A 115,343-nucleotide genomic window follows, 5' to 3' on the forward strand; every position below is an offset into this window, starting at 1 on the left:
GTTTTGGAAATATGGCCATTTAATTTTTACAGGCTTTTATTTATTGCCATTAATTATTAATTTTGACCAATTTACAAAAAGCCAAATGAGTCTATGTTTAGCTTTTTATATTGCTTTTATTATTTTGTACATAAAAGCAATTAACTGCGATAACACAAAAATTACCCCCTTATTTTTAGCCTTGCTGGCCATTTGTTTTAGCGCTACTTTTTTTACCTCTGGCACACCTACTTTGTATGGTTTTGTTGCCTATGTGGCAGGGTATAGTTATACCCAAAAGCAGCGGTTTTATGCTGCATTAGCCATTATAGTCGCGCTTTTTGCAAGTTCGTATTTAAGCGATATGGGAAAGCTTCAGTACTTTTTGGCTGTCGCATTAATATTATGTGCCGCCTTATTTAGTTATGGAATTGCAGCAAAAAGAGAACGCGACCATAAAAAGCGTGAGCAAGAAAGCGCAAACCAATTAGAGCAATTAGCTGCTATTGCTGAGCGAGAACGTATAGCGCGTGACCTACACGATATTTTAGGCCACTCACTTTCATCTATTGCATTAAAGGCCGAGCTGGCTAATAAGCTAAACCAAGGGGAGCGGTACGAGCAAGCAAACAACGAAATAGCTCAAGTAGCAGACCTTGCAAGGCAGCTACTTAGCGATGTACGCAGTGCCGTAAGCGACTTAAAAGAGCTCAATTTGGTAAGCCAAGTTGCTCAGTTAAAACAGCGGTTATTAGAGCAAGATTTTAATATTACGTTTAACGTTGAATTATCTGTGCTACCAGCCAAGGTAGAGAGCATTGCTAGTTTAATAATTAAAGAGTCAGTCACTAACTTATTACGCCATAGTTCAACTAAAAACAGCGCAATAACAATTAAGCAAACACCCCAGCAATTACTGATTGAAGTAATAGATAATGCACCCTGTGGCAGGCTCGAGGCAGGCAACGGTTTAAACGGTATAAAAGAACGAGCAGAGCAAATACAAGGTAATGCAACTTTTACCTGTGGCGAACAATTTACATTAAACGTAGTACTGCCAATTCCATCTGAGGATTTACAATGATCAAAATATTTTTAGTGGAAGATCAGGCGCTAGTGCGTGACGCTGTTAGTGCACTACTTAGCCTAGATTTTAATATTGACGTAATTGGCCAAGCAAGCAACGGGCTAGATGCTCTAAATGCAATTAATGCGCTTGATGAAGATGCAATGCCAGATATTATTTTAACCGATATTGAAATGCCTAAAATGAACGGCATAGAACTTAGTGAAAAAATAGCAATGCAATTTCCGGCTATAAAAATGGTGATCATGACCACGTTTTCACGCGCTGGGTATATTAGGCGCTCGTTAAGTGCCGGCGTTAAAGGATTTATATTAAAGGAAGCCCCGAGTGACGAGCTAATCAACGCACTCAAAAAGGTAATGCAAGGGCAAAAAGTGATTGACCCAGAGCTTGCAATCAACGCCCTAGACGACGCCGATCCACTTACCGACAAAGAGCGAAAAGCATTAAAGCTTGCAAGCGATGGACTTAAAACGAGCGAAATAGCCACACAGTTATTTATAAGTGAAGGCACAACGCGTAACTATCTGTCAGACGCAATTGCCAAACTTAATGCAACAAACCGAATCGACGCAGCACGTATAGCTAAACAAAAAGGGTGGTTATAAACACATGTGATTAAGGTTTATAAATTTAACACAAACCCTTACTATGTTAGTCATAACAACAAAAGTAACGAACAACGCTTAAAGTAAGCTTAAAATTCGCAAAAAGAGGGTTAAATGGCAAATTTAATAGATTTAACAGTAAAAAACAGTGTCGCAGTTTTAACAATGAACACCGCAGAAAATCGACACAATCCAGCGTTTTTGGCTGAATTTAATTTACACCTTGATCATATAGAGGCTGATAAAAGCATTCACTCGGTGGTACTTACCTCAGCAAGCGACAAAAGCTGGTCGCTGGGTATTGACCTTGAGTGGATGGCAAACCCAAGCATTTTACCAGCGGCTATTTCTGACTTTATGTTGCAAATAACACAGTTGCTACAACGTATTGTTACGTTTCCTATGCCTATTATTGCAGCCCTCAATGGTCATACTTATGGTAATGGAGCCGTGCTTGCCTGTGCCTGTGATTTTAGATTTATGAAATCAGACAAAGGCTTTTTTTGCTTTCCTGAAGTTGATGTACTGGTGCCTTTTGTACCGTCTATGTTTCCTATTATTAATAAAGCGATACCGCAAACCTTCTTTAATAGGCTAGCAATGACGGGCGAACGGGTGGGTGCACAACAACTGTTTGAGAACAACGTTATAGAAGCTGTATTTTCTAACAGTGACGAACTGCAAGCCGGTGTACTTGAATTTGCAGCGCAGTTTAATAAAAACCGTTGGATTTACGCTCAAAACAAATCGCAAATGAACAAACACATCTTGCAAACTATTAAAGAAGAAGACCCCGCTTTTATCGATAACGTCAGTAAAATGTTATACAAAAATCTTCATAAAACTAAGTAATGGCTTAGTCACTGATGCAGCTTAATCACAATGACACAATTAAGCTGCATAATTAAGGACATATTAAGGCCCTGTACGCTAAGTTTAAAAAGCTAAATAACTGATAGGTGAGCTTTGTTTAAATATTAAGTGCTTTTACCTGTCTCATTTTACGTATATGGGTTAAAATAACCTTCATAACCAACTAACAAGATAGTGAATGTCAAACCAAGATCCAAATCTCAGTCGAGAACAAGAAAAGTACGAAAACCCCGTCCCTAGCCGTGAGTTTATACTTACTCATCTTCAAGAGCGTTCAAAACCAGCTAACTACGCACAATTATGTGAAGAACTAGCCGTTAATGATGAAGAGCGTCAAATTGCATTTAAACGTCGCCTTCGTGCCATGGAGCGTGATGGTCAGTTATATTTTAATAAATTTAAATGTTATGCACTTATTGACGAAGCCGGTTTAACCAAAGGTAAAGTAATAGGCCACAGAGACGGTTTTGGCTTTTTAGAAGTTGAAGGCGAGAGCAAAGATTGGTTTATTGCCAAACATCAAATGAACATGGTGTTACATGGCGACATTGTACTAGCTAAAGGTACAAAACGTGGCTCTGGCTCAAAATGCGATGCCCGTATTATTAAAGTGCTTACCAACGAGCGCGCCCCTATTGTAGGGCGTTACTTTGTTGAGCATGGTGTTGCAGTTGTAGTCGCTGAAGATCCGCGTATTACGCAAGACATTATGATTTTACCAGGCAACGAAAACGGTGCCCGCCACAACCAAATGGTGCAGGTTAAAATCACTCAAAATCCTAGCCGCAATATGAACGCAGTAGGTAAAGTGGTTGATGTACTAGGTGAGCATTTAGCGCCAGGTATGGAAATTGAAGTTGCCCTTCGTAATCACGACATTCCGCATGTTTGGCCAGAAGAGGTTGACGCACAAGTCGCCCACTTAGGCGAATTTGTAGAAGATGCAGACAAACAAGGCCGCGTAGATTTACGCGACTTACCGCTTGTTACGATAGATGGCGAAGACGCCCGCGACTTTGACGACGCCGTGTACTGTGAGCCTAAAAAATCGGGTGGTTGGCGTTTATGGGTTGCTATTGCCGATGTGTCGCATTATGTAGGCATGAATACACCACTTAACAAAGAAGCCATTGCACGTGGTAACTCAGTGTATTTTCCTGAGCAAGTTATCCCAATGCTACCAAAAGTACTGTCTAACGGGTTGTGTTCACTTAACCCTAAAGTAGACCGCCTTTGTATGGTTGCTGAAATGACCGTATCAGCGGCAGGTAAATTGTCGGGTTATAAGTTTTACGAAGCGGTGATGAATTCTCACGCCCGTTTAACTTACACTAAAGTAAACGCCATTTTACAAAATGACGAAAAGCTTCGCGACGAATACGCCGCCGTAGTGCCACATTTAACTGATTTACAGCAAATGTACATGGCGCTAAAATCAGCACGCCAAGAGCGTGGTGCTATTGAATTTGAAACCCTCGAAACACGCTTTGTATTTAATGCACATCGTAAAATAGAGTCTATTGTGCCTGTTATCCGCAACGACGCGCACAAACTCATTGAAGAATGTATGATTTTAGCCAATGTGTCAGCGGCTAAATTACTCGAAAAGCACGAGGCCAGTGCACTTTACCGTGTGCATGATGAACCCGACAGTGAAAAGCTAGGTAACTTTACACAGTTTTTAACTGAGTTAGGGATTCAGAGCACATTAGGTGACGAACCAACGCCTAAAGAAATTACGCAAATATTAGCTAAATTAGGCGAGCGCCCAGAGGCCGAGCTTATTCAAACTATGCTGCTGCGCTCAATGAAACAAGCGGTTTACCAGCCAGATAACATAGGTCACTTTGGTTTAGCGTTATCGGCTTATGCGCACTTTACATCGCCTATTCGTCGTTACCCAGATTTAGTTGTACACCGTGCAATTAAAGCGGTACTAAAAGCACAAGGTCAACAAACGTCAGGCGCATACGCGTACACTGACGATGAAGTAGATCAATTAGGCGAGCAATGTTCAACCACTGAGCGCCGTGCAGACGACGCGACTCGCGAAGTAGCCGACTGGCTTAAATGTGAGTTTATGCAAGACCACGTTGGCGATGAGTTTAACGGGGTTATTTCGTCGGTTACAAACTTTGGTTTATTTATACGATTAGACGATTTACAAATTGATGGTTTAATTCATGTTACTAATTTAGGCGACGAGTTTTTTGCACATGATGCTGCAAAACATTGCCTAATTGGTGAACACAGCCACACCGTTTACCGCCTTGGTGATAAAGTAACGGTGCAAGTTGCCTCAGTCAGTTTAGACGATCGCCGTATAAACTTAGTACTTAAAGGCGATGTAGCGCAAGACAGGTATTCACGCCGTCGTGCACCTAAAGGTAAAGGCCCTGCGAGTGTACGCTCACAATTAAAAGCAGGCAAAGTACCGGGTAAAAAGTCAGACGACAAGCCAAAAGGTAAAAAAAAGCCAGCCGGTAAAGGCAAAGCTGCTGGTAAGTCGGCGGTTAAAGCCAGCGAAGGCACCGCAAAGAAAAAACCGAAAAAGAAATCGGCTAAAAAGCCTAAAAGACCAGGCAAAAATGCCCGTAAACGTACAAGCCCAGGAGCATAAAATACGTGAGTAATGAATTAATTTTTGGCTTTCACTCTGTTGAAGCAATTTTAGCAAAAGAGCCTGAGCGATTTTTAGAAATTTACGCCCTTAAAGGCCGTGATGATAAACGCTTAACACCGATTATTGATGAAGCACGTAAATTTGGTATTTCAGTACAATTTATGCAGCGTAAAGCACTTGATAATAAGTCGAAAGACGAGCAGCATCAGGGGATTATTGCTAACGTAAAAGCGGCGCCAACGTACAACGAAAAAGATTTAGATGTGATCATTGCGCGTGAAGAAACTCCATTTTTACTCGTACTTGATGGCATAACCGACCCGCATAACTTAGGTGCATGCTTGCGTAGTGCAGATGCCGCTGGCGTACATGCGATCATTGTTCCTAAAGATAAGTCGGCAAAGCTTAACGGTACAGCACGAAAAGTAGCGTGTGGCGCAGCAGAAACAGTGCCCCTTATTCAGGTCACTAACCTCGCACGTACGCTTCGTGAAATTAAAGATGCTGGCGTATGGGTAGTTGGCACAGCAGGCGAAACCGACACGCATGTATTTGATGCAAGCTTAACAGGCCCAATGGCCATAGTTATGGGCGCAGAAGGTGAGGGGATGCGCCGTTTAACGCGTGAGCATTGCGATGTATTGGTTAAAATTCCAATGGCAGGGTCGGTGTCTAGCTTAAACGTATCGGTTGCAACCGGTATTTGTTTATTTGAAGTATTACGCCAACGTAACGCAAATAATTAAATTACGTTAGTTTAAAGCTAAGCATTAAAAAAGCCGAGATTAAATAATCTCGGCTTTTTTGTATCTACTATTTGCTTAGTATGGTGTGAGTAAAACGGTTTAGTTAACGAGTCGTTTTACTCAGCAACTACTTAAAAGCTGTATGTGTAGCCCATTTGAATACTACGAGGCTTACCTGGCTGAATACCACCATTAGCACGGTTAGCTATGTACGTTTTATCAAACAGGTTATCAACCGTTAAGTATACTTTTTGGTTGTCGTCGATTAAGTATTTAGCAGCTAAATCCCATACTACACGGCTATCTATTGCGTTTAAGCCTGAGTCAGATAGGTCGGCATGAGAATCAGATACGTAACGTATTTGGCTGTTAACAACAAACGATGCAAACTCAGCGCCTAACGATAAAGCAATTTGATTTTCAGGTACGTAAGGCATTGCATCGCCTTTTTCTACCGAGCCCCAAATTTCTGAATCAAACGTGTTTTTAAACTCAGAGTCAGTGTATGTGTACGTTAATTTAACTGGAAATTGCGCAGCGTCTGTTGCAAAAGTACGACCCGCACTAAATTCAAAGCCCGATACTTCTACTTCACCGTAGTTGTATTGGTCGCCAATATTTTCGTCGCTACAACCCACAGCAGCAGTACAGTTACCGTGCATGTTGTCGTAATCAGAGAAAAACGCAATCACTTCACCGTTAAAGCCATCCATATTAAAGCGAGAGCCAAACTCAAGGTTTACACTTTCTTCTTCTTCTTGGTCAGCATTACCCGGTGCCGCTGGAGCGTAACCTTTTTGAATACCCGCAAGTAACGTTACGTTATCGTTAAGTGTGTAAGTGGCACCTAACGATGGCACTAAAATTTCAGTATCGTTAGAAATATCTTTAGTTAAGCCATTGCTACGAGTTGGATCTGATTTAGACCATTCTTCACGCGTAATGGTAATGTCTTCGTAACGAAGACCGGCATTAATAACTAACGCGTCTAGTGTCCATTCGTCTTGAACAAATAACGTGCTTGCTTTTGCGCTGTCTACACGGTTGCTATCTGAACCAGGTACACCTTGCGATGTAAGTGTCATGCTTAGGTCTTGATTAAGCGTGTATGTGTCTTGCCATTGGAAACGATCCATTTCGTCTTCGTGGTAACGCACACCGACAGTAATGTAGTGATCGCCTGCAGGAATATGTAATTCAGACTGAATGCCTTTTGCTTGGTAATCACGGTTGTTAGCTTTAACACCAATGCCTTCAATACCTTCGCTTGTTGGATTTGCTTCAAAGTCGCTGTATTGCTCAAGCGTGCTTGTTCCTACACTGCTTGCTTTATACCAGTTACGATGAAAATCGTTTAGGTAAGCGGTTGCAAGTAATTCGTAGCCTTCACCAAAACGGTACGCATAGTTTAGTTGGTAAGCGTTGTGGCGAGTGTTCATTTCATCGTTTTGCGATGCAGCGTAACGGCGATTAGGGTTTGCTTCGTAATCTTCGTCAGTTAAGCCCATGTAAGTTTCGTCTGATGTTTCGTCAGAATATTTTACTTTTAGCTCAATATTGTGGGCATCGTTTTTACCAAACGTATGACCAAACTTTAATAGTAAATCAGTTTTTTCAAAGCCCGTATTATCGCTGCCAACAGGAAGCTCTTTAAAGCCGTCTGCGCCGTAAGTAAATACTTCAACCAAGCCAGACGTGTTGTTTTTTTCTTTACCAAAGTATGCGTGACCTTTGTAGTAGCCATCGCTACCAAGGGCTGCATCTACCATACCTTTAGAACTATTTGGCTCGGTTGGTAAGCTACGAGAAAGTAAGTTTAAAACGCCACCTGTAGTACGAGGACCGTACTTAACTGAGGCAGCACCTTTTAATACTTCAATTGTTTCCATACGACCCATAGTAGGGAAGTAGTAAGCAGAAGGCGCAGAGTAAGGCGCAGGTGCGACTAATACACCGTCTTCCATTACAGAAATTTTATCGTTACGGCCGGTACCAGTACCGCGCATACCAATGTTAGGGCGAAGGCCATAGCCATCTTCTTCTTGAACGTAAACACCCGGAACAGACGCTAAAACACGCGAAATATCGGTAAACTCAAATTTTTGAAGTTCTTCGTCAGAGATAAAAGTAGCCGAACCAGGAATGTCGTTTATAGCTTGCTGTGAGCCAATAACTGTAATTTGTTCAAAGCGTTGTTCTTTATCGCTGGTGTCTTTAGCCATTGCAGTGGCTGTAAAAGACAAAGCAACCGCAGTTGCAAGAGTAGATACTAAAAACTTAGGGTTCATTTTTGTCCTAATCACGTTGATTATCTAAATTGGCGTAATTTGAACACGTTAACGAATGCGAATCAATATTATTAAGTATAAAACTATTCATTTTTTTAGAACTAAAAACATATATTATGTAACTTAATTAACTTTTTTATATCTTTTGTATTGTTTTGTAATCGTGAAGCTAAGTATAAAGTTGAGTGTGTGTTTTATTAGCCTAAACGCAAGGCAATAAACTCAGCAAGCTTATCTACCGCATTTTCAGACTCACCTGAACTTTTAACCAAGCTAATACCAATGTTGCCCAGTGCAGGTAAGTGTTTAGTGTGTACTTGATAATTAAGCTCGCTGGGTACGGTACTTTTTGCAAGTACTGTAATGCCAAGCCCTTCTTTTAATGCCGCAATAAGCCCCGTTAAGTCGGCGTTGCTATATACAATGCGGTATTTTATGCCGGCATTTTTAAGCGCATCGGTAGCACGGCGGCGATAAATACATCCTTCTGGCGCGGTTACTAAGGTAACCACTTGGTTTTTTGCTTGGTTTAAATCACCCACCCACACCAATTGGTCTTGCATAAAAATAGGAAATTTACTTGAGGTAAGTTGCTCGTTTAGCGCAAGCACTAGATCAAATTGGTCTTGCCTAGAAGCCGATAGCAAATGCTTACTTAATCGCGATTTAACTTCAAGCGATACTTCTGGGTACAGCGCCACAAAGTCGCCAATAATAGAAGGGAGTATACGCGCAGCAAATTCGCTAGGTATGCCTAAACGTACTTTTCCGGTAATGCTCTCTGACGTAAATTGCTGCAAAATGGCGTCGTTGTATTGCATCATTTGTTTTGCCATGGGCAATAATAGTTCGCCGTACTGGTTTAGTACTTGGCGCTGGCCTTGCTTTTTAAATAATTTATAGCCTAATACATCTTCTAAACGCTTTATTTGTAAGCTTACCGCAGGTTGCGAAAGCCCCAAAAAGTCGCCGGCTTTGGCAAATCCGCCTACATCTACAATCATTACAAAGGTGCGTAAACTGTCGGTTGATATATTTTTCATATTTAAAATTACAATTTATGTGGCTACATATATAAGTATTATTTATCAATTGATAAATAATTACAATTTGTTGTTACAGACCCCGCGCAATATAATTTTAAGATTAAAAATACACAGGTGTTTGTTATGACTTTTAACCCAATAATGTTTGCCCGCCACAGCAACGCTAACAGCGCGGTTATAAACGCTTTGCAAGCAAATAACAGCACAGTTGTAATGGATTTTAGCGGCAGCGAAGCTTCTGTATTTTTAAGCAGTATTTTAGGCCACGATTTAACAAAATTAACGGCCAGCGGTTTAGGTTTAAAAGGCACTTTAGATGGCGACTTTTATTCTGACTTCAGTTACGCAGTGTATTATTTTAGCGAAACCGCTTTTCGATTTGTATTACCTCACAGCGCAAGCCTACAATTACAGTCACTTATAAACGAACAACAGCTTCGTTTTGATATTGACTACGTTATTCGTACCGACCTAACTAGCTTTACCTTAAGCGGCGAAAACGCCTTTGATACGCTAGTTGATGCCTTTAAATTAACACCCGGTTTGCGATTATCTGACGCACAACTATGCTACGGTGCGCAAAGCGGTGAGGTATTTATTACCGCGATTGATAACAAAGATGAGCAGCATTTTGTGCTCATAGCTAAAGCGCCAGAGCTACAAAAATGGCAAAGCTATATGCAAACGCAGGGTTTTGCAGTAATGCAAAATCAGGCCGCATAACAAAAACAACCAACAGGTAAACATAATAATGTTTGCCTGTTTTTAATTTAAGCCACGCCCATTAAGGGTTAATTTAAAACGTGAAGGAATGTTATGACTTCTAAAACTGTACTCCATGCTAAGCACCTAGAAGCGGGCGCAAAAATGGTTGATTTTCATGGCTGGGAAATGCCAATCAACTACGGCTCACAAATAGAAGAACATAATGCAGTGCGTAACGATGCAGGCATGTTTGACGTATCACACATGACCATTGTTGATATTGAAGGCGACCAAGCTAAAGCATTTTTACGTAAGCTTGTAGCAAACGACGTGGCTAAATTAACCGTACCAGGTAAAGCACTCTACACCGGCATGCTTAACGAGCAAGGCGGCGTAATTGACGACCTTATTATTTACTTTTTCAGCGAAACGTTTTACCGCTTAGTGGTTAACTCGGCTACGCGCGAAAAAGACTTAGCGCATTTAGCTAATGTATCGAGCGATTTTGCCGTTACAGTGACTGAGCGCCCAGAGTTTGCAATGATTGCAGTGCAAGGCCCTAACGCACGCGAAAAAACAGGCACGCTTTTAAATGCAGAGCAACAAGCTGCAGTTGAAGGCATGAAGCCGTTTTTTGGTGTTCAAGTGGGTGATTTATTTATTGCTACAACGGGTTATACTGGCGAAGACGGTTACGAAATTGTAGTACCAAACGACCAAGCAGCCGATTTATGGCAACAACTGCTAGACGCAGGTGTAGCGCCAGCTGGTTTAGGTGCACGTGACACGCTACGTTTAGAAGCAGGTATGAACCTTTACGGCCTAGATATGGACGAAAGCGTATCGCCACTTGCAGCTAACATGGCATGGACCATTGCATGGGAACCAGAAGATCGTGACTTTATTGGCCGTGACGTACTGGTTAAACAACGCGCTGAAAAAAGCACCGACAAGCTTGTTGGTTTAGTACTTGAAGAAAAAGGCGTGTTGCGTAGCGGTTCAAAAGTAATTGTTGACGGTGGAGAAGGGGTTATTACCTCAGGTACTTTTTCACCTACACTTGGTTTTAGTGTAGCCCTTGCACGTGTACCACGTTCAACAGGCGACACTGCTCAAGTAGAAATGCGCAAAAAATTAGTTAACGTTAAAGTAGTGAAGCCTAGCTTTGTACGTAACGGTAAATCAATAATTTAAAATTTGGTGTTATCACCCAAAAATACCAATCATGTTGAGTTATTAATCACTTATAGCGACGGATAAATAGAGTGATAACAAGGCATTAATTTTGATATGTAGTTGTTCTACCTAAGAAATTAATAACGATGTTAGCGCTTTGTTTAGACCGCTAGAGTGGTTAAATATTTAAGTTGATTGGTATCATAACCAAAGGAACAAGATAATGAGCAATATCCCTACTGAATTAAAATACGCTTCTTCACACGAGTGGGTTCGCGACGAAGGTGACGGTACCTTTACAGTTGGTATTACAGAACACGCGCAAGAACTACTTGGCGACATGGTGTTTGTTGAATTACCAGAAGTAGGCGACGAAGTAGACGCAGGCGAAGACTGTGCAGTAGCGGAGTCGGTTAAAGCTGCTTCAGACATTTACGCACCAATTGGTGGTGAAGTGATTGCTATTAATGAAGAGCTAGAAGACGCACCTGAAACAGTAAACAACGACGCGTACGGCGACGGTTGGTTATTCCGTCTTAAAGCATCTGATGTGTCTGAGCTAGACAACCTATTAGACGCAGAAGGCTACTCGCACACTATCGACGAAGAGTAATCACTTTTTGTCTAAAGCCCCGCATGTTGAGTAAACAATCGGGGCTTTTATGATTTTACAGCTTATTGCCCATACCCAGTAAGTTGCCAAATCATCATATATTTTAATTAATACTAGTTACCCATTAGTATTTAGGATCATAGGAATCTGGACACATGTCAAACGCCAAATCTCTTGAACAGTTAGAGCAAAAGCAAGATTTTATTCGCCGCCATATTGGGCCAAGCCCAGCGCAAGTAAGCGATATGCTAAGCGCTCTTGAAGTATCGAGTGTACAAGAGCTGATCGATCAAACTGTACCGGCTAACATTCGCCTAGAGCAACCGCTAAGCATTGGCGAAAGCCGTACTGAAGTTGAAACACTAAGCTACTTAAAATCAGTAGCAAGCAAAAATAAAGTTTTCAAATCGTACATTGGCCAAGGCTACCACCCAACACATGTACCGCACGTAATTTTACGTAACGTACTTGAAAACCCGGGTTGGTATACAGCGTACACGCCATATCAGCCAGAGATTGCACAAGGGCGTTTAGAATCATTACTAAACTTCCAGACTATGACCCTAGATTTAACCGGCCTTGATTTAGCAAGCGCGTCGTTACTTGACGAATCAACCGCTGCAGCCGAGGCAATGGGCCTTGCAAAACGTGTATCTAAAGCTAAAAAAGCCAATGCCTTTTTTATTGCCGACGACGTACACACACAAACTATCGACGTAGTAAGCACCCGTGCTGAGCAGTTTGGTTTTGAAATCATTATTGGTAAAGCGGCCGACGCCGTTAACCACGACATTTTTGGCGCATTATTCCAATACCCATCTACATCGGGCGAAATAGTTGACGTAACCGACCTAATTGCTGGCGTTCAAAGCAAAAAAGCCATTGCCTGTGTTGCTGCCGACATTATGAGTTTATTACTATTAAAAGCACCGGGTAAATTAGGTGCCGACGTAGTACTTGGTTCGGCTCAGCGTTTTGGTGTACCTATGGGTTACGGCGGTCCACATGCTGCATTTTTTGCAACACGTGACGCGTACAAGCGTTCATTACCAGGGCGTATTATTGGTGTATCTAAAGACCGTTTAGGTAACGACGCACTACGTATGGCAATGCAAACGCGCGAACAACACATCCGCCGCGACAAAGCCAACTCAAACATTTGTACAGCGCAGGTACTACTTGCCAACATGGCGGCGTTTTATGCGGTGTACCACGGCCCACAAGGCTTAAAAACTATCGCGCAGCGTATACACCGCTTTGCTGATATTTTAGCTGCTGGCCTAAAAACCAAAGGCGTAGCCCTTAAGCACAGCACGTGGTTTGATACGCTAACAATTGTTGGCGACAACAAAGACGACGTAATAGCACGTGCACTTGCCAAAGGCGTTAACTTTGCTACAAACCACGACGGCGAATACTCAATTTCGGTTTCAGAAACCACAACCCGTGCAGACGTTGCCGAGCTATTTGATATTGTACTAGGTGAAGGCCACGGCCTAAGCGTAGACAGTATTGCAGCCGATATTGAAACAAACGGTAGCGACTCTATTCCAGCGAGTTTAGTTCGTGATGACGAAGTATTAACGCATCCAAACTTTAACAGCTACCACAGCGAAACAGACATGCTTCGCTACATTAAGCGCCTTGAAAACAAAGATTTAGCGCTTAACCACTCAATGATTTCGTTAGGTTCATGCACCATGAAACTAAACGCGACCGCTGAGATGATCCCAGTTACATGGCCTGAGTTTGCAAACCTTCACCCATTCTGCCCGCTAGACCAAGCAGAAGGTTATCAAATAATGATTAACGAGCTACACGACTGGCTAGTTAACATTACGGGTTACGATGCGGTTTCACTTCAGCCAAACTCGGGTGCACAAGGTGAATACGCAGGCTTAATTGCCATTCGTAAATACCACGAGTCACGAGGGGATGCACACCGTAACGTATGTTTAATTCCAAGCTCAGCGCATGGTACTAACCCAGCGTCGGCACAAATGGCGAGCATGAAAATTGTTGTGGTTAACTGTGATAAAAACGGCAACATCGACATGGAAGACTTAAAAGCGAAAGCTGAAGACGTGTCTGAAAACCTGTCGTGTGCCATGATCACATACCCATCTACCCACGGTGTTTACGAAGAAACCATTCGTGAACTATGTGACATTATTCATGAGCACGGCGGCCAAGTTTACATGGACGGCGCAAACATGAACGCGCAAGTGGGTGTAACAAGCCCGGGCTTTATTGGCTCAGACGTATCGCACTTAAACTTGCACAAAACGTTTTGTATTCCACACGGTGGCGGCGGCCCAGGTGTAGGCCCAATTGGTGTTAAATCGCACCTTGCGCCATTTATGCCAAACCACAGCGTAATTAACGTACCGGGTACAAACATTAATAACGGTGCCGTATCGGCAGCGCCTTACGGCTCAGCCGCTATTTTACCTATTTCATGGGCGTACATTGCCATGATGGGCTCAGAGGGCTTAAAACAAGCCACTGAAATGGCCATTGTGAACGCTAATTACTTAACGCACGAGTTAAGCCAGCACTTCCCAATTTTATACCGTGGCCGTAACAATCGCGTTGCTCACGAATGTATTGTTGATTTACGCCCATTAAAAGATGCGTCAGGCATTACTGAAATGGACGTCGCTAAGCGCCTACAAGATTACGGCTTCCACTCACCTACTATGTCGTTCCCAGTTGCGGGCACGCTAATGATAGAGCCTACTGAGTCTGAGTCAAAAGGCGAGATAGACCGTTTTATCGAAGCTATGGTATCTATCAAAGGCGAAATCGACAAAGTAATCTCTGGCGAATGGTCAATCGAAAACAATCCACTTGTGTTTGCACCGCACACACAAGCTGACGTACTTGGTAACGAATGGGACCGCGCGTACGACCGTTTTTACGCTGCGTTCCCAGTGCCAAGCGTTGCTAAAGACAAGTTCTGGCCAACTGTTACACGTATAGATGACGTATACGGCGACCGTAATTTAGTATGTGCGTGTCCTCCAATTGAGACATACCGCGACTAATTTTTGAACTTTAATGGGTAGTAATTTCCACTGTAGAGTGGGATTTATCAAAGTTATAAAAGCCGTTGCAGCAATGCAACGGCTTTTTTGTGTGTTTAAACATTGTAGATACCATCTCTCATTTTAAGCTTCAAGGCCGTATTTAACTTTCTTGGAGCTTAAACGCTTCCTGGTTTTTTATTACACCAAAACATATATGAATTAGCTTTCGCATATTTGCACACACAGCTTGCATCGGTGTTTTACCATTGTTTATTAACGTTAACTTGTGTCTCTTTATTGTTTTATTCCATTGCCCTGCAACAATGGCCGCCATATAAAGTTTGCATCGAATTCTGGCTGGCCCAAGTTTACTGATTGATGTTCGCCCTTTTAATTTACCCGATTCATTATGCCGTGGAATTAATCCACAATAAGCGGCAGCTTCTTTGGCTTTATTAAATTTTTTAGCCGCAAACAAATACGTTAGCTCTCTCGATAATACGGGCCCAATACCAGGGATAGACTCAAGTAGTTTCCTGTTTCTTTTTAAATCAGGTTCATTATCTATGTGGTTATCAATGTCAGATTTAAGCTGTTTAATTTCATCGTCTAAAAACGCGATAGTCACTTTTATCGATTGGCAAACACGCGCGGAAACGTTGCTGAATTCACTTGCTTCTAATCGGTTAGCCTCTCGTTGTCGGTTACTCTCAAGCGCATCTAAACGACGAATAAGGGCTTTAAGCTCTCTAATTGCTAATGCTTCAGGTTGCCAATAATTAACGACTGCGTGCTTAGCACAGCCATAATGAGCAAGCATCGTTGCATCAGATTTGTCTGTTTTGTGAATTATGTTTAAAGCGTCTGCATACTTTTTAGCTTTACTGGGATTCGCTAAAATAATATTAAAGCCTTGCTCGTGTAAAAAATACATCAGCGCTTCATGATAAACACCCGTTGGTTCGAGGGTGATAACGAGCTCACTAGCAGCGCTTTTAGTTGTATTTAAAAGCCATTTTTCTATTGTTACAAAGTCTTGGCGCTTGTTTTTAAAGACTTTAGTTTTAATTTTATTTGTAAGTTGGTCTCTCAACCACGATAAATCAATCTTCTCTTTACTAATATCAATGCCGATAAACATCATCTCTACTTACTCCCCTTGTACATACAGCATCTACTTAAATAAAAGTGTGCTTGGATACCATTCAGTTTCTGAGAATAGAAAATCAGGGCCTTATCTACGGAGCAGTATTAAATACTAGACGCACAGGCAAGCTCACTGACTTCGATGTGATAAATGATAGCTAATCATTTATCAATGAGAGATACAAGACGCACAGCTTGCTGGCGTGTTGGGCGCAGCCCAAAAGGTTTTTAATTGTTGTTGACGTTGGCGTTAAGCTTACTGAAGCGCGGGTGACAGCCCGAATAAGTATTTAAATAGGGGGTTGAGGTTATCGTTACAGATAACGCGAATACGCTTGGCACTTCTAGAAATTAAAAGCCTTATTCAAGGTTTTATCGCAGTGGCGACAGCAGCCAAAGAGGGGCTGCCGCAGGCCCCTCTCTGGACGCTCTCAGCGCACCCGAGCATCACACTTAATCCTTCAAAACCACAATTGATGTGAACGTAAACGCCATGAAAGCATATCCATGTGCAAGCATGGCTTTCATTTCATCCATGAAATGAATTACTCATCAATTACTTATTTTCAGGGCGTGATGACGGGGAGGGTGTTAAACGTGGGATTGATGTTTGGTCTTGGCAAGAAACAAGACCTGACCCTCGGAGCTTTATGCTCAGCTACCAAGTGCTCCCTTAGCTTACAAAACATTTAAAATACCTAAAAAAATGGCGGCTTTAGGCAAGTATCTCAACCTAATAAATTAGTAAAAAGTATTCAAAGAGGTCTAATTAAGCTTTTATTAGCCAATTCCCAGTTCATAGATGCGCCAATGCTTATGTTGAAGGTAAATCTTTAATTGATAATGCAAAACCACATTTAGATAATTCCTTTCTATTAAGGCTAGACTTCGAGAACTTTTTTCCATCAATTTCTCATCATGATTTAATTACATACCTCGAACTGAAAAATATTGAGCTATCTAGTTTAGATCACATATTTATTAAAAATTATCTTTTAAAAAAAATAAAAATAATGAATACCACCTTTGTATCGGTGCGCCATCTAGTCCAATGATTTCAAATATTTTAATGTACTCGTTTGATGAAATAGTTGAGGAGATGTGTAATTTATTAGGGGTGCAATATACTAAATGCGCAGATGATCTAACATTTTCTTGTAATGATTATGATATGTTGAAAAAATCCCTTCACCAAGTTAAAGGGATTGTTGGAAATTATAACATTATTTATAACTTAACTATAAATAATAAAACTACGATTGTAGGCAAAGGGAGATCAAGGCGTGTAACCGGTGTCATAATTACCAATGAAGGAAATCCATCTGTCGGTAGATATACAAGAAAAAAATAAGAACTATGCTGCACCACTTTAACAATAAAACTCTGAATAAAGATGACATACCCTATTTACATGGAATTGTTTCCCATATAGATAGTATCGAGCCTAATTTTTATAAAAAATTAAAAGAGCAATATGGTGTGAATCGCCCCGAGTTCATCGGAGACCAGTTTGTTTAAGTCAGGCCACTTTACCTGACTCGTTTAAATTATCATAGTAGTCTGTTTCATATTGAGCTGGTGAAATATACCCAATTGAAGATAATAAGCGTTGATTATTAAACCAATTGACCCACTCTAACGTTGCGTATTCAACAGCATCAACATTCTTCCACGGGCCATTTCTGCGAATAATCTCTGTTTTAAATAATCCATTTATTGTTTCAGCCAATGCATTGTCATAAGAGTCACCCACACTGCCTACAGACGCTTGAATTCCAGCTTCAGCAAGTCGCTCAGTGTATCGTATAGACAAATATTGGCTGCCTCTGTCGCTGTGGTGAATTAACCCTTCGGGGTTGCCACGATGCCAAATAGCTTGCTCTAACGCATCAAGAATAAGCTCTGTGTGCATTGTCGTTGATACACGCCAACCTACAATGTATCGTGAAAAAACATCTATCACGAAAGCGACATAAACAAACCCACTCCATGTGGCAACATAGGTGATGTCAGCTACCCAAAGTTGATTTGGCTGCTCAGCAGTAAATTGACGATTAACTAAATCAAGTGGCTTATCTTGTTGCTCGTCAGGTATCGTTGTCTTATGTGCTTTACCCCGACGAACACCTTGAATTCCCATAACTCGCATCAATCGTTCGACTGTACAGCGGGCGACTTGATGGTCGTCAAGCTGTAGCTGCTTCCATATTTTTCTTGCACCATAAACTGACATATTATCCTCCCACACTTCGCGAATGAGTATTATCAGCTCAGCATCACGCTTTTTGCGGTTAGACAGTCGCTCAGGCTCTCTTTGTATCTGTTTATGAGAATAATACGTTGATGGTGCAATCGGCAATTCCTTGCAAATTGACTCGACACCGTAATGCTCTCTGCAAGCATCAATAAAATCCACTATTACTTCTGTTTGCGGTCGAGCTCCGCTTGGGCGAAAAAAGCGGCAGCTTGCCTCAGGATATCATTCGTTCGCTTGAGCTCTTTATTCTCGCGCTCTAAGACGGCAAGGCGTTCTTCAGTTGATTGCGTATTAGAAGAGGGTTTAGACGGTTGAGCTTGAGATTTCTTGACCCATGCTCTAAGTGTTTCTGGGGTACATCCCAGTTTATCTGAAATCGATACTAGCGCAGCCCAAAGAGAAGGGTATTCATGCTGTTGTGTGGTAACAAGCCTAATTGCACGTTCACGAAATTCTGATGTATAGCGATTTGATTTTTTCATAGTTCCAGTTTCTCAAGTTATTGAGTCTCTGGCAAACACGGGGCGATTCAGATCATCGATGAAATAAACAGAGGCAATATATCAAAAATTTTTGGTGAGCTAATTACATTGATTGAGCCATCAAAGCGTTTAGGAAAATCTGAAGCTATCGAAGTGACCTTACCGTATTCCGGCGATAGATTTTCAGTGCCGGATAACCTCTACATTATTGGCACGATGAATACCGCGGATAGATCTTTGGCACTGATGGATACAGCACTTCGTCGCCGCTTTGATTTTGTAGAAATGATGCCAAATTACCATGTTTTATGTAATGAACAAGGTGAGTCTTACTGTGTTAGCGTAGGCGATAATAAAATCGATTTAGCTCGTCTACTTAAAACAATGAATAAGAGGATTTTCGCGTTATATGACAGGGAACATCAGCTCGGCCATGCGTTTTTAATGCCTGTTGTGAAAGAAATTGAGGCTGGCGAGGACGAGAAAGCGCTTTACGAATTAAAGAGCAGCTTCCAGAACAAGATTATCCCACTACTTGCTGAATACTTTTTTGAAGATTGGCAAAAGATTTGTTTAGTGCTTGGTGATAATCAAAAGCCAGACAATAAAAAGGATAAGGGCTACCAAATCATTGAACAATCAGATGTAGATTTTGAGACGCTGTTTGGTGACATTGAGGATGCAGATGACTTTGCAGATGAGGTTAAAGGTTATACGTTAATACAAACTGACTCTGAGCTTTGGACTGACCCTTTCACCTATATAGGTATATATAGCCCTAGCAGTTTACCAAAGTATAAAGGTTAACTCACTCAACATGATTAAGGGATTAAAACGACGACAAGCAATAAACATCACCGTATTTGAGTATGGTCTGTTAAGTGATGACGCTAAGGCGCTAGGAAAAGATAATGTTGAGGCAATAACAGAAGGTGCTTTTGCATATCTAAAAAAGTGCTGCTTATGTGATGAGTCAGAATCACGCTTTTTGAAGCTAAAAATTGCACATGGCATGGAAGTTCTGCAAATGCAAAATTATGCTGGTGTGGTTCTTTGCCCTGATGGAACTCAAATAGAAATACTTCCTAAAATTGCTAAAGCAATTAATCAGGAAAGTGCGGCTATAGAAGCGCAAAAATCTTTGTTAATGATGCTCAAGTCATTAAAGCAGTTTCGCCATATAGAAACCGAAGTTGCGAGCATTAAGAAGCAAAAAATGCCCCTGATGGAAATTTTTATCGCGCAGTTTCTAAAAGCGGTAAATGTTCTCGTTAAGAAAGGCGTTAGAAGTGACTATGTTCGAGAGCAAAGTAATAGCGCTTTTTTAAAAGGTAAATTACTTCATAGCCAACAGCTAAAACACAACTTCATAAATCGTCATAGGTTTTACGTTGAGTACGATGCATATTTGATGGATAGAGCTGAAAACCCCCCTGTGTCAGGATAGTTGTCGCCTCTAATATTTAGTAGAGGCAGATAAAATGAGACGTCGATTTACACAAGAATTTAAAGTTCAAGCGGTTGAAAAAGCATTATCTCAGTGTGATGATGTCCGCCTAGAAGATATTGCAGATGATTTAGGTGTCGGTTATTCAACGCTTCAACGTTGGATAGCGCTAGCAAAAAAACATCAACTTGAAACACACCAGACGGGTAGCCAAATGACAGCAGAAAAACGACCACAAGATTGGAGTTTAGAAGAAAGACTCAACGCGATTATTGAGTGTGGAAGTTTAGAAGAGGCTGCGATGAATGAATACTGCCGTAATAAAGGGCTTTACCCACATCATATTCAACAGTGGAAGAAGGACTTTGCTACATCGCCTTCAAATAAAACGGTAAAATCAGACAGTAAACAGCTCAAGCAAGAGATAAAACAGCTGCAAAAAGAACTGAATCGTAAAGATAAAGCTTTAGCTGAAACAGCCGCTCTGCTTGTTCTCAAAAAAAAAGCGGATGCACTCTGGGGTTTCAGCGAGGACGATTAACAACACCAACTGAGCGACATGAATTAATAACGCTTATTACTAACGCACAGGATGCAGGGGCAAGGAAAGAAAAAGCATGTGAGTTACTTGGGCTGACACTAAGAACAGTTCAGCGCTGGATTGAAGCAGATGATATGACTGACAAGCGAACGAGTACGGAAAAACGGGCGCCAAATCGTCTCACAGAGTTAGAGCGGCAGCGCATTATTAATACAGTTAATTCACCCGAATATGGGCATTTACCGGCCAGTAAAATAGTCCCTAAACTGCTTGATAACGGCATATGGATAGCGTCTGAAAGTTCGTTTTATCGGGTTATGAAGGCACATAACTTATTAACGCATCGAGAAAAAGTGAAACCAACTAAGCCAATGAAAAAGCCAAGAGCATTCAAGGCCGTGCGTGCAAATGAAGTATATACTTGGGATATCACCTATTTACCAACGAGCGTAAAAGGGCAGTTTTTCTACTTATATTTAGTGATGGACATTTTTAGCCGAAAGGTTGTTGGTTGGCAGGTTTACGACACACAATTAAGTGAATTAGCCGCAGACTTAATGAAGGATATTTGCAGTAGAGAGCAAATAAAGCGCGAGCAAGTCACGTTGCACTCAGATAATGGTAGCCCAATGAAAGGCGCGACATTGTTGGCAACATTACAGGAGTTAGGCATTGTACCATCATTTAGTCGACCATCAGTAAGTAATGACAATCCGTATTCTGAGTCGCTATTTAAAACGTTAAAGTATCGCCCAGAATACCCAGAAAAGGCATTTGAAGATATAAGCGCAGCAAGAGAATGGGTAAGTGGGTTCGTTGATTGGTACAATAATGAGCATCTACACAGTGGTATAAAATTTGTGACGCCAAACCAACGTCATTCAGGTTTAGACAAAGAAATATTAGCCAAGCGTCAGCAGGTAAACGACGCTGCTAAATTGAATAACCCAAGTCGCTGGTCAGGAAAGTCACGAGATTGGTCAATGATAAATGAAGTAAATTTAAATCCTGAGAAAAAAGAAGAAATGCGGGCGGCATAAAATTTAACTTGAGGCGACAACTAACTTGAAAAACTCCGAAACCGACTCATACATTCTGCCCTTAAATTAGTCGCCTCGTATACCTATGTGAATAAAAGTAAGAAGCTATCTCAGGAATTGCTTTTTGCTTTTAATGAGGTGCCTCTTAGTACAAATTACAAGAACGACTTTTCTACTGTGAAACTGCAAAGAGGCATGCGGCATTATGATGTGCCGTTAAGTTGGGCAAGGCTAATATTGGAGGGCTACTCACCTCAGTCAATGTTGGGTGAAAACAATGCTTATTCGTTGTTGTTCCCAATGGAAGCCGTGTTTGAAAACTTTGTCGCTAAATACCTTAAGCAACGAGTGACAAATCCTCAAAAACTTTCTTCTCAAGTACAAAGTAAATCATTGGTTACTTATGGTGATAGGAGTTATTTTCGCCTCAAACCTGATCTATGTCTTAAAGACCTTGCCGGTTTGACTGCGGTATTAGATACCAAATGGAAGTTAATCAATCAAAATAAAAAATTAGGTAAAGATAAGTTTGGTTTATCGCAAGGTGATTTCTATCAAATGCTGGGTTACGGCTACAAGTACCTTAACTGTGAAGGTGACCTAGTTCTGATTTACCCTAAAACAGATAACTTTGAACAAGCTTTAACGAATGACTTTTATTACGACAAAGAACAAAAACTGAAGTTAAAAGTCGTACCATTTGATGTGGGCTACAAGAGTAAGGAAAGAGTTAAATTAGAATTGTTGGGGATTTCTAATGGGTGACCCCTTAATGAGATCTTTAATAAGAGGTTACTATGATTTGTAGGGTGTTTATTTTACTTTGCATTTTTTGCTTTAGCATTGGCTCGTTAAATGCCAGTGAAAAGGGTAAAACCATTACGTTTGCGGTTGGTCACGATCATGACAAAATGCTGATGAAGAATTACCCAATTTATCGTGCTAGTTGGCAATTTTTAAATCAAAGTTTAGCTAAATTAGGATATGAAGTAGACGCCATTATTTTACCATGGGCTAGAGCTAACTATTATACTCAGTTAGGAAAAGCTGATGGTTTATTTTTAGCTGCTAACCTGCCAGGACGAGAGCAGTGGGCGGTTTTATCAAACCCAATTGGAATGGGAGTATTTGGTGCTTTTTATCATAAGGATAGAAAAGACGAACATGCTATTATTGCGGGTGTTCGTTTAGGTGTGCATGACAAAATATTAACTGGCTATAATACTTATGAGTTGTTAGAAGTTGCCACAGCTCAACAAGGGTTTAAACTACTTTTTAACCAAAAGGTAGACCGCCTAATTATGTCAGAAAGTTATGGCAGGTATTTGTTAAGCACTGAGCTAATTGAATTTAAAGACGACATATTATTTGACTCCGACATGATTGAAAAGCGTTCAATTCATGTTGCATTTGCAAAAGACATTGCTGAAAGTTTGAAGGCTATGGCGGTAGTGAATAAAGCGATTGATTTAGGTATAAGCGATGGTACATACCATGACGTTATGACTAAAAATAAAGTACCTGAAAGTATGTTTTTGCCTAGCCTTGATAAATAGTAATTATATTTTATGTGTTTTTAAGAACGCCCCGTTGGGTCAGTTTTCTGCTGTTTAATGAGTGAAAATGTAAACTTGCCCTTAGTAACTCTATTTAACCGTCCTGTTGAAGTAAGAGTTGATTAAGAATCTCAGAAAAAATATTTTTCTATTTAACGACTCAAAAGCAATTTTTAGCTAGTTATAAAAAGGGCAATAATATTGCCCTTTTTTACGCGCTTAAACTTATTTTTATAACTTATAGCGCGACTAGGCTTTGTTCTAGCATTGCCTTTATTTGGTTTACTATTTTAGCTTCTGTTTCGGGTTCGAATTGTTGTATACGTGGGGTGTGAATATGCCCTGTAGGTATACTTGAATTAAGCGCATCGCGAAGGCGAATACTCCGGTACGATATTTCGTTAGACAAGTAACCACCGCCGCCGCCATTTACCGCAATACTGTTTTTTAGCTCGCCATACGAACCCGCTTTATAGGTTTTTTCAAGCGTGGTGACTTCACGATTGTCGATAACTTTATAAGGGCCTTTGGCTTGTTGCATGTAATTTATAGGCAAGCTAAATTTTACAAACTCGTTGCCTGGGAGTGGTCGGCCATTAAGCTTTGGTATTACTGGGCTTGTTTGCGTTCCGCCATACACAATATTAGCGTTATCGGGGGCGGTTACACTACGGCGTTTACCCGGAAAGTGCTCTAAATCAAATTGTGTTCTGCCCATACTAACGGTTACAACCATGTCTACATTATTAAGTGCGTAGTAGGGGGCAAGCAGTGATTCTATTATGCCTTGATCGAAGTCTTCGTAGCGCACAGGCACCATAACGGTGTTAATTTCTGCGGTTATGCCGTTGTAATTAATAACTTGGCCGTCGAGTAATAACGCTGCAACACCTGAGGGGTTACTTTGGTTTATGTTTCTATCGAGTAAAAATGGGTCAAAGCCTGTAAGTAATATTTTTTTAGTACTGCCTGATGAAAAAGTAAGGTCGGTGCGGCCTCTGCTGCCTTCCTCAAGTAGGGTTAGTAACGTATTGAGTTGAGCCTGCGTAATTGAAAATTTAGGCGATGTTGTGCGTATTACTTTGCTTGAAAGCAGGCGTGCCCAGTAGAGCTCTCGGTCGTCGTAGTTATTGGTTTTTATTATACGTTGCTTGGCATTTTCCCATAGTTCAAAGCTAAAGCGTTTTACTAATGTTTTTGCACTTTTAAAGTTGTTAAGTTCTTTAAATTGTTGCTCAAAACTTGTTACCTGTGGGGTAAATGCTTTTAAAACATTGGGCATTGCCGATTGGGCTTTGTTGATACGCTGTTCTTCAACAGTTAAAGGATTACTTAAAGCAGCGAATGAAGAGGCGATTAAGCTGGTCGCTAATAATACTTTGATCATGATACTCCTAATATAAGGCTGTTGTTTTATATGTAATTTACTATCCTCCGATTGCTAGCTTAGAGCAACCTATTAACGTTGAATCGACAGATATTTGCTTTTGTGATTAACTCACTTAGGTTACTGGATTTATAAAGCCAGCATTGAGTCTTTTTTATAAGAAAGTAATTGTGGTGGTTACCTTTTACTCAGGTTATATAAATTATGTGGGTAATCGTACACAGTCTATTACAGAAATATAGTAAGCGTTCATATCTATATTGTTCGGGGTAATTATAGGCTGGTGGAGGGAGACGGAGGTTAAACCTCTTGTAAACACTAATATTACAAGAGGCATTAATTTAAAACTTATTTAGATTGACGTTTGTCGAGAATATAACGCACTGCCATTCTTGCTGCGCCGGCTCCAATGCCTGAAACGACAGCCCAAATTACTGCTTCTTTAATATCTGTATTTTCACTTGGCTTGTCTTTTGGGGCTGGTTCGTTGGTAACCTTTTCCCACGATTTTTGTAAAGTTTTCCTTGTTAGCATACCTGCAGAAGCTGCTGCCAAACCTATACCTATAGTCGTAATTAGTTGTTTGTTACTCATAATGTTCTCCTTTTGCTAAATATAGATAGCCATATTTATGTTTAATTTTTAAAGCAAGAACATGAGTAACAGCAATTTATATACCGAAAAGAAAGCAGCCTAACTTAAGCCGTAATTTGAATGTAAAAGCACGTGGCACTGTAATCCACTGATTTGTAATTGGGCGTATAAAAACGTTTATAAAACTATTTATAGCTAGTCTTTCATTGAACGCCATGCAAATGTTGAGGCAGCTATAACAATTGCAATGGCTATTCCTAAGTACAGGGTTTCTATTGTGCCGCCAAATTCCACTGCATGTTCTAAAAATAGTATGACAAGAACAACTGAGGTTACTTGTACGAGGGTTATTTTTAAATCATGAAAGTCTTTAATATTAAAAGCGGCTAAAAACTTACTTTCTTTTGATTTAGCAGGCGATATGAATAAGCGGTATAAGCTAATGGCAATTACTTGTAGGGTAATACCGATTAATAGTAAATCGAGAATTTTAAGTAGTTCAACTATGAGGGCTTTACCTGCTTTTGCAGAATCTGGTAGGTCGAGAATGGTTGAAACCACTATATTAAAAACAATATTAATACACGAAACATAAACAAGAAGCGATGATAATGCTGCGGTAATAACCGCGATGACAACTAAAAAACGACTGGTTTGGAATATATTTTCCATGCTGCTCAACTTTATAATTAGACTTAACTTATACGAAGCATAGTATATGTTAGATCCCTAAGTTACTATTTAAACAGAGTAACTAACGCGAGAACATATTGAATTATTTGGCCCATCTTTATTTTGCAAAGCCAACGGCTGATTCTCACTTTGGAAACTTATTGGGTGATTTTGGTGGGCACAGGCATGTGGCGCAACTGAGTGAGACTGTAAAAAATGCGCTTAGTAATCACTATTTAGTTGATAAATTTACCGACTCTCACCCAATTGTTAAAGAAGCAAAACAGTATTTTTCACCAATGCGCAGGCGCTTTGCTGGTGTGGCAGTAGATGTTGTGTTTGACCACTTTTTAATTATGCATTGGCAACGGTTTAGTGATCAGCCCTTGAGTGATTTTAAACGTAACAGTTTTGGGCTTTTAAATCAGCGGTTAGGGCACATGCCGCCGCGTATGCAGCGGGTTGTTACTAGCATAACTAAACACGATTGGTTTAAAGATTACGAAACCATTAATGGTGTGGGGGCTGCGTTGGATAATATTGCCGATCGTATTCGTTTTGCCAACCAATTTACTGGCGCTGCTGAAGATATAAAGCGCCATTACAACCAATTAGATGCCGCTTTTTTAGCGTTTTTTCCAGAATTAATAGCACATGTAAAAGAGTTTAACACTGAACGCACTTGAGCCTAGAGTGCTTTATTTGTAATTACAGGCAAAGGTTTTTGTTAATGCTGTTTAGTCGTCTGGGCCGTTTAAGGTAAATTTTAGGTGCTTTCGCATATCTTTTAAAATAACGCCTTTTTTAAGCATTGCGCCGCTTAATCGTTTTTGCCATTTTAATATGTCAGGCTCGGCGGCATCAAGGGCTTGCTGGTTTTCAAACTGAAAACACATAAGTAACGAGCCTGGGAATAAGTGATACTCCACGTCAAACCAACATTGCAGCATACCGGGTAGTTCGGCTCGGCCTTGCTCTTCTATTTTATCGGCAACGTTAAGCACAAGCGCTTGTTGTTTTTCTTGCACTTTTGATAGTTTTTTCATTGTTGTGTTCCACTTGAGGGCATAATAATAGCCAGAGTGAGTCATTATACATAAGCTTTTAATGGCCAACACCTTAAAGCTAAGTTAATAATAATTTAGGTATAAATATAAGCTTAAACGCAGTAACTTTACTCGCTGCTTTTAGCATGGTTAACTTGGCGCTGCTTTTGTAAAGTGGGGTAAATACGCAAACAATAGTCATTAATTACGCCTGTTTTGTGTATAACAATAATAATTGCAGCCACTAAAGTGTTATTAATTAATGATTCAGTGACGTGATAACGCAAGTTAAACGTAACGCTATGGTAGCAGTTTTAATATGTATAAAGGCGTTGTTTTTAAAATTTAAAAAGGAAGTTGTGTTGTGAAAAATATGGTTGTTTTACTTTTAGGTATGTGGTTTTTAAGCGGGTGTACGACTACCAACAACATTGAGTTTCCTGTTGTTGAAAACAATGTTGCTTACTCTAAAGTAGCGTCGCTTGGTTTTGTAAATGCTAATGAAAAAGTACCTTACGGGAGTGATGAATCACAATTTGCATTACTGTGGCGCGCCACGCAAGCTGAGCAAAGTACATCAAAGCCGTTAGTTGTATTGCTACATGGTGGCTGTTGGCTAAGTGCATACGATATAAAACACAGCTATGCATTAAGCACAGGCTTAGCACAAGCAGGATTTAATGTGTGGTCGGTGGAATATCGCCGCAGTGGTAAAAGCGGTGGTGGCTGGCCTGTAACTTTTGACGATATTAAAGCCGGCATTTTAGCATCCAGTGTCTACAACAGTGGCGAATTTAAATTGAATAATACAGTGGTTATTGGGCACTCGGCTGGTGGTCATTTAGCGTTACTAGCGGGTGGACAAATGAGTGAATTAAAAGGCGTCATTGGCCTTGCTCCCATTACCGATATTAAAGCCTATGCGGCAGGTACAAATAGCTGCCAAAAAGTCACTAAAGATTTTATGCAAGGTATGCCAAGCGATAAACCTAAAGAATACACTCAGGCCAACCCAAGTGAGCAACCATTGCATCAACAAAGCATTATTTTACAAGGTGCGAATGACAGCATTGTTCCTGCGTATAATTTAGAACAGCTTAATCGACCAGTAGATTTACTCGAAGGGGTGGGGCATTTTGATTGGATACACCCAGGTTCTGCTGCTTTTACCACCTTAGTTAAACATTTAAACGGAATCGATAAATGAATTTTGATGATATTGTAGCGCTTGATAAAGCTGATGTATTGGCAAGCAAGCGTGATGAATTTGATTTACCCGCAAACACTATTTATTTAGATGGTAACTCGCTAGGTGCTTTACCTAAAGCGGTTAAATCCAGAGTGGCACAAGTAGTGAGCGAGCAGTGGGGAAGCCATTTAATTAGGAGCTGGAATGATCACCAATGGATTGATTTACCTACTCAGGTTGGCGAAAAAATAGCGCCCATAATTGGTGCTGAAAAAGGCCAAGTCATTTGTTGTGATTCGATTTCAATAAACTTATTTAAGCTTTTAAGCAGCGCGCTTATGTTAAACACTGGCCGCAGCAAAGTGTTGTCGACACAAGATAATTTTCCGACCGATTTATACATGGTACAAGGTTTAAGCGATTTATTAGGTACTGACTTATGCCAATTAAAACTAGTTGAAGAGCAATATATTGAACAAAACTTAACTGACGATATAGCGGTATTGTTACTTACCCAAGTTAACTTTAGAACTGGTAAGCTTTTGAATATGCAAAAGCTCACTGAGCTTGCCCATCAAAAAGGTATTTTAGTAATATGGGATTTAGCACACAGTGCAGGTGCATTGCCGGTTGAGCTGGATAAATGCAACGTTGATTTTGCAGTAGGCTGTGGCTACAAATATTTAAATGGTGGCCCTGGCTCACCTGCCTTTTTATACGTTGCCAAGCGCCACCAAAGTGCCGTTAAACAGCCATTGAGTGGTTGGATGGGGCATGCAAAGCCATTCGCGTTTGATGCTCAATACGAGTGTGCAGCAAGTATTAATCAGTATTTATGTGGTACGCCAAGTGTGATTGCTATGAGTGCGTTAGACGCTGCACTTGATGTGTGGGAAAGCGTAAAAATAAGCGATGTGAGGGCTAAGTCGATTGCTTTAGCCGATGTGTTTATTGCTTTAGTGCATTCGCATGCTAGCTTGGCTGATTTGCGCTTAAGCTCTACTGAGGATTCAATCCAACGCGGAAGCCAATTGGCTTTTTCGCATAATCACGCATTTGCTATTTGCCAAGCATTAATAGAAAAAGGCGTTATTGCCGATTTTAGAGCGCCTAATATTTTACGGTTTGGTTTTACGCCTTTGTACACCTCGTTTGAAGATGTGTGGAACGCGGTAAATACGTTAGTTGATGTAGTTACAACAAAGTTATACGCCGAGCCACGGTTTAACTTGGCGGGTAAAGTAACTTAATAAAGCGGGCTAATTGCTTTGGTTTATTTTGCTTAAGCAATTAGCCTCTAGCTGTATTACAAGGTTGCTAGTAACTATTGAAACTTAAAGTTTTTCATTGTGTGTTGCAGGGTTTCAGTGTTTAGTCGCATTTCATTAAATATTTCTTCTTGCTTACGTGCTGCTTCAACTTCGTGGTTGGCGTATTCAAATACGCTTGCAGCATCCACTGCTATATTTGACGCAACTGCAGACTGTTGTTCTGCGGCTGATGACACGTTCATGGCTAAGTTTTCGAGTACTTTACTTTGTGCATGTACTTGCTCGGATACCGCTCTTGCTTGATCAAATCGCTCTAAAGTGGCTTTTGATAATTTAGTACTTGCTACAATAGAGCTAACTACTTGGTCGCTGATAGACTGTAACTCGCCGAGCAAAGACGAAATTTTTTCTGATGATTCTTTACTGTTTCCGGCAAGGCTTCTTACTTCGTCGGCAACAACGGCAAACCCTCTACCATGCTCACCTGCTCTTGCTGCTTCAATAGCGGCATTGAGCGCTAGTAAATTAGTTTGCTCGGCAATGCTACTAATTGAATCTAAAATGGACGATATGCTCGCTACCTGCTGATCCATTTTACTTACCACTTCTTCTACGTCAGACATCCCCGTTGCAAGCTCAGTAATTGAGCTTTGGCTAAGTTTGTTATCTTCAATCAATAGATTGGCTTGTTTGTTTAACTCGTCACTAGAGCTGAGAGTTTCAGAAGCTGAGCCTGCTATTTCGCGGCTTGTTGCGGCCATTTCTTCTATTGCGGTGGCTATATTACTCGCCATAGCCAATGTTTTGTTTGAATCATCAAGGACTGTTTTTGTTGCATTACTCATATCGTCACTGAGTTTTGAGCCTGAATTTATTGAGTGGTCGAGCCCTAATAGCAGATCTTTAAAAGCGAAAATAGTATTGTGGATAGCATTTGATATTTCGCCGAGTTCATCTTTACTTTTGAGCCTTATATCTATTGTTAGGTCGCCTTTTTCGGCTTTAAGTAAGAGTGACGTTAGTTGGCTTAGTTCCTTTTTGAGAGTACTTAATAAATGAAAGTTTAAGTATGCGATGATCACAAGTGTAACCAAAAAGTAGATAATAGTGAGTGTAAGCGTTGTATCGGCCGCTTCTTTTAGTTCAAGGCCATCTTTGTCAACAGTACTCCATTGGCTGTCTAGTACTTTTTTAATTTGAGTTATTTGTTGTGTTGCCATTGGAAACCACACAGAGGCTGCCGGCAAAGCTGTAAAGTTGGGCGATTCTGTGTTGAGCAATGTGTTTGTTATTGCATTAATTTTACGTGAGTCAGCACTTTGTATAATGCTGTTAAAGCTTTGTAATTGTTGGCCTTGCAAATTAGCTATTAAATATTGGTTGAGTAAATCTATTTCTGAATTGTATAAGGCAATATTTTGCTGTGTAACACTCGTTAATTGCTTTTTAGCTAAAGTGCCATTTATTTTTCCCCTATTTTGGCCCAAACGTTCTTTGTATTGCGCGAGCAAAAAAGCAATGTTTAGATCTTTAGATAATACTGGGTGCTTTATTTGGCTACTCAGGTTAGCCGCTACATCGAGTGCAATTTGATTTAATTTACTGTAAAACGCGAAAGCACCAGGGGCTGCTTTATTATCAACTTGAGTACGTAATGCCGCTTTTTTTTCATTGTGATCAAACAGAATACTTAAATTTTTAGAGACCTTTGTAGAATTTTTAGTTAGTTGATCACTTACCGACTTTAAATGCTGTATTGAAGTATCTGCTTTTTGGCGTTGCGCGAGCACTTTGTTTTTAGCCTCGGCTGAACCACTTCCTAAAAAGCCTGCAGTTAAGCCTCGCTCTACAGCATGGTTATGTGCCACTTTTTCCAGTGCATCTAACAAGCTAATTAATGCAATATCTTGCTGCAGTGTTTGCGACTCCTGCCATTTATTCGCTATGTTTTGTATCAGCAATATAAAAATAAAAACCATTAATATGATTGATGTTAACAAAGAGAGTTGAATGATAGATAGTCGGCCAAGTAAGCGATTCATAAGGTCAGTCCTGTTGTGTATTTATCTCGATATTTTGGCTAAACGAGGGTTAAGCAAATAAATAGCCATTAACTATTTAATACATAAAGCGTAGTGCAGTTTTTAATAAATTCACTTGAACAAGTGAGTTAATTTAGTAAATGGTGTTATGTGTGAGGTACTTAATCGCGGTTTGTTTACATATTATTGCAATTTTGTAACCGTTTTGGTGGTGGTTACCTTGTTATTGTTTTGCTTAAGTTGAGATAATGGTAGGTGAACCAATTTAACGGACTAATTAAAATGAATAAATTTATACTTACCCCGCTTGCTATTGCCTTTTCTTTAACGCTTAGCGCATGCGGTGGCTCTTCATCAGAAAGTAGCTCTGGCGGCTCGTCAAGCGGTGGCAACACAGCCCAACTTCAAACTATTGCTTTACAAACATTAACTCGCGAATGCGGGGCTGATTCTGCGTATCAAGCAGATGTTGTTTTTCATAATGATGATGGCGGTGCTATCGGCTCAGTTAAAACCGATGCAGAAGGTAAATTTTCAGGTGAGTTACCCTTAGGTACAAAACATGTATCAGTACTAGGTGATGTATTTGATGAAGAAGACGGTGGTTATAAGCAAATTATCACTGAGCTTGATATTGAAAATAGAACTAATTTAGGCACCTTTTATTTTAATGATTTTACAGGTGATTGTGGATGTACTGAATATAGTGCTGATACAACAGCGCTAAGTACGATTGCGTCTGATTACACAATATATCAATCACAAGGTAACGAAGTTTCGGGGTCTGTAAATGTTTGCCCGAATGATAATAAGCTTTATTTAACGGCGCTTTCTAGTTACTCAGTTGATGCAAAAGCTGCCGTTATTGATATACCGGTAAACTCATCAGTTATTACCCTAACAGATGAAGATTTTATTCATGACGGTGTTGAAGTTCCTGTTCAATTAGATATTGATGCTGATTATGCTAGTACTCGAGGTTATATAGAAGCTGATAATGCGTATAGGTTTGTTCAATATAGTGGTTCTGAAATATCAAACACGCTTTTTGTATTCCCAACAGTAACTGAGCATAATTTTTATGTGCAACTTGATTTTATGTCAGACCTTATGAATGTAGATGGTGTTGATGTTGAGTTTCAAAGCTATGCCCGAAGCGCAGTAGATACTAATGGTGATTATCAGCTGACCACACTTCCGATCGTTACTGACGATTTAGGGTTTAGTTTACTTCAATTTGCTGAAAACAATGATTCAAGTTTTGACTTTGGTAATGTTGACAATCGGTTTGCTCGCACAATATGGGGTTACAGCTTTTTAGTTGATGATTCTGCTGAAAGTCGATTTGATTGGACAATAAAAGCGGGCATAAGTGGTCAAATTCCAGATTTGTCTTTTGGTAGTGTGTTCCCTGAACCCACCGATGAGGTCATTTTAGAAGAGTTAACGGTATTACTTTATGGCTATGCTGGTAATCCAACCGATGCAAACAGTTATGCAAAACTTTTAGATACGATGTCTGAAGGTGGGCATTTAACTAAGCCAGAGTTTAGTAATTATGTATATACATTTGTAAGTGCTGAAATATATTAGTCATTGCGTTTAGTTTTGTATTAAAAAGGCCACACTAGTGGCCTTTTTATTCAAGTACTCACGCCGTTTCCCAATATGGAATTTCGCCATAATACTTTATGAAAAAGTCGATAAATGCACGTACTTTTGGTGCAAGCAATCGGGAGCTTGGGTATACAGCCCAAATAGCGGCATTTGAATCCATTGGGTAATCTTTTAGTATTTGAACTAGGGTGCCTTCTTTTAATGCGTTGTGGGCGCACCAAATAGACGAAATAGTAATACCTGCATCATTAATACACGCATCCCTTATCGACTCTCCATTATCAATACGAATACTGCCTTTTACCTTAACTTTTTCAATGCCATTTGGCGTTTTAAAGCTCCAGTAGTCAATCCCAATTAATTTAATACAATTATGGTTGAGAAGATCCTGTGGTGTTTTTGGTTCTCCGTGTTCTGCTATGTAGCCTGGTGAGGCGCATATAATTCTATGGTCGCGGGCTAACTTTCTGGCTACGAGGGTTGAATCGTTAAGCTCGGCATTTCTGATAGCGATATCAAAACCACCTTCTACCATGTCTACAATACTATCGCTTTGTCTTAAATCCACTTTAAGCTCAGGATGCTGATCAATAAAAGCTTTAAGTGCGGGCACTATATGCATACGACCAAATGAGGAGGGGGCTGCAACACGAATCGTGCCTTGGGGGGTAAAAGAGCCTGCGCCTACAGCTGCTTTTGCACTATTTATAGCATTTAATATTTCTTCAGCGTGAGGTAAAAACTCTCGGCCTTCTTCAGTTAAAGATACTCGCCTTGTTGTACGGTGAATTAGTTTTACACCAAGCGATTCCTCAAGCTTAATAATATGCATGCTAGCTACCGGCGGCGAAAGGCCAAGTTCCGCGCCTGCTGAACTAATATTGTGTGTAGAGGCGACTCGAACGAATAACTTTAGGTGTTCATTGTTCATTATTAAAGCCTATTATTAATTAAATTTTAAAACTAGCTGTTCATTTGAGTGTATTATCATGGGTATCTCTTGTAAATATACTGGCTGTTTAAACTAAACAAGGGGGTACCATAAATGCCAGCAGCATGGCGAAATACTAGCTAACCCTGCAACAATTATTGATGAAGGGCGCCTATTGCCTGTGTTAGACAACATTGAATTTAATCTTGAGGATGCAGGTAAAACGCATGATGGCCTTGCTAGTGGTGAAGGTATGGGGAGAGTGGTTATTTCACTATAAATTGTCGTGTCGGCTTAAGCCGAGCACTTATTAAATGTGCCCGGCTTTTTTATTATTTATAGGCAAAATTACTCTACAAAGGTTTACGGTTTAATAGTCATAAGTTCAATTGAGATCTATTTGTTTTGATAAAAATAACGTAGTTAAGTCTGTTATTTTTATCAGGGCTTCTTTATCTGCGTGGGTCCATGATATTTTCGATCCAATACTTTCACAGCAAATCACGCCTAGTGCCTTATTATCTTTAAAATAAATGTAGTCAAGTAGTGAGTAAATATCGTATGGCTCAAAATAGCTTTTGGTAAAGCCTTTTGTAACTTCGTGATTTCTTGCATCGGGGGCATCAAGTATTTGGTGGCTTAGTATGTAGTTAAAGTAATCTGGGTAGTCTTTTGCTGTTAATACTGAGTCAAGAATGACTTCATCGTTCTCATCAAGGCACATTAAGCAATTTATCTCAGAGTATTCTTCATTAAACAGCCATAAGCTGACTCTGTTGGCCGCAGGTATTAATCTTTTTAGTTCACGGCATGTTTGTTTAAGTTTATGTTCTCTTTTAATGCTCGGGTCACTAATTTTTATTGCTAAGTCTTTGAGATTTTCGTTGTTTGGATTGTAAACATTAAGCAAGCTGTTCAAGCTATCTTTATTAAATGGCTTAGTTAAATAACCGTCCATGCCAATATTTAGGTAATGCTCAATATCTTGTTTCATTGTGTTGGCAGTCATGGCAATGATAGGTATTGATTTACCGTTTTTCAGTGCTCTTATGGCCTTGGTTGCTTCAACTCCATCCATTACTGGCATTTGAATATCCATAAAGATTAAATCAACGTGGTTGTTAACAAAGTAATCAACACACTCTTTACCGTTTTCAGTAAAAATCACTTGAGTGTTGTGCGCTTTTAACATTTTATTGACGACGATTTGATTTATTTTATTATCTTCCGCAACTAAAATAGCACAGCCTTGTAAATCAGTTACTTCTTTGTTTTTCTTTAGCAAACTATCTAAAATCGATGCTTCAAAGCTTTGCTGATAAATAAATGTAGAGCCTTCATTTTCTTGGCTGGTAAAACTGATTTTCCCACCCATTAAATGACTTAACTTATTACAAATGGAAAGGCCTAACCCTGTACCACCAAATTTACGAGAGGTAGATGAATCAGCTTGATGAAATTCTTTAAATAAGTTTGCTTGTGCTGCTTTGTTTATCCCTATACCTGTATCTATGACCTTAAATGCTATGTTCTGTGTATTTAAAGAGTGACCTTTTAAGTTAATTATTAAATCAACGTGCCCAGCTTGAGTAAATTTAATTGCATTTGAGCATAGGTTATTTAATATTTGCGATATTCTTAGTGGGTCACCTTTTAATGTTTCAGCCACTTTTTTATCTATTGATACGTTAAACTTTATACCTTTATCAGAGGCTTGTTTTTTTAGTGGCTCTATTACACCATTAACAACGTCTTTAAGGTTAAAGTCGATATGTTCAATATCTAATTTTCCAGCTTCTATTTTTGAAAAATCTAAAATATCATTCACTATATTGGATAAAATATTGGCTGAGTTTAGAATACTTTTTAGCGCAATATCTTTTTCACTATTACTGCTGTCAGATAAGCCAAATTCGGCCAAGTTTAAGATACCATGAAGTGGTGTTCTTAGCTCATGCGACATATTAGCTAAAAATTTACCTTTTAAATTATTGGATGTATCTGCTTCAGCTTTTAGTTTTTCAAGCTCTTGAATATGAGTTTTTTGCTGTTCTAATGCTTTACTTAGTTCTCTGTTTTTTAGCCTTAACTCTAATTGGGCTATTACCTCTTTACTTAAAATAGTTAACGCACTAATTTGTTTTTTAGTTAATTTTTTAGGTTTATCACTAATTACACATAAAGTACCAATTGTACTGCCTTGCGGTGTGATAAGGGGGGCACCTGCATAAAAGCGAATGTTTGGATCGTTGGTTACTAAAGGGTTGTCGTGAAAGCGCTCATCAAGTAAAGCATTTTGTATTTCAAATACTTGGTCTTGCAAAATAGCATGGGAGCAAAACGCAATATCACGCTCTGTTTCACTGGCATCAATACCGTATTTTGATTTAAACCATTGTCTTTGCGGATCGACTAAGCTTATAAGTGATATGGGGGTATCACATATATCTGAGGCAAGTTGAGTTAAGTCATCAAATACTTTTTCTGCTTCTGTATCTAATATTTCGTACTCATATAATGCTTTTAATCGAGATTGTTCATCCGCTGGAATTCGCGCTTTTTGCATAGTAATACCTAATGTTTATATAGCGTTACTATAGAAGTAAAGTGAACTGAATGACAACTTTTAACTACAAGTTACAATAAAGAGACAAATATTCGTTAGCTTTATTATAGACAGCCCGCCATTTACAAAAAGTTATTGATTTACATTAAGCTCAATAAAATAAGTTGAAAGGTTAATTAATCAGTTATAAAAATTTTACGGCCCCTTATTAGTGACAAGAACGGTAAGCACTGTACCTTTGAAATTAAACCAACCAAGCATTCATATATTGTTTATTTTAATGAATTTTAAATGTCATTAGATATTTCATTTAGTTTACAGTTTTGGTGTAACCCCTTATTGAGTAATTTAAGTTGGCAAATCTACTTTAAACTTTCAATTAGCTTTAGCTTACTTTTAAAATTTAACTTTACATGAATGTAGCGAGCTAGTGTGGCAATTAGTACCAAAGTGCCAATACCTACTTGTGTGAGCCATATTGTTGTGTAGTTGTACATTAAAATGCTCACGGCCGCAGTGATGCAAAGTGCTGCCCACAAAATGGAACAGCCTATAAGGTTTAAGCGCCAATAGTTTATTTGATTAATGAGCTGCTGCTTTTTAAAAAGTAGTAAACCATTAACATCTAGGGTGTGTGTTTTTATTAGCTTTTTGCGCTGAATAAATGCCCATACTGAAAACCCAATTGGTAACGGAGTTAAAATTGCGTATAACACTTGCTCAAGAGTGCTAGTTGCTTCAAAAACTAATGCATAGATACAAAATAAGCTAACAAATGCGCCAGCAACTAAGTCTAACCATGCTTTAATTGATTGTTTTTTTCTTGCCGATGTAATTTGGCTCAGTAGTGCGGCAGTATCCAGTTTTGGAGTCGCATTTTTATAGTCTTTTTGCCATTGTTCAAATAGTGGATCCATAATTATTATTGCTCCATTAGCTTTTGAAGTTGCACACGTGCGCGACTAGCGCGCTTGGCAACGTTCGCTTCGTTTAGACCTAACGTATGTGCTATTTCGGCTTGGTTAAAACCTTCTAATTGAAGAGAAATAACTTGCCTAAATTTTAATGGTAGCCGTCTCATCGCTGTCATTAAATCATACGTGTTATCGCTGTGTTGGTGAGAATCAGTACTAACCAAGTCAAGTAAAGGGTCGCTTAAATTATGACGATCTTGGCGACGTGTTTCTTTTAAAACATGATCGACAGCACGGTTGTGTGCGACCCTAGCAATAAAGGTCTTCATACTTGAATCGCCTCTAAAGTTTTCTACTGCATGCCAAACAGCTAACGATATATCTTGCAGTAGGTCTTCTCTAAGTGCTTGGTCTGCTTCATGTGTTGCAGCAATACGCGCCATTAAAGGTGCGTATTGCAATAGTATCTCATGAATATGATCCCTTTTTTCCACTAGGCTTCCTTGTTTTTGATAAATACACTTCTGTAAGCAATATAGCTTATACACGTGAGTATAGGACCCGTAATAATCGCACTTAATAAAAAAGTATAAGGAGCTAACAATAGACTTAAGAAAGAAATTAGCGCGATTAAACACATTGGTTTAAACGCATAGAAAAAAGCATTTAGGCTACTTTTTAATGCTTGCAGTACATTTTTATCACCAAGTAAAACACAATAGCCTGCAAAACTCACAGGCAGTGTAACAGGAATAATTGAGGCAAAAATAATACCTAGTTGCCATTGGGTAACTTCAGTAGGCTGCGAAAATAAAAGTAAATTTATGCCATCATTTCCTAGTAAAAGCTTTGCTACAAATAACTGAATAAAAAAAGCAGATGCTAAAATTGCTGAAAGCGGAATCATGCTTAGCCAGTTTTTAGCTTTAAAGATCGACTTCAATGAAAATACTTTTTGAGTGGCCAAATGGTGAATGACGATAATAGCGCTGCTGCCTACAAAAGTAGCAGCCCATTTGGAGGCTAGCATGCCATAAGGGGCGGGTAGTATTTGAAAAATACCTTCAATAATTAAAGGAAGCAGTAAAAATAAAAAAAGTTTTACAGGTGCTTGCTTAAAAAGTGAAAAACCGTCTTGAAGCCATTGATTAGCTTTACTAGCGGGTAAAGTATGTAGTGGGGTTACTGTTAATGTATTCATAATTACTCTCCTTTTGATTGTTATGTTATTAGTCGATAACAATGAGAATAACCTGACATTTTATTTTTAATTAAAGTAAAAAATTTAAAACACAAAAATAGATTTATAATTAGATTAGCTTACACCACAAGCAGGATATAAATTAAGCACTTCGGTAACTACTTGACCAAATAGAGCTTGTTCTTGCTTTGACAAATTAATCGTTGGGTCAAATTTCATGATATCGGCGGGTCGTGAAGTAATTATTTCTGAAAAAGTCATTGCTGTTAATACATTGCCTGCATAAGAGGCATGGTTGCCATCATCCATATGTAGTTTTGCATCTGGCATCAAAACTAAAAGCCTGTTCCAAACAAGGCCAATAGGAGCTACGCAGCTAGGTTGTTTAGCGCTTATTGATAAATGTAAGTCGTATACACGCTGGCCTTCTTCAGGGTTGCCTCTTTGTGGGTGTTCAGGAAATAAAATAGGTGTGATATTTTGTGCCTTAGCTGATGAAATTAAATGCTCAGCGGCATCAGTAGGGTAAGTTGTTAAACCAGACTGAGAGTATTTTTGACCTTGAAAAATGGCATGGCTTAGATTTTTGTTTTTAAGTTTGTCTACGTTTGCCCTAATACTCACAATATTATCTAAAAATGGTCCCGACACTGTGGTTGTTTGAACTGACTTATCTGGGTATTGGTTTTCGATTATATGCTCAATGATCCGCCCTAACTGACAGCTGTGACTATTGCCATAAATAATAATGTTGTAATTATCTTCGATATTATTTTGTGTAATTGGAGTCGGACTTTCACTTGTATTTGATTGCGGAACTTTGGTATTACTGTTGCCTGAGCCGCAGGCTGATAAAAATATTAAAGAAAAAAGCCAAAATTGTTTAGGGGTATTAAAACTTATCATACTAATTTGTACCAATATTGAAAACTACTTACTGATACTAGTAGGTTAATTCTTATGCCACAAGTTCTTGCACGGCTCAAATACCTTAGTAATATTTTGTTTTATGATTTAAACAAAAAGCCCAACAAAAATGCTGGGCTAAGGTACTTAGGTAATAAAGGTATTATTGCGTTAATTCACCAGTAGCTGACTCGATATGTGCTCTTACAAACCACTGAAATTGTTCAAGATCGGCAAGTTGGCTTATTAACATATCTTCAGATACTGGATCTAAATCTGATACCGTTTCGATGGCTTTACGGTGATCGGCATTAATACCGTTGTACACCTTATCTAACGCGCCTAAATGCTCCGTAACAAGTTCTTTACCTAATGAATATTCGTTCCATGTACGGCGGTCAACAATTGACTTAGGTGTCCCTACTGGTATGCCGCCTAAAGTGGCAATACGCTCGGCTATTGTATCTGTCATTTCGCGCACAGCTTCAACCTGAGGGTCTAGCATTTCATGCACACCTATAAAATTAGGACCAACAACATTCCAATGAATATGTTTTAGTGTTAATTGAAGATCTATAAGTGCAACCATGCGGTTATCTAAGGCTGCGATAGTTTTTTCAGCTGATTCGTTGCTCATACCTGGTGCAGTAAATTTAGCTTGCTTATTTGTATTGCTCATAACTTCTCCTACTTAACTATTTAATATTTTCACGTAGTCCTTTACGTAATAAATACGTGATAATTGTATGAAGCAATCAATATGCCGAAAGTTAAACTAAATAAAGTTGTTTTAAATCAGTTGCTTGTGTTTTTGCTTTTGTTTTGTTTTTTTTTAATACGAGGTGGTTATGAAAAGTCTGCATCTTTTTGTAAAATTTGCAGACCAAACAGATTTGCTGAAACTAAGCTAGAATATTTTTAACGGGTGTATTCATGTGCCTTTAGTAGTTCAAGCGGTATTACTTCAAGCGATTTTTTATTAGTGGCCTGCAAGATTACTGGCGGCGCAACGTTTGCTTGTTGCGCATGAAGCCATCTTATTGCGCATAAACACCATTTGTCGCCAGCTTTTAAGCCTTCAAAATCGTAAAGTGGATTGGGCGTTATGAGATCATTACCTTGTGACTTCGAAAACTGTAAAAATTCTTCGGTCATAATTGCACACACACTATGATTACCGCGATCAGAGTCTGGTACATAGCAAAAACCCTCGCGAGTATACCCGCCATTCCCACAGCATAATTGTAACCGGGTATCCAGAACGTTAAATTGATTTGCCATAAGGTGCCTTAAGTCATTATGTTTAATACAGTAAAAATTACTTTATCAGGCGCTAAAAAGTATAGCTACTAAAGTGAGGATGTTTGATTATGACTTTTTAAAAAAATCGGGGCATTTAAATGAAGGGAGGAGGGGAAAAGTATTATTTGTGCCACACACTAGTTTTACTAGTTCGTGGCACAAGTTAAGTTAAAGTTTGTTAACTATTCATATTTTCTGGCTTTTTTAGTTTTGATTACTGCAATGTATGCGTGCCAGCTTGCATAGCTAAGTAGTGGCATAATTACAATAAACCCAACAGCCCCAGTTACAAAACCAAGCGCAACCATTAGGAAAATGCATATTGACCAAACAACCATTGGCGCAAAATTATTTTTAACGGCATTAATAGATGAGACGATAGCTGTCATTATGTCTACGCGTCTTTCCATCATAATTTGTGGTGTAAATGCAGACACTGAAAAAACAGACACGAGTAAAACGCCACCTGCAATTGTACCAAGCGTTAAAAATGCTGACAGTTCTTCAAACGTTGGGTTAGCGTAGTTAGGGTATAAAGCATGAACAAGGGCGGCAATGCGCATCCACGCAATCATTATTACGAGTAATAATATTGCAAATCCCCACTCTCCAACTGGGTTTCTAAACATCGACTTTAGCGAATGCCTAAAAGTGGGTTTGTGGCCTTTTTCGAGTTCCCATGCTACGTCGTATAGGCCGGCTGCGAAAGCGGGTCCAATTAAAACAAACGCAACAGTGGCGGGTAAAATTACAAATACGCTTTGTGCAAAAAATGCAGAGTAGATAATAGCTGCAGGAATAATACTAAACACTAGGCCATAAATTACAGTAAGTAACGGGGCTCGGGTCATATCTTTAAACGCAAGTGCTAACCAGTGAAAAGCAGCGAACGTATCTACTTTGTTACACTCTATACAGCGAGCAAATTCGGTATTTTTTTCAATTGTTTTTGTTGTAGGCATAAGTGGAGCTCCTCTATAAAGCCTCTATTTAGGTTTAGGTCATAAACGCTTTATTTACAAATATTAAACAGACATACGGAGCTAAAATCAAAATTGTTCACTAAATAAACGTTTTATGTTTTTAGAAGGGGGGATTACAAAAGGGAATTTTATAGGAGGATTGCTGAAATCAATAACAATAAAGTACTACTTAACCTGTAGGCAGGTTAAGTAGTTAAATAATGCTCAGCCTAAGCTGATTGCTAGGTATTGTATCTCGTCACCATTTATTTGTGGCAAAAAGTAAATATCGTTGTATTTAAAATATTGCTGAGAGTTTATGGTAACTGGCTCAGCTGACGATGGTAGTTCATCGTAAACTTGCCCTAAGCTATAGTCGAAGACGTTGCCAATTTTAATAGCTTTGTTGCGCTGAATTATTGGCGCATCTACCACTTTATAGCCGCCGTTATCAGCAATATAAAAAACGTTCTGATAAGCATAATATGTAGTGTTTCGATGTTTCATACGCGAATAATGTCTAGGAAGTTTTTTAATGCGCAGTCCGCGAGGTGGCATCACAGCGTGATAGCCTTTTTTAGCTTTTCGGTAGTAAATGCCGTCATTAAAGCTAAATGAAATTCCATTAAACCAAATAGAGGTACTTCTTCTTGGCAAGTGCCTTATGTATCTATTTTCTTTGTAATAACGCGGCTTATACCTATTAGTTAGGTAGTTATATTTATGATTGTCGAAACGTAGTTGTTTACGCTTTTCTTGCTGCTTTTTTTGCTTGTTCTTTTCTTTTTTACGGTCTTGGCGCTTTTCTTTTTTATGCTCTATGCGTAGTTTTTTTTCATGGCGACGTTCATCGCGCTTATACTCAATGCGTTTAGGGTTTTCGTGCTTATAATTTTTATGTGCTTCTCGCTCGTTGGGCGCTGCAATTGCGGTGCTTGAAAGCGCGCTAATGGCAATTATACCCGATAGTAAAAATGTAAGTTTCATAGTGTGCCTCGTTTATGTTGTTACATAACTAGGCTTAATATTAACCTCTGAAACTGAACATTAACTGACCTGTTTAATGTTTGGGCGTACCTTTACATTGCTTTACGTAAGCCAAACAGTTTCTTACTTTTTATTACAGTTTTAAACAGGGCGCTTTAAACAATCATATGCATGTGGTGAAAAAAGAGTGCAGGTTAAAATTAAAGACTAATTTTAAGACAAGCTATTAAAATTTAAATCATTTTAATAGCTTGTTCATTAGTGCTTAGCTGGGGTTAACAAATCTCATCGAGTAAATGCATCACACGTTCGCTGGCTGCTTCCATTTTATGAATATGCTTAATTGCAGATTCTTTATCGCCATTTTGAATTGAGTGCAGAGCCGCAACACCATTTTTATGTACTTCACTATGCGGGTTTTCTAATTGTTTAAATGCATTGGTGTGTTTAAATTCAGCAGACTGCTCTGAACTATACCATTGGCCTAATCGGCACATTGTATGATCGCTAAAGTCATTAATTGACTTGTTGCTTTGGCCATTTGCTACTGCGTAAATGTCACCTTTCCATACAACATGATCTAGTTTAACGGTTTGAATAAACGACAACGTAGCAGCCTGAGAAATCGTATTTTTCATGTTGTTACAAAAATCGATAATTGAAGTGTAATCGGTATTCAGTGCATCAAAATTATCACTTAGGTGCGAACTATTTTCTTTAATACCTTCTACTGATACCACTGTCTCATCTGTTTTGTTAATAATTTCTTTTACTAGGTCGGCCACTTCTTGCGCTGACTTATTCGTGTTTGTTGCTAGCACCCTTACTTCATCTGCTACAACACTAAAGCCTCGGCCAGCTTCACCCGCACGGGCAGCTTCAATAGCAGCGTTAAGTGCTAATAAATTTGTTTGATCTGATATTTTACTAATTGTTGAAACAAACGTACTGATTTTACCGGCCATGCTAGCTAGGCCTGAAATGTTTTCAGTCATGCTTCCCATTTTACTGGTCATTAAATCCATTTCTTTGACAATATGATTTAGCGAGCTATTTGATTTTTCGAGCAGGGTGTTTATCTTATCGCTTACTTTGTTTTCTTCATCAATTTTAGAGTAAGAGCCCAATACGGTTTGTCTTATCTCTTCGATTTGAGCAACACCATTGATAGAGCTGGAAAGTAATGAGTGAGTGAAACTATGATCTTCATTATTATTTGGGTTATTTAACTCTTCAATTAGAGAAGTATTTTCATTGATAAGCGTTGTATTTTTGTTACGTAAACTCTCAATTTCTTTTTTTAGTTGGTCATTTTCGTTTTTCAATATCGAGTAGGTTGAACTTAAAACAAACATATTTAGACCTTGATTTTTTAAAAAATAATTTACATTTAGTTATTATAGAGGTAAAATTTTATTGAGCCTATATTTATAATCACTGTTTGTTATTAAAAAGTGACTAAGCGTTTACCTACATTCTCTTATTTGTTTCAGTTAACTCCTTTTTAACTCTCTATATACCCATGTCCTAATAAACAAAGCCACTTTTTATTAATTATAAAGTGGCTTTGTTTGGTTGGACTAACGCATAGTGAGTTGTTGGTTTATTTCTTCAAAAATACCGGCGTCGTCTATGGTTGAAGGGATTTGTAGTTCGTCGCCATCAATAAGTTGGCGTAAATTTTTACGTAGTATTTTTCCGGAGCGAGTTTTAGGTAAGCGCTCTACACTAACTATATTTTTTAAACATGCTATGGCGCCAATTTGATTGCGCACTGAGGCAACAAGTGCCTTTTCGACTTCTTCGCTTGACCCTGTAAAGTCATTTTTAAGTACAATCATGCCCATTGGGAGCTGGCCTTTTAGTGGGTCGTTAACACCAAATACAGCGCATTCGGCAACCGCAGGATGAGCCGCTACAATTTCTTCCATTTCGCCGGTAGAAAGTCTGTGGCCTGCAACATTTATAACGTCATCAGTGCGGCCCATTATGAACAAGTAGCCGTCTTCATCTATATATCCGCCATCGCCAGAGAGGTAGTAGCCCTCGTATTCACTTAAATAACTGGCTTTAAATCGGGCTGTGTCTTGCCAAATAGAGGGTAAGCATCCGGGTGGTAAAGGTAGTTTTATAACTACGGCCCCTTGTTCGTTAGCTGCGCATTCATTACCGTCCATGTCGAGTATACGAACATCAAACCCCGGTGTAGGTACGGTTGAACTGCCAGGTTTGGTTGTTAATGTTTCTATTCCTACTGGATTACACGCAATGGCCCAACCTGTTTCGGTTTGCCACCAATGATCGAGTACCGGAAGTTGAGTTTTCTCTTTTAGCCAATTGTATGTGGGCGGATCGAGGCGTTCGCCTGCTAAAAATAATCGTTTTAAACTAGAGGTATTATATTTTTTAAAGCCTTCAGCATTAGGATCTTCTTTTTTGATTGCTCTAAATGCTGTGGGGGCACTAAATAAAGCGCTTACTTTATATTCTTCCACTACTCGCCAAAAAGCAGTGGCGTCGGGAGTGCGCACAGGTTTGCCCTCATATAATACGGTTGCACATCGGTACATTAATGGTGCATACACAATATAAGAGTGCCCAACTACCCAGCCAATATCTGAGGCTGCCCAAAATACCTCGCCTGGCTCCATACCGTAAACAGTTTTCATACTGTAGTTCATCGCTACGGCGTGCCCGCCATTTTCACGTACAACACCCTTTGGGGCGCCTGTTGTACCTGAAGTATATAAAATATAAAGTGGATCGTTGCCATTTAAAGGTGTTGGATCTGCCGCCTGTGCGGTTTTCATTGCGTGTGTCCAATCTATATCGCGTTCGTTGACCATATTGGCAGTAACTTGGTCGCGCTGATAAATAATACAGTGATCTATTTTATGATTGGCAAGCTCTATGGCGTCATCAATAAGTGGCTTGTATTCAATGATGCTATCGACCTCTATACCGCAAGAAGCGCTCAGTATGAGTTTAGGTTTTGCATCGTCTATACGAACGGCAAGTTCATGCGCTGCAAACCCACCAAATACTACGGAGTGTATAGCGCCTAAGCGAGCACAAGCTAACATACCAATAACAGCTTGTGGGATCATGGGCATGTAAATCACTACACGATCGCCTTTTTGTACACCAAGTGCTTTTATTACGCCTGCAAATTTAGCGACTTCTTGTTGTAGTTGAGTGTAAGTATAAGTTTGCTTTGTATTGGTAACAGGCGAGTCGTAAATCAGCGCAGTTTGGTCACCAAAGCCTGCAATTACGTGTTGGTCGAGCGCTAGAAAGCTGGTATTTAATTGTCCATCGCTAAACCAATGATAAAGGCCGTCTTTATCCTGTGTATATGCTTGGTTTGGTGTTTTGTACCAGGGGATATTTTTACTTTGTTCTAGCCAAAATTGGGCTGGGTTTTGTTTAAAGCTCGTGTATTGCTGTTTATACAGGCCTGACATAATAGGCTCCTAAAACTAAATATGTATGAGAGACCTTACAAAAGGTAGGCTTTTTTATGTGGCTAGGCTATTCGACCTTGGTCGGCTAAAAGTTAATCACATGGTTAATATGCAGTTGCAGTTGCAGTGAGTTTGACAAATTAAGGCGCGCGGCTCAGCATAGCCTCATATTTGTAAGGAATTAATTGTATGAGTAACGACGTTAGAGTGGGTGTTGCCGTTATTATTATGCGACAAAACACTATTTTATTAGGTGAGCGAATTGGTGCGCATGGTGCAAATACATGGGCAACGCCGGGTGGACATTTAGAATTTGGCGAAAGCGTTGAGCAGTGTGCAATACGCGAGGTATTTGAGGAAACAGGGCTGAATGTTAGTCAAATAACTAAGCTTGATTTTACTAACGATATTTTTAGTGCTGAAAACAAACACTACATTACTTTGTACGTAAAAGCTGATTACGATGGTGGTGAGCCTGTGCTAAACGAGCCAAATAAATGTATACAGTGGCGCTGGTGCGATATTAATAACTTACCTTCACCACTGTTTACATCACTTAAAAACTATTTAACTACAGCAACACTTACGGCTTAGTTGATGGGCTTAATATTAACTTTTTAAAGCTCACTTGTGCGTAGTCACCGTTTTGTTTGTCGAGTGCCCACTCGCCTGTGCCTAAACAGCCAGGGTACCAAATACCTTTAGACGATTTAGTACTACATTGGTTATAAGCACCGGCCTTGAAATAATGCCAATCGGCAGCATAACCATGCGGGTGATCTTTGTCGTCCACTTTGCCGTTGGCATCAACATTGTTTCCTAAGTTAATTGAGTAGTTAACATCCTTTTTGCCTTTTGCGCTAAAGGTAAGGTGCATTACATTACCATGTACGTTTACGGTATAGCTAAAATCTTCACCAAGCGCTATACCTTCAACACCCGGATCATTAGGGTTTTCCCACGTGTTTCCCCATACTGGGTATGTAATATCAGTTCGGTTAGGATCTGTTTTTGGTAAGTTACGTTCGTAGTTCCAAAAAACGGAGCCCATTTTATGGCCGGGCCATTTTTTGTAATAAATTTTAAGAGGCTCATTTCCCCAGCCATAACCCAGTTTTGTATCTATTAGGGCTTGGTCTTTCCCCGCATGAATTTGTCCTACCACCACAGAATATGCGGCTTTTTTACTTGAGTCTGTAGCGCGTAATGCCACATGATCAACCTTCAACGTGGCTTCCATTTTTCCACCTACAGAGCCAAAGCGCTCAGAGAGTGGGTGAACAGCTAATGCAAAATTATTTTTTGAACTTTTTGTTTTTATTTTTGTGTTAGTACCGCGGATCATTTGCCTTAACTCACTGCGGGTGTTGGTAGAGTTAGCGCTGGTTAAAGCTTTATTTGGCGAGGTGAATACCATGTAACCTTGATCGCCAAGATAGAAAAAATCAGGGTGCGCGTAAGTTTGAATTTCTTCAACATCAATTGTGTCTATTTTACCGTCGTTGTTTAAATCAACAGGTACGTTTATTTTCCATTGTGATAAATCAAACTTTGATGCAGGAACAGGTGTATTGCTATCAATAGGTGTGCTTGTATTTGCGCAGCCCATAAACAGCAACGGAGTAACAGCAGCCAGTGCTGTGAGTTTAAAAGTAGATGTTAGGTTTTTCATTGTTGTCTCTGTGTGATGATGTTAATGAAGGACAATATCGACCTTGACTAACGTTAATCTAACATACCAATTTAAAATATCAACATTACCAATTACTGTGTTTTTTATTTTTTGCTTTTAGATTTGGTTATACCAATGTGGTTTTTGAGCTTTTTTTTAATGTATTTACGTTGTGCCTTTTTAATATGCTTTGTGAGCCATTTTGTCATTTTTGGCATGAGTTCTGGTGCAAAATTATGGCCCATACCAGGCACTATTTTTAGTTTTGCCTTTTTTATTAGCATGGCCGTTTTTTTTACCTTCACCCACATTAATGACTACATCATGACTACCATGAATGACCAATGTAGGTGTTTTAATTTTTCTAATTAAATGTTGCCTATCTTTACTGGCAGCCATTGCAATGAGCTGGCGTTTGTAGCCATTAGGGTTGTTTGAACGCTCAACTATTTGTGTTGCATGAAGCCGAAGGGCGGCTTCTGTTTGTGGGTAAGCTGGGCTGCCAATTAGTTGGTTTAGTTTAATGTTGTAATTAATTGCTTCATCACGGCTTGGTGTTTTTGGTTTTAATTTGGCAAGCTTAATAAATACGCCAATGCTTTTAGCGCTCAGCCTTGGCAAGCTTGAACTTGACATAATAGCGGTTAAGCTCAGTACCTTTTTTTTATGTTGCGCTGCTATTAGCTGGGCAATCATTCCACCCATAGATGCACCAACAAAGTGGGCTTTTTTAATTTTAAGGGCGCTCATAAGCGACAATACATCGTTTGCCATATCATCGAGCAAATAGGGAGTTCGGCTTTGTATAGGAAGGCGCTTACTCAGCCAAGATTTCACTAAACTAGGAGAGGGGTAATGATCCAAATGAGTCGACAGTCCGCTATCACGGTTATCAAAACGGATAACTCTAAAGCCATTTTTAACCAAACCATAGTATAGTGAATCTGGCCATACGGTCATCTGAGCACCCAAACCCATTATCAGAATAACTGCAGGAGAGTGTTTATTGCCTTCATCTTGATAGTTAAGCGTTATACCGTGCGGTGTTTTAATTGTTCGCATAGCCAAGTTAGGTTATCAGCTTTACTAAAATTGTAGTGCGTATTTATTACAGTTTATTGGCAGTGGTAGGAAGCGGAAGTTTCCATTTGTTTAAAATTGCTTCGTACTCACCGCTTTGCTTAATTATTACAAGTGCTTGCGATAAGGCGTTGGCTGTACTTTCTTCAAGCATTTTATTACTGGCAAAATAAAGCGTTGAAGGAAAGTTATCTAAGTGAATGCGCTTGGTGATAAGGTTTGGATCTAAGCCCGACATTTTTAACTCGTTTTCTAATGTGAGTGTATTCATTAAGGCAAAGTCGATACGTTTTTTGTAAAGCATTTGCCAAAGTTGCTGGTAGTAGCTCACCAATACTAAGTTTTTGTCTTCTTTAAAGCCCATTTGCTTTAAATACTTAGCACTTGAGTAACCACGAATAGTGCCTATTTTATAAAACTTAGTGTGGTTTAAGTGCGTGGCTTCTGCTTTATTGCTTTTTAAGCTAACTACGTAGGCATCGGTAAAATAAACACTGCCTAACCATTTAAAGTTATTTGTGCGCGTAGGGGTTTTTAATAAAGAAAGTAAAATAGTGTTTGGATTACTTTCAAGCTCGTGAAATGCGCGCGCCATGGGCATTATTTCAAATTTAGCGTTTAATGATGTGATTTTTAAAACGGCTTTGGCTATGTCAACAAGCGCGCCATCAGCTTGGCCATTCTCGTTTTTAAAGTGATAAGGGTGCAAATCTTCGGCAATAAAGTTTACTGTACTCATTGCATTTACCGCAGTACAAAACATAAATACAAAGGCGCTAATTACAACACGCAGGTACATAAAAAAGTCTTTTTTAGCCAACATTGGTTGAGTTTAAATAATATTGCCTGAAATATAAACTTAAATGTTTAATAAAAGTAAATCAAAGTAAAATTACCCCTTATTTGTTTTAAAGTATTCTAGTGGACTGCACGAATACCAACGTTTAAAAGCACGATTAAAAGAGCTTTGATCTTTAAATCCGAGCAGCAATGCTAGCTGTGCTAAATTAGGTTTATTAGGCAGTTCGTTAATACGTCGCTTTCGCTCGTTTTCAAGCATGAGGGCAAACGTTGTACCGTGCAATTTTAAGTGCCGTTGCAAGGTGCGTGGTGTCATACTTAGGACATTTGCAGTGCGTATTAACGTACAATTTTGTAAATCGAGCTTTGCCATTAAAATTTGGCTGACATTTTCAGTTATATTTTGCTGGTTAGTAAAATGACTTAATTGCTGATCAGATACTTGCTTTAGTGCTAAATAAATAGCAGCGTTATCAGTTTTAAAGTTCAGGTTTAAATAGCTACTCGGAAAACAAATTTCGTTGTGTTTTGCATTAGTTAAAATTGGGCAATTAAACCATGTTGCTAGCGTATTTATTTGCGGTTGAGTAAAGTGATATTGAAAGCTAACTTGTGTCGGTGATAATTCGTTATTGAGTAATTGGCGTACAACACTCACCCAAGCTGTCATATTTCTTAGTACTACTTGTTCATTACATTGAGCATGGGGAAACCAGCGGATAGTTGCTTGGCTTTTTTGTTGCTCAAATTGTGCTTTACCTATATTTGCCACTAAGCGGTCGTAATTTAAAAGCGCTTGTATAGCGTTGCTTAATCCGTTACTGGACTCGACTAAATATCCCAAAACGCCATAGTCAGCCGTACGAATATGCTGACCTAGTCTAAAGCCAAATAAAGGATCTTTAAGTGTATTTTGAGCATAATTAAGCAATGCGTTATAGCTTTTGAGGCTTATGCGTGGTGATAGTTGTTGTTTTGTGCGATTACTAAATTCAGTAAAATTAATTGCCTTTAGAGCATCTTCATTATTTAAACCTTGGCTTTGTAGATAATCAAGAATACTAGAAAAGTAATGATCGGCAATGGTTTGCATTTGTCGCCTAAAGCTAAAAAATGATCGCGTATGAGCAAGTTTGCCACGTTAAATTTTATTATGCTAGAGGCCTTATTTTAAGTATTGGTCACTTATGGTTTCTATAAATTTAAAATGTACTTTATTTACTCCGCCTGAGAAGGTGGCGGCTGTATTGCTGGAACATGCCTGTCTAGGGCGTTTTTTTAATGCTCAATTTTCACAATTAAAACCCCACAATAAAGGTGAAATGAAAGGTGGGGCAGGTGCCATAAGGCAAGTTAAAACGCCGCTTGTTGCTTTTAATGAACAAATTATACACGCCAGCAGTAATCATATTTGTTACCGCATAATGGGTGATAAGCCGGTGGAGAATCATCAAGGAGACATATATTTAACTCCCATTGAGTATGAAGGTAATACAGCTACAGTGCTTAGGTATTGTATCGCCTTTAGGCCACCATGGTGGATGCCGGGTAGCTTGATAAGGTTACTTGTTAAACATGATATATCGCAAGCACTTAAAAAATTACAGCATTATTTTAAGAGGGCACAACATGACCATTGAAGTCATTTTACTTGCACTTAGTCCCATTTTTTTAGTATTTGTTAGTGTTGAATTTATTAAATACAGGCGTTTTTACGATATAAAAGACAGCATGGCGAATACGGCCTTGGCGTTATTGCACCAAGGTGCTGATGCGGTTTCTTTAATATTACTGATGCCATTATTTAATTGGTTATATGAATACCGCGTGTTCGATATAGAGCTCTCGGTATTTACTGTTTTGTTTGCCTTTATATTTCAAGACTTTTTGTATTATTGGTTTCATAGGGCGTCGCATAATATTCATTGGTTATGGGCTGCACATGTTGTGCATCATAGCTCTACAAAAATGAATTTTACAACGGCATTCAGGCAAAGCTTAATGTATCCCTTAGCAGGTATGTGGGTATTTTGGTTACCCATGATTTTAATCGGCTTTGATCCTATAACGGTACTTACAGTTGTTGCGTTAAACTTGGCATATCAGTTTTTTGTGCATACACAAATTGTTAAAAAACTTGGGTGGTTTGAAAGCGTATTCAATACACCGTCGCATCATCGTGTTCATCACGCTATAAACCGAGAATACTTAGATAAAAATTTTGCAGGCGTACTTATAATCTGGGATAAGTTGTTTGGTACATTTGTTGAAGAAGACTCTAATAAGCCATGTAAGTATGGCATTGTGGGGCAGTTAAATAGTAATAATCCAGTCACAATTACATTTCATCAATGGTGGCATTTAATTAAACAAACTTATACAGCAAAAGGGTTTAAAGCTAAGCTAAGTATTTTATTTGGTTACCCAACTAGTTCGCAGAAAAACAATGATAATGACGTGAGTTATAAAAGTTAAGAGTGGTTATCCACTCTTAACTTTGTTGTCTAAGGAAAGAAACTATTGTGCAGTAGTAATGACTGTATCAATCAAATGAACCACGCCATTGCTAGTGTATATGTCGGTAGTTGTTACGTTACTACCAGCAACTTGCAATGAAGTTGCAGGTAAGCTTACTTGCCACCAAACATTGCCTACACCTTGGCCATTTTCATCGCCAGGAGCGGTATCGCCTGAGTAGGTGTATAATGGACGACCTAGATATGCAACTTGCATAGTGCTATCTGCACGAGCAATAAGTGATAAACCCGGTATGTTTTCAATAGAGTCCGCTGTGCCCAGCACTGGTGGCCACGTTGTAGCACATGTATCTTCACATACGCTCATTGACTCACCTAAGTCGTTGTCAAAAACGTAAAGCGTTTTACCCGCAGTGCTATCAGCCATGCCTGTTACTAAGCGTGCGTTGTCTGCATCGTATGCAACACTGTCTGTTGCAGCATTGGTGGTACTAGTAAAGTCGACAATGTTTACACTTATCATGTTTTCAGCAAGCGTAGTGACCATTTTACCGTTTGTTGCAAACGCATCTGTACTACCTACTTGAGCACCTAAAACGTGCTGCGTTAATACGCCGGTTAATGCATCTGTATCAGCGAGTAGCGCGTTTAAGGTATCCGTTGGGATTTTACTAAATGCGGCGTTTGTTGGAGCAAATACGGTGAACGATTTTGTCGTATCATTAAACGTATCAACTAAGTCAGCAGCTTGTAAGGCTGTCACTAATGTTGAAAGTGCGTCTGTTTCTGTTGCAACAGTAGCAATTGTTTTGGTAGGTGTGCCTACTTCGGCTGGTGGCATAATGACCTTATTGAGTACATGAATTACACCATTATCGGCTGTTACATTTGCCGCAGTGACAGCAGAGTCGTTGATAAACAGTGCGCTGTCTACGTATGATAGGGCGGCCATATCGCCATTTGCCATTTCCACTTTATTATTTTCGCTATTTGCAATGGTGACTGCTGCGTCAGATAAAACGCTTGCATCAGCAACTACATGGTAAAGTAAAATATCGCGAAGTGTATCAGTGTCTGCAAGTAGTGCATCAATAGTGTCTTGGCCAAGCGCTGCAAAAGCGTCATCGGTAGGAGCAAATACTGTAAATGTATTGGTAGGATCAGCAACTAAAGTGTCTAACCCTGTAGCACCTAGTGCGGCAATCAGTGTTGTAAAGTTACCATTATCGCTGGCAACATCAGCAATTGTACCAAAGCTTTCAGGCAGTGTTACATCAGCCACAATAACTGAATCGATTACATGAATTACCCCATTAGTTGTAGCAATGTCTTTAACCACAATATTGGCACCACCAAACATTAACATGTCTGTTTCGGCATTAATTGTAATTGGAAGAGCGTTGCCTAGCAGCGTTTCTGCAGATTGACCATTTAATGACATAGCAGTTACCGAATCAACCGCGCCAGTCAAAACATGTTGCTTTAAAATGTCGCCAAGTACATCTGGGTTTGCTAAAAGCGTATTGATCATTTTGCTACCAACGGCTTCAAAGGCCGCGTCGGTGGGTGCAAAAACAGTGAACTGTGCTGATTCGTCGCTTAATGCTGCTGTTAAACCCGCAGCGTCTAATGCAGCAAGTAACGTGGTGAATCCACCTGCCTGTTGTGCTGTTTCGACGATATTGGTAGTTGGTGCTGCTTCAGCAGTGGCGATAGGCATAAGTACGGCATCAATTACATGAATGATGCCGTTGTCAGTTGCAATGTCAGTCATGGTTACTGTGCTTGTGTTTATTAACAAGCTATCGCCATTTAACGATAAAGCGACTTTGCCGCCGTTTACAGTGTCAACCGTTGTACCAGCAAGACCAATTGCTGCTTCAGCGTTAACGCTACCTGAAACTACGTGATAAGTAAGTATTGAACTAAGTGTATCTGTATCTGCTAGCAATCCGTTTATTGTGTCTTCGCCAAGTAGCGCAAAGGCATCATCGGTAGGAGCGAAAACAGTAAATTCTTGGCTAGTGTCGGCAAGAGTATCGTCTAAACCTGTTGCCTCTAATGCTGCAACTAAAGTGGTAAAGTTACCCGCGTCTCTTGCTACATCAACAATGGTTGAAGATGATTCGGGCTCAACTTGTACAGGGGTGTTATCGTCATCATCGTCATTACACCCTTGTGCTAGCAACAAGGGAAATGTAATGAGGCATACCTTCAGTAATTTGTTCATGACCTGATCCTTCTGTGTGAGATGTAATTAACAATCTCGTAACGTTACGGGCATTTTTTTATAATGGATCAGGTTTTTTTGGGGGGTTTTTGAACGTTTGCATCTGTGGAGTTTGTTAGGGATTAAACTATTTATCGCTTTTTACTACGTGGCGCCCCAAATAAAATAAATATATGACAAGCACATACAGATAAAAAAGCACTAATACCCAGCGCTCCGCCATAATTATTAATTTTAGGAACTAAATATTCAAATAAGATCGCAAAAATCATTGCTGCACTGGTTATTGTATATACACCAAAACGCTTTGGCGTACTCATACCAATAAACGTACCACCAAAAAAAATGGCACTATAAAGCTCGGGTTGTAAGTTAAAATAATAAAAAAAATAGTAAGCAATTATAGATAAGCCGGAAGAGGCGCTAACAGGGCTAAAAGGCTTATGTTTAGCAAGTGAAAATGTAAGTAAAGCGCCGCAAAATGCAATGGCAGGGTATTCTATTGTCATAAAAAAGAACCTTTAGCTAGAGCAAATACAGCAACGCTTACAAATGCAATACTTCCTAATTTCCCCCCAAAGCCAGAAAATAAATTTAAAGTAAGTACATATAAACATGCGCCTATAAGTGAAATAAACCCCAGTTCCCAGTAGCTGCTAATTAAACTCGACGAGCACATGCCAGCAAAACTCCCTGCATAGATAGCAGCGCTCGGGTGGTTTTTAAATAACTGAGAAAAAGGAATAAATGAGCCCGCAAGCCCTACTAAAGATGCAGCAATAACTGCAGGTATATTAAATACAGTGTGTAATACAAAGCACAGTAAGCAGCCAATAAAAAAAGCGATGAATTTTACGAGGAAGAATTTAAGCATAGGGCGCTTAGTTTAAAGTAACTCGGGAATGTTTAAAAGCAGTGCTTACTATTGCGAGTGAATAGTTAAAAAAATCAAATAAAGCTACCGTAAGGTTTAAATATGCTCAAAAGAAGTGTTTTGTGTAATGTAAATTACAATTTATGTATAATATAGAAAACTTATTAAAGATTAAGAAATAACCAAAGGTAATTTATGTCTAATTGTTTGCATTTGGCAATTCCGGCCGGCGACTTAGAAGTAGCTAAAACATTTTATTGTGACGTACTCGGTTGTAAAACCGGTAATAGTGAAGAGGGTCGTTGGGTCGACATCGACTTTTGGGGTAACGAACTTACATTACACCAAAGCGTTGAACGATTACCTACTGTTCGCCATGATGTAGATATGGGGGCGGTGGCGGTTCCTCATTTTGGTATTCACTTATCTGAAGATGAATTTAACAATTTAAAAAAACGTATAGAAGATGCTGGCTTAGAATACCTAGATAAGCCATATCGTCGATTCATTGGCGACGAATTTGAGCAAGAAACATTTTTTATCGAAGATACTAATGGCAACGTGCTCGAAATGAAGACTATGGTTAACCCCGAGGTTTTATTTAAAAAAGTATAACTTTTATAAAAGCCACTTTTTAGTGGTTTTTTTATGTGTAAAATTTGACGATTTTATAAATCGACTAACGTAAGCGGTGTTGCTTTTCTTTTTAGCTTTTCATGGTACATAGCAGCATCGCCAGCTTTTAAAAGGTCGTCAATGTTTTTAGGTGGGTCACTAAATACAGCACTACCAACACTCGCTTTAATGGCTAATTGTTCAGTATTATGATCAATAGTGAGTTTGGCTAATTCAGTTTTTAAAAAGTGAACTTTTGGGCTTACCTGAGCCTTAGTATAAAAGTGCGCTAGCACTACAAATTCATCACCTCCTAAACGTCCTATGGCATCGTTACTGCGCACAATAGCTTTTAAATGGTGAGCAACTTTACACAGTGCTTGGTCTCCAACGGCGTGACCGTGAGTGTCATTTATTTGTTTAAAGTCATCTAAATCTATATAAATTAAACAGAGCACACCGCCACTTTTTATATGATGTTCTATTAAATCTGCCGATTTTTTGCACCACCCTCTGCGGTTTAGAATACCGCAAAGATGATCATAATCGGCTTCGGTTTCGGCGCGTTTTTTTGCAATCCTCATCCGACTAATACGCCTTGAAACCGCCACAGCGAGTAAAAATGACTCTACAGCAAAAGCTATAATTAACCCGTAGCGACGCATAAATGGACTTTCGTCTATTAATAATATTCTAAAAATCATACTGACAAATACAAAGCTTAGAGCAATAAACACCAGTGTTGCTTCACGAATGCCTTTGCGTGCTTGCAAAGCGGAAAGCACAAAAACACACCCTACAATACAAAGCGTTACATAGCCTGTAGCTTTACTTAAAAGAGCCCATATTTGAGGGGTTTTAAACAGTATTTGTAAAACGCTAAATAGCATGACAACTACAGCTAAACACTTTAAGGCAGTATCTACTTTTGGCCAGCTTGTTTTGATTTGTAAAAGAGCGCAAATAAACCATGTCGCGCTTAGAACACATAGGCCAATAAATAAAAGGTATATGTTAAATAAACTGCTGTTGTGCTGGGAGGTTAAAAATAAATACAGCTGCCCTTCTTGCATAAGAATAAAGCCACCAATACAAAAAATGTATAAGCTGTAGAGCTTAAATGTATCGTCGTTAAGGCGGCTCCCCATAATTAATACATACAATATAAGGGTGATACACAAGCCGTAAAATAGCCCTAAAATTAGGTTTTGTTGTTGGCTTTTTTGAATAAATACAGGCATTGGTTGCCACTTAAATACCGGGCGAAACTCGACTGGAGAATACAAAGTTAATAGGGCGGTTGTTGCACCTGAGTCGATAAAATAAGCTGGTTTGTTGTATCTAATTGGATTGTGTATTCCATCGTTTTGGCGCCACTCAAAGCGCTCAAGGGTAGAGCGGTTAAAGCTAAGAACACCAGCTTGCTTTAACTGGCAATTTACAGAGTATTGAACTCTGCCAGACTGAATTTTTAGTCTTAAAGGCGTTTGTTTATTTAATGTGTTTACTGAAGTGATTTGTGGACTAATTTGTTTAATTTCACAATGTTGATTTGCAAATGCAGACTTATTAAATGAAAGACTAGAAAAAACAAAAAAAACACCTAACAGCAAATACCTTTTTAGTTGCGTTTTAAGAGTGTTAGGTAGGAAAATTGCATTAAACTTTTTGTAAGCCATAGGCGCAAGATAAAAATACTACATAATTTTATACTAGCAGAGCCCACTCATTTAGCTATTTAATTGAGGTACGACCTCGCTTGGCGTTTTATTAAAGTGGCGTTTAAACTCGCGGCTAAACTGCGAAGGGCTGGTGTAACCTACCTTTAATGCGGCCTCATTTGCTTTACTACCGTTATTTGTAATGAGTTCTTTTGCTTTTGCTAAGCGTACTTTTTTTAAGTATTGCAATGGCGATTCAAAGGTCACTTGTTTGAAGGCACGATGAAACGACGACACACTCATATTTACCTCTTCAGCCAAGCCTTCAACCGTAATTTGATCTGCATAGCTTTTATGCATAGTAGAAAGCGTTCGTGCTATTCGGGCGTAGTGCCCATCGTGCATAGCAAGGCCAATTAAGGTATGACCCTGAGGGCCACAAAGTACACGGTATACCAATTCTTTAATTATATCTTCACCAAAAATATCGGCTTCTAGTGGGCTATTTAGTGCGCTTAATAAACGATGAGTTACTTGCTCCATAGCACCATCTATTTTTGCTGATTGCACACCGCTCATTTGCCCAGAAGTAAATGGCGTATGTTCGCCCATTTGGTTTACTAACTTATGTAATGTTGCTGGGTTAATATCAATAACTACGCCCATTACAGGTAGGCCGTTATCAGTAAAGGCTTCGCACTCAAGGGGGACGGGTACACCTAAAACCAGGTAGTCGCCAGCACCATATTTTATTTGATGATCAGGGAAATGAATTATTTTATGCCCTTGGCCAACTAAAATAATACCAGAGTTATAAATGAGTGGCTGACGAGGTGAGCTTTTACTCGCACGATGAAAATAAACACCGGGAATAATCGTTTTCGTTACGCCTTCAAAGTTGAGCAAATCATTTTTTTCGGCGTATTGCTGCAACATGCTGGCTATAGTAGGCATTAAAAAACCTTGTGTCGTACAAATTTTGCGTAAAATAACAATGTTGGCAGTATTAGGCAAGCTTTAGGCATTTATTAGGCTTTTTTAATGTTTGTTTTGCCACTAATATGCACTCATTGAAATTTAGTTTAGTGAGTAACTAAGTACTCTACTTAGTATTTAACCGTCACCTAGGAGCAAAATAATGAAATTTAGCTACGTAAATCCAACACTTATTCAGTTCGGCCAACAGCAAATTGCATCACTAACTGATTTGATCGCAAAAGATCAAAAAGTATTAGTCGTTTACGGCGGTGGTTCTATTAAAAAGAATGGCGTGTACGACCAAGTTGTTGCCGCACTTGAAGGTTTTGACTGGGTCGAGTTTTCGGGCGTTGGTGCAAATCCAACTGTTGAGGTACTAGATCAAGCCGTAAACATTTGTAAAGAACAAGATATCGACTTTGTATTAGGTGTAGGCGGCGGCTCTGTAATTGATGGCGTTAAATATGTTGCAGCGGCCGCATTATACGACGGTGAAGGCTGGGATATATTAACGGGTAAATACAAAATCACAAAAGCTCTACCTCTGGGGGCTGTACTTACGTTACCTGCAACGGGCTCTGAATCAAATCAGAACTCGGTTGTTAGTAAAGAAGCGACACAACAAAAACTACCGTTTGCATCACCTGAAGTACTGCCTAAATTTGCGATTATGGACCCAGATGTAATGAAAACATTACCGCAGCGCCAACTTGTAAACGGGTTAGTTGATGCGTGGGTACATACCTGTGAACAATACTTAACTTTCCCACAAAATGCGTTAGTACAAGAAGGTTATGCAGAGGCACTTTTAAGAACGCTTAAAACGCTGGGCGATAACTTTGAAAACCAAGACGATGCATGGCGTGCAAACTTAATGTGGGCTGCAAACCAAGCACTTAATGGCTTAATTGGTTCAGGCGTTTCACAAGATTGGGCAACACACATGATTGGGCACGAGCTTACAGCCGCTTACGGTGTTGACCATGCACGTTCACTTGCTATTGTTCAGCCTTCTTTGCTACGTAACCAGTTTGACGTTAAGAAAGCGAAGCTAGAGCAAATGGGTAAAAACGTATTTGGCCTAGCGCAATCTGATGATTTAGCAGAGCAAACAATTCAAGCAATTGAGGCGTTTTACCACAGCTTAGATGTAGCCACTGTGCTTACTGAACATGGCGATGACAAAGCCGCCGCTATTGACAATATTATTGGTAAACTTGAAGCGCATGGCATGCTAGCACTTGGTGAAAACCAAGCAATTACGCTAAAAGAAAGCCGCGAAATTTTAGAGCAAGCAGTTGCTTAAGCACTTATAAGTATTATAAAACTAAAAGCCGCTAACTTTTATGTTAGCGGCTTTTTTTATACTAAAAATCTTTAGTCTTTAGCAAAAAAGGTAAGTGAATAACTGTACTGTTTTTGCTCTAGTAAATACTCTTTATGGGTACTTGGGCTCCACGAGTCATCGCCGCCAACCCCCATATGTTGATGGTCAATATGTACATGTAAGCAATCACCAGCTACTAGCTCATTGGTGTGCTTTGCTTGCGTTAACATGCTTTGTGAGTACTCACTGGCTGCAAATAAAAACGCACCAGTAACGGTTAAGTTATTAATGCTAAGTAATTGGCAATCACTACGCACGCCGTTATCGGTTGGAAATATATACGGTGTATGCAGCTCATTATGTTGCGCGCTGTAATACCCTAAACGCGCAGCCGCTTTGCGGTCTGGGTAGTTTTCAAATGGGCCTAAACCAAGCCAGTTTACTTGTGTATCGCTTTGTTTATTAAGCGTTGTACTTAGTCCTATGCGTGGCATGGGTGGCAAAGTATCGTTTAGTTGTACATCAACATTTAAGCTAATTTCACCTGTATTATTAAGTGTATAAAGCCAAGTTGTTTTTGCTTGTACAGCGTCATTAAATTCATAACTAAATACACATTTAATACGTATATCTACTTTTGATTGAACTACTTCAAACGAGCGACATGTACGCTGCCACTGCCCAATACCCGCTCTTAGCCAGCGCGCTTCCCATGCATTAGGATCTAGGTTATCTACTTCGCTTACGCCTATGTCGTTATCAAGCGGGGCGCGGTAAAAATTATCAACCAATGGGCTTTTAATAACTTGGGTTTGATTGTGTAGCCATTGCTCAACAAGGCCTGATTGCCTATTAAACACAAGTTTAAAGGTGCCGCCTTCAATACTAAGCTGTGTGTCGGTTTCACTAATATTTACAGTGCCATGTGCTGAGGCGTTTGCTAAAGCAGGTGAAAATGCATCAGCGCTTAAACTTTGGCAATTTATAAGCTTAAATTGCTCGGTGTTTAATACATGATCGGCACATGCAAAGCTTGAGTCGTTAATTAGTACTACATCTAAATTAAGGTGATATTGCGCACCTGCTTTAAACACCGTTTTTGTATTAACAGTTAGCGTTTGCGTGCTTTGCGGAGCAATACTAATAATTTGCTCGCCTTGCTCTATACATTGGCCATTTTCTATTAACTGCCAAACCAGTTTTTCGTTATCGGTTACTCTAAATACATAATCGCTAAATACATCAACGGTGTATTGGTTTTGAGTTTGCTCTCGCAGCGTAAATTGTAAATGTTGCTGGCTGTATTTAGCTTCAAACAGGCTTGGGTGCGGTGTACGGTCTGGAAATAGTAAGCCGTTTATACAAAATTGGCGGTCGTTTAGTTCATCACCAAAATCGCCACCATAAGCCCAGTAGTGCTTACCGTTCTCGTCAGTTTTAGATAAACCTTGGTCTACCCAATCCCAAATAAAGCCGCCTTGCAAACGCGGGTATTCTCTAAATGCTTGCCAGTAATCATCAAAGCTACCTAGGCTGTTACCCATTGCATGAGCGTATTCACATAAAATAAGTGGACGCGTTTCGCCCGGTAGGCTCAACCACTTTTTAATTGAATATTTAGGTACGGCTTCATCGGCAAGATGCGTATCTACACGGGCGTACATAGGGCAAATAATGTCGGTAGCGGTAGTATTTGCGCCGCCACCTTCGTATTGCACTGGGCGCGATGGATCAAAGCTTTTTGACCAACCGTACATCGCATCGTGGTTGGCACCGTGCCCGCATTCGTTACCCAATGACCAAATAATAATAGAGGCGTGGTTTTTATCGCGCTCAACCATTTGCGTATAGCGCGACATAAATGCGCCAGCCCACTGCGGGTCGCTTGCAAGCCTACCCATTGGGAACATGCCGTGAGTTTCTATATTGGCTTCGTCTACTACGTATAAACCTAACTCGTCACACAGCTCGTAAAAACGAGGGTGGTTAGGGTAGTGAGCGGTACGTACAGCATTAAAGTTATTTTGCTTCATCAGCTTAATATCTTCAATCATGTCGGCAGTGCTCACTGTATGGCCGTTTTCTGGGTGATGCTCGTGGCGATTAACACCGCGAATAAGCAGCGGTTTGCCGTTTAAGCAAAGCTGCCCGTTGAGCATTTCTACTTTTCTAAAGCCAATGTTGTAGGCTTCTACGTCTATAGTATTGCCTTGCTCATCTAGTAAGCTTACAACGCAGCGGTATAAGGTTGGGGTTTCGGCGGTCCATTTTTTAGGGCTTTGTATATCAATTGTTTGAAATACGACATCGCTCCAGCCGCCTTTTTCATCAACGCGTTTATTATTAGTGCTTTGTATTTGTGGCTCACACAGTGCCTGTTCACCATCAAAAACCTGTACTGCTACTTGGTAGTTATTTGGCGCATCTATTGCGGTTTTTATATGCAAAGTGGCATCGCGGTAGCAGGCGTCTAAATCTGGGGTTATAAATACATCGCGTATTTGGTTTTGTGGTTTGGTCAGTAAATTAACATCGCGGAATATACCGCTCAACCACCACATGTCTTGATCTTCTAGGTAACTGCCATCGCTCCAACGGATAACCATAACCGCAATACGGTTGGTGCCAGCCACTAACAGCTCGCTTAAATCAAATTCGCTGGGTAAGCGGCTATCTTGCGAGTAGCCCACCCATTGTCCGTTACACCAAAGGTGAAACGCCGAGTTTACGCCTTCAAAAATAATATGGTTTCGCTGAGCTAATTGCTCCGCCGTAATAGTAAACTCTGTGCGGTAGCAACCTGTTGGGTTATCGCTTGGTACAAATGGCGGGTTTACGGCAAATGGGTATTTAACGTTGCAGTAAATAGGTTTATCAAGGCCATGAAGTTGCCAGTTAGAAGGCACAGGTATACTTTGCCAGTCGCTGGCGAGTGCCTCACTTAGTAATGACTCATCAACCGCTTCGGGTTTATCAAATAATTTAAAATCCCACTGACCGTTTAAACTTTGTTTTTGTGATTGTGTGTTGGTACGGGCATGGTCAACGCTTTTAAAACCATTAAGTGGGCTGTGTGCTTTTACTTGATTAACTTGCACCGAAATAGGGTTTTCCCAATCGCGACGGTTAATTATGTGCTGTAGTGAGTTCATAAGTGTCCTATTGCATGTGTGGCAATTAAAGTGGCTTAAATATAGCAAAAATAATGTGTTGCGGTTATGCTTAAAGCTCTCTTTTATTTATCCAAAACTATCATTTTAAATTATGCGCAACACCATTGTAGATGTACTTGATATTGGCCCTACTTGTATAGAGCGGTTTATTGACGTAGCGGCTTTAGCACAAGCCTCAGATTTGGAACTTACGCTAGCTGGGTGCTCTAACTTATCTGGGCGATATTGTGTTGCGCGCTCATCGCCTTTGGAGCACACACTGTTTTATACGTTATCAGGTCAAGGAAAGCTGGTTACAGAACATAACCAATATACATTGACAGCGAATACGCTCATTGTGTTACCCGCCAAGCAAGGCTTTGAAGTTAAAATTGATGCTGCGCATTGGGATGTTATTTGGTTAAACCTTGCAAATACTAATCGTTGGAAACACTTAAACTTAGTTGAGGCGCTGGTACTTTATGATCAAAAATTACAGCCGCTGCACTTTGCAATGGAGTTTTTATACAGCGAAAGTAACGCTACTTTACGTGAAGGCGTTATGCCTATTTTAAGTCACTACTTAAACACTACGTTGCAAAGCGAGCCGCAAATAGGCGGGCACAACCGGTTAACTAGTTTGTTTTTAGAGATAGAAGAGCGCCTTCAGTTTGATTGGACAATAGACGCCATGTGCGAAAAAGTACATTACTCAGCACCGCATTTACATAGGTTATGCCAAGCGCAATTTGGTAAAAGTCCTATGCAGCAGCTGATTTATTTACGAATTAAGCGGGCCAAAAACTTGTTACTAAATACTCGCTGGCCTGTTGCTCATATTGCCGCTTATGTGGGATACCCTAATATATTTAATTTTTCAAAACGGTTTAAAAAATCAGTGGGTGTATCACCTACTGATTTTAGAAATAAGTCGTTTTAAATATTTTAATTATATTGAAACAGGTTATCCCAGCGCTCATCCAAAATAGTTTTTGCATGATTTAAATTTATTGCGCTATACACATCGTTAGTGCAGGTTACTAAACGCATTCGAGTGAGCTTTTCAAGCGCATCGCTAATTTCAAAGTCGAGTTCGCATTTATACTTTGATTTAAACCATACCTCTATTTGCTCATCAAGCATTTGTGCGCTTAGGCCACTTTTTGATTTTAGTAAAAATGTATAGGCCAGCAGGGCTTCTTTTATGTCTTCTTCTTCGGCGGCGTCGATAAGAGTATGAAAAACACCGGCGTTGTTATCGAGGTTTTTAAAGTAAAGGTTATCGCTTAGGGCTTTCATAAATTTAATTTTACGGTTTTTAAATTTACTCCACTCTTTAAAAATAAAGCTGCCAAATACTCCCATGCCAATAGCAAAGGTAATAAAGTGTTGCTGGGTCATTTCTACGGCTTCACTTCTAAAGCCACCCCAAAAAGCAAACAAAGCAAATAATAATAAAATTGATGCGCCAAGCTTTGTAATTAAAACAACAGCACCGCCAATTAAAGCCGATGAGCCAATAATCACTTTATCAATAGGGCGCATGCGTACTTCGCTATTAGGAAATAGCATTTCAAGATCGGCTTTGGGTACATTTTGAAATAGCTTAACTATGGTCGAGCTTGGCTCAAACCCTAAAGGCGCTTTATTCTTAGCCTCAAAGTAGGCTTTATCTTTAAAACGAATAAACACCGCAACGCGGTCGTAATTGGTAAAGTGCAGCGGCTTTTTACGTAGGCCCCAAAAGCTGGTTATTGTTTCAGTAAGTTGTGATTCGCCACGGCGATAAAAAACAACTTCTTCAAAGTCGTCAAACTCTACCTCAAGACGTACTTTAAATAATGACTCCTCATTTAAAGCATCTTGTAAATCTTCGTTGGTAATGACTTCAAAATTAGCGGCATTTAAAACCTTAGCAAAGTCTTTGGCAAATGCGCGTTGGCACTGCGCTTTTTGATCGCTCGATACAGGCGCTAAAGAGCGTGTATCGCTATTAGGATCAAAGGGCGCATAGTTATTTTTTAGCGACTCAAGCGTTTCGTGATAATCATAATGAATAAGGCTAGCAAGTAGGTCACAAAACTGTTTAAACGAGGTTTTTTGTGTATTACTCTCAAGTTCATTGCTACACATTTCAATAATATCTTGCTTACGAAAGGGGATAAAACGCGCATTTTGCATAAATTTTTAACTGCTTTGGTAGGTATTTAACTGCATGGGCACATAATAAAATATTCTTATAAATATTGCTATTTTGTTAACGCTATTGCTAAGTGATTGTTTATTGCTTTTTAAAGCGTGTTTCAGGTTGTATTAACTTAACTATGTCAATATAAGTACGTAAATACAGGGCAATGGGTAATAAGCAGGAGCGACTTATGGCTTTACAAAAAAAGCTAAAGCAAAAAACACGTAATTTTATAGAGTCAAAGCATATGCTCAGCGGCATTACGATTGCGTCGTTTTTAGAGTCGACTATTGTTCCCATTCCACTTGAGGCTGTAATGGTGCCACTTATGCAGGCACAGCGAGAAAAGCTGTGGCTGATTGCACTAATGGCAACGCTGGGTTGTGTTGTGGGGGCATTATTTGGCTATGCCCTTGGTTATTATTTATTTGATGCTGTTGGCGATTGGGTGATCAGCGCTTTTTCAAGCCCAGAACAGTTCGAAAATGTTAAACAAAAAATGCACAACCAAGGTTTTTGGTTTGTTATTACTTTAGGAATAGTACCCATCCCATTTCAAATAGCGATGCTTGCTGCGGGCGCTACCAAGTACTCTCTTGGGTTATTTTTATTGGCCAGCGCAATTGCGCGTTCAATTCGTTACTTTGGGCTTGCTATTGTTGTGTATTACGCAGGAAACCAAGCTGAACGTATAATAAGTAAACATAAAGTTAAAGCCATGATTAGTTTAACTATTTTAGTTTTACTGGGGTGGGGTATTAGTACCTTACTTTAAGGCTAAATTTCTATCTTGTGTTATAATTCTTAAAGATGATTTATTAGCTCAAGTGTAATCTATTTATATGATGAATGTTGAAACTGTCAGCCTTAAGTTGACCCGCTTTACTCGTATAACGCGGTTGAACAAATTACTTATGTTTGCGCTGCTAGTGTTTATAGTGGTTTTCACTATTTACAACTTCACCTATTTCCCACTGGTAGGTGCTAAAAAAAGCATACCTGGTTTTGCTAGTGAGTTCATAAATCTTATTGTCATAATGACGGTTTTTTGGGTTGTGCAGTGTTCTAAATTAGCTAAAAAAGCATACCAGTATGTCACCATTGGATTAATGCTATGGATAGTTGGAATGACTGCCGATGTGCTTGACGAGCTTGTTGTTCAACCACAATGGGTCACGTTGTACATAAAAGACTTATGTATTTCTGTAGGGGTTGTTATTACTGCTTATGGCTTATTTAAAACTATGTTATTTATGCAAAAAATGCACAATAGACTAGCCCAAGAATTTATAGTTGACGATCTTACCCAAGTTTACAATCGCCGATGTTTTTACGAATACGTTGAAAACGAGACAGACGAATCGTATGCAGTAATCATTATCGATATTGATCATTTTAAATCTATTAACGATACCTTCGGCCACGACAAGGGCGACAAGGTGCTTAAAGCTTTTGCTAGTAAAATAGACGCTCTGTTTGAAGACGGCAATATTTTTGCGCGTATTGGTGGTGAGGAGTTTGCAGGCTACCTACCAAACTGCACTTTAGAACAAATGCAGGCGTTTGCTGAGTCGGTGTTAGCGAGTGCTCGCACTATTGAGGTTACCGACGAGCTTTATACTAGTGCCAGTATAGGGGTAGCTAAACGTTTTAAAAATGAATCATTTGACAGCGTAATGAAACGCGCAGACCAAGCTTTATACAAAGCTAAAAATAGTGGTCGCAACCGATTCGTAATCGCAACAAAGCCGTAAATAGCAGGTCCTTATTGTTTGCACATTTACTACACTTTTTTACGTTTTCGTAAGTAAGTGTCAGCTTAGGTAATACTTTGTAAAGCATGAAATTAAATTAAAATGTAAAGGTCGTAGAGGGGATATTAATAATAAGGAATCCCTTTGATGACCAACCCTCTTTTAAAAGTTGCTTTACCTCTTACTTTACTTGGTGTTTTATCTGGCTGTGGCTCTGATGATAGCGCAAGCTCTACAGGTTATATTCAAATGTATAATGGCTCATACAACAGCCCTTATACGCGCTTGTTTGTTGAAGAAACAGAGCGCTCAGGCGCCGACTTTGCAGAAGTCACCACCCGCCATAATTACAGCACTGGCACATTTGATGTTAGCTTTGAATATTTAGACGCTAACGATAGCTACATTACTATTAGCGACCAAGAAATTTCAATTAAAGGTGATAAAACGCAATTAGTTGTCATGAGTGGTGATTTTGCTGAACCCACCTTTACAGAGTTAACGGTGCCTATTAGTAGCGATACGGGTGAGTTTAATCTTGGCTTTTTTAATATTACGGGTGAAGACACCAGCTACGATATTTATCTTGCAACAGACGATGGCGTATTTGAAAGCGCGACATTGTTTGCATCTGCGCAGTACTTAAGTGAATTAGACTTACAAAGTGTAGATGAAGGATATTACACTATTTTTATTACCCCCGCGGGCAGTAGTGATGTAGTTTACGAGTCGTCATCGGTTTATTTGTATGATGAGGCAAGCTACGTAGCGATTATCCGCCCAAGTTATGCCACAGAGCTAAGCGGCATTACGCTTGATGTAGTAACCGACAATAACTATGTTACTGAACTTAAACACCAATCTGCATTAGGGCAATTACGTTTTATTAATACCCTTGATGACTATTCACCAGTTAGCTTCAGTGTAACGCGTGGTACTACAGAAACCCCAACAAATACGGTATCAAGCGATGCGTATACAGATTACATAGAGCTTTCGCCAAACAGTTACAGCGTGGCGATGTTTGATGAGCAAGGTAATAAACTAGCCGATAACTTTTTAATGACGCTTGAACGTGAACAAAGCGCGGTTGGCATTTTTTATAACGATATCGACAATGGCCTACGAATGATGAGTGTAGAAGAGCATTTAACACCAAGCAGTTATAGCCATACCGTATCGGTTGTTAACCTTATTGAGAGTTACGCAGGGCAGTCGGTGACCGACATTGATGTGTACTTTACCCTTGATGGAGAAACGGTCGACGACACCAGCAATGTAGTTGATGGCATAGACCGCTACGATCAAGAAGAGCAAGTAGTTGATAACGAAATTTATACAGTTTACGCAGTTTATGAAGATAACGGACAGCAAATTGTACTTATTCAACAAAGTGATATGGATTTTACTCAAGAGGGAAATTACATATTAATTTTAGAGCATGACGAAACCACAGCAACGGGTTATAAAATGTCTTTAGAGCGCACAATTACAGACAGTGTTGAATAATAAAATGAGAGTTAAAAGCCTAAATACAGAGTGTATTTAGGCTTTTTATTGAACAAAATTTAACGGCTTAGTAATAATTAGGTACACTCATGACATAATAAATAATAAGAGTGTGCCATGGATGATTTTATTGGGTTAATAGTGATAGTCATGCTGATTATTGCAACCGGTGCTTTGTGTGGATTAATTGCATTAATACAAGTAAACGGCCTAAAGCAAGAAATCGCGATTTTAAGGGCTAAAGTAGTCAAGCTGCAGGCAAGCCCAAGTGCTGATCATTCTGATACAAAAATTTTTTCATCCTCAAAACACGTTGCGCCTTTAAGTGCACAATCTACTGCTTATGAAGTAGAGCCCAGCTCAGTACCAAAAAGTAATTCAGCGCAAAATGAGCCAGTAAATACGGTTGTAACGCCTAACGTTAAATCAATAAAAGCGAACCCCGCTATCCCTTTATTTATTGCCTCCGTGTTTGAAAAACTACGCACCGGGTTTGAACAAAATTGGATGACCTGGATTGGCGCAATAGCGCTTGCTTTTGGCGGCATATTTTTAGCTAAATACAGCTTAGAAGCAGGGCTTTTATCACCCATAATGAGGCTCAGCTTAGGTGGTTTATTTGGGGTAGGTTTGATCATAGCTGCAAGCTATTTACACTATAAACGTATTATTTTTGAAGGCTTTAATAACTACATACCTGCAGCACTTGCCAGTGGCGGGTTTATAACTTGTTTTGCATTAACGCTTTTAGCTTACAGTAGCTATGAAATGCTTAGCCCTACAACTGCTTTTATTGTGCTAGCTATTATTGCCATAAGTGCGAGCATAATGGCAATAACACTTGGGCCATTGCTAGCGGTGTTAGGAATTATTGGTGCTTACAGCGTGCCTATTTGGGTTAATACCGGCAGTAGCAACGTATTTGCATTATTTATGTATGTTGGCTTTGTTAGTTTATCGGCATCCTTGGTTGCACACAAAGTGCAGCGAGCTTGGCTTTGGTATTTAATGTGGGCAGGGCATATTGGTTGGTATTTAGTTGGTTTTATAATAATGCAGCTAAAAAGTAATACACCTTGGTTACTTGCAACCTTTGCATTACTGAGTATTGTTGGCCTGATTGCTTTGCCGCGTTTGGGTTTTAAATTAAAAAGTATTGAACATCGTCCGCACTCTTTAAAGCGCCTTATAAAAGTATTCCCCGATCACCTTTTACTCCTTGCCTTTATAGTTCCGCTAATTTTTACCATGTCGATAAGCTATTACAATTTAGAATGGCAAACTATCGGTGTATTAAGTATTGGATTGTTATTATTTTTAGCACTTAAAAATAGTCGCTGGGATCTATGGCAAGGGCTATCACTCGTTATTGCTACGCTAATGATTATAAGCGCAGAGCAAATGAATTCTTTATCCGCTTTTTTTGATGATGGATTATTTATATTTAAAAGCGAATACGGCTTAGGGTTATTGCTTGGTTTTGGCTTTATGGCGTACGGACTTTATTTTGGTAAAAAACAGGTAAAACGATTAGCGTTTCATATTACTGCGGCATTTAGCGTTTTTGTCATGATAAGTACCTTGTATGTACTAATTCCAAACAATGCATTAAGCATCGCTTATCCACTTTGGGCTTTTGTATTATGTGTGGTTGCGGCTATTTTAATTAAGTGTGCGCAGCATAATACAACGTTGTTTCAGCGTTTTACTTACTGGGTAGGCGCAAATGCGAATATTACTTTAGCTATAACAATGCTTCTAAGCGACAGCGGTTTAACCATTGCATTAGCTATTCAAGTACTGTTAATTAGTGTGCTCATAAAGCGTTATAATGTGCCTATGCCGCATTGGCCTATTAAAGCGCTAGTGGCTGCTTTATTACTTCGGTTAACGCTTGCGCCTTGGACACCAAGTTACGACGCTCTTACATTATTTGGCTTGCACTGGAGTATTATTGTATATCCGCTGTGTACCGCATTATTTTTTGCCACAGCTAAATGCTATAAAACATCGCAATTAAAAGTGTGGTTAGAAGGGGCCGCGCTTCATTGCTTTGCGTTGTTCATTACAACCGAAACCAGTTACCAGCTCGTTGGGCACTCCCCACAATTTGACGCGCTTAGTTTTTATGAGCAAGTTTTGCTTACCTGTAATTGGCTTGCGCTGGGCTGCGTTTATTTGCATCGTGCACGTATTGCGGGGAGCTTAGCTAAGCTTTATCAAATTGCAGGGAGTTTATTAGCAGGCGGCGCTGGCTTTATGTCACTTAAAACACTACTCGACGATAACCCGTTATTAACCTCTATTTATATTGGTGAGCTCCCAGTACTTAACTGGCTGTTTTTACTTTGGTTAGTACCAGCCGGCTTAACGGTTTGGTTATACTCACTTATTAAACCTATAAAGGCTAAGATAGCGCCGTTTGTACTTGGTGTTGCAGGTTTACTTGGCTTAATTGCCATTAACAGTTTTATTCGTCAATACTGGCAAGGGGCTTATATTTATCTATCAAAAGGGGCCAGTAACGAAGAGTTGTATAGCTACTCTGTTATTTGGCTAATACTGGGCGCTGGTACGGTTATATTCGGACACCTTAAAAACCAGTTACTTATTCAAAAAATAGGCTTAGGATTACTTGCGGCTGTTATTGTAAAAGTGTTTTTAATTGATATGGCTAATTTAACGGGGCTGTTAAAAGCCCTGTCGTTTATTGGTTTAGGGCTTTCGTTAGTTGGGCTAAGTTGGTTATTTCAAAAGCTTAGAAGCCGCTCAAAAACAATATAAAATATATAGACACTTTATTAAGCAAAGCCCAGTAAACGTACTGGGCTTTTTATTTGCGATTAACTAAGTTGCAAATTAAGTGCTGTGATTAAGCAGGGCTTTTAATTTACCCGGCTTAATAGGTTTACTTAAGTAGTGAATATTAGCTGCTTTTGTTTCTTGTTTAAGTTCGGTGTCGCGTACTGCGGTAATTAAAATAGCCGGAATGTCGCTTTGCCATATTTCTCTGAGTGTTTTAATTAAAGTGATGCCATCGCACTCATTGCCTAACTGGTAATCCATTAATATAACATCCGGTGCGCTATGCGCTTTAGCATGCGACATGACGTTTTCGACATTATCAAACAGGGTATAATTTGCTTGCCACTTTTTAAGTAAGCTTGCCATAGCTGCGAGGTTTTCTGGATCGTCATCTACGGCAATAATGTTTATTGCGGTACGGTTTTCTATTAGGTTACTCGCTGCGCTTTTTTGCTGAACAAACTGAGCGTCACCATAGGGTACGTCAATACTAAAGCGGCTGCCTTTACCGGGTTCTGAGTGCACATCAAGCTCTAAACTTAATAAATCTGCCATACGCTTCACCACGCCAAGGCCCAGCCCTACGCCTTTGTTGTCGCCAGACTCGACGCGATAAAAATCGTTAAATATTTTGGCTTGTTCAACGTCGCTAATACCAGGGCCTGTGTCCCATACTTCAATGCGCAGGCTATGTTTTCGGTTTCTACATGCCACTAACACGCGTCCTTTATCGGTATATTTAACAGCATTAGACACTAAATTTTGAATAATTCGGCGCAGGTAGGTGATATCGCTATGCACAACTTGGCCACCAGAACGCACGGTGAGCTTTAGCCCCTTATCACTTGATAAAATAGCGTACTCACTTTTTAGCGGCGCTAAAATATCTTCAATGTAAAAGTGGCGCGGTGTGGGGGTCATTGCGCCTTGCTCTAGTTTAGCTATTTCAAGTAGGGCTGACATTAAGTGAACAGTCGAATCTAGGCTGTCACCAAGCTTATTAAAGTTATTTGCATTGGTGGCATCAAGTTGTTTTTCATCAATGGCAGCTAGGTATAAACGCGCTGCATTGAGGGGTTGTAAAATATCGTGGCTAGCGAGTGCTAAAAAGCGCGTTTTACTGTCGTTTGCTTGTTCGGCCTCTCGTTTTGCTAAAGTAAGTGCTTCCTCCGTTTGTACTCGGCTGTCTATTTGCGCTTGTAAGTCTTTATTTATTGTTTGTACTTCTTGGGTTCGCGCCTCAATACGGTTTTCTAGATCCATGTTCACTTCTTCAAGCGCATTTTGGGTGCTTATGTGAGTTGTGATATCAGAAAAGCTCGTTACAAAGCCGCCATCAGGCAGTGGATTACCAATCATCTCAAACACTTGGCCATTACGACGGTGGCGTATAAAGTGATGAGAGCTACCATTTTTTAAATGTTGCACGCGTTTTTCTATTTGGCGTTCTATTTCGCCAGGCCCACATTCACCGCGTTTAGCGTTGTATCTAATAATATCCTCTATGGGTTGGCCAACTTCTAAAAAACCTTCAGGGTAGTTAAACATGGCACTGTAGCGCTTGTTCCATGCCACTAGCTTTAAGTTTTTATCAACAACCGAAATACCATGGCTTAAGTTTTCTAAAGAGGTAAATAATAGGTTTTGGTTAAATTGTAGGGCTTGTGTGGTTTCATCAAAAAAGTTAACCACTTCTTCAAATGCCATGCGCTTGCCCGATGACACCGTATGAATGAGCGCCTGTGCAGATGACGCGCCTAAAACACCGGTTAATGCGCGTTCGCAATAGGCTATAAATTCGGGCTCTGGGTGAGCGTTATTGTCGTTTAAATGGTGCGCAAGTGCGTAATGAGCCAGTACTTGTTGACTGCGTTGTATGCCTAAAAAGGTTTGCAGCAATATTTTAAAGTCGTAAACCGTGGCTTTAACATCTTTATTCAAACGGCGAGACAAAATAGCCTGATCTTTTGGATTTACAAACGCCGCGGCCTGAATTTTATCAATAAGGCGCTCTTCGGCTCCTAAAGAAAAACTAATATAACAACCAATATTTGCAAAGAGTGCGATGAGTGTTCCACGAGTGATGAGTGTTTGTTGTAACTCGCTATTTAAGGTATTACCTGCATCTAAAATGGGTAACATTAAGAACAGCACCCAGCAGGTTATACCAGCTAAAAGACCAGCATAAACGCCATAGGCATGACCTTTTCGCCAATATAAGCCACCAACAATAGAGGGCAATAACTGAGTCACTAACGAAAAGGCAACTAAGCCCATACTAGCCAGTGCGCTGCTATGGCCAAACCATTGTTGATAAAAATAAGCCAATATTAAAATACCGGCAATGGTAAAGCGCCTTACTAATAAAATTTGTGCCTTATAGCTGGTGGTAATTAGGTTACGTTTAAACTTACGACGCAGTATTAATGGCAGCACTACATCGTTTGAGATCATGGTACTTAGAGTCAGTGTTGCAACCACAATCATGGCAGTTGCAGCCGATAGGCCACCAATAAATACAAAGGTGGTTAAAAAGGCGTTGTCGTTAATTAGCGGCAGTGCCAGTACAAAGCTGTCTGGCGAATAACCAATACCAATATTTGGGTGAATAGCGGCAGTCGCTATAGGTAAAATCATTGCTGCGGTTAGTAATAAATATAAGGGGAACGCCCAACGAGCGGTATTTAAATGACGCTTATTTTGGTTGTCGACCACGGTTACATGAAACTGGCGGGGTAAACAAATAATTGCCGCGGCCGCCATAAGGGATTGACCAATAAAATTAAAACTAAAAAAATTAAAGTTACTCCAGTGTGCCCAAGCAGATTCGGTTAACTGAGCTGATGAGGTTTCTGGTAGGTTGAATAATGTATAAATAGCGAGGCCTGCCACAGCCATTAATGCAAAAAGCTTGATTAAAGATTCGAATGCTACAGCTAGCATTAACCCAGAGCGATACTCGGTGACATCGACTTTGCGGGTACCAAAAAATATTGCAAATAATGCCATGATAAGTGTGGCAGAAAGTGCCAGCATATCCCCCGATATTTTATTGCTATTTTGCAATAGCAAAAAGCTAGTGCTTAGGGCTTTAAGTTGCAACGCAATGTAAGGAATAGTGGCTAGCAGCGCAATAAGAGTCACCAAAATGGCGGTGGTTTGGCGTTTGCCATAACGGGCGGAAATAAAGTCGGCAATGGTCGTGATGTTTTGTTTTTTACTAACCAAAACCAGTTTGCGTAAAAACCCCTGCCCGAAAAAAAACAATAAGGCCGGACCCAATAAAATAGGTAAATAGCTCCAGCTGCTGGTGGCTGCGGTTCCCACCGAGCCGTAATAGGTCCAAGAGGTACAGTAAATACCAATTGCAAACGAATACACAAAAGGATGATGACTAATACGCTTTGCCAAAGGCGTTGTTTTATCGCCCCAGTTTGCTAGCCAAAACAGTACCCCTATATACCCTAATGCAACAATAATCAGAACGGCAGTCATGGTGTTATTAACCCTTATTATTTTTAAATGACCCTCAACCCAAGAGGTTATTACACAATACCAGAACTGAGCTTAGGTGTGGGGGTTGATTTTAAATAGTAAATTAAAGTGAAAATATATCTTACTGAATAATAACAATAAAAAGTAAAGAGCCCCCGTATTAGACTAATGTCGCATTTGTGAGCTGATTGGTAAATCAGCAATAAGTATAGCAAGTATAAAAAGCGTAACATGCTGATATTAAATAAAAATAACATTTTCTATTAAGTAGGTTAAATGCAGTTTACGCAAACGTTAATCAGGTGTTACGACTATGGTCTCAATTCAATATGTGAGCTGCGTTGCTAAATTGATTAGCGAAGATAAAAAACCACCCATCGCGATACTGCGGTGCTTAAAGGGGAAAATAAAAATGGCTTTTAAAGACGAAGAACAAGCAAAAGCTTATTGGGCTGAAAACATTTCACTACTGTTTAAATTACTAGCAGTGTGGTTTGTGGTCTCATTTGGCTTTGGCATATTACTGGTAGATGTACTGAATGAAGTACGTTTTTTTGGGTTTAAACTTGGCTTCTGGTTCTCCCAGCAAGGCGCGATTTACACCTTTGTGGCTTTGATTTTTGTGTACGTTTTCAAAATGAATACGTTAGATAAAAAATACGGCGTAGACGAATAGGAGCTAAGCAATGGATGTTCAAACACTCACATTTATAATTGTTGGTTTAAGCTTTGCGCTTTATATCGGCATTGCAATTTGGGCCCGTGCGGGTTCAACAAACGAATTTTACGTAGCAGGCGGCGGCGTACCTCCACTAGCTAATGGTATGGCAACTGCAGCTGACTGGATGAGCGCCGCGTCGTTTATTTCAATGGCGGGTATTATTTCGTTCGCAGGGTATGATGGCGGCGTTTACTTAATGGGGTGGACTGGCGGTTACGTACTGCTCGCTATGTGTTTAGCGCCTTACTTACGTAAATTCGGCAAGTTCACAGTACCTGACTTTATTGGCGACCGTTACTACTCGCGCACAGCGCGCTTAGTGGCCATTTTATGTGCCATATTTATTTGTTTTACTTATATTGCTGGGCAAATGCGCGGCGTAGGCGTTGTGTTTTCTCGCTTTTTAGAAGTAGAAATTGAAACCGGTGTTTACATTGGTATGGTGATTGTATTTTTCTATGCGGTTCTTGGCGGCATGAAAGGCATTACCTATACACAAGTAGCGCAGTATTGTGTACTTGTATTTGCATACTTAGTTCCGGCTATTTTTATCTCAATGATGATGACGGGTCACTTCTTTCCACAAACAGGCTTTGGTGCCACTTTAAGTGACGGCTCAGGTATGTATGTACTTGATAAACTTGACGGGTTAAGCGCAGAGCTGGGCTTTGCACAATACACCGAAGGCTCTAAAAGCATGATAGATGTATTTGCCATTACAGGTGCATTAATGGTCGGTACTGCAGGTTTACCACATGTAATTGTTCGCTTCTTCACTGTACCGCGTGTAAAAGATACGCGTATTTCAGCAGCGTGGACGTTGGTATTTATTGCTATTGTTTATACTACCGCACCAGCAGTTGCTTCGTTTGCACGTGTAAACATGATCGATACAATCAATGGTAAAGACGGCAGCGGCACAGCGTACGCAGAAGCACCAGCGTGGATCAAAAACTGGGAGCGTACAGGCCTAATCACTTTTAATGATAAAAATGGTGACGGCAAAATGTTCTACACAGCAGGTAAAATAGAAGATCCAAATAGCGCAAATGAAGTAAAAGTAGACCGCGATATTATGGTATTGGCTAATCCTGAGATAGCTAATTTACCTGCATGGGTTGTTGCACTTGTAGCCGCAGGGGGGATTGCTGCAGCACTGTCGACAACAGCGGGTTTACTACTGGTTATTTCGACTTCTGTTTCGCACGATTTACTCAAACGTACTCTGAAACCCGATATTAGTGATAAACAAGAGCTACTGGCCGCTCGATTAGCCGCGATGATTGCCATTGTTATATCTGCATACTTTGGAATCAACCCGCCTGGCTTTGTAGCGTCGGTGGTGGCCTTTGCCTTTGGTTTAGCTGCGGCGAGTTTCTTCCCTGCAATTATTATGGGAATATTCTCTAAAACAATGAACAGAGAAGGTGCTATTGCAGGCATGATCACCGGTATTGGCTTTACTGCAGCGTATATCATCTTCTTTAAATTTGTGAGCCCAGAGCTTAACAGCCCAGAGAACTGGTTCTTAGGTATTTCGCCTGAAGGTATAGGTTTAGTCGGTATGGTAATTAACTTTGTTGTTGCTGCCGTAGTACTGAAATTTACTCAACCAACACCTGTTGAAATACAAGAAATGGTAGAAGGTATTCGTAATCCTAAAGGGTCGGCAGAAGCGCACGCGCATTAAGCCAACTTATATGTAAAGTACCAAAAGCCCGACCTTAGTCGGGCTTTTTATTTGTATAAATAATGAGTACATTGGTGCTGTGTATACTTTTTAGTGAGTGTAACAATGAGTGTAGAACAACAAGAAGTAGCCCAATATGTTTATCTTCAAGCGCCGTTCAGCATGCTCGATAACAGTGCTTGCGACTACTTTGTAAACCATCTTGATGTTATTTATTTAACGCGAGAAAATCAGGCGCAGTGGCTACAGAGCGAACATCCAAAGCTTTTTTTAATTCGCTCAGGTCTTTACGATCTAGTTGATGCTAAAGGTGATGTAGTAACACGTCTGGCACAAGGTGATTATTTTGGTTTTCCTTCGCTTTTAACCGGCGAAGCAATTCAAAATAAATTGGCGGTTCAAAAAGAGGGCATAGTGTATATGCTCAACCAAGAACACTTTGATTTTTTACGCCGAGAGTACAAACCGTTTGAGCAATATTTTGTTAGAGCTCACGCCAATAGATTACTATCATCACATTATAAAAGTAAAAACGACAGTTGGTCAGAGCGCAGAATATCTGAACTCATGACCCGCACAGCCATAACGCTTTCACCCGATGCCAGCATTCGACAAAGCGCTAAAAAAATGAAAGAGCACGGTGTGTCGTCAATTATGGTTATTCAACATGCCCATTTAGTTGGCGTGGTAACAGACCGCGATCTGCGAAATAGGGTGCTTGCCGACGAGGTAGACCCGCAAGAAGCGGTTAGCAGCATAATGACCACAAACCCTAAATTTATATTTGAAAATAACCGCGTGTTTTCTGCGTTGCATTTAATGCTTAAATATAATATTCACCACTTGCCAGTGCTTGATGAAAGCCATAACCCGATAGGTATGCTCACCAGTACTGATTTACTGCGCCAACAAAAAAGTGATCCTGTGCAGCTCATTGGCCGCATTTATAAAGCGCATAACGTGAACGACTTAAAACGTTACGCCAAAGAAGTGCCCGATTTACTAAAGAGCTTCTCTCATAATATTGACGATATTTCACTTATTGGTAAATTACTAAGCGGGTTAACCGATGCATTAACATCGCGTTTGATCAGACTATTTCAAGAAGATCACGGCGCAGCACCAACCAGTTTTAGTTTTATATGCTTTGGCTCACAAGCACGCGAAGAGCAAACATTACATTCAGATCAAGATAACGGCCTATTACTCCCCAACGATTTAACTCAAGAGCAGCATACTTACTTTAAAAAAATGGGAGAGTTTGTTTGCGAACAACTCGTTGAATGCGGCATTAGGCGATGCCCTGGTAACATAATGGCAAGCAGTGACTTATGCCGCATGAGCGTGAACGATTGGTCTGAACGCTTTTTTAAATGGATAAAAAGCCCAACCCCCGAAGCCATGCTTAATTGTAAAATATTTTTTGATTTACGCTTTATAGAAGGTTCAAATTCGTTATATACCGCATTTTGTGAACAATTAGTGCGCATATCGCGAAACGATTTATTTTATGCAGCCATGGCTACCGACATAAATAATAACAGCGTACCCATAGGTTTATTTAACAAGTTTAAAACGCAAAAAGATGACAACAACCACAAATACATAGATTTGAAAAAACGCGGTGTGGTGATCATTAACGACATAGTGCGCTTATACGCATTAAAAGCGGGAATTAAACGGGCTAACACCCAAGAGCGCCTAGAAGCATTATTAAAGTATAACCTCATCAACAAAGACGATATTTACAACTTAAAAGACTGTTGGCGTTTTTTAACTCAGCTGCGCTTAAGCACACAAATTAATGAAGAGGGGTTACCAAGCAACTGTATTAACCCTAATAAATTAAATTCACTAGAGCGCCATCAGTTAAAAGAAGCGTTTTATTTAGTAAAACAAGCGCAGCAAGGCGCCGCGTTTAAATTTGCACGGGGCAGTTTGTGAGGCTCTCATGGTAAAAATGTTACTTACGCGGTATATAAAGCGCCGTCAATTACTAGCAAAAAATGCATTCTCGCAGCGCTATTTGGTGATTGATTTAGAGCTCACAGGGCTTGACTCAAAACAGCACGAAATAGTGTCGGTTGCATGGGTTGTAATTGATAACCAATGTATAAAAATGAGCGAGTCGCAACATTTTATTAATAAAGACGTAAAAAGCCTTGAACAAAGCCCGGTTTTTCATGGTATTAGTACTGACTCGGTGGCACAAGGGCAAAGCCTACAGAGTATTTTAATGTCTTTAAGCGCTCACTTTAGTGACTGCATTTTAGTATTTCATAATGCCATGCTTGACTGGGGCTTTTTAAAGTTAGCACTAAAAAATGCAGGGGTCACCCAGCGGCCTAAGCTGATCATCGATACCCTACAAATAGAAAAAAAGCGCTTACTGCAACACGCAAGCGATATAAAATTAGATGATTTAACCTTAAATGAATGCCGTAATCGCTACGATTTACCAAGCTATCATTGCCATCATGCGCTTACCGATGCACAAGCCACTGCTGAGCTGTTATTGGCCCAATGCCATCAAATAGGCGCCGGTAAAGAGTTAACGTTAAGAGCACTAGTTTAACAAAGCTATTTCACTTACGTATAATTTTGTTAAACTCAATTTTTTTAAAAGGATTTATTATGGTAATTGAAGCCGCCAGTAAGTATTACAACCAGTTAAACAATGACCTTCAAGCAGTTAAAAAGTACATTCACAACAATTTTGGTGTGTTTCTTACTATTCTTTACTTATTAGGTAGTTTATCAGGTGTTGTGTATCTTTACGTTTTACTTAATAACTTTTCGGTTGATGTATTCAACTTTATTGAAATAAGTGACTTTTTACTGGCACTGATTTCAAATCCTTTACTTATTACTATTTATACTACGCTCATCGTTATAACAGCTATTTATTTAAATTGGCGCTCAGGACACATGCCAGATCCTAGTAAAACAACCGTGTTAAAAAAACTTTATTATGGCTTTTGTTACCCGTACTATTTATTAAAACCTAGTTATACAGCGGTATTATTTTTAGCGCTTATAATACCTACATACCCTACTATGTTGGCGTATTCACACAGTAAAGACATAGTAAATGAAAGAACAATGAGTTATCACTTATCATTAAATTATCCAATTGCTAAGAGCAAAGTAACTCAACTTCAAAATGTTCAAATAGTAGCCTCAACAATGGGGAATTTATTTGTTTATGATAATAAACAAGATAAGTTACTTATTATTTCACAAGAAAATATTTCAGCATTAATACCTAATGAAAATAAAGTAAAAACGGTTAGCTCAGAGTCAAAATAGTAGCCTCTACATCACCCAAAAATTAGCTAATTTAATGAGGATACTCAGGCACGTAAGCATAAAATATTTAGCTGAAATATTATTAAATGTTACTTATAGGTGTAGGCATATAAGTCATAATTTCACTTTTACAAGGAACGAATATGAAACTTATCATCGCTATTTTTATTGCCTTATTTCCACTTGTTACGTTTGCAAATTCAAGTTTGCCGCCGAATAGACATATTGCTGTCCAGGGGAAGGGTGAGGTATTAGCTAAACCAGATCTAGCCAAAATTTCATTTGAGGTGGTTAGTATGAAAAAAGAATCACTTGATGCAAAACGTGATGTGGATGCTAGGGTTAATTTATTTTTAAACGGTTTAGATAAATATGGGGTCGAAGAGTCGGCAGTATCAGCCTCAAATTTATTAACTACTGCTGATATGCAATATTTAGAAAGTGGTGAAGAAAAACGGGTAGGTTACATTGCTTCGCGTTCACTCAAAGTTACTATTGATGATATTAACAAGATGAATGAAATTGTTGATTTTGCATTGAGTGTAAAAATAAATGAAGTAACTAATATAGAGTTACTGTCTTCAAAAGCCAAAGAGTTGGAAGCTCAGGCTACGCAGAATGCAGTAGAAAATGCGAAAGTTAAAGGTAAAGTACTAGCGAGTTCATTTGGTGCATCTCTTGGAAATATTTATAGTATTAATTCTAATAACAATCGCTCAAATTATGGCTATCATTCAATGTATGTTGAGCGCATTGATGTGACTGGTTCGAAAATGAGTGAGTCTCCTTTTGCAGCGGGGCGTTATTTAGAAATTTCTATAACATTTGAATCATCTATAAACGTGGTGTTTGATTTAGAGATAAAATAATAATCAGGGTATGAGGCATTAGAGAAATGGAATTAAAGTATTTTTATATTGGGTTTGGTGTCATTGCATTACTGAATCTCATTGTTAGCGTTCTTTTAATAAAGCGCGATGATTTAGAGGTTTTTCAAAAAGTGGCGCAAGTCATATTGGTCTGGTTAATTCCGTTGTTTGCTGCGGTTGGTTTGTGGTTGTTTTATCGCTCACAGGATAAGCCCAAAAGCATACCTAAAAGCTTTGGTGGAGGAACTTCCTCTGGTACGAACACACACAATGGAAGCGGGTTATAAGCAAATTTTAACGTGTATACTTTAATGCTATGTGGGGATTTTCAACGTTAATTTAAAGTTTCTAATCGCCCCCTCTTATAATCAGGCGCAAGGTCGATTACAATACAGGCATCTAAAAGGCACATAGCCTTTATCTGCACGCTAAAAGAGTGGATTTTATATTTCATGGCAATCAAACTTGCAATTAATGGTTTTGGTCGTATTGGTCGAAATATTGTCCGCGCGTTGTACGAGTCAGGTTTGAGCGACGAAATTAAAATTGTTGCCATTAACGAACTGGCTGACCCTGAAGCTATTGCTCATTTATTAAAATACGACACATCCCACGGTCGTTTTTCTTTTCCTGTAAAACTTGGTGAAGACACCATTAGTGTTGCAGGCGATACTATTGCACTTTTTTGTGAAGAAAACCCAGTAGAATTACCTTGGCAAACCCTTGATGTAGATGTAGTACTTGAATGTACTGGTGTTTATCATTCGCGTGAGCATGCACAGTTACACATTACAGCGGGCGCCAAAAAGGTGTTGTTTTCGCATCCAGCTGATAACGACGTAGATGCCACTATTGTCTATGGCATAAACGACGATGAGCTTAAAAGCGAGCATACTATTGTATCTAACGGCTCGTGTACCACAAACTGTGTAGTGCCAGTAATAAAAGTATTAGATGATGCCTTTGGTATTGAGTCGGGTGCTATTACCACTATTCATGCATCGATGAACGATCAACAAGTGATTGACGCGTACCATCATGATTTACGCCGTACTCGCGCCGCGAGTCAATCTATTATTCCGGTAGATACAAAACTTGCCCGCGGTATAGACCGCATATTACCTAAATTTGAAGGTCGCTTTGAGGCCATAGCTGTTCGCGTTCCAACAATTAATGTAACGGCCATGGATTTAAGTGTAACGGTTAATGCCGATGTAGATTTAAAGGCCGTTAATAATGCACTTAAAGCACAAGCAAAAGATAGACTCGAAGGTATTTTAAGTTACACCGAAGAGCCGCTTGTATCAGTTGATTTTAATCACGATCCACATTCTTGTATTATTGATGGCACACAGACACGAGTTAGTCACAAACGGCTGATAAAGTTACTTGTTTGGTGTGATAATGAGTGGGGATTTGCAAATCGTATGCTCGATACCGCGCGTGCGATGGTTGCAGTAACTCAGTAACTTTTTATATTACTATAATAATTTAAACGTATTTTTCAGGTTCAGTATCGTTAACTAAGGAGATATTCATGTCGGTCATAAAAATGGCAGATTTAGATTTAAACGGCAAACGCGTATTAATTCGTGAAGATTTAAATGTACCAGTTAAAGCAGGTAAAGTGACGTCAGATGCGCGTATTCGTGCTGCACTACCTACTATTAAATTAGCCCTTGAGAAAGGCGCTAAAGTAATGGTTATGTCACACCTTGGCCGTCCTACGGAAGGGGAATACAACGAAGAATATTCGCTCGCCCCTGTAGCTGATTACCTAAACGACGCGCTAGCGCAAACAGTGCGTCTTGAAAAAGACTACTTAAATGGCGTAGATGTAGCTGATAACGAAGTGGTTGTATTTGAAAACGTGCGCTTTAATAAGGGCGAGAAGAAAAACGACGAAGCGTTATCAAAACAACTTGCAGCTTTATGTGATGTATACGTAATGGATGCCTTTGGTACAGCTCACCGCGCACAAGCGTCTACTCATGGTGTTGGTTTATTTGCTGATGTTGCCTGTGCAGGCCCATTACTATCGGCTGAACTTGAAGCATTAGGAAAAGCACTTGATAATCCAGCTCGCCCATTAGTGGCTATTGTGGGTGGTTCAAAAGTTTCGACTAAACTAACTGTACTAGATTCACTGTCTAAAATTGTTGACCAGCTAGTAACTGGCGGCGGTATTGCTAATACGTTTATTGCAGCTGCAGGCAATCCGGTAGGTAAATCACTTTTTGAAGCTGATTTAATGGATGAAGCAAATCGTTTATGTGCAGCAGCGAAGGCAAACGATGGTGAAATTCCAGTTCCTACGGATGTAGTGGTAGGTAATGAATTTTCAGAGTCAGCAGTTGCTACGCTTAAAGATGTAAGCGAAGTGACTAGCGACGATATGATTTTTGATATTGGCCCAGATACCGCCAGCCAACTTGCTAAAATTATTGCAAATGCAGGCACGGTAGTATGGAATGGTCCTGTAGGTGTATTTGAGTTTGATCAGTTTGGCAACGGCACACGTGCTATTGCTCAAGCAATTGCTAATTCAAACGCATTTTCAATTGCGGGTGGCGGTGATACTTTAGCTGCAATTGATAAATACGGCATAGCCGATAAAGTTTCTTACATTTCTACCGGTGGTGGTGCGTTCTTAGAGTTTTTAGAAGGCAAAAAACTTCCAGCAGTAGAAATGCTAGAGTCACGCGCTAAATAAAGTTATTTAGCCGTGTAAAGTGAGGGGAAACCCTCACTAATCATTAATTATTAAATACCTCTCACCCTAATTTAATAATTAATGTGTACGAAGCTTAACTGCAGAGCAGTGGGTTTCGTGGTGTTATTTAAACGCCAAACTAACATATCCGTTCAAACTAGATAGCAGTGAAATGCTATCGATAAATTGGAGAATACCCAATGGCTTTAATCAGTATGCGACAACTTTTAGATCATGCAGCTGAGCATGGTTACGGCGTACCCGCTTTTAACGTGAATAACCAAGAGCAAATGCGCGCAATAATGGAAGCGGCTGACAAAACAAACAGCCCAGTAATCGTTCAAGGATCAGCAGGCGCTCGTGCTTACGCCGGTGCTCCATTTATTCGCCATATGATTTTAGCTGCCGTTGAAGAATGGCCACATATCCCTGTCGTAATGCATCAAGATCACGGCACCTCGCCCGGTGTTTGTCAGCGTTCAATTCAACTTGGTTTTTCATCAGTAATGATGGATGGCTCGTTAATGAGCGATGGTAAAACGCCTTCAAGTTATGAATACAACGTTGAAGTTACTCGCGAAACAGTGGCTATGGCACATGCGTGCGGTGTATCGGTTGAGGGCGAGCTAGGTGTATTAGGTTCACTTGAAACGGGTGAAGCGGGCGAAGAAGACGGTGTAGGCGCAGAAGGTAAATTAACAACTGATCAAATGCTAACTGATCCTGAAGAAGCAGCTGACTTTGTAAATAAAACCCATGTTGATGCGCTTGCGATTGCATGTGGTACATCGCACGGGGCTTACAAATTTACGCGCCCACCAACAGATGATATTTTAGCAATTGATCGCATTAAAGCCATTCACGCACGTATTCCTAACACGCATTTAGTAATGCATGGATCGTCGTCGGTACCACAAGAATGGCTAGAGATCATAAACCAGTACGGTGGCGAAATTCCTGAAACCTACGGTGTACCAGTTGAGCAAATTGTTGAAGGTATTAAGCACGGTGTTCGTAAAGTAAATATTGATACCGATTTACGTTTAGCGTCTACCGGTGCTATTCGTCGTCATATGGCGCTTAATCCATCTAACTTTGATCCACGTAAATACCTAGCAGAAGCTACAAAAGCGATGACAGAGATTTGTGTTGCGCGTTACAACTCGTTTGGAACGGCAGGACAGGCTGGTAAAATTAAACCAATTTCTCTTGATGACATGCACCTTAAGTACTTAAGCGGCGAGTTAGCACCACAGATTAAATAATCGATCGATTAAACAGATCAATGTGTAAAGGCCAGTAATATTATTACTGGCTTTTTTATTGCCTGCCAATAGCAGATCATGCAATTACCAACGGTATCAATTGGGATCACTCATTTACTAACACAGGTTGTATTGGATCATTACTTTACTAAGTAAACGTAATTTTTAGCTTTATTTAGCATTAAAAATAATCAGATCTTTTTTTATTTGTACAAACAATCAACAGCTTAACTTTTTGAGTAGGTAGAGTATTGATCTCAACATTGATCGCCTTGGTAAAAATCTGATCTTTAAAGTGAAGCTTAGTAAAATCCAGATCTATTAAAAGCTAAGTAAATACAAACAAAGGCAGACTTAGTAAAGCAATGATCTGAGTATTCGATCATATTTAAAGTTTAGTTTTTGTAAGTACTAAAAATGTCTTTATTCAATTTTTAAAATATATAAATTTGTGACAGGAGTGAGATTTTTATTATTAATTTGGCTTTTTTTTACCCCGATTTTAATTTACACGTTACACTTTCATAAAAATGTAATACTTAGTCATAATAATGAAAACTTATTCGATAGCTTAAGAGATAAATTGGAATGTCACGTAAAGTACTAGTCGTAGACGACGAAGCGCCTATCAGAGAGATGCTTGTTTTTGTATTAGAGCAAAATGGATTTCAGGCAATTGAAGCTGAAGATTATGATTCTGCTATTGCTGCAATGGTTGAGCCTTACCCTGATATGGTATTGCTTGATTGGATGTTGCCTGGCGGAAGCGGTATTCAAATTGCTAAAAAGTTTAAGCAAAACGAACACACGCGCCAAATACCTATTATTATGCTTACAGCTCGCGGTGAAGAAGAAGACAAAGTACGCGGCTTAGAAGTAGGCGCTGACGACTACGTAACTAAACCGTTTTCGCCAAAAGAATTAATGGCGCGTATTAAAGCGGTTATTCGTCGTGTGTCGCCAACCTCTTTAGAAGAAGCAATTGAAGTGCATGGCTTACGCTTAGATCCTATTTCTCATCGTGTTACTTCTGAAGGAAATGAGCTTGATATGGGCCCTACAGAGTTTAGGCTCCTTCACTTTTTCATGACTCACCCTGAACGGGTTTACAGCCGTGAACAATTGTTAGATCATGTGTGGGGAACCAATGTGTATGTGGAAGACCGTACTGTTGATGTTCATATTCGCCGTTTACGCAAAGCAATTGGCCCGTTAGGACACGATCGTTTGGTTCAGACCGTGCGTGGTGCAGGGTACCGTTTTTCAAGTAAACTATAACCTACTTAAACACCAGCTTAGTTTTATACGTGTATAACTACTCTAAGGTAAAGTGAGTGTATGTATCGAGTTGTTAATAAGCAGGCGTTAATAAAACGTCTGTTTATCTATTTTTTACCCTTACTATTAATTGGTGTGCTAGTTGGCGCACCTTTTTTGCTTTTATTTTTAGGCTCTTTTTCACTTCTTGTTTGGCATTATCATCAATTATACCGTTTAAGCGATTGGCTTTTAAATCAGCGCAGTTTTAACCCCCCTGAAGGCGAAGGTGCATGGGAGCAAGTGTTTGAAGGCATTTACCACCTGCAACACCGTAACCGTAAAAAACGAAATGAATTGGCCGATTTAATTAGGCGTTTTCGTGATGGGGCCGAAGCAGTACCCGATGCTGTTATTGTGCTTCAAACCGATTTAAGCATTGTGTGGTGTAATCAGCTGGCGCTTAAGGTATTAGGGCTGCAGTGGCCTACCGATCATGGGCAGCGCTTAGATAACTTGATACGCGAACCTAAATTTGCCAAATATATGCACAAAGGTGATTTTGACGAAGCACTAGAACTTGATAATGGCCATGCTATTGAACAAGTGCTTGAGTTTAGGGTAATGCCCTATGCAACGACGCAGTTAATGGTTGTGGTGCGCGACGTAACCCGTTTAAAGCAGCTTGAACAAATGCGCAAAGACTTTGTTGCCAATGTATCGCATGAGCTGCGAACGCCGCTTACGGTGGTTACAGGTTACCTTGAAATGATGGACAGCGACAACTTACCGCCTCCTGCAATGTGGAATAAAGCACAATCTACCATGCTTGAGCAGTGTAAACGTATGGACAGTTTGGTCAGCCAGTTATTATCACTTTCCCGAATAGAAGGTTCGCGCCGACAAGATAACGATAAAGCAATTAATGTACCTCAGTTACTTGGTTATATTCAAACAGAAGCCCAGTCTATTAATCAAGACAAAGGCCACGAATTACTATTTGATATAGATAATACACTCGACATAAAAGGCTCTGAAGATGAGCTGCGTAGTGCGTTTTCTAATTTAGTTTTTAACGCTATTCATTACACTAAACCCGGCGGAAAAATACAGGTTAGCTGGCTTCGTAAAAATAATACCGCTTGTTTTACTGTTGTTGATAACGGTGATGGCATTGCTGCAGAACATATTAATCGACTGACTGAGCGGTTTTATCGTGTGGATAAAGCACGAAGCAGAACCACAGGTGGGTCTGGTTTAGGCTTGGCAATTACAAAACATGTGTTAACACGCCACGATAGTAAATTAAATATCACCAGTGAAGTTGGAAAGGGTTCTTGTTTTTCTTTTTGTTTTTCAATAGATAAGGTCGTTGAACCCCAAAATAAACAACAAGTTTTGGCAAAGTCATAAAAGTGTCATTTAAGAGTCATATCATTGTCATGTACTCACTTTAGAGTGGGCAGCAGTTAGAAAATGGGACGAACAAATCGGAGAACCCACATGAAATTTAAAAATTTAGTTGCCGCAATGGGTGTGGCTGTTACAACTTTCGTATCTGCTCAAGCAGTGGCTTTAGATCAAGACATTCCTGAGTATCAAAAAATCAGCGGCGTATCAGGCAACTTTTCATCAGTAGGTTCTGACACTTTAGCTAACATGATGACGTTTTGGGCTGAAGAGTACAAACGTATTTACCCAAATGTAAACATTCAAATTCAAGCGGCAGGTTCTTCTACAGCGCCTCCAGCATTAACCGAAGGTACTGCTAACCTAGGTCCAATGAGCCGCGCAATGAAATCAAAAGAAATCGAAGCGTTTGAAAAACGTTACGGTTACAAGCCAACAGCAGTTCGCGTAGCTATTGATGCACTTGCTGTTTATGTACACAAAGATAACCCAATTGAAGGTCTTCGTATTGACCAAGTTGACGCTATTTTCTCATCAACTCGCAAGTGTGGTGCGTCAGAGCAAGTTAACCGTTGGAGCGATGTAGGCCTTGAAGGTAGCTGGGCAGCACGCGACATTCAATTATACGGACGTAACTCTGTATCAGGTACTTACGGTTACTTTAAGAAAAAAGCACTGTGTAAAGGTGACTTCCGTAATAACGTAAATGAACAGCCGGGTTCTGCATCTGTAGTACAATCAATTTCGTCTTCACTGAACGCAATTGGCTACTCAGGTATTGGTTACAAAACGTCAGGTGTACGTACTGTTCCATTATCTAAAAAAGGCACTAACTTTGTAGATGCAACACTTGATAACGTTGCGCAAGGTAAATACCCACTTTCTCGCTTTTTATACGTGTACGTTAACAAGCACCCAAATAAAGCCTTGTCTCCGATGGAAGCTGAATTCTTAAAAATGATTCTTTCAAAAGACGGTCAACAAATTGTAGAAAAAGATGGTTATGTTCCTCTTTCTGCAAAGCTAGTTGAAGTAGAGCTTAAAAAGCTAGGTTTAAAATAATAAACCTAAGCAATAAAAAAACCGCTCATTGAGCGGTTTTTTTTTGCTTAAAATTAAACATTTTAGGGAATTAAATACCACCTAACTTTTCAGCACGTGCTTTACATTGGTTGTATGTTTCTACACATTTAGCAGAACATATTTGTTGCTTAAGCCCTTCAGCTGTTGTTTGTTGCTCGCAGGTGCTTTCGCAGCGAAAGTTTTGTTGAGCACATTGGTTCATCTCGGCATTTTCAACATGGTTTTGACAACCGGCTAAAACAGCTAAAGTGAGCGCAACCACGCTTGTTTTTATTAATATATGCATTTTTAATCCTTAAAGTAAGCTCAATAAATTAAATATCGACCTGCATGTTGTCAATTAATCTCACAGAGCCTAAAAAGGCGGCGGCTAAAATAACAAAATGGTTATCATCGAGTGTAGCAGTTTTTAAGGTATCTCGTTGAGCTATCTCAAAATAGTCTGGCTTTAAGCCTGCTTGCTCTAGGCTTTGCTTAGCATGTGTTTTAAGCGAAGTGAAATCTTTATTACCTAGCTTAAGCTGCTCTGCACACTGGCCTAGCGCTTTAAATAAAGCGGTTGCTGTTGTTTTTTGCTCTGCTGATAAGTAGCCATTTCGTGAACTCATAGCAAGCCCTGATACTTCTCGCATGGTGGGTACACCAATAATTTCAACAGGCATAGATAGGTCGCGAGCCATCGTTTTAATCACTTGCAGTTGCTGAAAGTCTTTTTCACCAAAGCAAGCGTAGTCAGGTTGCACTAGGTTAAATAGCTTAGTCACAACAGTTGCAACGCCTTTAAAGTGCCCTGGGCGCGAACCACCACAGTAACCAAGCGACACGCCAGGTACGTCAACAAAGCTTTGCTCACCAAGCCCATTTGGATAAATTGTGCTTACACTTGGTGTAAATACAATATCAGTGCCTAACTCTGCTAGGCCTTGTTTGTCCTCTGATAATGTACGTGGGTAGTTATCTAAATCTTCGTTAGCGCCAAATTGCATTGGGTTTACAAAAATACTAACAACCACTTTATCAGCTAAAGTTTTTGCTTTTTCAACGAGTGAAAAGTGTCCTCGGTGTAAATTGCCCATTGTTGGTACAAACGCAACACTCAAGCCCGCTTGTCGCCATGCTTTAATTTGACTACGTAAAGATTTAATTTCAGTAATTGACTGCATTATTTAAACTCATGTTCAGCACTTGGAAAAGCGCCACTTTTTACATCGGTACAATATTTTTGAACGGCCGCTGGCATGTTGCCAGTTTCTAATAAAAAGTTTTTTGAAAATTTTGGAATATAACCTGCCGAAATACCCACTAGGTCGTGCATTACTAATATTTGACCGTCGGTCACATTACCAGCACCAATGCCAATGGTTGGAATACTAAGCGCATCAGTAATACGTTTTGCCAATGCACTCGGGATACACTCAAGTACTAATAATTGTGCGCCAGCGGCTTCCAGTGCTTTTGCATCATCAATCATTTTTTGTGCTTTGTCTTCTTCGCGGCCTTGGATTTTAAAGCCGCCAAATACGTGCACAGATTGAGGGGTAAGGCCTAAGTGCCCACACACAGGAATACCTTGTTGAGTAAGCGCTTTAATACTGTCGTAAAGCCATTCGCCACCTTCAAGTTTAACCATGTTTGCACCAGCGCGCATAAGTTCTGCGGCATTTTTACACGTGTCGTTAACGCTTGAATATGTCATAAATGGCATGTCAGCAATAACAAATAATTCACGGCTTCCTGCACGCACACAGCGCGTATGGTAAGCAATATCTTGGTTGGTTACGCCAAGCGTATCATCACCGCCTTGCAGCACCATACCTAATGAATCACCGACTAAAATAACGTTAACGCCATTATCATGAAATAACTTTGCAAAGCTTGCATCGTAAGCAGTTAATGCTGTGATTTTGTTATTTTCTGCTTTCATTTTATTTAAAGTAGAAACGGTTATTTTAGACATAATATTCCTCGCAGGCACAAGCCTTGGTTAATTACAGAGGTAATTGTTGTAAGTCGTTTAGCGGTAAATTAGTTGCAATGGTTTTTAGTGCAATGCCGCTGGGTAAAATAAGTTCTGGCGCAAGTTCAAGCAGTGGATACACCACAAACTCGCGTTCGTTCAAGCCATAATGGGGCACAGTTAAGCGTGCAGTATTAATAATTTTATTACCAAATAAAAGGGTATCTATGTCTAGCGTTCGAGGACCCCAACGTTCGGCTTTTCTAACACGGCCGTGCTCTAGTTCAATTTTTTGTGTTAAATCAAGTAGCTGTTCTGGTTCAAGATGGGTATTAATACATGCAACTGCGTTAATGTAGTCGGGTTGGTCTTGCGGTCCCATGGGTTTACTTGCGTAATAGTGAGACACGCTTACAAACTCGCTATGCGGCAGTTTTTTAAGTGCCGCAATCGCGTTATCAAGCTGTTGTTTAGGCGAACTTAAGTTAGCACCTAACCCTAAATAAACACAGTTCATGTTATTACTCAGCTGGCTTTCTTGGTGCGCGGCGGCGAGAGCGTTTACGCGGCTTTGGACCACCTTGATGACCTAAGTTTTTAACCATGTCTTTTTGACCGTTAATATCTTGGCTAAGGTATTGAGTCCACCACTGTGCAAGTTCTTTATGCTCAGTTTCACCCGCATCAACGCGCAATAATAAAAAGTCGTAAGCGGCTTTAAAGCGCGGTTGTTGTGTTAACCTGTACGCACGTTGGCCTGCACGTTTATCTAAACGGTGCTGGATATGCCAAATATCGCGCGCACCCAACGTAAAGCGTTTTGGAACTGCAATATGTTGTGCGCTTTCGCTAAGTACTTTATTCATTGCTTGTGCAAAGGCATCGTACTCACTAAGTTGTTCTTCGGCTTGAAGCTTTTTGGTTATTGCTAAAAGTGGGAACCATAATAGCGCGGCAAAAATAAATGCAGGCGTTACTTTTTTATCTGCATTTATGCGTTTATCGGTATTTTGAAACATTTGCTGAACAAAGGCTTGTTCTAAACCATTTGGGTTGGCTTCTAAAATTTTATCTAGCGCAGGAAATAATGCACGGAAAAGCCCGTACTGGCGAAGCATTAAAAAGTTAGCTTCAGCTTTACCGTTTAAAAACAGTTTAAGTACTTCTTCAAACAAACGCGCCGGTGGAATGTTATCAAGTAAGCTGGCAAGCTCGCTGATCGGCTTTTCGCTATTTGGCGCAATGCTCATATCAAGCTTTGTTGCAAATCGTACTGCGCGTAACATACGCACTGGATCTTCACGGTAGCGTGTTTCAGGATCGCCAATAAGCTCTATTTGTTTTGCTTTAATAGCGGCTAAACCATTGGCGTAATCATGAATGCTAAAATCGTTAATTGAGTAATACAGCGCGTTAATTGAAAAATCACGGCGCTCAGCATCTTCTTCAATGCTACCAAATACGTTGTCGCGTAATAATTGCCCTTCAGTACTTGATTGGCTTATTTGGTTTTTAGACTCAGGCGCTTCGTGATGACCGCGCATGGTTGCCACTTCAATAATTTCACGGCCAAATACAATGTGCGCTAAACGAAAACGGCGACCAATTAATCTACAGTTTCTAAAAAGCTTTTTAACTTGGTCGGGCGTTGCGTTAGTGACTACATCAAAGTCTTTAGGTTGTTGACCTAACAATATATCGCGAATACAACCACCAACGAGGTAGGCATCAAAGCCACCGTCTTTTAATCGGTATAAAACTTTGATTGCATTTGGGCTAAATTGTTTACGAGAAATACCATGCTCACCGCGCGTGATTACTAATGGTTCGCTGCTTACAGAGGCATTTTCAGCACTCGTATTTGGGCCGATTATCTGTCGGCAAAATTGAAAAAGCTTGGAAATAATAATCCGTCTCCTAGAAGGTGTTGATTGGCCTTTCATCGCAATCAAAAATAACCGCAAATAGTGGTGTTAAACCCCAATACTCACCGTCTTACTCAAATAGCACATATTTAGGCGGCTATCATATACCAGCAGGGTTTAAAAATTAAGTTGATGTGTTGAAATTAAGCTGTTTTTAACGATTTTATTTACACAGTTTAGTAAATTGCTTGGCTTAACTTGTTTGCTACTGAGAAATTTGTATTTCAGCGACTTGCGGCACTTGCTTTAACTCAAAGGTATTTACGCCCCATTCAATGAGTTGCTCAGTAGTTAAATCCATTAAATTGGCATGAGTTGGCAAGCCTAAAAATTCAAAGGCACTTATCAATGCGGGTTTTGGCTCGGCTTTACTAATTGCAGGAGCGTAGTTTTGTTTAGATAGCTTAAAACCGGGCTTGGCAACGGCTAAAGGTAAGTGAGCAAACTCAGGAATAGGGTGATTAAGTTGTTTAAATAAACTGATTTGCCGTGCTGTTGGCTCAATTAAATCGGCGCCTCTAACAATCCTATTTATGCCTTGATCAATATCGTCCACAACAACCACTAATTGGTAGGCGAATAAGCCATCACTGCGCTTTATTATATAATCTTCGTGTGCCAGCTCGCTACTAACACAAATATCACCTTGAATCAGATCGTTAAAGTGTGTGGTTGCATGGCATTGTGTTAATCGTAGTGCGCCTGTATCGGTTGGGTGTCCAAGGTTTTTACACTGGCCTTGGTAAATTCCACCCAATGCTTTTATTTGTTTTCGGCTACAGTGGCAAGCATAAACACATTGTTGATTTTCAAGGGAGCTGACTACGTCTTGGTATAAATCGAGCCGCTTAGTTTGATAAACAACTGATTCATCCCAGTGGAGGCAATAGGCTTGTAAGGTATTTAGAATATCGGTGTCGGCATTTTTCACCACTCGAGTGGTGTCTATATCCTCGATACGGACGAGCCAAGACCCTTTATTTGCTTTTGCATCAAGGTAACTGCCCACAGCCGCAACAAGTGAGCCAAAATGAAGTGGCCCAGAAGGAGACGGTGCAAAACGACCGCGATAGTTGCGCATAGGCGCAGTAACGGCTGCAGGTGGCATGCTAATTAATAGGGTTAATTAGCCGCGTCCAGCTTGTTTTTCTTTAATTTCTGCAAGTGTTTTACAGTCTACGCATAAATCAGCAGTTGGTCGCGCTTCTAGGCGGCGAATGCCAATTTCGATGCCACAAGACTCACAAAAGCCAAAATCATCTTCTTTAATTAAAATAATTGTTTTTTCAATTTTTTTAATTAATTTACGTTCGCGGTCACGAGTTCGAAGTTCTAAAGAAAACTCTTCTTCTTGTGCAGCGCGGTCAACTGGGTCAGGAAAGTTAGCAGCTTCGTCTTGCATATGCGATTTTGTACGATCAACTTCGTTACGTAAATCGTTACGCCAAGTTTCTAAAATCGTTTTGAAATGAGCACGTTGTGCTTCATTCATATACTCTTCGCCTGGTTTTTCTTGGTATGGTTCTAAACCGGCTTGAGCCAATAAACCATGTTTCTTTTGGTCTGGCATAACTCTCTCCTAAATCCTTAATTTAATGCCTCAGCATTAGCCGGCGGTATAAATAACAGAAACTTATACCCTAGGCAAATTTATTTTTAATTATTCGAATTAGCTTCAACCATGCTTTGCGAGTAAAAAGTGCGTTAAATGAGGGTGCTTATTTAACTAACTTACTGGTTTGTAAAACTTGCCTTTATATGGGGGCAAAACTTTAAAAAACAAGTTTAACTCTGGAATTGATTTTTATTGCTTCAATCTTTTCATCGCGTTGTTTGTTCTAATTACAATTACTGAGCTTAATGATTGGGTTATACATTAAGCTACAAATGCTATTTTTTTATGAAGAACGACTTCGTTTGCGCAAATAAGTGCTTTATAAGCGATAACTTCAACACCGCCATCGATGGCTTGTTGTAAAAGCGCTGCGTATTTTTCATCAATATGCGCCGCCGCGCTGACAATATTAATCCCCTCATGCAAAACAGCGAACAGTAGTACGGCGCGATGGCCTAATTCGACCACTTCAATAAGTTCGCGAAGGTGCTTTTGTCCACGCAGTGTTTGTGCATCCGGAAAATAACCTTGGCCGCTGTGTGGATCATCTTGGCTTATTAAAGTGACCGATTTAACTTCAACGTAGCAGCTTGGTTTGTTTGGGGTTGTGAGTAAAAAGTCGATTCGGCTATTTTCACTGCCGTATTTAACTTCACTTTGAAGTTGCTCATAGCCTGTTAGTTCATCAATCACTTTATGATTTATCGCTTCTTCTACTACTTTATTGGCTACCGCTGTATTAACACATATTAATTGCCCTAAATTGTTTTTGGTCAGCTCTAATGAATGTGGATATTTTCGTTTTGCGTTATCGCTGGTTGAATAAAAAGCAGTAAAACCTGGTTCGGCGCAGCCGGTCATTTTTCCGGTGTTGGCACAATGGGCGGTAAACTCAGCGCCATTGTTAAGTTTTAAATCAGCTAAAAAGCGCTTGTAGCGTTTTAATAGTGTGGCTGATTGCAGTGCAGGTGTGTACTTCATGGTTGTGTCCAATGCGGTTAAATAGTGTGATAGGGGTTATTTATCTCAAGCTGTTGGGAACTTAGGCGCACTATAGTAAACTCAACAGCACATTTAAGTGCAAGGATATTCTAACATGAGTGAAAAATTTGTTGTTCAACTAAGCGAACACGCAGCACCGAGTCATTGGGGCGAAAGCGCAACGTTGTCTTTTAACGAGCGTGGCGCAACCGTTCATTTATCTGAGCAAGAAACATTAAAAAATGTTCAAAAAGCAGCGCGTACAATTGCTAATCAAGGTGTTAAGCATGTTGAGCTTGCGGGCGACACGTGGTGCACAGAAAGCCAATGGGCTTTTTACCAAGGCTTTGTAACACCAAAATTGTTAAATGGTGTTGAATTTGTTGATAACGCACAGTCAGATCTTAAAGAACTTGCGCATTTAAAAGGCTCAGCAACATGGGCGCGTGAAATGGTTAATGGCACCGCAGATGATATATATCCTGAAAGCCTTGCTGAAAAAGCAGCTGAGTTTATTCAATCGCTTGCGCCAGAGCACGTAAGCTATCAAATAATTAAAGGCGATGCGTTATTAGAGCAGCAATGGATTGGTATTCATGCTGTTGGTCGCGGAAGTGTTCGTCCTCCGGTATTGTTAGAGCTTGATTACAACCCAACAGGCGATGATAACGCACCCGTTAGTGCAGCCCTTGTGGGTAAAGGCATTACGTTTGATTCGGGCGGTTATTCAATTAAATCGAGCGAAGGCATGCTAGGGATGAAGTGCGATATGGGCGGTGCTGCAACAGTAACGGCTGGTTTAGCACTTGCTATTAATCGTGGCATTGAAAAGCGCATTAAATTATTCTTATGTTGTGCTGAGAACTTAATTTCTGGCCACGCTTACAAATTAGGCGATATTCTTACTTACAAAAATGGCACAACCGTTGAAATTGTAAATACTGATGCAGAAGGGCGTTTAGTGCTTGCCGATGGCTTAATGGCTGCGGGTGAAACAGGCGCACCTTTAATTATTGATGCTGCAACATTAACGGGGGCGGCGTTGGTTGCTGTTGGTCAAGAATACAATGCGTTGTTTGCACTAGATAAAGAGCTAGCGCGTGAGGTTGAAGGTTTTGCATCTCAAGAAATGGAAGCAGCTTGGCCATTACCACTTGAAAAGTGGCACCAACAAAACTGCCCATCACCTTATGCTGATACGGCTAACAGCCGAGCGCAAAAAGGGGGCGGCTATGGTGGTGCGTCAAATGCTGCAGGCTTTTTATCACGCTTTGTGCCAAACGATGGCCAAGGTTGGGTACACATTGATTTAGCTGCTGCTTTTAACATGGGTAGCACGAGCCAATGGGCTGCAGGCGCAACAACACAAGGTATGCGCACGGTTGCTCGTACGTTGCTAGAAAAAGCATAATATTAACTAAGTTAGGCTTTTTATATTAAAATTAGGCACCGTTTGGTGCCTTTTTTGATCTACAAGCAAGCAATTTTATTTAATTTACGGTAAAATCCATCGCCAATACCTGTTTGAGTGGCTAAGTTGGTTTTACTCTAAACTACGCTCAAATATAATATCCACCACTGGGGTTTCTAACTATGTCAGATAAGTGCTATATCACAGCTCAACAGTTACTTGAAGATTCATTCCGCGTAGCGGCACAAGTATACAAAGACGGCTTTCGTCCTGATTTTATTATAGGTATTTGGCGAGGTGGTGCACCAATTGGTATTGCTGTGCAAGAATATTACGATTACAAAGGTATTGAAACTGACCACATTGCAGTGCGTACATCGTCTTATTACGGTATTGGCCAGCAATCAAAAGAAATTAAAGTACATGGTTTACATTACATTGTAGAAAACGCTAATGCGGGTGATTCTCTGCTTATTGTTGATGATGTATTTGACTCAGGGCGCAGTATTGTTGCACTGAAAGAAAAGCTTTCAGAACTAATGCGCTTAAATTTACCGCGCGATATTCGAATTGCTTGCCCATACTACAAACCAAAAAATTCAAAAGTAGATACCGTGCCTGATTACTACATTCATGAGTCGGAAGAATGGTTAGTATTCCCGCATGAATTGTCGGGTTTAACACCAGATGAAATTATTGAAGGTAAATCTGACTTAGTGAAAATTCACGATATTTTGTTAGAAGACTAATACAACGAGTGCATCAAATGCATATTTAGCCTTAAGAACGTGTTATTTGTTTTTAGGGCAATAAAAAAGGCCTTAATTGGCCTTTTTTTGTGAGCTTAAAGTTGTGCAAAGCTGTCTACATATTCACTAAGCATTGGAATATCGACCGCTTGTAAACCAGTAGTGCTTCTTTGCACTAGGCCTTTTTCTACTAACTCTGTTACAACACGCCTGTAAGCTCGCTCAGTGGTTGCAAAACGTTCTGCCTCTGCATTTACCGTTGGGTAGGCTCTAAGTAGTGTAGGGTTGTTATTCTCGGCTCTCAGCAGGCAATCTTTAGCTATATTGTAGCTAAGTGGTAGTAATAACTTATCTAAGTTGATTTTTTGATTTTCTTGAAACTTAGCAGCAATAGTTTGTGCTGTGTATAAACTTAGCTCTGGTTTTTCGAGCAATAATGCACGCCAATGCCTTAATTCAATCAGGTTGTAAGTCACATCACTAAAACACGTTACCGTATAAATACACGGATTGTTGTTAAGTGCTTCTATTTCACCTATCAGGGTATTATTACAATCCAGTTGTCCTAGCAGCAGGCGTCGTCCGTTTCCTACGTCATAACTAAATGACACAGTGCCGCTGCGCACAAGCACAAGCTTGCTTAAAGGCTGATCTTGATGGATCAGCACTTCTTTTTTTGATTGTTGATAACTACTACCTGCAAAGGTTAATAGCTGTTCAACAAGATAACTAGAAAAATGGTATTGAAACATCAATATGCTCTTCGGACATTTGTCCTATTTATTATGTTTTAATGACGGTAGCATTAACACATTAAGAATTTACGCTAACTTGCTACTAATACTTTTAGCTTTGCTATGGGTATTATTTTACCTTCATTTCCCGTGTAATGATTTAAGAATTTGTTGGTTTTTTTGCCGGCAAACTTTTTCAGGTTTTTAAGCAAGTTAGCTTTTTATTTACGTATGTCACTTCGCTTAATTATTAATATAAGAGAGCTACTCTCTTACTAGCCAATTATTTTTCAAAATCTAAATAACGCTCATAATTAAGCAAAGTGCTATTACTTTGCAATACTTACAACTGTAATAAGTTAGCATTAGTGTAATGCTAACCCAAAGGTTAGGAGAGAACAATTGAGTTGGGAATATTTAGGCTATATTGCGTCAGCTTTATTGGTTGCATCACTCACTATGACCGATGTAGTAAAGCTTCGTTGGTACAACATGTTAGGGTGTATTGTGTTTACGGCTTACGGTGTAGCCATTGGTGCTGTTCCCGTTGTTTTTACCAACGCGTTACTGGCATTGGTTAACTTGTATCACATTATAAAATTATACCGTCAGCCAAAAGCTGTTCAGCCAGAGGCACAGCAGCCAAAAAGCTAAATGATATGGTTTGTATAAAAAAAGGGTTAACTTGCGTTAACCTTTTTTTGTTTATTTAGTATCACTCTCTTTTTTATCGAATCGCTTCATACCGGCAATCCATGTTTGTAGCACCTGGGTTTTGTATATATCTTCAACGGGTACTTTAAAGTAATCTTTATCCACTAAAATAAAGTCGGCCCATTTACCTTGCTCTAAGCTCCCTATTTTAAACTCTTGATGCGCAGCATAAGCACCGCCCAGTGTAAATGCACGTAGTGCATCTTCGCGGCTTAGTACTTCGCTTGGACGCCAGCCGTTTTCAGGCAGTTTGTTATGATCCATTCGCGTTATTGCTGAATATAAACCATCAAACGGGTTTGCAAGCTCTACAGGGTAGTCAGAACCCGCAGCAACCACTGAACCTTGTTGTAAAAATGTTTGCCATGCGTATGCAAAGCTAAGTTGCTTCTCAGTTAGGCGCTGCTCGGCCATATGCATGTCAGATGTTGCATGTACAGGTTGCATAGACGGAATAATTTTTAGTGCTTTAAATCGAGGAATATCGTCTGGCGTTACTATTTGTGCGTGCTCAATTCGGTTGCGCAGTAAAATACCGCCTGTTTTTTTAAACACATTTTCGTAAGCGTCTAAAACCACACGATTGGCTTTGTCACCAATGGCATGGGTGTTGGCGGTAAAGCCATTTTTAAAGCTTTGGGTAAATAGTGCTTCGAGTTTCTCTTGGGTTTCAAGCATTAAACCATGATGGCCAGCACGGTCGGCATAATCTTCAATAAGCGCTGCGCCACGCGAGCCTAATGCACCATCGGCATACACTTTAACACTGCGAATTTCCATAAAATCGTAATTATCGTGATATGGCCCCGCTTTTAACATCGCTGGTAAATCTGGGCTAGCACCACTTAGCATTGCCACAATACGCAGAGGTAAATTACCTTGATCGCCGCGTTCTTTGTACACTTCCCATGTGGCTTTATCTATGCCAGCGTCGTGAGTAGAAGTAATACCTAAGCTTAATAAGTGCTTTCCTGCGGCATCTAGCGAGTTGCTAATATCTTGTTTTGAAGGGGCTGGCATGTGCTGAACAATTAACGACTCAGCTTTATCAACAAAAATACCGGTAGGGTGACCAAATTCATCTTTTATTACTTCACCGCCTTTTGGCGATTTTGTATCGGTGTTAATGCCCGCAAGCTCAAGCGCTTTTGAGTTAACCCAAATTGCATGGCTATCAACACGAGATAAAACAACCGGACGATCGCTTACTACTTTGTCTAAATCTTTAGCGGTAGGAAAGCGCGTATCTGGCCATAGCTCTTGGTTCCATCCTCGGCCAATGATCCAACCTTGTTTGCCTTGCGCAAATTGCTTTAGTTTATTTGTAACGTCATCAACAGACTTAGCGCCGCGTACATCAAGTTGCGATAAGTTATCTCCTAGCCCAATAACGTGGCCGTGAGCATCAATTAAGCCGGGCATTAATGTGTTGCCTTCTGCGTTTATTAATTTGGCATCTGGAAAGCTTTCTTTTAGTGTGTCGCCGCCTACTTTTACAACTTTGCCATCTTTTATAACTAAAGTACTAAATTGCTGAAGTTCACCTTTTTGCATTTTGCCTTTATAAAGCGGGGTGTAGCCATTAGCATTATAAATAACTTTGGTTTGTGCAATAGCAAAGCTAGAGCCCGCACAAAGGCTGGCAAGCACAAGTGGTTTAAGTAATTTTTTGAGTAACATAGGGCACTGTTTTGTTATTTTTAGTGCAATAACACTAGCAAACCCTTTTTTAGAATACCAATAGGATGCGATAAGCTCGTAAATTAGACAGTTAAAGCTAAGCTGGTTGCTTAGCTATTAAATTAATTAAGTTAGAAAGGTTACCTATAGTTAGGGCTACTTACTGGCATATAAATGGTATTCGCTCAGTGTTAGCCGGCCGTCTTTATCTTGGTCGTAACGAATAAACTTAGACCACAAGGCGGGGTCTATTGAGGCTTCAGAACGCGTTAAAAAACCGTCTTTATTTCTATCTATTTTTTTAAACCGATTGTTAATACTGTCACTTGCGGCAAAGCTGGATGCACTAAATACAGTGAGAGTGCACACAATAAATAAGTGTATGGGGTTCATTAAAATACTCAGTAAAGATTGTTAGTAAGATAGTTTTTAAATTCAATTAATGAAATTTGTTTGTCTTGATTTTTATCCCACATTATAAACGTGCTAAGTAACTGTGGCTGGCGCTCTAATTCGTTATGGGTAAGGTAACCGCTTTTATTTGTATCAAGGTGATCAAAGCGTTGTTTTACATCAAGTGCTAAGGCATTAAAACTTAACAGCAATGCCGTGGTGGTTACAAAGCAACGTATCTTCATGGTAGTCCTTCCAAAAGGGTAATTAAGTTGTATTTAATAACGAGGTATAAAGCTTGATAAGATAAAGCACTTGCCATAATTTAACTCCCAACATTAAATCCTTTTACACACTCCCTCAGGGATTATGGCAAATGCTTTAGTACACTTTACAAGTTAAAAGCTTAAGCAAAACTTAACCTGTTACGGCTTAAAGTTTTCAAACTCTGCTTTAGAGATCATCTCGTCGTTGTCTTCGTCTAAATCGGTAAACTGTCTAAGTAGCTCTTTATCCTGCTTAGCTTCAACAAACGAGATACTGCCGTCCATGTTTGTATCTAAGTGTGCAAATCGCACAGCCGAAGGAGAGGCCAACACTGTTGCACTAATAGCTAAAAATAATAATAAAAACGCGGCAATAAGTTGTTTCATAATTTCATTCCTTTTGAAGTTGAATTATTGAATAAATTTACTAAATTCATTTAGCGACAGTTGGCCACTTTGGTCTGTGTCTATTTGTGCAAAGTTTTCCTTAAGCACAGCATCCATTTGGGCCTCGGCTTCGCTTAACAAGCCGTTATTATCCTTATCTAGCGCATCAAACGTAGCCTCAACGTCCATAGCATATGCGTCTGTATTAACTAAACCTAATGCAAGTAATGTTGAAAAAACCAAAGCTTTTGCTCTCATGAGTATTTCCTTATTAAATTCATTTGTCATACCTATTAACAAAAAGGGTGCCATGTTTTGTTTTTGTTTATTTTCAATGATTTACGTTTTATTGCTTGAAAGGGGAGGTAAAAATTACACTTTATGTGTGTAATTTTGTATGAGTACAGCAACAGAGTTTGAGGTGTTTTTTATGATGTTAACTAAATCAATAGGTTGCAATGTTGCTATTTAGCAACACTATAGCGAGTGAATATTAATATGGTTCAGCATGTGTATAGGCGGTATTGATAATAATAGGCGAGTTATTTACTGATAGAGTTTTCTGCAATGGCTGCAACGTTTACTAAACATTACAATGCAATGCTTAATTGGCGCCCTAATTTAATAGGGCAGTTTGCGTTAAGTATGCTGCTGTCGTTATTGCCACTGTCTATTGTGGTCATTGTGTTTTTAAATGCGTTAAACAAGCAGCTAGCAACCACTCAACAAATTGTAAGTAATAATTATCAGCTTACAAAATCGTTCGCTAGCTTAAAGCAAGACCTTAACAGTCTTGAGCGCGCAACAAGACAAAACTGGGTATTAAAAAGTGAAGCGCTCGACACCCTCATAGTTGATAAATGGCAATCTTCAGTACAAAGCATAAACGACCTTAAACACATTAATACAAACCCAGATTACACACGCCAATGGGCACAGCTATTAAATGTTTTACAAACAGCACACCAGCAACTTGTTGATCAAAAAAAGCAAGATGCAGCGCTATTTGTACCTGTAAGCGAGTTAATAACAGCGCTTACAGTGTGGCTTAAAAATAAAAACGAAGCGCAAATAACCCTTAATCAAAACGAGCTAGCTAGCCTACAAACGTCGTTTATAAATTGGCTGGTGGCACTTATTCCACTTACTTTATTGGTTGGTGGTGGATTTTTATGGCGTATAAGTGGGCGCTTAAAGGGATTAACTAGGGTTATTGATAAGCTAGGGCAAGGGGATTGGCAGCAAAAAATAGCGGTAAAAGGCTCGTCAGAGTTAGTCGAACTTGGAGAAAAACTACAGTGGGTACAAACTCAGCTGCATATGCTTGAGCAACAAAAAGATACGTTTTTACGCCACGTAACACACGAGCTTAAAACACCGCTTGCTTCTATGGTTGAAGGAACCGATTTACTAACAGATGAAATTGTTGGCCCCATTAATGACGAACAAAAAGCAGTGCTTTCCCTTATAACTCAATCTATGGTGCGCCTTCGCATGATGATAGACAGCCTACTAAGTTATAACGCTATTAGAGCAACGATAAACAACTCAAGCGAGGTTAATATTGATCATTTAATTAAAAAAATTAATGGCCATTTTGAGCATCGTCTAACGGCTCGAAAGCAACGTATTCAGTGGCAAAACTCTGTTTCAAGCACTGTCCTTGCGCTTCCTAATGAACTAATAGAAATGATGCTAATTCAGTTAATTTCAAATAGCTTAAAATTTTCTGATGATAACCAAGGTGTGACTGTAAATTTAAAATGCGAGCAACATCAGCTGTGTTTGGTTGTGGCCGATAATGGCTGTGGCATTAAAGAGCACGAAATAAACCATATTTTTAGTGCGTTTTATCAAGGTAAACATGACCAAAGCATTACCTTACAAGGCAGTGGTTTGGGCCTAACAATTGTAAAAGAAACGGTTGAGCAGCTACAAGGCACATTAAGTGTTGAGAAAAATAAACCACACGGTTGCCGTTTTTTAATAAAAATACCAATCAGTAAAAATTTAGGAGTTAATTAACAATGCGCATACTCACTATTTTATGTGTGCTTGCAGGTAGCCTAATTGTATCGGGTTGTGAGCTTAATAATGGCACGCAAGCGCAGGGCGCTAATAAAACATCAAATACCAAAAACGTATCTCCTAGCCCTAAGGCAATGCCTAAATTAGCCCCTGTTTATCCCTCTGCTGAGCGGGTTATAGCGCTTCATGCAAATCAATGTGGTGGGTTTACATTGCCACCAACAAAGCGATCATTTAAAGGTGAAAATGAGCTAAAAGCATTTTTTAAATTTATGTGCTTAAAAGTAAGTACCGACCCAAATACAGTAATGACCAAGTTACTCAAACTCGACCTAGCCTATTTTTGGCCTGACGATATAAAGCAGTATTTATGGCTTCAAAAACAGCAGATTACCTTACAAATAAATGCTCAAAAAGAGCAACAAGCACTTAATAACAAAATGCAGAAAACCCTGTCGTCGCTGGCAGATATAGAGCAGCAGCTATTACTTCGCGAAGATACCAAGGAGCAGTAACCATGGCCACAAATAGTCCGCACACAGCAAAAGTGTTATTAGTTGATGACGATGCAAGTTTATTAAAGTTACTTGCTATTCGTATTGAATCAAAAGGCTATCAAGTAACAACTTGTGAAAGTGGCTTAGCAGCGCTACAAATTTTAAAAAGCCACGTGTTTGATGCCGTAATTACCGACTTACGAATGGATGAAATGGACGGCATGGCGCTGCATCGTCAACTGCAAAGCCGATACCCTGCATTACCGGTAATTATGATGACAGCGCATGGCTCTATTCCCGATGCGGTTGAAGCCACTAAACAAGGCATTTTTGCCTTCATTACTAAACCGGTCGATAAAGACGAGCTATTTGATAGCCTTGTAAATGCAATAGACATTCACGGTGTAAATACCGATGAAGCCCCATCAAAAAGTAATATAGTAACGCGCAGTGGTGCCATGTTGCACTTGCTTGAACAAGTTAAGTTACTTGGGCCTACTCACGTTAATGTGCTTATTTCGGGTGCTAGTGGAACGGGTAAGGAGTTATTAGCGCAGGCTATTCATCAGCATAGCCAAGTAAGTAACGGGCCCTTTGTGGCTATAAATTGTGGTGCTGTACCAGGGGAGCTTTTAGAGTCTGAATTATTTGGCCATAAAAAAGGAGCGTTTACTGGTGCTGTAAAAGACCACCAAGGTTTATTTCAGCAAGCGCAGGGCGGTACATTATTTTTAGATGAAATTGGCGATATGCCCCTTAACTTACAAGTAAAGTTACTGCGTGTACTGCAAGAAAAAACCATTCGCCCAGTGGGTTTTCAAGAGGAGATCTCAATTGATGTGCGTATTGTATCGGCAACTCACAAAAACTTGCCCGAAGCCATAAAAAACCAGCAGTTTAGAGAAGATTTGTACTACCGCCTAAATGTAGTTAATTTAAAATTACCACCACTGTGTGAACGCCGTGAAGACATAAGCCTACTAGCCCAATACTTTAGCGCAAGTATCGCTAAACGAATGAACCAAAATGAAAAACATTTTGCCAATGATGCTATGCACGCATTGGTACGTTATGATTGGCCGGGAAATATTCGTCAGTTACAAAATGTTGTTGAACAAGTGGTAGCCTTAACACCCGGTGAGGTTATTTCAGCGCATTTAGTATTAGCAGCACTCGATAGCAACGAAAAAAGTGTAGAGCCACTCTCATTAAACGACGCTAAAAAAGAGTTTGAACGTGATTACGTTATTAATACGCTAAAAATGGCAGGCGGCAACGTAGCAGAAGGCGCCAAGCTTGCTAAGCGTAATCGTTCAGACTTTTATAAACTCATTAAAAAACATAATATTGACGTTGATACTTTGGCGTAAAAAATTAAAGGAATCCTCATGCAGTTATTTATGGTGTATTTAGGCGGGCGAATTCAAGGCTGCCACATAGAAATGCACGACATTCGCTTTGTAGTTGGGCAAAACATAGAGCAAACCTACACCAAATTAAAAAGCCAATGGGTTGGCGACAAAAACAGCGTACACATGGATAGTTTTATGGCTGTTAACAATATTGATGGTTACAAAGTAGAAGTGGTAGAGGGGGATGTTGAACAAAATAAACAGCTTTATTTTGTAAACTTAGGCGCTTACAGAAGCGACTCAATGGCAGAGCAACACGACTTTGCATTATATGTAGCAAGCAGCAGTGAAGAGGCAAAGCAGCGTGCTAAACATGATTTATTAGCAGGCCTGAGCCATATTCATAAAGACGACTTACACGACGTAGACGATTGCTTTGCAATTGATTTACTCGACAGCCAATTAACAATAAAACTTAGCCCAAGTGGGCTTTCACAACCTATAAAACCGGATTGGTTTGGTTACCATGTTTTATAAGTTAAGTAATCTGAACACTGAATAATAAAGCTATCTTAAGCCGCTATTTTTCTTGCTCATTTTTTTCACTGTTTGATGCCAGCTTAAAAGCCACAATAACTAAGCTAAACATAGCAAACGGCAAGGCTGCTAACATATACTCAACCATGTTGCTGTCTTGAAAGTTAGCTTGCAATAAAAAGTGCCCCGCCACACACATAACAATAACGACGAGTAAAATTGGCAGCAGCATGAGCTCTTTTTTTGATGAATGATTTTTCATTGAATAACAGCTTAAACAAAAAATGATGCGCTATTGTAATGAGCTTGCATATGCTTGGCAAACCACAACGCTTTTAATGATATGATTGCTATAAATGAAGTTTGTAAATTAGTGTGGAAACAACGTGGAAAGTAGCTTAAAAAACGTTTACCTAGTCGGTGGAGCAGTACGCGATAAACTGCTAAACATTGCATCAAAAGATAACGATTATGTGGTTATTGGCGAAACGCCCAGCACCATGGAGTCGCTTGGCTTTTTACCAATAGGTAGCGACTTTCCTGTTTATTTGCACCCAAAAACAAAAGAAGAATACGCACTAGGGCGTACCGAACGAAAAAGCGGCAAGGGTTATACAGGCTTTGTGGTTGACGCCAGCCCAAGCGTAACACTTGAAGAAGACCTCGCTAGGCGCGACTTAACCATAAACTCTATGGCGCTTGACGAAAACGGTAAAATTATTGACCCCTTTAATGGCCAACACGATTTACAAAATAAAATACTGCGCCACACCACACACGCCTTTGTAGAAGACCCTGTGCGAGTGCTGCGTATTGCACGGTTTTTAGCGCGTTATGGCAGCGATTGGCAAATTCATCCCAGCACTTATGCGTTAATGCGAGAGCTTAAAAATAAAGGCGAGCTTAACCACTTAGTGCCTGAACGTGTATGGTTAGAAACCGAAAAAGCGCTTGGCGAAAAGTACCCCGAGCTTTACTTTCAAGCATTAGATGGGCTGGGCATTTTTCCTGAAATAGAACAAATGAAAAACGTACCACAACCTGCCAATCATCACCCTGAAGGCGATGTATTTGTGCATACAATGTTGGTGCTCAGGCGTGCAGCCGACTTAAATTTTAATTTAGAAACCCGCTTTGCTGCGCTTACCCACGATTTTGGTAAAGCCCTTAGCTATAAAATACGCGGCAATTTACGCGGTCACGAACGCGAAGGGGTAGCGGTGGTAGAGTCATTTTGTAATCGTTTAAAAGTACCTAATCGTTTTCGTGATATTGGCGTATTGACCAGCGATAATCACACTTTATGCCATACGATTGATCAGCTTAGGCCGCAAACTATTCATAAATTAATTGTCACTAATTTAAATGGTTTGGTGCACCCTGAGCGCTTTTTAGCATTTACTCAAGCCTGCCAATGTGACGCGCAAGGCCGCGGAGAAACACTGGTTAATAAGCCTTACCCGCAGGCAATTAAGTTGCGCGCCATTCATAGTAAATTACAGCAAATGGATAAAAAAAACATAGTGCAAGAGGCGCTTAAAAGTGGCAAAAAAGGCCCAGAAATAGGCGAGGCAGTAAAGCTGGCAGAAATAAACTGTATCAAAGCGTTTTTAAGTGATGAGCCAAGTACAACAAGCTAACAAGTGCATATTAAATTAAGTACTGAGATACGCCTTGTTCATCAAGGCGCGGTACTTTTTGAAGGTCGTTTATTTGCGTATGCTGTAGTTTGTTTGCCTCTGGCTCAGCGTTTTTATCAGATTTATATAAACTAAAAATAAAGTCGAGCTCTTCTCGTTCAAGTGATGGGGTCACGGCAAATCCTACTGCTTAATGCGTTAATATATCCCCAGAGTATGTGAACGCGACTGAATTAAAAGTGAATAGTTACAAAGGAAGGTGACTGTTTATTTCCTCACTGTTTATTAGCACATTACTTTTCTGTCTAATATTACTGATCTCTACCATTTTGGAGTATTTCTACATTTAGAATATTTTGAATGCTATATAACTATTTGTTTACATGCGCTTATTAGCTGGCTACATTGGATTGATTGTAATATTTGGACATATGCAGGTTTATAAAGCGACACATGTCGGATACAAAGTTGTTATATGGTTCACAGGATAGAATTATATGGATATATTTGAGTATAAAGTAGAAAAAGTTGGTGGTCTTTTTACATTTCGCACTACCAAATTTGTTAGGTTGCAAACTCGCTGCACAGAACTGGGAAAACAAGGCTGGGAATTAGTTAGCGTAAATTACGATTGGTTTACAGTCACGTATACAATGTTTTTTAAGCGGATACGGCCTAATAAAACCATATAACAACACGCCCTGAGGTGGACGACTAGTAAAATTTAGCTATTAATTGCAAATTTTAAAAGTGGTGAGCCTCTGCGTTTCAATGCTGCTAAATACGTCGATTCATCGTAGGGTGTATTCGTTTTCCAACACCTAAATACAATCCTTATCCATTTAAATGCCAGTGATCTAATAATGCTGTTATGCGGCTTACCCTTGGCTTTTTGTTGCTCATAATACGCTTTAGCCCAAAATGAATAACGAATAGAAAAGCCTGCCCATTCTACAAATGTTTGCCTTAAAAAAGTGGGGCAACTATAACGCCAATGCGTCCACATTTTTTGACCACTGCGCTCAATAACAGGCGCTATACCAGCGTACTTTTGAAGTTCTGCAGCATCATTGTAACGCGCACGATTACTCCCAAAAGCAACAAGTAAACGTGGGGCGAGTTGTGGACCTGCGCCGGGTAAGCTATCAAATATCTTTTTATCCTGCTGGGCTTTATAAGCCGATTTTATTGCTTTATCGAGCTTTTCAATGCCCTTTAATAACACTTTAAATTGCGTGATAAGCACTTCAACGAGCATTTGATTAGGTACAATTACTCCTTCGTCCAGAGTTAATGGCATCGCATTTTTAATACTGTCTAGTCGTGCATTATTAACCGTGCAATAGTGTGAATTATGACTCTCAAAAAAGTCGAGTAAGGTCTGTTTTCTTGCTTTTTTAACCGCAGTGAGTGATGGCCATTTCTGAATGAAGTCGCAGAATATATACGTGTCCTTTTCTTTAAACCATTCAAGTGCCTGCGGGTAATAATTCTTTAATGTCGCCGTTATTTTATTGGATAAATCGACACTGTCTTGCACTAAACTTCGGCGATATTCAACAAGCTGAGACAGCGTTCGCATAGCTGCTGACTCGGGCTCAATGACAGAGAGCTTATCCATGTGTAACTTAAGAATTTCAACTTGCAGAAAGGCATCTGATGGGTCATCTTTTGCGCCACTGGGCGTAAAAGCCTGGCGATATTTAGCAACAGCACAAGGATTAACGGTGAATAAAGTAAGGTGGTCGTATTTAGCTAATGCATAAATAAGCGGGCCTTTTTTAAGTTCGCAAACAATCGCTATTTTCTGGTCTGGATAACGCTGTTTAATATCCATAGCCCATTCATGCAACGCTTCAGGTCTGTGTTTAACAACGGTGTAATGATATTTATTAGTGCTTGTTGGATGCTCACAAATATCATGTTTTTTATCGGCCCAATCAATGCCAATGAGTGCAGCAAAATTATCAACGTTATATGCTTTCATTTTATAGCGCCTACGGTTAAAGTTAAGGACGGAATGTGCTTAAATCTCGTTTCTCGCAGGTCTTATAGATAGTCTTGGTCGGCAATCCCTGAGTATGCGTTTTGAAATCGAGGTGCTCTGTTGGCTCGAACGTCTTGTTAAAAACATTGGATGTTCGTCATTCAATATTCGTAACCAACAGAAGCATATTCCACTTAATATAATAGTCAGTTACTTTTAAATTAAGTGGCTTGGTCGAACTATAAGGGTTTTCAAGTCGGACAAATTACAGTTGGCTGTTGTTCGTTCCTCACACATTATAGCCAACTACAATTTGCCGCTTAAAACGGCGTTAAATTAATAGAGAGTCTATGTCTGTTATTCGTAGTTCAGTATTTCAAATTATTTTTAAATCGATATTTTTACTACTATTTAACTTTATCGGATTTTTTCTGATTTACGCAGCTGCTCTTTTGTTAGTTAGAGAGAGCAATACCCCGTTATCGTTAATTGAACAACTTTCGGCGTTAATTTTAGCTTTGTTTACAACATCTATTTTTGCTTGGTGGATGGTAACTAGTTTTCGTCAATACGAAATCAAAATAGATAGTGAATCGATCCTACTCAAAGGGTTATCGAGCTGGAAAAAAATTGATAAAACTATTTTACTTTCTGACATTGATGATGCAGAAATAGGGACCGATTTAGCTCTATTTAAGGGAAAAAAGTTGGTGGTGAAACTTTCAATGGTTTCTATAGCATTTGAAACAGATTCGCTTAACAAAAATATAAAAAATATTGTCGTCTGAACTGAAATAACAAAATATAAAGAGTAATTTAACAAGGGCTAAATATCAGCGGGCTGTTCGCTTTGCTTCATTTAAGCCAACCATTTTAAGTCGACTTTGATGGTCTTACATATAAAGAGGAGTACTTACAATGGTTCGTCAATCACGTAAATTTAAAATATTTGCTGCAATAATTACCATCCCATTATTTGCGGTATTTTTATTTGGGTACAGCTTTATTATCTTTATGTATGCTGATAGTTTAAGCAACATTAAGCACTACTTATTACTCGGTTTAGGTTTTATTGGTATTCTTTTGTGGGCAAAAATGTCCGTGAATATGATTAAAGACATAAGATTGATTAAAGTGTAATTTACATAAAAGTATATCAGTCTTAATTATGCTAGGAAGCACGCGTATTTATTTACCGGTTTATTCAGTGCGGTCAATTCTAAATCAATAAAAATTCAGTTTACTTTGTTTGCCGATGTGGTTGTTAAACAAGTTGCATAGGGCAAAAATATTTAGGTGCACTACATAGTAATCTCATAGTGTGATTCCATCGCAGTTAGGTTCATTGTTAGAGCAATATCGTAGAACCTAAAACTTGCATTAGGTAAACCTGGAGCTGTTTCTTCGCATTATTAAATAGGCCCAACATTTGTTGGGCTTATTAAGTACAGGCCTTATTATATTAAAAGCGCCTAATTTGTTGCTATTAGTTTTTTGCTTAATGCATTTTCATCGGTTGTTGAGTCAGAATGCTTACCTCAAGGTAAATACTTGCTCAACAGAAACAGAAAAATGAGCCGCTATTTTTAGTGCAATAACCACCGACGGTGTAAAACGCCCGGTTTCTACTGTGCTAATGGTTTTTCTAGAAACGCCTATGGCATCCGCTAACTCTTGCTGAGATATTTTATGCTGTAATCGAAGTTTGTGAATATGGTTATCTAAATCTTCATTCATAAAGCTCTTCCTTGCCAAGTTTCCACAAAATTAATGTGCCATGTGTAGATGCTGCTAGGCAAAGCAATACTTGAAGTGCATCTGTGGGGTTAAAAGGGGCTATTAATTCCACAAACCACTTACTGTCGCCACTATATGCGAGAAATGCTCCACCAATTACCATAATGTGACATGTAGCGCGCAGGCTGAGCGAACTAACATAATCCACATACTCGTCGTTAAATTTATATGTCCAGAAACCTAGTTTTGATATGTGCTTAGCAAACTTCATGGATTTAGTACATAACACAAGAAAATAGATAAAACTCGCAAATAAAGTTAAATCTACTAGCAAATATATAACTGAATCGGTTTTGCTGATTACTGTTGAAAGCAGCTCTGCTAACAAGAAAAACGCTAGAGCAATACTGGCTTTTCCAGTAATTGTTAAATATTGCTGTTCTTGTTCTGGTAGTACTGATATTGATTTTGCCATCTGTTGTATATCCCTTTTTAGTGACGACCAAATAATGTCGCGTTGTGTTTACTCCACTTAAGGTTTTCATGTGATACCTAAACACACCATATGTAACCTTTAGGTATCAATGATACCCAAAGGTTACATAAAGGCAACCTTTTTTATTTTTTAATTCGCGTTAAGTGAGTATTGAGCCTGTACTAAGCTAATACTTGGATAAAAATGAGAAAGAAAATTTAAAAAACAAGAGAGAAAATAAATTAAAAATATAATTTAAAAACAATGATTTAATTTATTTTTGCTAAGTTTAATTAACAAGTTGAACCAAAGTAGGAACTCAGATATGGTTGTTTTATTAATAAAATAAATTTAAACGAGTTAAACCTAAAAGGGGGCCGATAGTTACCTATGATCGAGAGCGCGGAGGAGTTTAAAAGATTAAGAGAAAGCGATATTCCAGAGGAGTATTGTCGCGCTGCTCATGAAGGAGCCGACATTCAAGTATGGAAATGTGTGCTAGAAAAATACCCAGATATGGCATTTTGGGTGGCACAAAATAAGGCTGTTCCAATCGAAGTTCTCGAAGTGTTATCAAAGCACCCTGATCCAAAAGTTAGAGATATGGTTGCAAGAAAAAGAAAAATAACAGAATCTTTAATGCTAGCCTTTGCGACTGACAGTGATCCGTCAATCAGAAACACACTGGTAAATAATGGCAAGGTTACCGAGCGAGTTTTAAAAATATTAGTTAATGATTCGTGGCAAACCGTAAGTGAGCGTGCAGCTGAAAAACTACTAGCTCTAACAAAGTCATAATTTTTAGCGGGGTTAACAAGGAAGGTATGCGTTCAATTCAATTTTTAGGTTTATTGACATCAATAGTGTAATTTTTGTGTTTGTTTTGGGCTTTAGCTCCGCTTTCGCCTGACAGTAGCGCTTCAGTAGAAGGTGCTATTGGCTTGTTTTTAATGTTTTTTGTAGCACCACTTTTTGGTTTTTCAGCCTTGTTGTTAATTCCTTCATCTATCGCACTATTTAATGCTAAGTTAAGAGCGAACACTTATTTTTATGGTAAGTTTTGGTACGGTGTATGGGGCATTAATAGTTTGATATCTGTAGGGTATGTGTTTGTCATTTTATACATTGGTTATATTTACTTAACTTTAAAAGTTAGCAACTAGCACTAGTATTAAATCTCAGTAAAATAACGTTTACGTTTTGATGCCCGTTTACCCACTACTTTATACTTTAATCGCCGTTTTTCTAATGGTTTGTAATCAGCAGGTATTAAGCTCCTTGGTTTAATTAAGTCTTACAAGTTTCCCCGCTAGGCTAGGCTAAAACTAATCAATATTAAAAGCTCATTCAACTAATTTGCTAATGGCAAACTCACTGTAAAAGTGACCCCATTATTTTGTGTATTATTTTGCGCAGTTACACTGCCTTTATGGTAATCGCACACCAGCCTTACAATATAAAGCCCCAAGCCTAAATGCGGTTGTTGCTGCATGTGCTGGCTGCGCACAGACACCATAGAATCAAATATGTGCTCGCTTAACCCTTCGGGTAATAATGGGCCTGTGTTACTTACGCTAAGAATTGCTTGTGTATCTTTGGTTTGTAACGTTACGTTAATCGCGGTATTAGCTTGGCTAAACTCTAGTGCGTTATTAATGAGCTTATCAAGCAGCTGCGCTATAAACTCAGGTGCGCCTTGCATAGGTAATTTGTTTTGGCATACATCAAGCGTAAATAACTGGTTTGGGTAAGTAAGCTGATAGCCTTGCATGCAACCATTTATTACTTTTTGTAAATCAAAAGGCTCAGGCTCGTTACTTTGAATACTTTGCTCAAGGCGAGTAGCCTCACTCATGGTGGTAATTATTTTACCTAGGCGCTCTACGCCTTCACTGGCGCGATCGAGGTATTTTTGGCTAAGTTCGGTTTGTTCCAAACTTTGTAAGTTTTCAAGGGATGATCGCACCACGGCAACAGGCGTGCGTAGTTCGTGAGATAAACGCGACGACATGTTTTCTAAATAGTCGGTATAGCCGCCCAATCGGCTCACAATATTAGCAAAGCTACGCGACAGGTCGCCAATTTCATCATTAGAATCACTGTAACTAATACTGCCAGTAACACGCCCTTGTGCATCTATTGCTTGCTCTGCGGTATCGCGAAGGCGCCTAATACGGCTCGATATTCGTGATGCAAAAAAGAATAGAGTCACGGTACCAATCAGCATAACGGCTAAAATAACGTTAAATAACTTTTCGAGCGATTTATTACGAAGCGTACGCACACCATTTGTCGTTTCTTCAGCTATTACTGCACCAATGACTTTGTCTTCAATCCAAATAGGGTAGGCGGCAGATAAAATAACGGCTTTGCTATCGGGGGTGAGCCGCCAAGACGATGCAGGTTGGCCTTTTAATGCATTAGCTAAATGACTGCCTTGCATAGATGCTACATCGTGTAGGGTATCTATAAATTCGTTTTCAGGTCGGGTTAAAATTTTATAATAAAGTGGGTGCAAATAGGTTTGCTCAAAGCGTTGCCAGGCATTTTTTGGTGGCTGATTTTTAAGACCATCGGCCCATACTCCATCAGCGTTTTGAATCGTGCCCGATTGCGCAAGTACGCGGTGATGATTGTCTACAACCCATATGCGGCTGCCACTGTGGCCCATTCCTTTTAAAATGCGGCTAATTTCTGGTGAAGGCACAAGCACTGAGCCTAAATCGCTTGGGTTATTTAAATTAGAGGTCGACATAACGTTCGCGTTAGGTAACTCGTGTAAGCTATCTGTATCTACAATAGCAAAACCCAGTTTGTTTCCTAGCATGGCTAACGGAAAGCGTAGTTCAACGGTGTAGCCTGTTTGGGTGCGTTTAAAATAGCCCTGAATTTTTGTAAATGGTGCTTTGGTGTCTGCATTAAATGCATTAACCCAGCCGTCTTGCCTTGGGGCGATGATATAGGTATTAAATTGGCCATCAGGGGCTTTTAAACCAATTTTTAAATGGTCGTTATTAGTAATGCTTAAGCTGTTTTTAGCACGATAAATA

Annotated in this window: 103 protein-coding genes, 3 pseudogenes and 1 other annotated feature (2 of these 107 only partly in view); of the genes and pseudogenes, 53 read left to right on the forward strand and 53 right to left on the reverse strand. The window is 39.6% G+C overall.

The window, feature by feature from the left end:
- The 5 genes from MTP24_RS03005 to rlmB form a co-directional block, all read left to right on the forward strand.
- Positions 1-1,063: the 3' portion of a histidine kinase gene (locus MTP24_RS03005; protein WP_243532719.1), read on the forward strand. The gene continues 41 nt to the left of window position 1, outside the view; the window shows 1,063 of its 1,104 coding nt (coding positions 42-1,104); the start codon falls outside the window, past its left edge; the stop codon is at positions 1,061-1,063.
- Positions 1,060-1,674, forward strand: a complete 615-nt coding sequence (locus MTP24_RS03010) for a response regulator transcription factor (RefSeq protein ID WP_058428366.1) — start codon at positions 1,060-1,062, stop codon at positions 1,672-1,674. Before MTP24_RS03005 ends, MTP24_RS03010 begins: the two co-directional genes overlap by 4 nt.
- A gap of 114 nt (positions 1,675-1,788) precedes the next feature.
- Positions 1,789-2,526, forward strand: coding sequence for an enoyl-CoA hydratase/isomerase family protein (locus MTP24_RS03015; RefSeq protein WP_039036399.1), 738 nt, complete (start codon positions 1,789-1,791; stop codon positions 2,524-2,526).
- Between the two features lie 199 nt (positions 2,527-2,725).
- Positions 2,726-5,167, forward strand: a complete 2,442-nt coding sequence (gene rnr / locus MTP24_RS03020) for a ribonuclease R (protein WP_243532721.1) — start codon at positions 2,726-2,728, stop codon at positions 5,165-5,167.
- 5 nt (positions 5,168-5,172) lie between these two features.
- Entirely contained in the window at positions 5,173-5,916 is a 744-nt protein-coding gene (gene rlmB / locus MTP24_RS03025) for a 23S rRNA (guanosine(2251)-2'-O)-methyltransferase RlmB (RefSeq protein WP_006794097.1), read from the forward strand.
- Positions 5,917-6,047: 131 nt separating this feature from the next.
- Here rlmB and MTP24_RS03030 read toward each other — a convergent pair whose 3' ends face one another.
- The gene (locus MTP24_RS03030; RefSeq protein WP_243532723.1) at positions 6,048-8,204 is read right to left on the reverse strand and encodes a TonB-dependent receptor; all 2,157 of its coding nucleotides are present in this window, start codon (positions 8,202-8,204) and stop codon (positions 6,048-6,050) included.
- Positions 8,205-8,401: 197 nt separating this feature from the next.
- Positions 8,402-9,247 carry a LysR family transcriptional regulator gene (locus MTP24_RS03035; protein ID WP_008127667.1) on the reverse strand — a complete coding sequence of 282 codons (846 nt, stop codon included), beginning with the start codon at positions 9,245-9,247 and terminating at the stop codon, positions 8,402-8,404.
- A gap of 126 nt (positions 9,248-9,373) precedes the next feature.
- Between MTP24_RS03035 and MTP24_RS03040 the strand changes: the two genes are divergently transcribed.
- The 4 genes from MTP24_RS03040 to gcvP all read left to right on the forward strand — a co-directional run bounded on the left by MTP24_RS03040 (position 9,374) and on the right by gcvP (position 14,791).
- Positions 9,374-9,973, forward strand: a complete 600-nt coding sequence (locus MTP24_RS03040; RefSeq protein ID WP_006794100.1) for a hypothetical protein — start codon at positions 9,374-9,376, stop codon at positions 9,971-9,973.
- 93 nt (positions 9,974-10,066) lie between these two features.
- Positions 10,067-11,149, forward strand: coding sequence for a glycine cleavage system aminomethyltransferase GcvT (gene gcvT, locus MTP24_RS03045; protein WP_006794101.1), 1,083 nt, complete (start codon positions 10,067-10,069; stop codon positions 11,147-11,149).
- A 205-nt stretch (positions 11,150-11,354) separates the two neighbouring features.
- Positions 11,355-11,744: a glycine cleavage system protein GcvH gene (gcvH, locus tag MTP24_RS03050; RefSeq protein WP_006794102.1), complete on the forward strand. Its 390-nt coding sequence runs from the start codon at positions 11,355-11,357 to the stop codon at positions 11,742-11,744.
- A 155-nt stretch (positions 11,745-11,899) separates the two neighbouring features.
- Positions 11,900-14,791, forward strand: coding sequence for an aminomethyl-transferring glycine dehydrogenase (gene gcvP / locus MTP24_RS03055; RefSeq protein ID WP_243532725.1), 2,892 nt, complete (start codon positions 11,900-11,902; stop codon positions 14,789-14,791).
- A 142-nt stretch (positions 14,792-14,933) separates the two neighbouring features.
- On the opposite strand, the gene MTP24_RS03060 is transcribed toward gcvP, so the two are convergent.
- Both MTP24_RS03060 and MTP24_RS03065 read right to left on the reverse strand, forming a co-directional pair.
- A complete protein-coding gene (locus MTP24_RS03060) occupies positions 14,934-15,917 on the reverse strand; it encodes an IS110 family transposase (protein ID WP_243530847.1) in 984 nt (327 codons plus the stop codon).
- Positions 15,918-17,438: 1,521 nt separating this feature from the next.
- Positions 17,439-18,658 (reverse strand): IS3 family transposase gene (locus tag MTP24_RS03065; RefSeq protein WP_223230517.1). Its coding sequence is split into 2 segments (ribosomal slippage): positions 17,439-18,370 and positions 18,370-18,658, totalling 1,221 coding nucleotides; the frame shifts between segments, so codons are not numbered across the junction.
- Positions 18,264-18,380, reverse strand: a sequence feature (AL1L pseudoknot). Its footprint overlaps the gene before it by 117 nt.
- Before the next feature lie 42 nt (positions 18,659-18,700).
- Between MTP24_RS03065 and MTP24_RS03070 the strand changes: the two are divergent.
- The 5 genes and pseudogenes from MTP24_RS03070 to MTP24_RS03090 all read left to right on the forward strand — a co-directional run.
- A pseudogene (locus tag MTP24_RS03070) lies at positions 18,701-19,465 on the forward strand (AAA family ATPase); the annotation flags it as partial.
- A gap of 10 nt (positions 19,466-19,475) precedes the next feature.
- Positions 19,476-20,105, forward strand: a complete 630-nt coding sequence (locus MTP24_RS03075; RefSeq protein WP_243532727.1) for an McrC family protein — start codon at positions 19,476-19,478, stop codon at positions 20,103-20,105.
- A gap of 34 nt (positions 20,106-20,139) precedes the next feature.
- Positions 20,140-21,686 (forward strand): IS3 family transposase gene (locus MTP24_RS03080; protein ID WP_086007396.1). Its coding sequence is split into 2 segments (ribosomal slippage): positions 20,140-20,620 and positions 20,620-21,686, totalling 1,548 coding nucleotides; the frame shifts between segments, so codons are not numbered across the junction.
- Positions 21,687-21,728: 42 nt separating this feature from the next.
- Positions 21,729-22,451, forward strand: a pseudogene (locus tag MTP24_RS03085) (restriction endonuclease); the annotation flags it as partial.
- 32 nt (positions 22,452-22,483) lie between these two features.
- Positions 22,484-23,242 carry a transporter substrate-binding domain-containing protein gene (locus tag MTP24_RS03090; protein WP_243532731.1) on the forward strand — a complete coding sequence of 253 codons (759 nt, stop codon included), beginning with the start codon at positions 22,484-22,486 and terminating at the stop codon, positions 23,240-23,242.
- A 238-nt stretch (positions 23,243-23,480) separates the two neighbouring features.
- Here the strand turns inward: MTP24_RS03090 and MTP24_RS03095 are convergent, their stop codons facing one another.
- The 3 genes from MTP24_RS03095 to MTP24_RS03105 all read right to left on the reverse strand — a co-directional run bounded on the left by MTP24_RS03095 (position 23,481) and on the right by MTP24_RS03105 (position 25,895).
- Complete coding sequence (locus MTP24_RS03095; protein WP_243532733.1) at positions 23,481-24,629, reverse strand: hypothetical protein; 1,149 nt, start codon at positions 24,627-24,629, stop codon at positions 23,481-23,483.
- Positions 24,630-24,977: 348 nt separating this feature from the next.
- On the reverse strand, positions 24,978-25,223 hold the full coding sequence (locus tag MTP24_RS03100) for a DUF4235 domain-containing protein (protein ID WP_243532735.1): 246 nt from the start codon (positions 25,221-25,223) through the stop codon (positions 24,978-24,980).
- 195 nt (positions 25,224-25,418) lie between these two features.
- A complete protein-coding gene (locus tag MTP24_RS03105; RefSeq protein WP_006794802.1) occupies positions 25,419-25,895 on the reverse strand; it encodes a YqhA family protein in 477 nt (158 codons plus the stop codon).
- A 98-nt stretch (positions 25,896-25,993) separates the two neighbouring features.
- Between MTP24_RS03105 and MTP24_RS03110 the strand changes: the two genes are divergently transcribed.
- Positions 25,994-26,581, forward strand: coding sequence for an ACP phosphodiesterase (locus MTP24_RS03110; protein WP_243532738.1), 588 nt, complete (start codon positions 25,994-25,996; stop codon positions 26,579-26,581).
- A gap of 51 nt (positions 26,582-26,632) precedes the next feature.
- Here MTP24_RS03110 and MTP24_RS03115 read toward each other — a convergent pair whose 3' ends face one another.
- Positions 26,633-26,941, reverse strand: a complete 309-nt coding sequence (locus MTP24_RS03115; protein ID WP_008128815.1) for a hypothetical protein — start codon at positions 26,939-26,941, stop codon at positions 26,633-26,635.
- Positions 26,942-27,305: 364 nt separating this feature from the next.
- Here MTP24_RS03115 and MTP24_RS03120 point away from each other — a divergent pair, with 364 nt between their 5' ends.
- Together MTP24_RS03120 and kynU are read left to right on the forward strand one after the other, a co-directional pair.
- Positions 27,306-28,148 (forward strand): alpha/beta hydrolase, encoded by an 843-nt coding sequence (locus tag MTP24_RS03120; protein ID WP_347814586.1) that lies wholly within the window; start codon positions 27,306-27,308, stop codon positions 28,146-28,148.
- Positions 28,145-29,380, forward strand: coding sequence for a kynureninase (gene kynU / locus MTP24_RS03125; RefSeq protein ID WP_243532740.1), 1,236 nt, complete (start codon positions 28,145-28,147; stop codon positions 29,378-29,380). Before MTP24_RS03120 ends, kynU begins: the two co-directional genes overlap by 4 nt.
- Before the next feature lie 74 nt (positions 29,381-29,454).
- Here kynU and MTP24_RS03130 read toward each other — a convergent pair whose 3' ends face one another.
- Positions 29,455-31,443 (reverse strand): methyl-accepting chemotaxis protein, encoded by a 1,989-nt coding sequence (locus tag MTP24_RS03130; protein ID WP_243532743.1) that lies wholly within the window; start codon positions 31,441-31,443, stop codon positions 29,455-29,457.
- A gap of 282 nt (positions 31,444-31,725) precedes the next feature.
- Here MTP24_RS03130 and MTP24_RS03135 point away from each other — a divergent pair, with 282 nt between their 5' ends.
- Complete coding sequence (locus tag MTP24_RS03135; protein ID WP_243532745.1) at positions 31,726-33,036, forward strand: hypothetical protein; 1,311 nt, start codon at positions 31,726-31,728, stop codon at positions 33,034-33,036.
- A 58-nt stretch (positions 33,037-33,094) separates the two neighbouring features.
- On the opposite strand, the gene MTP24_RS03140 is transcribed toward MTP24_RS03135, so the two are convergent.
- Positions 33,095-33,991 (reverse strand): LysR family transcriptional regulator, encoded by an 897-nt coding sequence (locus MTP24_RS03140; RefSeq protein ID WP_010555723.1) that lies wholly within the window; start codon positions 33,989-33,991, stop codon positions 33,095-33,097.
- A 133-nt stretch (positions 33,992-34,124) separates the two neighbouring features.
- Here MTP24_RS03140 and MTP24_RS03145 point away from each other — a divergent pair, with 133 nt between their 5' ends.
- Complete coding sequence (locus MTP24_RS03145) at positions 34,125-34,271, forward strand: hypothetical protein (protein WP_279388992.1); 147 nt, start codon at positions 34,125-34,127, stop codon at positions 34,269-34,271.
- Positions 34,272-34,376: 105 nt separating this feature from the next.
- Here MTP24_RS03145 and MTP24_RS03150 read toward each other — a convergent pair whose 3' ends face one another.
- The 11 genes from MTP24_RS03150 to MTP24_RS03200 all read right to left on the reverse strand — a co-directional run bounded on the left by MTP24_RS03150 (position 34,377) and on the right by MTP24_RS03200 (position 46,293).
- Positions 34,377-36,557 carry a response regulator gene (locus MTP24_RS03150; protein ID WP_039036419.1) on the reverse strand — a complete coding sequence of 727 codons (2,181 nt, stop codon included), beginning with the start codon at positions 36,555-36,557 and terminating at the stop codon, positions 34,377-34,379.
- A gap of 362 nt (positions 36,558-36,919) precedes the next feature.
- Positions 36,920-37,474, reverse strand: a complete 555-nt coding sequence (locus MTP24_RS03155) for a hypothetical protein (RefSeq protein ID WP_243532747.1) — start codon at positions 37,472-37,474, stop codon at positions 36,920-36,922.
- A gap of 5 nt (positions 37,475-37,479) precedes the next feature.
- On the reverse strand, positions 37,480-37,965 hold the full coding sequence (locus MTP24_RS03160) for an RNA polymerase sigma factor (RefSeq protein WP_006791807.1): 486 nt from the start codon (positions 37,963-37,965) through the stop codon (positions 37,480-37,482).
- Entirely contained in the window at positions 37,965-38,672 is a 708-nt protein-coding gene (locus MTP24_RS03165) for a hypothetical protein (protein ID WP_243532749.1), read from the reverse strand. Before MTP24_RS03165 ends, MTP24_RS03160 begins: the two co-directional genes overlap by 1 nt.
- 114 nt (positions 38,673-38,786) lie before the next feature.
- Complete coding sequence (locus MTP24_RS03170; protein ID WP_243532751.1) at positions 38,787-39,578, reverse strand: hypothetical protein; 792 nt, start codon at positions 39,576-39,578, stop codon at positions 38,787-38,789.
- Between the two features lie 163 nt (positions 39,579-39,741).
- Positions 39,742-40,257 (reverse strand): DNA starvation/stationary phase protection protein Dps, encoded by a 516-nt coding sequence (gene dps, locus MTP24_RS03175; protein WP_243532753.1) that lies wholly within the window; start codon positions 40,255-40,257, stop codon positions 39,742-39,744.
- A gap of 239 nt (positions 40,258-40,496) precedes the next feature.
- The gene (locus MTP24_RS03180) at positions 40,497-40,859 is read right to left on the reverse strand and encodes a DUF2237 domain-containing protein (protein ID WP_006791812.1); all 363 of its coding nucleotides are present in this window, start codon (positions 40,857-40,859) and stop codon (positions 40,497-40,499) included.
- 203 nt (positions 40,860-41,062) lie between these two features.
- Entirely contained in the window at positions 41,063-41,842 is a 780-nt protein-coding gene (locus tag MTP24_RS03185; protein ID WP_006791813.1) for a DUF2189 domain-containing protein, read from the reverse strand.
- A gap of 225 nt (positions 41,843-42,067) precedes the next feature.
- A complete protein-coding gene (locus MTP24_RS03190; RefSeq protein ID WP_058428403.1) occupies positions 42,068-42,829 on the reverse strand; it encodes a DUF6515 family protein in 762 nt (253 codons plus the stop codon).
- Between the two features lie 275 nt (positions 42,830-43,104).
- On the reverse strand, positions 43,105-44,184 hold the full coding sequence (locus MTP24_RS03195; protein WP_243532755.1) for a methyl-accepting chemotaxis protein: 1,080 nt from the start codon (positions 44,182-44,184) through the stop codon (positions 43,105-43,107).
- Positions 44,185-44,409: 225 nt separating this feature from the next.
- A complete protein-coding gene (locus MTP24_RS03200; protein ID WP_243532757.1) occupies positions 44,410-46,293 on the reverse strand; it encodes a propionyl-CoA synthetase in 1,884 nt (627 codons plus the stop codon).
- 189 nt (positions 46,294-46,482) lie between these two features.
- Here MTP24_RS03200 and MTP24_RS03205 point away from each other — a divergent pair, with 189 nt between their 5' ends.
- Entirely contained in the window at positions 46,483-46,887 is a 405-nt protein-coding gene (locus MTP24_RS03205) for an NUDIX hydrolase (RefSeq protein WP_138740154.1), read from the forward strand.
- Here MTP24_RS03205 and MTP24_RS03210 read toward each other — a convergent pair.
- The 4 genes and pseudogenes from MTP24_RS03210 to MTP24_RS03225 all read right to left on the reverse strand — a co-directional run bounded on the left by MTP24_RS03210 (position 46,877) and on the right by MTP24_RS03225 (position 50,939).
- On the reverse strand, positions 46,877-47,965 hold the full coding sequence (locus MTP24_RS03210) for a polysaccharide lyase family 7 protein (protein WP_243532760.1): 1,089 nt from the start codon (positions 47,963-47,965) through the stop codon (positions 46,877-46,879). The genes MTP24_RS03205 and MTP24_RS03210 overlap by 11 nt on opposite strands.
- A 104-nt stretch (positions 47,966-48,069) precedes the next feature.
- Positions 48,070-49,027, reverse strand: a pseudogene (locus MTP24_RS03215) (alpha/beta hydrolase).
- 46 nt (positions 49,028-49,073) lie between these two features.
- Positions 49,074-49,844: a transporter substrate-binding domain-containing protein gene (locus tag MTP24_RS03220; protein ID WP_243532762.1), complete on the reverse strand. Its 771-nt coding sequence runs from the start codon at positions 49,842-49,844 to the stop codon at positions 49,074-49,076.
- A gap of 93 nt (positions 49,845-49,937) precedes the next feature.
- Entirely contained in the window at positions 49,938-50,939 is a 1,002-nt protein-coding gene (locus tag MTP24_RS03225; RefSeq protein WP_243532764.1) for an AraC family transcriptional regulator, read from the reverse strand.
- A gap of 94 nt (positions 50,940-51,033) precedes the next feature.
- On the opposite strand from MTP24_RS03225, the gene MTP24_RS03230 reads away from it, so the two are divergent.
- Together MTP24_RS03230 and MTP24_RS03235 are read left to right on the forward strand one after the other, a co-directional pair.
- Positions 51,034-51,486 carry an SRPBCC family protein gene (locus tag MTP24_RS03230; protein WP_243532767.1) on the forward strand — a complete coding sequence of 151 codons (453 nt, stop codon included), beginning with the start codon at positions 51,034-51,036 and terminating at the stop codon, positions 51,484-51,486.
- Complete coding sequence (locus tag MTP24_RS03235; RefSeq protein ID WP_006791828.1) at positions 51,476-52,321, forward strand: sterol desaturase family protein; 846 nt, start codon at positions 51,476-51,478, stop codon at positions 52,319-52,321. Before MTP24_RS03230 ends, MTP24_RS03235 begins: the two co-directional genes overlap by 11 nt.
- Positions 52,322-52,363: 42 nt before the next feature.
- Here MTP24_RS03235 and MTP24_RS03240 read toward each other — a convergent pair whose 3' ends face one another.
- From MTP24_RS03240 to MTP24_RS03250, 3 genes are all read right to left on the reverse strand, one after another.
- Positions 52,364-54,553 carry a fasciclin domain-containing protein gene (locus MTP24_RS03240; RefSeq protein ID WP_243532769.1) on the reverse strand — a complete coding sequence of 730 codons (2,190 nt, stop codon included), beginning with the start codon at positions 54,551-54,553 and terminating at the stop codon, positions 52,364-52,366.
- A 131-nt stretch (positions 54,554-54,684) separates the two neighbouring features.
- Positions 54,685-55,062, reverse strand: coding sequence for a hypothetical protein (locus tag MTP24_RS03245; protein WP_243532771.1), 378 nt, complete (start codon positions 55,060-55,062; stop codon positions 54,685-54,687).
- Positions 55,059-55,427 (reverse strand): hypothetical protein, encoded by a 369-nt coding sequence (locus tag MTP24_RS03250; RefSeq protein WP_243532773.1) that lies wholly within the window; start codon positions 55,425-55,427, stop codon positions 55,059-55,061. The genes MTP24_RS03245 and MTP24_RS03250 overlap by 4 nt, the downstream gene beginning before the upstream one ends.
- Positions 55,428-55,622: 195 nt before the next feature.
- On the opposite strand from MTP24_RS03250, the gene MTP24_RS03255 reads away from it, so the two are divergent.
- On the forward strand, positions 55,623-56,042 hold the full coding sequence (locus MTP24_RS03255) for a VOC family protein (protein WP_006791832.1): 420 nt from the start codon (positions 55,623-55,625) through the stop codon (positions 56,040-56,042).
- Positions 56,043-56,095: 53 nt separating this feature from the next.
- On the opposite strand, the gene MTP24_RS03260 is transcribed toward MTP24_RS03255, so the two are convergent.
- Entirely contained in the window at positions 56,096-57,655 is a 1,560-nt protein-coding gene (locus tag MTP24_RS03260) for a diguanylate cyclase (RefSeq protein ID WP_243532775.1), read from the reverse strand.
- Positions 57,656-57,772: 117 nt separating this feature from the next.
- A complete protein-coding gene (locus MTP24_RS03265; protein ID WP_243532777.1) occupies positions 57,773-58,657 on the reverse strand; it encodes an AraC family transcriptional regulator in 885 nt (294 codons plus the stop codon).
- A gap of 184 nt (positions 58,658-58,841) precedes the next feature.
- Between MTP24_RS03265 and MTP24_RS03270 the strand changes: the two genes are divergently transcribed.
- Positions 58,842-59,987 carry an iron-containing alcohol dehydrogenase gene (locus MTP24_RS03270; RefSeq protein ID WP_008128900.1) on the forward strand — a complete coding sequence of 382 codons (1,146 nt, stop codon included), beginning with the start codon at positions 58,842-58,844 and terminating at the stop codon, positions 59,985-59,987.
- Positions 59,988-60,058: 71 nt separating this feature from the next.
- On the opposite strand, the gene MTP24_RS03275 is transcribed toward MTP24_RS03270, so the two are convergent.
- Positions 60,059-63,160 (reverse strand): beta-galactosidase, encoded by a 3,102-nt coding sequence (locus tag MTP24_RS03275; protein WP_243532779.1) that lies wholly within the window; start codon positions 63,158-63,160, stop codon positions 60,059-60,061.
- Between the two features lie 112 nt (positions 63,161-63,272).
- Between MTP24_RS03275 and MTP24_RS03280 the strand changes: the two genes are divergently transcribed.
- Positions 63,273-64,100: an AraC family transcriptional regulator gene (locus tag MTP24_RS03280; RefSeq protein WP_243532781.1), complete on the forward strand. Its 828-nt coding sequence runs from the start codon at positions 63,273-63,275 to the stop codon at positions 64,098-64,100.
- A 5-nt stretch (positions 64,101-64,105) separates the two neighbouring features.
- On the opposite strand, the gene MTP24_RS03285 is transcribed toward MTP24_RS03280, so the two are convergent.
- Positions 64,106-65,341 (reverse strand): TMEM143 family protein, encoded by a 1,236-nt coding sequence (locus MTP24_RS03285; RefSeq protein WP_243532782.1) that lies wholly within the window; start codon positions 65,339-65,341, stop codon positions 64,106-64,108.
- Between the two features lie 197 nt (positions 65,342-65,538).
- Here MTP24_RS03285 and MTP24_RS03290 point away from each other — a divergent pair, with 197 nt between their 5' ends.
- The 4 genes from MTP24_RS03290 (at position 65,539) to MTP24_RS03305 (ending at position 71,395) form a co-directional block, all read left to right on the forward strand.
- Positions 65,539-66,123: a VTT domain-containing protein gene (locus tag MTP24_RS03290; RefSeq protein WP_006791843.1), complete on the forward strand. Its 585-nt coding sequence runs from the start codon at positions 65,539-65,541 to the stop codon at positions 66,121-66,123.
- 70 nt (positions 66,124-66,193) lie between these two features.
- Entirely contained in the window at positions 66,194-67,102 is a 909-nt protein-coding gene (locus MTP24_RS03295) for a GGDEF domain-containing protein (RefSeq protein WP_033025318.1), read from the forward strand.
- Positions 67,103-67,249: 147 nt separating this feature from the next.
- Positions 67,250-68,611, forward strand: a complete 1,362-nt coding sequence (locus MTP24_RS03300) for a hypothetical protein (RefSeq protein ID WP_008128909.1) — start codon at positions 67,250-67,252, stop codon at positions 68,609-68,611.
- A 117-nt stretch (positions 68,612-68,728) separates the two neighbouring features.
- On the forward strand, positions 68,729-71,395 hold the full coding sequence (locus MTP24_RS03305; RefSeq protein WP_008128911.1) for a DUF2339 domain-containing protein: 2,667 nt from the start codon (positions 68,729-68,731) through the stop codon (positions 71,393-71,395).
- Between the two features lie 75 nt (positions 71,396-71,470).
- Here MTP24_RS03305 and MTP24_RS03310 read toward each other — a convergent pair whose 3' ends face one another.
- Positions 71,471-74,911 (reverse strand): PAS-domain containing protein, encoded by a 3,441-nt coding sequence (locus MTP24_RS03310; RefSeq protein ID WP_138740515.1) that lies wholly within the window; start codon positions 74,909-74,911, stop codon positions 71,471-71,473.
- Positions 74,912-75,323: 412 nt separating this feature from the next.
- Between MTP24_RS03310 and MTP24_RS03315 the strand changes: the two genes are divergently transcribed.
- From MTP24_RS03315 to MTP24_RS03375, 13 genes are all read left to right on the forward strand, one after another.
- The gene (locus tag MTP24_RS03315) at positions 75,324-75,587 is read left to right on the forward strand and encodes a DUF4212 domain-containing protein (protein WP_004586074.1); all 264 of its coding nucleotides are present in this window, start codon (positions 75,324-75,326) and stop codon (positions 75,585-75,587) included.
- A gap of 10 nt (positions 75,588-75,597) precedes the next feature.
- Positions 75,598-77,322, forward strand: coding sequence for a sodium:solute symporter family protein (locus tag MTP24_RS03320; RefSeq protein WP_006791848.1), 1,725 nt, complete (start codon positions 75,598-75,600; stop codon positions 77,320-77,322).
- Between the two features lie 105 nt (positions 77,323-77,427).
- Positions 77,428-79,266: a DUF294 nucleotidyltransferase-like domain-containing protein gene (locus MTP24_RS03325; protein ID WP_008128920.1), complete on the forward strand. Its 1,839-nt coding sequence runs from the start codon at positions 77,428-77,430 to the stop codon at positions 79,264-79,266.
- Between the two features lie 7 nt (positions 79,267-79,273).
- On the forward strand, positions 79,274-79,897 hold the full coding sequence (locus tag MTP24_RS03330; RefSeq protein WP_006791850.1) for a 3'-5' exonuclease: 624 nt from the start codon (positions 79,274-79,276) through the stop codon (positions 79,895-79,897).
- Positions 79,898-79,956: 59 nt separating this feature from the next.
- Entirely contained in the window at positions 79,957-80,631 is a 675-nt protein-coding gene (locus MTP24_RS03335) for a hypothetical protein (protein WP_138740514.1), read from the forward strand.
- A 143-nt stretch (positions 80,632-80,774) separates the two neighbouring features.
- Complete coding sequence (locus MTP24_RS03340; protein ID WP_008128926.1) at positions 80,775-81,500, forward strand: SIMPL domain-containing protein; 726 nt, start codon at positions 80,775-80,777, stop codon at positions 81,498-81,500.
- Between the two features lie 26 nt (positions 81,501-81,526).
- Complete coding sequence (locus tag MTP24_RS03345; RefSeq protein ID WP_008128928.1) at positions 81,527-81,787, forward strand: hypothetical protein; 261 nt, start codon at positions 81,527-81,529, stop codon at positions 81,785-81,787.
- Between the two features lie 165 nt (positions 81,788-81,952).
- A complete protein-coding gene (gene epd, locus MTP24_RS03350) occupies positions 81,953-82,969 on the forward strand; it encodes an erythrose-4-phosphate dehydrogenase (RefSeq protein WP_006791866.1) in 1,017 nt (338 codons plus the stop codon).
- A 68-nt stretch (positions 82,970-83,037) separates the two neighbouring features.
- On the forward strand, positions 83,038-84,213 hold the full coding sequence (locus tag MTP24_RS03355) for a phosphoglycerate kinase (RefSeq protein ID WP_006791867.1): 1,176 nt from the start codon (positions 83,038-83,040) through the stop codon (positions 84,211-84,213).
- A 200-nt stretch (positions 84,214-84,413) separates the two neighbouring features.
- Positions 84,414-85,478: a class II fructose-bisphosphate aldolase gene (gene fba / locus MTP24_RS03360; protein WP_006791868.1), complete on the forward strand. Its 1,065-nt coding sequence runs from the start codon at positions 84,414-84,416 to the stop codon at positions 85,476-85,478.
- A 588-nt stretch (positions 85,479-86,066) separates the two neighbouring features.
- Positions 86,067-86,756: a phosphate regulon transcriptional regulator PhoB gene (gene phoB / locus MTP24_RS03365; protein WP_006791869.1), complete on the forward strand. Its 690-nt coding sequence runs from the start codon at positions 86,067-86,069 to the stop codon at positions 86,754-86,756.
- Positions 86,757-86,816: 60 nt separating this feature from the next.
- Entirely contained in the window at positions 86,817-88,148 is a 1,332-nt protein-coding gene (phoR, locus tag MTP24_RS03370; RefSeq protein ID WP_138740513.1) for a phosphate regulon sensor histidine kinase PhoR, read from the forward strand.
- A 90-nt stretch (positions 88,149-88,238) separates the two neighbouring features.
- On the forward strand, positions 88,239-89,207 hold the full coding sequence (locus tag MTP24_RS03375; RefSeq protein ID WP_006791871.1) for a phosphate ABC transporter substrate-binding protein: 969 nt from the start codon (positions 88,239-88,241) through the stop codon (positions 89,205-89,207).
- A gap of 70 nt (positions 89,208-89,277) precedes the next feature.
- On the opposite strand, the gene MTP24_RS03380 is transcribed toward MTP24_RS03375, so the two are convergent.
- The 8 genes from MTP24_RS03380 to sfsA form a co-directional block, all read right to left on the reverse strand.
- Positions 89,278-89,514: a hypothetical protein gene (locus MTP24_RS03380; RefSeq protein WP_008130942.1), complete on the reverse strand. Its 237-nt coding sequence runs from the start codon at positions 89,512-89,514 to the stop codon at positions 89,278-89,280.
- A 28-nt stretch (positions 89,515-89,542) separates the two neighbouring features.
- On the reverse strand, positions 89,543-90,391 hold the full coding sequence (panC, locus tag MTP24_RS03385; protein ID WP_008130945.1) for a pantoate--beta-alanine ligase: 849 nt from the start codon (positions 90,389-90,391) through the stop codon (positions 89,543-89,545).
- Positions 90,391-91,185 (reverse strand): 3-methyl-2-oxobutanoate hydroxymethyltransferase, encoded by a 795-nt coding sequence (gene panB, locus MTP24_RS03390; RefSeq protein WP_006791874.1) that lies wholly within the window; start codon positions 91,183-91,185, stop codon positions 90,391-90,393. Before panB ends, panC begins: the two co-directional genes overlap by 1 nt.
- Positions 91,186-91,216: 31 nt before the next feature.
- Entirely contained in the window at positions 91,217-91,702 is a 486-nt protein-coding gene (folK, locus tag MTP24_RS03395) for a 2-amino-4-hydroxy-6-hydroxymethyldihydropteridine diphosphokinase (protein WP_008130948.1), read from the reverse strand.
- 4 nt (positions 91,703-91,706) lie between these two features.
- Positions 91,707-93,128 (reverse strand): polynucleotide adenylyltransferase PcnB, encoded by a 1,422-nt coding sequence (gene pcnB, locus MTP24_RS03400; protein ID WP_008130950.1) that lies wholly within the window; start codon positions 93,126-93,128, stop codon positions 91,707-91,709.
- A gap of 187 nt (positions 93,129-93,315) precedes the next feature.
- Complete coding sequence (gene gluQRS, locus MTP24_RS03405; protein WP_008130954.1) at positions 93,316-94,218, reverse strand: tRNA glutamyl-Q(34) synthetase GluQRS; 903 nt, start codon at positions 94,216-94,218, stop codon at positions 93,316-93,318.
- Positions 94,219-94,236: 18 nt separating this feature from the next.
- Positions 94,237-94,680 carry an RNA polymerase-binding protein DksA gene (gene dksA, locus MTP24_RS03410; RefSeq protein ID WP_006791878.1) on the reverse strand — a complete coding sequence of 148 codons (444 nt, stop codon included), beginning with the start codon at positions 94,678-94,680 and terminating at the stop codon, positions 94,237-94,239.
- Positions 94,681-94,986: 306 nt separating this feature from the next.
- On the reverse strand, positions 94,987-95,706 hold the full coding sequence (sfsA, locus tag MTP24_RS03415; RefSeq protein WP_138740512.1) for a DNA/RNA nuclease SfsA: 720 nt from the start codon (positions 95,704-95,706) through the stop codon (positions 94,987-94,989).
- A gap of 115 nt (positions 95,707-95,821) precedes the next feature.
- Here sfsA and pepB point away from each other — a divergent pair, with 115 nt between their 5' ends.
- Together pepB and MTP24_RS03425 are read left to right on the forward strand one after the other, a co-directional pair.
- Entirely contained in the window at positions 95,822-97,117 is a 1,296-nt protein-coding gene (gene pepB / locus MTP24_RS03420) for an aminopeptidase PepB (protein WP_008130960.1), read from the forward strand.
- A 182-nt stretch (positions 97,118-97,299) separates the two neighbouring features.
- Positions 97,300-97,866 carry a phosphoribosyltransferase family protein gene (locus tag MTP24_RS03425; protein ID WP_006791881.1) on the forward strand — a complete coding sequence of 189 codons (567 nt, stop codon included), beginning with the start codon at positions 97,300-97,302 and terminating at the stop codon, positions 97,864-97,866.
- Between the two features lie 95 nt (positions 97,867-97,961).
- Here MTP24_RS03425 and MTP24_RS03430 read toward each other — a convergent pair whose 3' ends face one another.
- On the reverse strand, positions 97,962-98,618 hold the full coding sequence (locus tag MTP24_RS03430) for a Crp/Fnr family transcriptional regulator (RefSeq protein ID WP_008130963.1): 657 nt from the start codon (positions 98,616-98,618) through the stop codon (positions 97,962-97,964).
- A gap of 384 nt (positions 98,619-99,002) precedes the next feature.
- On the opposite strand from MTP24_RS03430, the gene MTP24_RS03435 reads away from it, so the two are divergent.
- A complete protein-coding gene (locus MTP24_RS03435) occupies positions 99,003-99,254 on the forward strand; it encodes a YgjV family protein (RefSeq protein ID WP_008130966.1) in 252 nt (83 codons plus the stop codon).
- A 51-nt stretch (positions 99,255-99,305) separates the two neighbouring features.
- On the opposite strand, the gene MTP24_RS03440 is transcribed toward MTP24_RS03435, so the two are convergent.
- The 5 genes from MTP24_RS03440 to MTP24_RS03460 form a co-directional block, all read right to left on the reverse strand.
- Complete coding sequence (locus MTP24_RS03440; RefSeq protein WP_243532783.1) at positions 99,306-100,994, reverse strand: amidohydrolase; 1,689 nt, start codon at positions 100,992-100,994, stop codon at positions 99,306-99,308.
- A gap of 156 nt (positions 100,995-101,150) precedes the next feature.
- Complete coding sequence (locus MTP24_RS03445) at positions 101,151-101,387, reverse strand: EF-hand domain-containing protein (RefSeq protein ID WP_243532784.1); 237 nt, start codon at positions 101,385-101,387, stop codon at positions 101,151-101,153.
- Between the two features lie 8 nt (positions 101,388-101,395).
- A complete protein-coding gene (locus tag MTP24_RS03450; protein ID WP_243532785.1) occupies positions 101,396-101,632 on the reverse strand; it encodes an EF-hand domain-containing protein in 237 nt (78 codons plus the stop codon).
- A gap of 180 nt (positions 101,633-101,812) precedes the next feature.
- A complete protein-coding gene (locus MTP24_RS03455; protein ID WP_008130972.1) occupies positions 101,813-102,040 on the reverse strand; it encodes a hypothetical protein in 228 nt (75 codons plus the stop codon).
- A gap of 24 nt (positions 102,041-102,064) precedes the next feature.
- On the reverse strand, positions 102,065-102,298 hold the full coding sequence (locus MTP24_RS03460) for a cag pathogenicity island protein Cag25 (RefSeq protein ID WP_039036466.1): 234 nt from the start codon (positions 102,296-102,298) through the stop codon (positions 102,065-102,067).
- A gap of 309 nt (positions 102,299-102,607) precedes the next feature.
- Here MTP24_RS03460 and MTP24_RS03465 point away from each other — a divergent pair, with 309 nt between their 5' ends.
- Genes MTP24_RS03465 through MTP24_RS03480 form a run of 4 tightly spaced genes read left to right on the forward strand, consistent with a single transcriptional unit; the run spans position 102,608 to position 106,454 of the window.
- On the forward strand, positions 102,608-104,065 hold the full coding sequence (locus MTP24_RS03465) for a HAMP domain-containing sensor histidine kinase (RefSeq protein WP_243532786.1): 1,458 nt from the start codon (positions 102,608-102,610) through the stop codon (positions 104,063-104,065).
- A gap of 2 nt (positions 104,066-104,067) precedes the next feature.
- A complete protein-coding gene (locus MTP24_RS03470) occupies positions 104,068-104,583 on the forward strand; it encodes a hypothetical protein (protein ID WP_243532787.1) in 516 nt (171 codons plus the stop codon).
- A 2-nt stretch (positions 104,584-104,585) separates the two neighbouring features.
- Positions 104,586-105,935: a sigma 54-interacting transcriptional regulator gene (locus tag MTP24_RS03475; RefSeq protein WP_243532788.1), complete on the forward strand. Its 1,350-nt coding sequence runs from the start codon at positions 104,586-104,588 to the stop codon at positions 105,933-105,935.
- 18 nt (positions 105,936-105,953) lie between these two features.
- The gene (locus MTP24_RS03480) at positions 105,954-106,454 is read left to right on the forward strand and encodes a DUF1543 domain-containing protein (protein ID WP_243532789.1); all 501 of its coding nucleotides are present in this window, start codon (positions 105,954-105,956) and stop codon (positions 106,452-106,454) included.
- Between the two features lie 43 nt (positions 106,455-106,497).
- Here the strand turns inward: MTP24_RS03480 and MTP24_RS03485 are convergent, their stop codons facing one another.
- On the reverse strand, positions 106,498-106,716 hold the full coding sequence (locus MTP24_RS03485; protein ID WP_243532790.1) for a hypothetical protein: 219 nt from the start codon (positions 106,714-106,716) through the stop codon (positions 106,498-106,500).
- Between the two features lie 124 nt (positions 106,717-106,840).
- Between MTP24_RS03485 and MTP24_RS03490 the strand changes: the two genes are divergently transcribed.
- On the forward strand, positions 106,841-108,094 hold the full coding sequence (locus tag MTP24_RS03490; RefSeq protein WP_243532791.1) for a multifunctional CCA addition/repair protein: 1,254 nt from the start codon (positions 106,841-106,843) through the stop codon (positions 108,092-108,094).
- Between the two features lie 10 nt (positions 108,095-108,104).
- Here the strand turns inward: MTP24_RS03490 and MTP24_RS03495 are convergent, their stop codons facing one another.
- Both MTP24_RS03495 and MTP24_RS03500 read right to left on the reverse strand, forming a co-directional pair.
- Complete coding sequence (locus tag MTP24_RS03495; RefSeq protein ID WP_243532792.1) at positions 108,105-108,269, reverse strand: hypothetical protein; 165 nt, start codon at positions 108,267-108,269, stop codon at positions 108,105-108,107.
- A gap of 549 nt (positions 108,270-108,818) precedes the next feature.
- Positions 108,819-110,081 carry an IS110 family transposase gene (locus MTP24_RS03500; protein WP_243531257.1) on the reverse strand — a complete coding sequence of 421 codons (1,263 nt, stop codon included), beginning with the start codon at positions 110,079-110,081 and terminating at the stop codon, positions 108,819-108,821.
- A gap of 350 nt (positions 110,082-110,431) precedes the next feature.
- Here MTP24_RS03500 and MTP24_RS03505 point away from each other — a divergent pair, with 350 nt between their 5' ends.
- Together MTP24_RS03505 and MTP24_RS03510 are read left to right on the forward strand one after the other, a co-directional pair.
- A complete protein-coding gene (locus MTP24_RS03505; RefSeq protein ID WP_243532793.1) occupies positions 110,432-110,869 on the forward strand; it encodes a hypothetical protein in 438 nt (145 codons plus the stop codon).
- Between the two features lie 130 nt (positions 110,870-110,999).
- Positions 111,000-111,221 (forward strand): hypothetical protein, encoded by a 222-nt coding sequence (locus tag MTP24_RS03510; RefSeq protein ID WP_243532795.1) that lies wholly within the window; start codon positions 111,000-111,002, stop codon positions 111,219-111,221.
- A 393-nt stretch (positions 111,222-111,614) separates the two neighbouring features.
- On the opposite strand, the gene MTP24_RS03515 is transcribed toward MTP24_RS03510, so the two are convergent.
- Positions 111,615-111,818 (reverse strand): helix-turn-helix transcriptional regulator, encoded by a 204-nt coding sequence (locus MTP24_RS03515; protein WP_008130424.1) that lies wholly within the window; start codon positions 111,816-111,818, stop codon positions 111,615-111,617.
- Positions 111,811-112,293, reverse strand: coding sequence for a hypothetical protein (locus MTP24_RS03520; protein ID WP_075169761.1), 483 nt, complete (start codon positions 112,291-112,293; stop codon positions 111,811-111,813). The genes MTP24_RS03515 and MTP24_RS03520 overlap by 8 nt, the downstream gene beginning before the upstream one ends.
- A 390-nt stretch (positions 112,294-112,683) precedes the next feature.
- Between MTP24_RS03520 and MTP24_RS03525 the strand changes: the two genes are divergently transcribed.
- Complete coding sequence (locus tag MTP24_RS03525) at positions 112,684-113,091, forward strand: HEAT repeat domain-containing protein (protein ID WP_243532797.1); 408 nt, start codon at positions 112,684-112,686, stop codon at positions 113,089-113,091.
- Between the two features lie 553 nt (positions 113,092-113,644).
- Here MTP24_RS03525 and pdsS read toward each other — a convergent pair.
- On the reverse strand, positions 113,645-115,343 hold the 3' portion of the coding sequence (gene pdsS, locus MTP24_RS03530) for a proteobacterial dedicated sortase system histidine kinase (RefSeq protein WP_243532799.1). 437 nt of this gene lie beyond the right edge of the window; only the last 1,699 of its 2,136 coding nucleotides appear in the window; its start codon lies off the right edge, out of view — the gene reads right to left on this strand; it ends in the stop codon at positions 113,645-113,647.

Source organism: Pseudoalteromonas sp. APM04 (assembly GCF_022809815.1).
Taxonomy (GTDB): Bacteria; Pseudomonadota; Gammaproteobacteria; order Enterobacterales; family Alteromonadaceae; genus Pseudoalteromonas; species Pseudoalteromonas marina.

Bases quoted from the DNA above. Each gene is read 5' to 3' on its own strand.
- MTP24_RS03115 (WP_008128815.1), bottom strand. From the start codon at position 26,941: ATGAAAAAACTATCAAAAGTGCAAGAAAAACAACAAGCGCTTGTGCTT.
- MTP24_RS03380 (WP_008130942.1), bottom strand. From the start codon at position 89,514: ATGCATATATTAATAAAAACAAGCGTGGTTGCGCTCACTTTAGCTGTT.
- MTP24_RS03015 (WP_039036399.1), top strand. From the start codon at position 1,789: ATGGCAAATTTAATAGATTTAACAGTAAAAAACAGTGTCGCAGTTTTA.
- fba (WP_006791868.1), top strand. From the start codon at position 84,414: ATGGCTTTAATCAGTATGCGACAACTTTTAGATCATGCAGCTGAGCAT.
- MTP24_RS03475 (WP_243532788.1), top strand. From the start codon at position 104,586: ATGGCCACAAATAGTCCGCACACAGCAAAAGTGTTATTAGTTGATGAC.
- MTP24_RS03505 (WP_243532793.1), top strand. From the start codon at position 110,432: ATGTCTGTTATTCGTAGTTCAGTATTTCAAATTATTTTTAAATCGATA.
- MTP24_RS03210 (WP_243532760.1), bottom strand. From the start codon at position 47,965: ATGAAAAACCTAACATCTACTTTTAAACTCACAGCACTGGCTGCTGTT.
- MTP24_RS03470 (WP_243532787.1), top strand. From the start codon at position 104,068: ATGCGCATACTCACTATTTTATGTGTGCTTGCAGGTAGCCTAATTGTA.
- rnr (WP_243532721.1), top strand. From the start codon at position 2,726: ATGTCAAACCAAGATCCAAATCTCAGTCGAGAACAAGAAAAGTACGAA.
- dksA (WP_006791878.1), bottom strand. From the start codon at position 94,680: ATGCCAGACCAAAAGAAACATGGTTTATTGGCTCAAGCCGGTTTAGAA.
- pepB (WP_008130960.1), top strand. From the start codon at position 95,822: ATGAGTGAAAAATTTGTTGTTCAACTAAGCGAACACGCAGCACCGAGT.
- folK (WP_008130948.1), bottom strand. From the start codon at position 91,702: ATGAACTGTGTTTATTTAGGGTTAGGTGCTAACTTAAGTTCGCCTAAA.
- MTP24_RS03460 (WP_039036466.1), bottom strand. From the start codon at position 102,298: ATGAGAGCAAAAGCTTTGGTTTTTTCAACATTACTTGCATTAGGTTTA.
- MTP24_RS03510 (WP_243532795.1), top strand. From the start codon at position 111,000: ATGGTTCGTCAATCACGTAAATTTAAAATATTTGCTGCAATAATTACC.
- MTP24_RS03235 (WP_006791828.1), top strand. From the start codon at position 51,476: ATGACCATTGAAGTCATTTTACTTGCACTTAGTCCCATTTTTTTAGTA.
- MTP24_RS03155 (WP_243532747.1), bottom strand. From the start codon at position 37,474: ATGGATCCACTATTTGAACAATGGCAAAAAGACTATAAAAATGCGACT.
- MTP24_RS03240 (WP_243532769.1), bottom strand. From the start codon at position 54,553: ATGAACAAATTACTGAAGGTATGCCTCATTACATTTCCCTTGTTGCTA.
- MTP24_RS03230 (WP_243532767.1), top strand. From the start codon at position 51,034: ATGGTTTCTATAAATTTAAAATGTACTTTATTTACTCCGCCTGAGAAG.
- MTP24_RS03250 (WP_243532773.1), bottom strand. From the start codon at position 55,427: ATGCTTAAATTCTTCCTCGTAAAATTCATCGCTTTTTTTATTGGCTGC.
- phoR (WP_138740513.1), top strand. From the start codon at position 86,817: ATGTATCGAGTTGTTAATAAGCAGGCGTTAATAAAACGTCTGTTTATC.
- MTP24_RS03150 (WP_039036419.1), bottom strand. From the start codon at position 36,557: ATGCAAAAAGCGCGAATTCCAGCGGATGAACAATCTCGATTAAAAGCA.
- MTP24_RS03455 (WP_008130972.1), bottom strand. From the start codon at position 102,040: ATGAAACAACTTATTGCCGCGTTTTTATTATTATTTTTAGCTATTAGT.
- MTP24_RS03320 (WP_006791848.1), top strand. From the start codon at position 75,598: ATGGATGTTCAAACACTCACATTTATAATTGTTGGTTTAAGCTTTGCG.
- MTP24_RS03450 (WP_243532785.1), bottom strand. From the start codon at position 101,632: ATGAAGATACGTTGCTTTGTAACCACCACGGCATTGCTGTTAAGTTTT.
- MTP24_RS03095 (WP_243532733.1), bottom strand. From the start codon at position 24,629: ATGATCAAAGTATTATTAGCGACCAGCTTAATCGCCTCTTCATTCGCT.
- MTP24_RS03245 (WP_243532771.1), bottom strand. From the start codon at position 55,062: ATGACAATAGAATACCCTGCCATTGCATTTTGCGGCGCTTTACTTACA.
- MTP24_RS03165 (WP_243532749.1), bottom strand. From the start codon at position 38,672: ATGAATACATTAACAGTAACCCCACTACATACTTTACCCGCTAGTAAA.
- MTP24_RS03170 (WP_243532751.1), bottom strand. From the start codon at position 39,578: ATGATAAGTTTTAATACCCCTAAACAATTTTGGCTTTTTTCTTTAATA.
- gcvT (WP_006794101.1), top strand. From the start codon at position 10,067: ATGACTTCTAAAACTGTACTCCATGCTAAGCACCTAGAAGCGGGCGCA.
- MTP24_RS03325 (WP_008128920.1), top strand. From the start codon at position 77,428: ATGAGTGTAGAACAACAAGAAGTAGCCCAATATGTTTATCTTCAAGCG.
- gluQRS (WP_008130954.1), bottom strand. From the start codon at position 94,218: ATGCCACCTGCAGCCGTTACTGCGCCTATGCGCAACTATCGCGGTCGT.
- MTP24_RS03310 (WP_138740515.1), bottom strand. From the start codon at position 74,911: ATGACTGCCGTTCTGATTATTGTTGCATTAGGGTATATAGGGGTACTG.
- MTP24_RS03355 (WP_006791867.1), top strand. From the start codon at position 83,038: ATGTCGGTCATAAAAATGGCAGATTTAGATTTAAACGGCAAACGCGTA.
- MTP24_RS03185 (WP_006791813.1), bottom strand. From the start codon at position 41,842: ATGCCTACAACAAAAACAATTGAAAAAAATACCGAATTTGCTCGCTGT.
- MTP24_RS03285 (WP_243532782.1), bottom strand. From the start codon at position 65,341: ATGCAAAATGCGCGTTTTATCCCCTTTCGTAAGCAAGATATTATTGAA.
- MTP24_RS03500 (WP_243531257.1), bottom strand. From the start codon at position 110,081: ATGAAAGCATATAACGTTGATAATTTTGCTGCACTCATTGGCATTGAT.
- MTP24_RS03140 (WP_010555723.1), bottom strand. From the start codon at position 33,991: ATGAACAATGAACACCTAAAGTTATTCGTTCGAGTCGCCTCTACACAC.
- MTP24_RS03330 (WP_006791850.1), top strand. From the start codon at position 79,274: ATGGTAAAAATGTTACTTACGCGGTATATAAAGCGCCGTCAATTACTA.
- MTP24_RS03485 (WP_243532790.1), bottom strand. From the start codon at position 106,716: ATGAAAAATCATTCATCAAAAAAAGAGCTCATGCTGCTGCCAATTTTA.
- MTP24_RS03030 (WP_243532723.1), bottom strand. From the start codon at position 8,204: ATGAACCCTAAGTTTTTAGTATCTACTCTTGCAACTGCGGTTGCTTTG.
- MTP24_RS03315 (WP_004586074.1), top strand. From the start codon at position 75,324: ATGGCTTTTAAAGACGAAGAACAAGCAAAAGCTTATTGGGCTGAAAAC.
- MTP24_RS03340 (WP_008128926.1), top strand. From the start codon at position 80,775: ATGAAACTTATCATCGCTATTTTTATTGCCTTATTTCCACTTGTTACG.
- MTP24_RS03375 (WP_006791871.1), top strand. From the start codon at position 88,239: ATGAAATTTAAAAATTTAGTTGCCGCAATGGGTGTGGCTGTTACAACT.
- MTP24_RS03040 (WP_006794100.1), top strand. From the start codon at position 9,374: ATGACTTTTAACCCAATAATGTTTGCCCGCCACAGCAACGCTAACAGC.
- MTP24_RS03345 (WP_008128928.1), top strand. From the start codon at position 81,527: ATGGAATTAAAGTATTTTTATATTGGGTTTGGTGTCATTGCATTACTG.
- gcvP (WP_243532725.1), top strand. From the start codon at position 11,900: ATGTCAAACGCCAAATCTCTTGAACAGTTAGAGCAAAAGCAAGATTTT.
- kynU (WP_243532740.1), top strand. From the start codon at position 28,145: ATGAATTTTGATGATATTGTAGCGCTTGATAAAGCTGATGTATTGGCA.
- MTP24_RS03225 (WP_243532764.1), bottom strand. From the start codon at position 50,939: ATGCAAACCATTGCCGATCATTACTTTTCTAGTATTCTTGATTATCTA.
- MTP24_RS03480 (WP_243532789.1), top strand. From the start codon at position 105,954: ATGCAGTTATTTATGGTGTATTTAGGCGGGCGAATTCAAGGCTGCCAC.
- MTP24_RS03180 (WP_006791812.1), bottom strand. From the start codon at position 40,859: ATGGCAAATCAATTTAACGTTCTGGATACCCGGTTACAATTATGCTGT.
- MTP24_RS03255 (WP_006791832.1), top strand. From the start codon at position 55,623: ATGTCTAATTGTTTGCATTTGGCAATTCCGGCCGGCGACTTAGAAGTA.
- sfsA (WP_138740512.1), bottom strand. From the start codon at position 95,706: ATGAAGTACACACCTGCACTGCAATCAGCCACACTATTAAAACGCTAC.
- MTP24_RS03445 (WP_243532784.1), bottom strand. From the start codon at position 101,387: ATGAACCCCATACACTTATTTATTGTGTGCACTCTCACTGTATTTAGT.
- MTP24_RS03300 (WP_008128909.1), top strand. From the start codon at position 67,250: ATGACCAACCCTCTTTTAAAAGTTGCTTTACCTCTTACTTTACTTGGT.
- MTP24_RS03135 (WP_243532745.1), top strand. From the start codon at position 31,726: ATGAATAAATTTATACTTACCCCGCTTGCTATTGCCTTTTCTTTAACG.
- MTP24_RS03295 (WP_033025318.1), top strand. From the start codon at position 66,194: ATGAATGTTGAAACTGTCAGCCTTAAGTTGACCCGCTTTACTCGTATA.
- phoB (WP_006791869.1), top strand. From the start codon at position 86,067: ATGTCACGTAAAGTACTAGTCGTAGACGACGAAGCGCCTATCAGAGAG.
- MTP24_RS03090 (WP_243532731.1), top strand. From the start codon at position 22,484: ATGATTTGTAGGGTGTTTATTTTACTTTGCATTTTTTGCTTTAGCATT.
- MTP24_RS03440 (WP_243532783.1), bottom strand. From the start codon at position 100,994: ATGTTACTCAAAAAATTACTTAAACCACTTGTGCTTGCCAGCCTTTGT.
- MTP24_RS03200 (WP_243532757.1), bottom strand. From the start codon at position 46,293: ATGTCAGGCCTGTATAAACAGCAATACACGAGCTTTAAACAAAACCCA.
- MTP24_RS03220 (WP_243532762.1), bottom strand. From the start codon at position 49,844: ATGTACCTGCGTGTTGTAATTAGCGCCTTTGTATTTATGTTTTGTACT.
- MTP24_RS03290 (WP_006791843.1), top strand. From the start codon at position 65,539: ATGGCTTTACAAAAAAAGCTAAAGCAAAAAACACGTAATTTTATAGAG.
- MTP24_RS03275 (WP_243532779.1), bottom strand. From the start codon at position 63,160: ATGAACTCACTACAGCACATAATTAACCGTCGCGATTGGGAAAACCCT.
- panC (WP_008130945.1), bottom strand. From the start codon at position 90,391: ATGCAGTCAATTACTGAAATTAAATCTTTACGTAGTCAAATTAAAGCA.
- MTP24_RS03280 (WP_243532781.1), top strand. From the start codon at position 63,273: ATGCGCAACACCATTGTAGATGTACTTGATATTGGCCCTACTTGTATA.
- MTP24_RS03270 (WP_008128900.1), top strand. From the start codon at position 58,842: ATGAAATTTAGCTACGTAAATCCAACACTTATTCAGTTCGGCCAACAG.
- MTP24_RS03305 (WP_008128911.1), top strand. From the start codon at position 68,729: ATGGATGATTTTATTGGGTTAATAGTGATAGTCATGCTGATTATTGCA.
- MTP24_RS03060 (WP_243530847.1), bottom strand. From the start codon at position 15,917: ATGATGTTTATCGGCATTGATATTAGTAAAGAGAAGATTGATTTATCG.
- MTP24_RS03130 (WP_243532743.1), bottom strand. From the start codon at position 31,443: ATGAATCGCTTACTTGGCCGACTATCTATCATTCAACTCTCTTTGTTA.
- MTP24_RS03335 (WP_138740514.1), top strand. From the start codon at position 79,957: ATGGTAATTGAAGCCGCCAGTAAGTATTACAACCAGTTAAACAATGAC.
- MTP24_RS03525 (WP_243532797.1), top strand. From the start codon at position 112,684: ATGATCGAGAGCGCGGAGGAGTTTAAAAGATTAAGAGAAAGCGATATT.
- MTP24_RS03265 (WP_243532777.1), bottom strand. From the start codon at position 58,657: ATGCCTACTATAGCCAGCATGTTGCAGCAATACGCCGAAAAAAATGAT.
- MTP24_RS03430 (WP_008130963.1), bottom strand. From the start codon at position 98,618: ATGTTTCAATACCATTTTTCTAGTTATCTTGTTGAACAGCTATTAACC.
- MTP24_RS03515 (WP_008130424.1), bottom strand. From the start codon at position 111,818: ATGAATGAAGATTTAGATAACCATATTCACAAACTTCGATTACAGCAT.
- MTP24_RS03100 (WP_243532735.1), bottom strand. From the start codon at position 25,223: ATGAGTAACAAACAACTAATTACGACTATAGGTATAGGTTTGGCAGCA.
- MTP24_RS03075 (WP_243532727.1), top strand. From the start codon at position 19,476: ATGATTAAGGGATTAAAACGACGACAAGCAATAAACATCACCGTATTT.
- pcnB (WP_008130950.1), bottom strand. From the start codon at position 93,128: ATGAAAGGCCAATCAACACCTTCTAGGAGACGGATTATTATTTCCAAG.
- MTP24_RS03465 (WP_243532786.1), top strand. From the start codon at position 102,608: ATGGCTGCAACGTTTACTAAACATTACAATGCAATGCTTAATTGGCGC.
- MTP24_RS03425 (WP_006791881.1), top strand. From the start codon at position 97,300: ATGTCAGATAAGTGCTATATCACAGCTCAACAGTTACTTGAAGATTCA.
- dps (WP_243532753.1), bottom strand. From the start codon at position 40,257: ATGAGCAATACAAATAAGCAAGCTAAATTTACTGCACCAGGTATGAGC.
- MTP24_RS03105 (WP_006794802.1), bottom strand. From the start codon at position 25,895: ATGGAAAATATATTCCAAACCAGTCGTTTTTTAGTTGTCATCGCGGTT.
- MTP24_RS03205 (WP_138740154.1), top strand. From the start codon at position 46,483: ATGAGTAACGACGTTAGAGTGGGTGTTGCCGTTATTATTATGCGACAA.
- MTP24_RS03035 (WP_008127667.1), bottom strand. From the start codon at position 9,247: ATGAAAAATATATCAACCGACAGTTTACGCACCTTTGTAATGATTGTA.
- MTP24_RS03520 (WP_075169761.1), bottom strand. From the start codon at position 112,293: ATGGCAAAATCAATATCAGTACTACCAGAACAAGAACAGCAATATTTA.
- epd (WP_006791866.1), top strand. From the start codon at position 81,953: ATGGCAATCAAACTTGCAATTAATGGTTTTGGTCGTATTGGTCGAAAT.
- MTP24_RS03195 (WP_243532755.1), bottom strand. From the start codon at position 44,184: ATGTTTGTTTTAAGTTCAACCTACTCGATATTGAAAAACGAAAATGAC.
- MTP24_RS03190 (WP_058428403.1), bottom strand. From the start codon at position 42,829: ATGAAACTTACATTTTTACTATCGGGTATAATTGCCATTAGCGCGCTT.
- gcvH (WP_006794102.1), top strand. From the start codon at position 11,355: ATGAGCAATATCCCTACTGAATTAAAATACGCTTCTTCACACGAGTGG.
- MTP24_RS03010 (WP_058428366.1), top strand. From the start codon at position 1,060: ATGATCAAAATATTTTTAGTGGAAGATCAGGCGCTAGTGCGTGACGCT.
- panB (WP_006791874.1), bottom strand. From the start codon at position 91,185: ATGTCTAAAATAACCGTTTCTACTTTAAATAAAATGAAAGCAGAAAAT.